Below are 115,343 nucleotides of genomic sequence, written 5' to 3' on the forward strand. Positions count from 1 at the left end.
TCGCCACAACAAAAAATCCCTGATATGAGGGAATAAAATACCGCTCATATCAGGGAGATCTTTTATTTTATTTTATTTTGCTAGCTGCATTGCTGGACCAAAGAATTCATAGTGAATTTTTTCGTCTGCTACGCCAATTTCATGTAAGTTTTTAATAACCGCTTCCATAAAACCAGTTGGGCCGCATACATATACATCTGTATTATTCGCTATACTTTCAGCCAGTAACTCTTTAGTGATGAGCTTGTCTTCATCAGAGTATAATGCTGTGTATGTTGCATTTGGAAGAGTATTTACTTTTTCTTGAATATCATCACTAAATGCGATGACATTCTCATTGCGCGCGCATTGAATGAAGTTCACTTCATTTGTCGCATCGTCTTTTAGAGATTGAAGCATACTATTTAAAGGTGTTACGCCAATGCCACCACTTACAAATGTGATGGGTGCAGCTGTTTCTTCTAAAACAAACAGACCTGCCGGAACACTTACGTCTACTAAATCACCAACTTGTAAAACGTCGTGAATAAAGTTAGATACTTTACCGTTTGGTGTATGATCGCTTTCACGTTTTACTGAAATACGGTAACCTTGCTCCGCTGTCGCTTGAGAAAGTGTATATTGACGGTTCATTAAGTATTCTTCACCAGGTACTTTCACTCGAAGGCTAATGTATTGGCCTGGCTCATAAGCTGGTAATGGCGTGCCATCTTCATTCACAAAGTAAATAGAAGTTACTAGGTCACTTTCAACTTCTTTTTTCGCTACTTTTAGTGGTTTGAATAAACGCCATCCACCATTAACCTCTGATTTTTGATATAACTCTTCTTCTACTTGAATGAAGACATCTGCAATCATACCGTACGCTTCAGCCCATGCGTTAATAATGTCGTCTGTTGCTGCATCTCCCAGAACTTCTTTAATCGCTTTTAATAAGTGTTCTCCTACAATTGGGTAATGCTCAGGTAAAATACCTAAACTACGGTGTTTATGAGCAATTAACATAACTGCTGGTAAAATCGCCCCTAAATTTTCTATATGAACAGCTGCGGCATAAACAGTGTTTGCTAACGCTGTTTGTTGACGCCCTTGTTCTTGATTCGTGTGATTAAAAATATTTAATAATTCCGGATGAGCCTGAAACATATTTTTGTAAAACGTCTTTGTAATTGCTACACCATGAACTTCTAATACTGGAACTGTCGCTTTAATAATTTGTACTGTTTCTTGTTTTAACATATCGCATACCATCCTTTCATGATTACAATATAACGTTTTGATTCTCTTAAAGCAATATATAAAATACATCTTTAACAAAATAGACATAATTCATGTATTTTAAATACATCTTTTTAAAAAGCATTCATATTACTATGAAATAGAGGATAATGCTATAATTATTTATGAACTTTAGAAAGTAGGGTGTTCTAATGCGATTAACTTTATACACGGATTACTCCCTCCGGACACTCATTTATTTAGGAGCGAAGGAAAACGACCAACTATCCACTATTCAAGAAATTTCAGACGCCTATAATATATCAAAAAACCATTTAATGAAGGTGACACACCAGCTTGGACAGCTTGGTTACATCGAGACAATCCGCGGACGTGGTGGTGGTATTCGTCTGGCGATCGATCCAAAGACGATTACGATCGGTGAAATAGTACGTCATACAGAAGAAGATTTCCACTTGGTGGAGTGCTTTGATAAAGAAAATAACCTATGTAAAATTGCCCCTGAATGTCAGTTAAAAGGCGTACTTTATGAAGCACTCCAAGCTTATTTAACTGTTTTAGATCGCTATTCACTCGATGATTTTTTACATTCCAAGGAAAAATTAATGGCTTTACTGCTTGGCAAATAGCAATACCCGCTCAACCAGAAGTTGGACGGGTATTTTTTTAATTAGCTGACATTTATCCATTTGTAGTAACGCACCCTCCAAGGATAGGACACCGCCTCGTTAAACTAGCTTTTTCCACAGTTTTAAATAGGTTTCACGACAAAAAAAAAATCGAGGAATTTTCGCCTCGATTTATAATGCCTTTGAAAACATAATCATATCTAAGGCACGTATACCATTTTCATAGATAGGTTCTGGATAACTACTAAAAAAATCTTTTTCAATCGCTTCCATACGAAAACCAGACTTTTGATAAAAAGCAATATTATCAATACTAGAATTTGCCGTGCCCACAATGACATTTTTATAACCTTGTGATGCGCTAATCGTAGTAATTTTTTGCACGGCTTCCTTCCCAATACCTTTACCTTGAAACGCCGATAAAATGGCAATATTCTTAAGTTCAATGGATGTTGCTGAGTGCGCAATAAGCAACGCAATACCCACTAATTTTTCACCGCACTTAATCTCGTATAAGTCACCGTCATTCATATACTGACGAACGGCTACCTCACTTTCATCCGCAATCAATAACTGTGGCAAATAGCTTTCACGTGGGCCCTCCACCTGTTCTAGAGAGATACAGTGACGCACAAAATCATTGCGTTCAAAGACATTTAAAACACATGGTTGTTTTTCCTTCACCTCTAACCATGTATGCTCTTGCGGATAATCCTGCTCTACACCTAAACGAATAAAAGGCAACTTCTCTTGCGCCTTTTGTGAGCGAACATTAACCTTTCTTGCCCCTGCAAAAACGCGCTTTAGCCCTAACTCAAAAAACGCAATATCAAGTATCGCCGTTTTTGCCTCTAGATTATAGCCCTTTCCCCAGAACTCATAACCAAGCCATGAACCAATATGACAGCTCTTTTTCGTATGATCTATAAACATCAGTGCTGTCACACCGATGACTTGTCCTTCCTCGTTCAAGACAACACGTGGAACGGTCTTACCCTCTTCTTCATCTATACATTCTCGTTTAATAAAATTGATCGTATCTTCTACTTTACCGGCAGGTAACCCAAGTGTATCTCGCACCTGTGGCATAGAAGATAACGCATGTATCGCTTCTGCATATTTAATGTCGTGTTTCACTAAAGTTACTGCCATACCTTATTCCCCTTTAATCGTTATTACATTTTTTATACCAGACATGCAGCGGATTTTTTTCTTCATCCTCTACTGGTAATTGTATCATTTGAAATGTTCGTTCGGCATCAGCCTTCTGTAGATCAGCGTATACCTCACTTGAGCGACCTAACCCTACCGCTATGGCATCTGCTAGTGAATTAGCAAAATAAGCCTTATCCACACCAGCCATTGCCATCGCGCCAAAGCACATTGGGCAGGGGGCACCGCTTGCATACATCACTGTACCACGTAAATCTATAGAAGCTAGATTTTCTTGAGCACGTCGTAAGGCTAGTAGCTCAGCGTGACCTGTGCTATCTGGACGTAGATGCAGTTCATTGACGCCCTCGCCAATAATTTCGCCATCTTTTACTAATATAGCTCCAAATGGCTGCCCGCCTTGTGCTACGTTTTCAAGCGCTAGCGCCACAGCTCGTTCCATCCACTTATTCATATATACTCCTCCATATATTTAATTATACGTAATTTGCCAGGATACACCGAAACGATCCGCAATCCAGGCAAATTGCTTAGAGAAGCCATAATTGTCCAGTGGCATTAAAGCTTGTCCACCTTCTAATATTTGCGCTGCAAGACTTCCGACTTCTTCGAGTGTCTCACATTCTACAAAAATAGATGTAGCAGGTGTAAAAGTAAAATCATGCTTAATGACACTATCATTCACCATAATTTTCAAACCTTTTAAATCGAGAACAGCCATTGCCACTTGTTGAGTATTTTCCATATAAGTCAAACTTTCTACTGTTAAATCCGTAAACCATTGTTTATATTGCTCGATTGCATCATGTGCTTGTCCTTGAAACATTAAAAATGTTGTAGCGCTTTTCATCTGTTCAGCTCTCCTTCATATTTTAGAATCCATTCGGCTGGTGTCATTTTTGAAACAAGCTCGCCAATCAAATCATAAGGGATATTTTTCGTACTCGTAAAACGAATGCAGCTTTTCCCCATATTCAGTTTTGTGGGTACACACTTGGCATACTCGTCTTGAAACCAAGAGAGCAATGCCTTATCCGTATAGATACCCATATGATATAAAGCTATATGCCGCTTTTGAGCAGCAAGACTAATAAACGGGAGCGGAGTATTTGGCGTTACGTGATAACCTTTTGGATATGTCGATAACGGCACAACATAGCTTATCATGTCATAGTACATTGTTCGTTCAAAGCCTTCGGGTAAATTAACTTCCACTACTTCCACTAGCTTAGCCAAACTTTCGCGCCATTTTTCATCTACTTGTTCGATATAAGTACTCATACTGTAACCCTCACTTTTAAAATCGTATCTTTTGCCCCGAATTATATATCTCACTTTTCAGATAACTTTAAAGCAATTTTTAATTCCACACTACATAATAAAGTAAAACTTCAATCCAAAGGGGGTTTCTTCCTCCTCTACGGATTGGTAGTTGAACCAATGTGGCATTTAAGGTCAGCTGTTCGACAACCTCGTGTAAAATTATAAGCCTGTAATCGCTATTGTCCCATATATGCTTTCTCGGTGCTTTTTTCGTGAAAGTTTTCTTTTTTCATCATGCAATGCTTTCAAGAAACTTACTCACGAATATATTATGCTTTCCTTCACTTTTTGCTTTACGATATAACTCCTTCGTCTTAAAGCCTTGTCTTGTTATGTCCCGCATTTCCTCTAAACGAGCTGCCTGCCGTTTCTTCCTTTTTCGCGCTATATATATAACGAGCCCAGTCCTTTTGATACCCTGGTGTTAGGCCATCATAAAAGACTACATCCTGAGCATTATCTACAAGCTTTTCTCGCAATTGAGGAACCATTCTTTCATAGTCGCTAACACATTGACTATTTGCCGTCTTTTTCTTACCACGGGCCATACTATCTCTTAATGCTCAAAATTGAAAACGTCTCATCGTGAGACATCAGACTTGCAAATTTATAATCACTACTGACAATGTATTTCTCTTCATCTACTTGAATCGCAGGGAAAATTTCATCACGATGTATAAACTGTTCATATTTTTTATTACCCTTTTTCGGATAAACAAAAAATAAATAGCCCTGCTCCACTAACACATTAGCCTTGAGCGCACTGTTTAAATAAGTTACCATGTCCTCAACAGAAAACACAAAGGAAATGATACGATCATACGGGGCATCCCCTGAGTGCGAAATCCCCTCCAATATCACATCTTGTGGCTGGTTTAGAATAGTAATTGAGCGTCCACCCTGTAATTTAAACTTCTTTTGCATGTCTTTCTTTCGCACCTCTTTCAATTTCCTATATCCTAAATTTACCACAAAAAAAAGAGAGGTGTCTCAAAAGTTAGAGACACCTCCATTTCTGTGCTAAAGTATTGCATTGGACACAAAATTATTAATTCATAATGGAAACATAGCTATTTAATTTTTGAAGATGCAACCAAACCTTTTATAATGGGAATTGCTGTTCCAATCAGTACGAATGGTAGGAACCACCAGCCTAATGTTTCTACTTTCTCTAAAGCAATACGAACCATCTGGAATGAGATGAATGCAAACAAAATTAAGCAAAAATTTTTCACTTCATTCAATATTTTTCGGCTATTTAAATAAAATTGTTCAACGTTACTTTCGTTTAAACGTGCAGGATAGTTATGCATATGTGGTGCTTTTTCAAGTAGCCCCATTAACACCCACAAAAATATCCCTACAAACGGAAGGATAAATAATTCAATTTTGGAGCCCCATCGATTTACCTCTCCTCCACCGTTAAAATGCGCTGGAATTTCATCGGGTATTTTTCCCCACATCACAATAATATATAAGATAGACACAACAAATACCCCACCACCAATATAGTCCCACATCTTTTCATATGTCGTCTTCGGTAATTTTAGAACTGGTCTATACATTTTTCCACATCCTTGTTTAATCTTAATTAATTTTACGTATCACATCCTCTTAAGTTTCAAGTTCACTTAATGCCATTGCCCAAAATTCTATTATTCTACGACTTATTTCTCTAATTTGTATAATAATCACTACAAAAATACTCATAATACTTTGTAAATTCCATATAATCTGATATAAATGATATATATACATATTTCACTTTTTTGTAACATTTCTACTAATCTACTAAGAAAGGATTTTTCAAACATGCGATTTACTATCTATAAGAAATTATTACTCGGCTTCCTAATTGTCATTTTTGTATTAGTTGGGACAATAGGTTTAAACTTCAAACAGTTAAATTCAGTAAATAGTACGTACCGTGATTTACTCGAAGAACAAACGACAAAATCTATTAGTATTCAAGAGCTCAAAGCTATCGCAAAGCAAGAGATTGTTAGTATGCGAGGCTATCTACTACTAGGCGATAAACAAAATCTCCAAAATAATAAAGATTCCCGCGATGAATTCAAACAAAAATCTGACGACTTAATGGCATCACTCGAGTCCCAGAAATCTATTGAATTATTAGAGGCTATTATTAAAAGCGAGGAAAATGTTCAACAGTTCGCAGATCGTATGTTTACTTTAAAAAATGATGGGCAAACCGAACAATACGAAAAATTGGATAGCACTCAAGGTCGCCTCATTATCAAACAATTTGATGAGCGAGTTGAAAACCTAGCCAATTATCAAAAGGAATTTGTAGATTCAAAAATTACTGCTACATCAAAAGAAATTCAATCTATTAAGTTTCAGATGATTTTACTTGGAGGATTTGCCGTTGTCATTAGTCTGATAATTGCCATGGTAATGGGAAGCATTATTTCCCGACCTATCAATGGTATGGCCAAAGCAGCAAAAAAAATAGCTGAGGGCGATTTAACAGCTGAACAAATTCGCATCAAGAACCGCGATGAGGTTGGCGATTTAGCCCTTGCTTTTAATCAAATGGCTCAAAATTTAAAAGACGTAATTACAAATGTACGTCAAAACACAGTACAAGTTAGTGCTTCTGCTGCGGAATTAACTGCGAGCGCTGACCAAACGATTCAAGCAACGGAGCAGATTACATCTTCCATTCAAGAAGTAGCTAGTGGCTCTGAAGCCCAGGGAAAAAATGCTACCGACAGCTCTGCTGCAATGAAAACTATGACAAAGGGTATCCAGCAATTAGCAGCCACAACCGCTGCTGTTTCTGAACTCACAATAGAGACAAATACAGAGGCAAACAAAGGAAATGACTCACTACAACGCGTCATTACACAAATGGATACCATTAATACTGCCGTATTAGAATCTGCTGCAGTTGTTAAAAATTTAGGAAACCATTCGTTGGAGATTGGGAATATTATTAACATTATCACTGATATCGCAGAACAGACCAACTTATTAGCACTGAACGCTGCAATCGAGGCAGCACGAGCAGGTGATCATGGTCGTGGGTTTGCAGTCGTTGCAGATGAAGTTAAAAAATTGGCAGAACAATCTAAAAAATCAGCTGAGCAGATTGCTGGTTTAATCTCAGAAATCCAACAAGATACAAAACGGGCAGTAACGGTGATGGATACCGGTACTGAAGAGGTTCAGATTGGTATACAGGTTGTAAAGGTCGCGGAGGAAGGCTTTTCAAAAATCGTCGAACTCATTGCCCAAGTATCTATGCAAATTCAAGAGGCGACAACCGTTTCCGAAGAAATGTCATCGAGTGCTGAACAAATTTACGCATCCTTCGATGAAATTGCCACAATCGCACAAATGTCATCCGCTAACCTGCAAAATGTGGCTTCTGCCTCTGAAGAACAATTAGCGACAATTGAAGAAGTGGCCGCTTCTGCAGCTACACTCTCTACAATGGCTGAAGAATTACAAACACAAGTTTCACGCTTCAAGGTACAAAATGAAGAGGCTATATCATAAGCCCCTCTAAATAAATAGCAAGAATCTGCTGACTTCCATGAAAAAACAGCAAGCCTCTGTAGGTGCATAGGTGTCTATCGAGGCTTGTCTAGTTTTCTAGCAGATTATTTTCTTCAGTGAGACACAGATGAATATTATGCATAGTAAGGTCAAATTTTTCTGTCAGTATGCATTCCACATTAGCATTTATATTTATCGCTTAATCCTTGTAGCGTAGCTATAACTGCTACTTCTTCACCAGAAACCTGTAAAGTAGCATATTTTCGTACTTCATGCATGCCCACACAGACACTTTCCTTTGCCTTCACAAACATTGCTTTATCGTTAGCATCATTACCAAAAGCGATAAAATCCCCTTCCAGAACACCTAATTTTTTTAAGCCATTCCATTTATCAATACCACTAGGACTCATATCGACAATATTTTCTGACGTATGCTCATATAACGAAATCGGTAGTTTTACTAGCTCTGCCATTATTTCTTTATGTTGTTCACCGGGAAATAATACAATTTTCACAATGTCCTTCAGTTCATCAAGTACTACTTTTTTTGCAAGCTTCAGTGGGTCTAAATTTCGGTAAATCGGATGGTCTTCACTACCTGTGTACGCGTAGTCCCAATCACCATCGATTAAATACGGTAGTTCAAATGTATAAATAATTCTTGAAATTGCTTCCACTATTTCTTGTGGAAAGGTGCTTACTTCAATCGTAACCGCATTCTTCGCGACGAATGCGCCGTTGCCACCGACCATCGGAAGTTTTCGCAGTGACTCAGGTAATACGGGCAATAAATCACGGATTGGACGTGCTGACGCAAAGATTACTTCATGGCCATTTTCCATACAACTTTCCAGCGCAGTAGTTATACCTTGGCTCAATGGCTGTCCTTTAAAACAAATCGTACCATCTAAATCAAATACAAATTTCATTGTCACGCCTACTTTCTATGTATAGAATCTCCACATATTATCTCATAGAAAATGGGTGTTCTTACAGCAATTTATCAATTTCAATGGATGCTAAACACAATATTCCATGCTAACAAATTTGCTACCCCACATTAAGACAGAAAACAAAAAATTTTTAGAATATTGTTGACAGAATAACGATATCCAAGTATTATTGCTTTCAACAACACATTGTAGGCCTAGATTGGAAATAGTAGAGATGTCTGTGTACTTGTAGAGAACCGGTGGGTGGTGCAAACCGGGAGACACACATTTTGAACTCGTCCATGAGCTACTCCCTGAACTATAACTTCGCCAAAGCGTAGTGAATAAAGTAAGGGATGTCGGATTCCCCCGTTATAAGGATAGACAGTAATAGCTGTTGATAAGGGGACTTTTTCTGTAAAGAAAAAGTCAATTAGAGTGGTACCGCGAGCAAAAACTCGTCTCTATATTTTTATATAGAGACGGGTTTTTTTATTTTTAAAGCCGATTGTGCGCGTTAATATCCGACTACCACTGCTTGGATGCGGCATGCTCAGCTTGCAATATTTTAATTAAACAAAAGGAGTGTTTGAAAATGGGAAGAAAAATTTGGGTGTTTGATACAACTTTACGTGATGGCGAGCAAGTACCGGGAGCAAAGCTGAACTTATACGAGAAAGTAGAGATTGCACAGCAACTCAAAAAATTAGGCGTCGATATTATCGAAGCTGGATTCCCTGCTTCATCACAAGGTGACTTTGATGCTGTGAAAGCTGTCGCACAAAAAGTCGGTAACACGAATGATATTATGATTACTGCTTTAGCGCGTGCAGTACAGGCAGATATCGATGCTGTTTACAATGCTGTAAAATACGCCGAGAATCCAATGATTCATATGGTGCTTGGCACTTCTGACATTCATGTTGAAAAGAAATTTAGTAAATCCAAAGACCAAATTCTTCAAATTGGGGTGGACGCTGTAAAATATGCAAAAACACTGCTACCGCAAGTCCAATATTCTACAGAGGATGCATCTCGCTCTGATTTTGAATACCTATGGAAAACAATAGAAGCTGTCATGAAAGCTGGCGCCACGATGATTAATGTGCCTGACACAGTTGGTTTTGCAGAGCCAGAGGAATTTGGCGCGATGATCTATAAACTAAACGACCGCATGAAAAATCTTAACAACCGTGTTCTGCTAAGTGTTCACTGTCACAATGACCTTGGTATGGCAACAGCTAACACACTTGCAGCTATTAAAAATGGGGCTGACAAAGTTGAATGTACCATTAACGGTATTGGTGAACGCGCCGGTAACGCTGCACTAGAGGAAGTAGTGATGGCATTAAAAACGCGCAGTGCTGTCTACAATGCTGAAACACACATCAATACAAAAGAAATCATGAATACTTCACGTCTTGTATCTAGCTTTATGGGCTTAGATGTACAAGTGAACAAAGCGATTACTGGAGACAATGCCTTCGCCCATTCATCAGGTATTCACCAAGATGGCCTATTAAAATCACGTGATGCCTACGAAATTGTACATCCTGAAGACGTAGGACTAGACGACATGGAGCTAGTTTTAACTGCACGTTCAGGTCGACATGCCGTGAAAAACGCCTTAGAAAAACTTGGATTTTCAAATCTTTCTACTGAAGAGTTCGAAGGTATCTTTGACGGCTTCTTAAAGCTAGCCGATGCCAAGAAAGAAGTATACGACCATGATTTATATGTAATTGTAGAAAGCTATTATGAAAAGCACGATGCAAATCACGCCAATGCTACTCATTATAGCGATCAATTCTTTGATTTCGCTGACCTACAAGTCGTCAGCAATGCAAGCTTCCCATCTGCAAGTGTGAAGATTCGTAAGGGCGACGAAGTATTTAAAGCTAGTGCAGTTGGGTCTGGCCCAATTGATGCGTTGTATTCGGCAATCGCAGAAACTACAAAAATTGATGTGAAGCTAGTGGAGTACAATATAAATAGTGTCTCTCGTGGAAAAGAAGCGCTTGGTAAAGTAAAAATTACAATCGAACATGAAGGTGAGAAATATATCGCAAAAGCAGCGGATACAGATATTTTAAAAGCAAGTGCCCTTGCCTATGTTAATGCTATTAATAGCATCGTTGTAGCGAAATTAACCCCTGTTATGAACTAGGTAATTTTTGAGCAATTTAAGCGAACTGGCTCAACAACATTATTGATATTCATGGAAAAGCAGTATGACGAGGAAAAAAGTCATACTGCTTTTCTTATTTATTGACTGTCATTTACTAATTTTTGATATTCTTCTTCAATCAAGTCAACATCAAGACGCTCAAACAGCGGCGTCACCTCTCCAATGACTGATGGCAGTGCCACTTGCTCATGCCACATCATTTCCTTTACACCTAACATATCTCGAATTTGTCCAGCTGAAAACGGTAGAAAAGGCTGCAGTAGCTGACTAAGATTGGCGATAATATAGACGCACGTTACAAGTGTTTGATTTCCTGCCTCAACGTCATTCTTCACTTGCAACCATGGCTGTCGTTCATCAAAATAGCGATTTGCTGCACGAACGTATTCAAAAATAGCTTCTAAAGCCTGCTTAAAATGCCCCGCTTCAATACTAATACCGGCTTCACTAAACAAGCGAATCGTCTGCTTCCTTACATCTCCATCCACCTCAGCCTGTGGGACTTGGCTGGCAAATGACTTTTCTAAAAATTTCAATGTACGATTGACAAAATTACCGTAAGCGCCAAGTAGTTCACTGTTATGACTATAGATAAATTCGCGCCAAGAAAAATCAGTATCGCGATTCTCTGGGGCATTCATCGTTAGAAAATAGCGAATGGAGTCCGCATTATAGCGACTTAATATATAAGGAACCCATACAGCCCAATTTTGGCTGGTCGATAGTTTTCGCTTCTCTAATGTCAAATATTCGTTCGAAACAATATGTGTTGGTAATGCCTTCGCTCCAATGCCCATTAAAATGGCGGGCCAAATAACTGTATGGAAAGGGATATTATCCTTGCCATGTATATAGTACGAGATTGTGTCTTCATTCCATAGTTCCTCGATGGCCACATCGTGCTGTTTAGCCCATTCGATACTTGCGGTTAAATAGCCAGCCACAGCTTCAATCCACACGTAAATCTTTTTGCCCTCAAAGCCTGGCACTGGTACATTTACACCATTCGGTAAATCCCTTGTTACTGCACGATCAGGCACACCTTCGCCCAAATAACGCTCTGTTAAACCTAACGCATTATCGCGCCAACGTTTCTCTGCCTTTGCATCAGCTAAATAAGTCTCAAGCCTTCCCTGAAATTGACTGAATGTAAAATAAAAATGTTCTGTCTCTCGAATCACTGGCTCATTCCCACATATTTTACAGCGCTTATCAATTAAATCAAGCGGATCTAAAATTTCCGAACAATTATCGCACTGGTCTCCACGCGCCTTCGCACCACAGTTCGGACAAATCCCTTCCACAAAACGATCAGGTAAAAACTGCTTATCCGTTTCACAATACGCCTGTTCAATCTTCTTTTTATATAAATAATTATTTGCTAAAAGCTGTAGAAAAATGGTCTGCACTGATTCGTGGTGGTGCTGAGCATCTGTTCTTGTATACATATCATACGTAAATCCTAACTCCTGAAAACATTGTGTAAATTCATCATGATATCTATTGGCAATGGCCTCTGTTGTGGTATTTTCCTGTGTAGCTCGAATTGAAATCGGTGTACCATTACAGTCACTACCTGAAACATATAAAACTTTCTCACCTTTTTGTCGGTAATATCTAGCCAAAATATCACCTGGTAATAATGCGGCGATATGACCTAAATGCAACGAACCATTCGCATATGGCCAAGCGCCTCCAATAATAATCGTCATCCTAAGTTGCTCCCCTCGAAAATGTCTATCAAATTCACCTTGGCGTATCTGGTGTATTGCTCTGGCGCAAATAACATCTGAAACGGCCGCAAAATAAAGATAAAAAAAACGCCCTAATCATTACTGATTAGGACGAGTATACCCGTGTTACCACCTATATTTACAAATAGCTCAAACTATTTGCCTCAATCAGTACGTCCACATATGAGAGATACTGCTGCTGTTGTAACGAGTGCCATCTCGTCGTAGCCTACTCGCCAAAGCTTTCGGTACGAAGCTCAAAGGTCATTTTCAAAAGGGTTCATTTACCTCATTTCCACCAGCAGAGGCTCTCTATTAAATGCTTGTCCAATTTACTTTTCCTTCTCAACGCTTTTCTTAGATTGGCACCATTTTACTCTTTTCCCTCAAAATTTGCAATGCAAACATTTGGAGTTGAAAACGCTAAATGTCGATAAATGAGTAAAAGTTGTGGATAAACCGACGAAATTACTCGATAAAGTGAAACTTCAATCAGTGCCCACTGATTGTTAGTTGAACCAATCGGGCTTTTACATTCCGTTGATCGACCGCCTCGTTACTTTGCATTTGAGGTGGGCGGCTTACTGACCGTTAATGCGGGATAAATATAAAAAGTTGGGCGATAAATTTTAAAATGTTAGAGATAAATGCTAAAGGTTTTTAAAATTAGTTTAGTACGGTTAGCAGTTCCTTTAGATCATCAATGACAACATCCGCTTCTTGTAATTCACTTTCCTGTGCAAAATCAAAGCGTACACCAATTGAAAGAAGGTGATTATCTTGAGCCGCTTGAATATCAGAGACACGATCACCGACAACTGCTCCATGTTGAATGTTATTTTCTTCAATTACTGTACGAACCAAATCTGATTTGTGACCACTTGAGATGGACTGAATACTATAGATATTTTTGAAAAAGCGTGTTAACTGATAAGTTTCAACAATGGCTTGCAAATACTCGATTTGACCATTACTTGCTATGTATAAATTATAGGTTTCTGCTAGAGTCGTTAGGGTTTGCTCTGTATTCGGATACAATGCGCCTCTACCCTGCTGTATCTGTTCGATAAGTTTTGCATGGAATATAGTATTACTGTCTTCACGAACTTCCAAGGAGTGCTCTGGACATAATGTTTCCCATACGATAGGTAAAGGAACACCCATAATTTCACGATACTTTTCAATTGGTGTATCCTCTTGCCATAAGCCCTTTGCACGCAGTACATCAAAAGTCGATGTAAGGGCTGGCTCCAAAATAAGATTGGTTTGAAATAAAGTGCCATCCATATCAAAAATAATTGCATTTTTCATAAAGTTGCTCCTTCCTATGAACCTTAAATCTAAGAATATAACGTTGCTACTTTCGTTAAGGTTCATTTCATGTTTTTCCACAGTTTCAAACAGTTGTCACCAATCCTTCTTTGAATATGTTGCAAAAAATAAGCGTCTCAAAAGTTAGAGACACTTACTTGTTACTATTAATCAAAAAACTCCATATGCACTTTTTCTTTTTTATAGTATTGTAATCTATCCTGTAAAGTACCTGTATGAAATTCAAACTTATGACCATCTGGATCCGTAAAGTAAATGGATTTTTCATCCCTCACATCTCGCTGTCTACCTTCTAAAATATTGACATTATAATGCATTAGTTTCTCATACATTTTATCGAAATCTTCTTCAAGAATTGAAAATGCAATATGTGTATAGGATTGATGAATCTCATTGCGCGGGATATCCTTCTCTACATTTAAAGCAAGCCACAGTCCATTCAGATCGAAATAAGCTGTGTTGCTACCTTTCACTAATAATTTTGCATCGAAGACGTTTTTATAGAATGCTATGGAATTACCTAAATTAGAAACTGAAAATAAAAAATGATTGATGTTTTGTATCGTCACGCACGGTCACTCCTTACCTATTCCTCTATAACTATGAACATACGCATCCTTTGTTCATGCAACATTCCTTATTAAAAAGTAGAACACAAATATCTTTGTTCCGTCATGCTTATTTCTTTTTTCCTTTCTTCAATCCTTTGGAAATTTTCTTCCATTTCCGCTGTTCGTTTAATCTTGCCTGTGTATTGGTTTTACGTTCCATAAATGCGAGTTCCCTCTGTAACTTGAAGTAGCTTTGTAAACGTGAGCTTTCAAGTGCCCCATCTATGATCGCTTGCTGAACTGCACAACCTGGCTCCTCTTGATGCATGCAATCTCGATAGTGACAAGCAGCAGATAGTTCTTCAATATCTTTAAAACTGGCAGAAAGACTATCTCCCTGATCCCATAATTGCAGCTCACGCATTCCTGGCGTATCAATTAAACAACCTCCATTTGGGAGTACAATTAACTCACGATGTGTCGTCGTATGGCGGCCTTTAGCATCGTCCTCGCGAATATCCGAAACTTTCATGAGTGTTTCGCCACTGAGTGCATTTGTCAATGTAGACTTCCCGGCCCCTGAAGAACCAAGTAATGCACCCGTTATCCCCTCAGTAAAAAGAGCACGAATATCTGATAAGCCTTCCCCAGATAAAGCACTTGTCACAAAAATATCTACACCAAATGCGATAGCTTCGACCTCACGTAACATAATCTCGACGTCTTCACATAAGTCTGCCTTTGTCAGTACAATAATTGGCTTGGCGCCTGAGTCCCAGGCTGCTACTAAATAACGTTCTAAACGACGTAGATTAAAATCAGCATTTAAGCTCATTACAAGGAGTACAACATCGACATTTGAAGCTACAATTTGCTCCGTTATTTCTCGACCTGCAACCTTACGTGAAAAAACTGATTTTCGTTCAAATAGTTTATGAATAATTGCCTTTTCTTCGCCAGCCATTTTCTCGACCAACACCCAATCTCCAACAGCTGGGAAGTCTTCTCGTGCTAGAGAAGTATATGCGAAATGCCCAGCAATCGTTGCTAGCCACTCTCCTTCTTCTGTCAATACACGATATGAGTGTTTATGCTCTAAAGTCACTCGCGCCGGGATACAGTTGGCTAATTTCGACTCCTCTTTAAACGTCGTCATTTGCTCTTCAAAATATGTTGAAAATCCTAAAGTTGTTAAATTCAATTCGTTTTCCTCCTGATATATGCATGTTATTTACGCTTCAGCATATTTGTGCACAAAACATCTATGCACTCACCGAAACTTTATCTTTATGCAGCATTTGATTTGCTGAAAAAATAAAAAACCTTGTAACTGCAATTCGGCAGTTACAAGGTTTCACAGCACGTTCAAGAGAATGTACAAGTAGCCTTATTTATGTAGAAGTTTAACTAGCTACTGAACAAGGTCTAACATGTATATTTTAGGCGTGTGAAATTGAACAACCCGAATTGCAATTCGCTAAAAACAGATCTATTCATCATGTCACATCACCTACTTCCATTTATTTGTTTCCAATATATCTAAATTTTGCGAAATTGTCAATTCCAAATTATCAAGCATGTAACCACTCCCCCCATGCATACAATGACTAAGACCACTTTTGCAAAGGAGATGTTGAATTGTCGAAAATCGTTTCTATCAGTACATATCAACCACCTTACACATTACATCAAGCAAATGCTGAGGAGCTAACGAAAGAGCTTTTTCATAAAAAAGTCGCACGTTTAGAACGCTACTTAAAAGTCTTTGAAAGCGGTGGTATTGAGACACGCCATTTCTGTGTACCTGCCGAATGGCATCGTACCGAGCATACTTTTGAAGAACGTAACAACTTATATATTGAGTTGGCAACAGCATACAGCGTTGACGTCATACAAGCCTGTTTACAAAACGAAGCGTTCTTAGCAACACCGATTTGTCCTGAGGAAATCGATGCCATTATTTTTGTTAGTAGTACGGGCATTTCAACACCAAGTATTGATGCTCGAGTTATGAACCAACTTGCCTTTTCAGACAGACTAAAACGCATGCCACTTTGGGGACTTGGTTGTGCTGGTGGAGCAGCTGGTGTCAGTCGTGCCTATGATTTCTGTAAAGCACACCCTCAAGCAAAGGTACTTGTTGTTTGTGTCGAACTTTGCAGCTTAACCTTTCAACCAAACGACTTTTCAAAGAGTAATTTAATAGGTGCCTCTCTCTTTGCCGATGGTGCAGCATGTATTCTCGTTTGTGGAGATGACGTCACAATACCTACAAGAAAGCCGTCACCTTCCATACTCACAACTGGCTCTAAATGGATGCCAGATTCTGAAGATGTAATGGGCTGGAATATTAAAAACAATGGACTTCATGTCATTTTCCAGAAAAGTATCCCTGCTATTATTACGAACTGGCTTGGTCCATTTATTGAGCAATTCTTAGTAGAACAAGAGCTATACAGTGAACAGCTTGATCATTTCATTGCTCATCCTGGAGGTAAAAAAGTGCTGAAGGCCTATGAGGATGCATTGTATCTTGCGGAACAAAAAACCGACATTTCTCGGGAAATATTAAGACGTCATGGAAATATGTCATCCCCTACAGTGTTATATGTATTAGAGCAGTTTATGTTAAAAGAAGGTCAAGTAGATGATGTTGGTTTGCTCGTCGCTCTCGGTCCCGGCTTCTGTGCGGAAGCTGTATTACTTAAATGGAGGGAGTAGCATGTTTTTTTATATTATCTTGATTCTTGTCATTCTACAAAGATTGACAGAAGTCTCTATAGCGAAACGTAATGAAAAGTGGATGCTTTCGCAAGGGGCGTATGAAGTAGGAATAACGCATTATCCCTACATGGTAGCCATGCATTTCAGCTTTTTTCTATTTTTAATAACCGAAGGGAGCACCAATAACAATGGTCTTTCGCCCTTATTCCCTTTATTCTTTTTACTATTTATTGCGGTGCAAGCACTACGTATCTGGTGTATCCATTCACTAGGACCTTTTTGGAATACAAAAATTATCATATTGCCTGGTGCGGAAGTAGTGCGAAAAGGACCATATACATTTATGCGTCACCCTAATTATGCAGTTGTTTGCTTGGAAATTCTTTTACTACCTTTAATGTTTCAAGCTTACTTCACAGCATTTTGCTTTACACTTTTAAATATTACAATGCTTTCTGTACGCATTCCCATTGAGGAAAAGGCATTGCGTGAAGCAACAAACTATAACAAAATATTTAAAAAGGAACTACCTCAAAAGTAATTTGAGGTAGTTCCTTTTTAAAATAGAAATATCTATATGAAACCGTTGATTTCCTCTACGACGGACGCTTTTTCGAGGGCATGGCTTCAGTCTCCTCGTCGCTACGCTTCTGCGGGGACTTTTCGCTCATGCTATTCCCGCAGAAGTCGCCGCCTGCGCTCCAATCAACGAGTGTAAGTCTATAAATGATTGAGATGATGGATAGGAGGACGAACAACTGCTTTTTTTTTAACTTTATCTATTCATTAGTAGCATCTCATGCCCCGTTGATTTCCGCTACGGCGTACGTTTTTCGCGGGCGTGGCTTCAATCTTCTCGTCGCTACGCTCCTGCGGGGCCTTTAGCTCATGTATGCCCGCAGAAGTCGCCGCCTGCGCTCCAATCAACTCATATTCAACGACATCGAAGAAGGCAGAAGACCGTATAAATCCAATCCACTACAATGCGCAAATTGTCCGTTATTAGCTCCATGTACGACGAGTAAGCATCATCGGAGGAATGGTACAACCTGTTTGTTTCTGTTAACTCCAGTCCCAATTAAATGGATCTACTAAGTTCTCCCACGGTTCATTAAATTCTTCATCAGATAATAAACACGCATCCAGCTCTTTTACAATGGCTTTTTTATCTAATTCAATGCCAATAATGACGAGTTGTGTCAACCGATCACCAAATTCTTCATCCCAATCTTCCAGTACTTCAGGACTTTGTAAAAAAACATCCTGCTGCTGTGCCTTAGGTAAAGCCGCTACCCAGTATGAAACGGGTTCAATTTTTGCGGATGAACCTGCTTGTGACAGTAATAGTGCCACTTCCTGATGTTTTGCACTCCAAATAATCCCTTTGGCACGAACGATGGACTCTGGCATATTGTCACACCACTCTACAAATCGCAATGGATGAAATGGCATTCTGCGCTGATAGGTGAACGACGTGATGCCGTACTCTTCCGTTTCCGGTATATGATTTTCATGGCCAATCTCTAACTCCTTTAACCAACCAGCAGATTGTGAAACGCGTTCGAAGTTAAAACGTCCCGTATTTAATATTTCTGCCGGCTCTATAATACCATTAGTTGTCCGAATTAATGTTGCCTCAGGCTGTAATACTCGTAAAATTCTATCTAATATTTCCAGTTCCTCTTGTGACACTAAATCACATTTGTTCAGTACAAGAACGTCACAAAACTCAATTTGGTCAATCAGTAGGTCCGCTACATCCCTCTCATCTAATTCCCCTACCGCTTCCTTACGCTCTAGCAGACTCTCTCCAGATTGAAAATCATGCCAAAAACGATTTGCATCCACTACTGTCACCATTGTATCGAGCTGACAAAACTTTGTAAGATCAATATCAAGTTCCTCGTCCATATAGCTAAATGTTTGTGCAACTGGTATCGGCTCACTAATGCCTGTGGATTCTATCAAGATATAGTCAATATTCCCGAGCCCTGCAAGACGCTCTACCTCCTGTAGTAAATCCTCACGTAACGTACAGCAAATGCAACCGTTTGATAGCTCTACAAATTTTTCTTCAGTGCGTGAAATACCGCTACCCTTCGCAATCAATTCAGCGTCAATATTGATTTCACTCATATCATTGACAATAACTGCCACACGCATATTTTGCTTATTTTGTAGCACATGATTCATAATTGTCGTCTTACCTGAACCTAAATAACCACTTAAAACTGTAACCGGTATTTTCTTTGTCATCTCTCTAATCTCCTTCAAATCGTAATCATTACTATTTATATTTTGTAATTAAAACACAAAGAATATTAAAGTGCAATATTTATTATTTTAAGTAAACCAGTATTTGACAAATGAAAGTAAACATAATATCTTATGAAGCGTAATTACTACGATTTAAAAGGAGGTGTTTTTATGCGTGTACAAATCACATTAGCCTGTACAGAAACAGGGGATAAAAACTATATCACGACAAAAAACAAGCGCAATAACCCCGAACGGCTAGAACTAAAAAGTATTCACCCCGCGTGAAAAGAGTAATCTTACACAGAAAAACAAAATAAAGTGAAATAAGTACGCCAATCTGTTGAACAAAACTTACGTGTGCTTAATTTGCCACTCAACCAGCTTTTAAACTTATAAAAATTGGCTGATTCAAAAGTATAATAAACTTTTGAATCAGCCTAGTCTTTGTGCAAACCTTATCGTAATAGAAGTTCCTCCTTAACATAATCCTTAACAGTTACTAGCTTCTCTTAACTTCTATTTCAATAGCAAGCTGATTCAACTTCTGTTCTAAGTCATCCAGGATACGTAATTTAGCATCCAACTGGTCCTCGAAGCCCATCGATTGGTCCAATATTTTTTTTACTTGGGTATCTAAATCTGATAAAGTTTGAGAATTTAGAATGGTTTTTCCACTTGAAAGTATAGAATCATTCTTTAAAAGAAGTTCTCTCTGTTCTTTTAAATCAGCTATTTCATTTAAGAGTTTTTCATTCTCACTTCTTTTTTGTTCTATCTCTGTTACTAAACACTGATTGTTGTTATCGGAACCACTCCTTTCACTACGAATCATTCCTAATTCCCCAACAATACTTTCCATTTGTTTGCTTGTTTCTTTTGTAAAATCAATTAGCTTATTTTCGAGATTTTCGATGGCAGACTTATAATCTGCCCCCAGTAGTTCCTGCCGCTCTCCTTTCATTGAAATCAATTCACCTTTAGTGGCTTTTAGTGTTTCTACTAATAGTTCATTTTCCGTACGCAAATCATTTTTATCTTTCAATAAAGCCTCGATTGAAGAAATATGTTTATTTCTTTGATTTTCCCTCACCTGAATATCATCTTGATAGCCCTTCGATGCCTTTTCTAATTCTCGCCTTAGCTTACTAAGCTCTAGCGAAAGCTCTTTTTCTCGATTGATTAATTGTACATTTTCCCGTTCTAGTCTGAGTACGAGTGAATAATAATCGCTAGCTCTAAGTCTTTCCACTTCCTTTTTATATTTGGCTAATTCTGCTCTTAAAAAAATAATCATTTGTTGTAGCTGAATAGGATCGTTATTTTTAACGCTGTCATTATTCACATTGGTACCCCCTATCACGGAATTTTTTTAAGAAAATCAATTATTTCTTCAAATTGCTTTTTGTTAACGTCCAGGATTTCGTCAAGCTGCTTTAAGACCCATAATTCAAATTCTTCATCTACTATTTCACTCTTTCCACGGTTTTCTCCCGATAACAGATAGGCTATCAGTAAATTCAGTGTACTTTTTTCTAAAAATGCAAAACTATTATCTTTCTCCTTACTATTCTCTGGTAATTTATTCAGCTGAGCTATCATAAATTGGCGGATGTGCTCCATCCCAACATTTTGCTCATCTAACTCACTCATTTTCATCCTCCTGTATACGAGTTATTCCATTTAGGTTGATAGGGTTTATAACAGCAACCCCCTCTTTGAGTTGATCACAATATGTAAAGCCCATGATTGTTCCTGAATAAGATAAATTATGTGACCACTTAATCTGAAAGTTCGAAAAGGAAATGGTTTCATTAGGCTCAATCGCTGTTTTTTCTAAAGGTTTAAGCCAAAATTCCTCATTGCTCGATTTATCATTTATTCGTTCCCAACTAGTCGGTCCCTTTAAATTCTGTTTGAAATGCTCATACACATAGCGCCCAGAGAAGGAAAAAGGAGAATCTTCAGGTAGCTTTATACACAAATATGGATTTGTCAGTGGCTGATTGCCCATGTTTCGAATATGGAAGGAACCTAAACACAAACTCTCCTGTTCAGGGTCATAGGAAATATTGAACGAAGAAGTGAAATAACTGATGATGTTTACACTGTCAGGAATAATAAGGTCCTCAACCATCTTTTTAATTTCAATAACATACGATTCCGTTTGTCCTTTAAGTTCATTTATTTTTTGTTCTACATCATTTCTGCCAGTCCTCATTTAACTGCCCCCTATCTAGAGTTTGAAACCACATGATTGAACAAATGCACTAAAACATTCAGTTATAGTGGTGACCCAGATGTAGACATCTTGCTTTTTGCGCTAGGGCTCCACCATCATATTTTAGAACAATAAAAAAAGAGAGGATTACCCTCTCTTCAAGATATGACTTTTAGTTATGTGTTAGCACTATTAACCGCCAGTTGGGAAAATAATTGAGCATTGCTTTGGACGAACTGCAGTTGGACATGAGAACGGTAAATCTGCTCTTGGTTCGCAGAAAGTTGCTAAGAATTCAACAGTAACAGGGAATGTAGACTGGATACTTTGACAAACAGCTACAGTAATTGTTAACGCAGAAAACGTAATTGTACCTGCTCCAGCTGTAAGTGTTCCAGTTGTACATACGAAGCAATCTAAATCTGTATATAATATTTCTACATCTGTCCCTTTAGGTGCACATAATGTAACTTGCTCACAGCGTGAAACCGGAATATCAGTACTTGTGAAAACCGCGCCAGTTGGTAAAGTAACTACAATCGTTAGAATGAAGTTCTTTTGAATATTTAGATGTTGAAGACATACAGTTGATCCATCAATGGAGAATTGACGATTCTCACGGTTTAGGATCACAATTGGATTTGTAGCTGCTGGGATTACTCTACATGAAACAATTGCACCTGTTAAGTCTGTCGTCGCTGTTACGCCTGGGAAAGTAATTGGTCCAGTTGGTGAAATATCAAACGACATCTCCTTTACAATCCAGTCATATACCTTATCGACATTTATACAAATTAATTCTCGATCCTGGGATGGCATATTTTCTTGCATCCTTTTGACACCTCCATAAGTTTTTTATCTTTCGTTTGTAGCATATGTATTCTGGCTATAAGTGTATGGGCTAATAAATAGTTCTACATGATATTTATTAAAAGTCATGAATATCGGCATGTATCATTTTTACTTACAAAAACCTCCTCTTAAAGAGGAACAAGAATGTTAAAAAGAACCGGTATATCTGTAACAGAATTACAATATTTTTAATAAAATATTAAAGGACTGAAAGGGGTGAAATGCAATGGAAGATTCTAAATTGTACTCCACTCAAGAAATCGAAAGATTAAAACAAAAAATTGAGACCTATAGGGAAACGTTAACTTCATTAAAAATGGGGACATCAATTGAAGAATTCCTATTTATGAAAAACGAGTTTGATGGGCTAAAAACGCAAATCGCACATTTGGAAGGGCTAACAGAAACATTAGATGATAAGCAAAATTCACACATCAAAGGATATGAGGACCAAATAAAACTACTTTCGACACAAATTGAGTCTTTAAATCAAACCATTGAAGAAATGAATCAAGAAATTTTCATGGTTTTAAACAGATTAATAACAATTGAAGTTAATGAAGCTTCAACCACTTTACCTGCCATTGAAAAAAATGCTAATTCTACGGCTAACGATTCACAAAGGCATCCTAGAATCACACAGACAGCAGATCAATCCACTATTACATCAAAGCAACCATCTTATAAACTGCTGCAGAGTTTGGCAGGAAAAGCAACAAATATGCAAGTAAATTTAAACAATGGAATACCTTCTGCTCAAAATGACATACAGGGAAACAAACCCGAAGAACGCCATTTTAATCAACAATACTTTCAATCGATAAATACTCAACCAAGCCAAATATATAATGGCCTATACAGAAATACCACCGTAGAATCCACCTTCCATTTTAAAAAAGCTACTGACGCACAGGAGATCCCAGTTAGTGTTTATAATCCTAATACCGTTTCATCTGCTATAAACAATGAATCCTTCGATAATAATGCCTTAAATTCTTCTATCGTTAATGAATCCGTCAATGATGTAGAATCTGAAAAAATAAATGCCTCTGTCGATTACGGGAATTCAAAAAGAGTAGTTGAAACTGACAATCAGAGGATTTCTCCAAAAATTAATGATTCCATCGGCCATGTGAATTCTCAGAGAATTGTTGAATCAGTCAATGATGTAAATTCTGAAATAGTTAATGAACCCGGCAACCTTGTAGACGCTGGAACAGTTAATGAACCTGGCAACCTTGTAGACGCTGGAACAGTTAATGAACCTGGCAACCTTATAGACTCTGGAACAGTTAATGAACCTGGCAACCTTGTAGACGCTGGAACAGTTAATGAACCTGGCAACCTTGTAGACGCTGGAACAGTTAATGAACCTGGCAACCTTGTAGACGCTGGAACAGTTAATGAACCTGGCTATTCTAATAATTCTCCTACTATAACACCAGATGAAATTGTGGTTTTTGAAACTAAATCAGGGGAAAGCAATGAAATTCATATATCACTTGAAGAGGTAAACAAGCAACATGAACTTATAAAAGAGTCGACTGTAGAAGAAAATAAGAAAGTAAAGAACTCGTTTTTCAATTTCTTTAGAAAATGGAGTTAATTAAAACCATGAATTCGTGATTTCAACACTAATTTTTTAAAATCGTCCAATATGTACAAAAATACGTATTGGACTTTTTCGTGTTTTGTTTAAAGGTATATAACCAAGTGACTGAAAGCCCCTTATCAATATAGAAACCACTATGTAGATAATTGCCCGTAACTCCCAGTCTTAGATGAATAGAATAATGAGGAAAGGGGGTGTAAAAATGTGTACAAATAATTTTATGAACCATGGTGGATGTGGTTGCTCATCAGGTAATGGTAATGGTCAATGTACAGCGCTTGGACCTTTTGTAGCAATTGATGCTGCATGTATTATTCCACCTCAAGCAACTGGCTCCATCATTCCTTTCTCTTCCGGTATCACACCTGTTATATTAGCATCTTTAGTTACTGGTTTGATTGCCACACCTAGTTTAATCGGGTTCGGTACTGCTGTTCCTGGTGTAACAATTGTAGGTAATACTATTGATTTATCTGGTATTGTGACAGAGGCATTTTCAGTTCCACGACCTGGTAATATTACGGCTATTTCGGCTTCATTTACTGCAACAATTGCACTTGCAGTAATTGCCGGCACAACAACAGTCACTGCAACAGTTTACCGTGCTCCTGCTGGAAGTAGTCTTTTCACAGCTACAAGTGCAACTGTAAACTTAGCACCAGCCTTTACTGGTTTAGTATCTCTAGGTCAAACTGCATTCGCTTCCGCAAATGTAGCACCAGTGCCAGTAGTAACAGGTGACCGCTTATTAATGGTTTACTCCATTACTACTTCTGGGGTTACTGTTGTGCAAACATTAACAGGAACAGCAAGTGCAGGTATTACTATTGCATAATACCTATAAACTATGGTAGATATCGTAATTTAAAAAATTCAAATAGGCGACTTCTTCTCAAGAAATCGCCTATTTAGTATTCTATAAATTTTCTAGTTTGATAAAGCATTTTGAATATGTGCAAGATGGTGTTTTCCATGCCATGCATACAGAGCAAGAGCTTTTACTAGTGTCATCAATCCTGAATCTGGATGATTAAATGCTCGTTGTAATTGTTGTTCTGTTAAGCTTGTCAGCAAATAAACCCATCGTTCATGCAAGCTTTCAATCATTTTATAGGAAGTGGCTACCGGCACTTCACAATCTGGTAATCGTGCCCAATCTTCTTCATTGTAGGGCTTAATCGTTGGTGTATCCTCAGTTAAAGCTAGCTTAAAACGAATATAGCTATTCATATGGCTATCCGCAATATGATGGACAAGTTGCGATACAGTCCAACCATTTTCTCGGTAGGATTTTGCTAATGATTGTTCACTTGCACCCCCCAGTGTTTCAGCAAGTTGCCTCGGCAAAAGGCGGATGTCCTCCATCCATTCCCTTACTTGCTGTGCCGTAGTGACTTCTGGAAATCGAAATTGTCCAATTGGATATCGTATATCGTTCATTAGCTTTCCTCCGTTTCTATTTACTCAATACACTAACAATTTAAAAGTTTTCTTGCCAAGCACTTTTATTTAATTTAATGTTGTGGTCAATTTACTCATTAATTTCATAAACCAAAGTATCAATTTTGAGGTCTAAAAATCATTTATTACAAGTTTCACCTCAAGTCAATTTTATTGAGGTTTATGTTATTTTTAATTGTGTTAAAACCGCACGAACTAAAGCTTGTAAAGGATGTATAATTGCTGTTCCCATTTCCTTGTCAAATTGCTGTGCCGCCTCTACCATCGATAGTTGTGCTACAGATATTGACTGCTGCTCATTCACAATTTCATGGAGAAATTGCAAAAGCGCCTTATTATATGCTTCCTTTTTGCCCTGCATAATCAACTCAAATGTATCATCGATCACCTTTGCTTCAATTTCTATTGCCTTGTCATGGTGCTTGGCAAACTGCTGAAGCCGTTTCATTGTGCCCTCTACAGTCGCAGGATTTGTAAAGAGTATCGTTTGAGGATGCGCGTCCTCACAAATAGTCGCAAAATAAGGCTCATCGATCTTGATAATGGGAATAGAGAGTGCCAACTGTTCCTCCATCAATAGCGCAATGTAATTTGTACATGTTATTAAAATGGCATCAACATTACAGCTCGACATCCACTCCAATTGCTCTCTTACCTTTAGTGATAGCCCTTCAGCTCCCTCAGTCACGCGGTGCATAAGCCCTGGGTCAACAAAATGTACAAGTTCTATATCTTCATTACTTCTAAATGCCTGCTCTATGTAGTCAATATTCGAATGATGGGCATGCAAACAGCCTACTTTTTTCTTCAAGTTATCCCCCCTAATTGGAAAGCGCCTTTGCCATTGTCACGACTGGAATGGCAATGCTGTTACGATTTACAATGATTTCTTCTTTTGTAATAACATAGCCTAGTGCTTGATAAAACTCAATATTTTTTTGAACACGCATGCGCACTTTACATTCACTTATACTTTTTCTATGTGTACGTGCATATTTTTCAAGCTCAACAATTAAAGTCTTGGCCAATCCTTGTCCCTGATTTTGTGAAATAACAGCAAGTCTAAAAAATAAATTCCTACATCATTCACCGTGAATTACATCTGCTAGTACTATCTCCACATCACTCGCATCCCCTTGTGTTTTATTATTCATTTCAATATTTTTTTAAACACAAATAAACCGCATTATCAAAAGATAATGCGGCTATCCAAATTTACTTCTTTTAGATTGTGTAAAGGCTTCTATGGCTTTCGGTAAATAAAAGCATCTTAAATTCCCTTACACTACTATATAAATAAAATTAATGGTTATTCACAAAACGTATCGCTTTACTCATAACAGTGGGGACGACTGATGCATGATTTTCATCCATCGCTTCATAAAAAGCGATTTCTATCATATTCCCTAAATCACTGACCATTTGTCGCGCATCATCTACCATGAAGGTTTCCAGCTCACCTACACCGATAAATAATTTTTCATTTACAACCGTTTGCTCTTTCATAAACGATGCTGCCTTAGGTAATAATTCATGGTTGTTCCACCAAATTGATGGGCTGATCGCTATATAGCTTTGGAAATTCGATGTCGCAGAAAATAATTGCCACAGTACAAAATAGCCCGCCAATGAATGGCCGAAAAGTGTTTGCTGTTCTACATTTACCTGGAATTGAGCCTGAATACTTGGCTTTAACTCCTCTTCTAAAAATCTGCTAAAGTCCGCGGCTCCACCATGCTTGTCATAGCCCTTTCCTTTAAACCTTGCTGGGTAGCTATATTCTTTTGCGGGTGCAGTAAAGTCATAAAAGCGTCGTTCTTGCATATCTTCTCCATGACCAATTCCGACAACAATCGCGGGTGTTACATGCGTCTTTGCTGCATTGCGACACTGTAGACGCACCGCTTCTTTCACTAAATGGAAATAAGATGAGCCATCTAACACATAATAGATAGGGAAGCCCTCTTCCGGTGCCTGTCCCTGTGGCACATGAATATAAACTGAATATTTATAGTCTGTGAACTTCGAGCTAATTTGATAGGTTGAATAATCAAGTGTTCCTTCTAATTTTTCAATGCTCATCTGTTTGCTCCTTCAAAATATCGTAACCATAGCACACAGGTGTTTTCGTTGCTGGATCTTCCATGATGCGTGCATTAATATGAAATACCTTACGCATTACATCAGCACATAAAATTTCTTTCGGAGTCCCCATCTCGATAACAGCACCTTGACGCATTGCTATTAAATGGTCTGAATATCGTGCGGCATGATTGATGTCATGCAAAACCATTACAATTGTACAACCATGTTTTTCGTTCAAGCTTTTGACAATGTCCAGCACTTCTAATTGATGGGCCATATCTAAGTATGTTGTCGGTTCATCTAATAACAAAATATTTGTTTCTTGGGCTAGTGCCATTGCCAACCACACTCGCTGACGTTGTCCACCTGAAAGTTGGGCAATTTCACGATTACGAAAATCAATTGTATTTGTAACAGATAAAGACCACTCAATCATCTCTTCATCTTTCTTGGTTAAGCGATTGACATTATTACGATGTGGATAACGGCCATAGGCAACCAGTTCCTCAACCTTTAACTGTCCAGGCGCGACTGGCGTTTGCGATAAAATAGCAAGCTTTTTGGCTATATCCTTTGATGATAAATTTTGCATATTTTGCTCCTGTAAATAGACAGTCCCTTGCTGTTTCTTTAAAATCCGTCCAATTGTTTTCAATAGCGTTGATTTACCGCAACCATTTGGCCCAATGATTGTTGTTACTTTTCCCTCTTCAATCGATAAATTTAAGCCTTCAAACACACGAACCTGCTCATAGCCAGACGATAAATTTTCCATACGAAATGCAGTTTGCATGCTATTTCCTCCTATGCCTTTGATTTCACTAATAAATATAAGAAATACGGAATGCCAATAATGGATACGACTATACCAACCGCTAATTCCGATGGTGCAAACACCGTTTTTCCGATAAAGTCTGCGATAACAAGCAAGCATGCGCCAATCAGTGCACTTGCTGGCATTACATAACGATGCTGAATACCGACCAGCTGTTTCGCTATATGAGGAGCCATTAAACCGATAAAGCCAATACTACCTGATACGGACACACACGCACTCACTAAGCCGACACTCGCTAATAACAGTTTGATTTTCTCTTTTTCTACCGCTATCCCTAAGCTAGTAATACTATCTTCTTCTAGCTGGAAATAATCGAGTAAATACGATTTCTGATAAACATAAAAGCTTAGTATTATCAGCCACGGTAGCATAGCGGCAACAAAAATCCAGTTAGCATTATAAATGGAGCCAGCCATCCAAACAGCGGCAGATTCATAATCCTGCGCATTCATTTTCAATGATAAAAACAACGTCAATGCCCCAAAGCCACTATTAATGGCAATACCTGTTAAGATTAGTCGTTGCATATCTAAGTGACCATTTTTAAGTGCAAAGGAAAAAATAAGTGCAGCTGCCATCGCACCTCCTACAAAACCGAACATAGGCATCATTAAAATCGATAACCAGCTATTCAAATCCGCAGTAACAATATTCAGTTGGAAGAAAAACATGAAAATGACAACGGCTGCACCAGCCCCAGCATTAATCCCTAAAATCCCTGGGTCTGCTAAACCATTCCGTGTAATGCCCTGTAGCACCACCCCTGCCATCCCTAGTCCAATACCAACTAGTGCTGCAATAACAATACGAGGTAAGCGGAATTCAAAAATAACTAAATCAAATTTAGGATTCGGTTCAATACGTAGCAATGTTTTCACTACATCGATGACAGACATATCAAAGACACCATTTGTAATATGTAGATAACTAGCACCTAATATAAATAAAATGAGTATAGAGATTGTTAATACAAATACACGTGAGGTATTTTTACGCACGTTTTTCACCTCCGTGCTTACGAATTAAATATAAGAAGAATGGGACACCAACTATTGCTGTTAATACCCCGATTGGCGTTTCCATTGGGTAATTAACATAACGACTGAGTACATCACAGAGCGCCAAGAAAAATGCACCTATTGCTGCTGCACAAGGAATGATAAAGCGGTAATCTACACCGACAAGGAAACGTGTAATATGGGGTATTACTAGCCCTACAAAGGCTATTTTTCCGACAAGCGCTACCGCCGTCCCTGTTAAGCACACAACAGCTAACATACTAATAATTTTTACTGCTTTCGTTTTTTGTCCAAGACCTAAGGCAATATCTTCACCTAATGAGGTTATGGTGATAGCTCTTGCTGATAATAAAGCAAGAACTAAACCGACTACTCCAAATGGAATGGCTAGAAGTAGCATATCAATATCTACGGTATGTACCTTTGTGTTATACCAAACACTTACTGTTTGCGACACTTGGAAATACATTGCAATTGCTGTAGCAATACTGCTCAAAAATGTACCAATTACCGTTCCTATAATGGCAAGCCTTACTGGTGATAGCCCATTTCGAATTAGGGAGCCAAAACCAAACACTATACCTGCACCTAATGCAGAACCAAGCATAGAAAGTAAAATCATTTGATAATTTGGGAGACCTGGAAAAAATACTATTGCTAACGTGATCACAAATGCAGAACCATCATTAACGCCCATCAGTGAGGGAGATGCCAGATAATTTCGTGTAATACCTTGCATAACTGCGCCAGCTACTGCCAAAAATGCGCCCACTAGTAATACCGCGGCAATTCGAGGAATACGTCCTGTACGAATAATCTGGTGATCAACATTCGAAGGGTCAAAAGCTATAATCGCCTGCCACACCGTTAATGCACTAATATCTTTTGTACCGTACATAACCGAAATTAATGCCACAACCGTTATCAGGAATGGGGTAGCTGCTAATATAGCAAATGACACAATATTTGTTTTTTTCAACTTCCACACCTTTTTCTATTTGAACTCTATCTTACAAAAGGCTGATAATAGCCCGGTGACACCACCAAATCTACTACCAGCCTGTTTAAACTATTTAAGTAATTTTTCCGCTGCAACATCTAAGAATTTAACGTTAGACCAGGTAGTACCACCTTGAGCTAATGGCTCAATTGCATTAACAAAAATCTCATTGTTTTGAGATGCCTTTAAGCTTGCAAAAATCGGGTTCTTTTGTAGTTCCTCTAACGCTTTTGGTGCATCTGTATTTTCAGATTGCTCAAATTGTAGGAAGATAGCATCTGGATTTACCTCCGCTAATGTTTCAAGTGAAAGTTCAGCCTGGGCTTTTACCGTGTTCACAATCTCTGGTACTGGCGCCCCTAAATCTTCATATAGTATTGGGTTTAAGTACACTCCTGCAGGGTAGATATACATCACACCGCCACGAACACGAATGATTAACACTGATTTATCTGCTAATTGCTCTTTTGATTTCACTTGTGAATCAGCCACTTTTGCCTCATAGTCTGCAATAATTTTTTCTGCCTCAGTCTCTTTACCAGCAAGCTGTGCAAGTACTTTTAAGTTTTCCTTCCAGTTTATTGAAATATGTGAATAAGGAATCATTGTTTGGATTTTTTTCAGCTTTTCAGCCGTTTCTTCAGGGAATTTTGATGTTCCAATAATCACGTCTGGATCAAGTGCTAAAATCGCCTCTGCATTCGGCTCCATTTTGGTACCTATAAGTTTAGCATCTGCAAAATCCGTAGCAAGGTATGAAGGGACTTTCCCAGCAATTTCAAGCACACCGACAGGTTTAATGCCAAGCATTGCTGCGTCCTCCATTGACTCTAAGCTCGCTGCTACAATGTTATTAACCTTAGCTGGTAATTCATATGTCTCACCGAGATATGTAATTTTCTGAGTTGTAGCCTGTTCCTGAGCTTCTGTAGTACTTGATTCTACCGCTGAGCTCGTTGCAGGTGTAGTCTCTTCTGCTTTTTCTGAACCACACGCTGCAAGTGATAAAGCTAAAAGTGCAGGTGCACACATTTTGAAATATTTATTCATGTTTATTCTCTCCTAATCATTCTCAGTATCTATATTGATAATGATAATCATTTTCAATTATAAGTCAATAGTATTCATAGATTTAATTGATATTCATTATCATTTATGGATGCTATTTTAACAAAGAGAAAAACAGCTGTGAATGGACATATTTAATTATCACATGGACTTTTGCCGACTTTTAATATAAAAAGGAGTTGTTTCTCTTATACAAGATACAACTCTTTTATACATATTTAGCTTCCTCATTCACCATCTTTCGATACATTGTCGGGGACATACCCGTACATTTTTTAAATACCCGACTAAAGTAAAAACAATCTACATAGCCTACACATTCTGCTATTTCCGCTACTGTACTATCGCATGATCGCAATAATTCCTTTGCTCTTCTTATACGATATTCCGTTAAATAGCTACTTGGATTCATACCTGTATGCTGTTCAAATAAATCAGCAAATCGACGACGCTCCACACCAAATTCCTCCGCTATCTTCGTTATCGAAAGTTGTTTAGCATGGTTTTTGTGTATGTATTGTAAAACCTGTTCCATCTTTTCACTGGCTGTATCTAAAACCTTCATTTTTGCCGAAACAAGAATAGCTTCCACTAGATTCATAAATAACGTCTTTGTTTTGAATGTTGCCATACTACCTAGCATTGAATAGCTTTCTATAAGTTGCTGTACGAAACTAATAATCTTTGTATTATCCCCAGTATTTATTAAGAAATGCTGTTGAGTAAGTGGAAAAAGTGCTCTTACCTCTGGTGTAACATGATAATGGATGACCGCATACTCCCATATTTTTTCACCAATCACGTTAATTTCTATTGGCATTTGAGGCCCAGCATGTACCACCATTCCAGGCTCCATCGTATAAGTTGTGCCATTGAAACTAAAATTAGCACATCCGGCGAGAGGGACGACTAATCCACACTTTCCAGGAGCTGTGGTTCGACCAACATCCTGTCTCCCAGGTTCCATTTTATTTGTAAAAACATCTAAAAAAGTTACAGATGCATGCGCATAGTAATCAATTATCTGGTTAACCGTAATTTCCATTCCATTTACTTTCACTTTAGCACCTTCTCAATTTGTAAAAAATGATGCAAATCATGTTCCACCAAGCCTAAAAAATAACGATAAAGTGTAAGTTCAGATTCACCAATATGAAAGCTTTGCTGCCATTGTTCATCTGTGAGATGATGCAGCGCGTTGACAAGTTGTCGTCTGCAATTTAAAAACTTCGCCATCGTTTCTTCCTTACTTTGTAAGCGACTACTATGGGCTGCGTTTGCGTTCATTTCCTTTACATTCGGTGCCTTTGGCAGACTGTCCTCCATAAATAGAAACGGAATACGTTTACTTACCACAAATTCATCCCATGGGATAAGATGTCCAATAACCTCGGCAATCGACCATTTTCCCACTGCTATTGGTGTTCGCCACTGTTCTTCTGTTACACTCGCCAAGCTCTCCACCCACATCCGAGAGCTTTCGTAGTGTGCCAATATTTGTTTTTTATCTTGGTTCAAGCTCTCCCGCTCCTCTACTTCAGTCAAAGATCTTTAACTTTGGCCAGGTTGATTTCCACTGTTTATTGTGTATTCTTTGTTTATAAATCTCATACATTCGCTCATCTTTTTGAAAGTATGGTGTAGGAGAGACAATGCCAGCGACTAAATGATTGATTCCGTAAGGCGCAGTCATTTCGAGTAAATCATTATTTAACCTAATCCCAATAGCTGTTGGCGTTTCTGGAAAATGCGCGATTCCATCTGTAGAACATTGATAAGGTTTACTATTATTTATCAAATGCATCCTTGCTTGATTTTTCACAGACCAAGGCTCATTTGGTAAATATTTTCGCAATTGTCGTTCATACTGCTTTTCAATGGTCTCTGAGGTCAGCCATGTATCGAAATAAATAACATCAATATTGGCGATTGGTGTTCTATCACTAAATTCATGAAGAGTATCCCACACCTTAGAGCGAATAAACCCTGCACATACCCAACAATCAGGCAACTGTAGCTGGTCCACAGTTTTTAAAATGTCCATCATCCAGGTATCTGCCTTAATTAATTTTTTTAAGTCATCTTCTGTTTCTAAGCGTTCCATACAATCAAACCTTTCAGCTAACAACGTACCGCTAAACTTTCTTTTATAAAATGTATCAAGCCATTCTCGGCTTAGGGCATCACCTGCTAACTGCTTAAATGTTCGTGAATTAACTTCCATTCATTATTCTCTTTAGTAAAGATATTCGTTGCTCTTCCGCTCCCAGATACAAATTCCCCATCATGATAGCCTTCGTAGTGGTAAGTATAAATACAGGTAGCGGCTGTTTCATCAACTGTAAGCCATTGAACATTCGTAGCACTATATACCTCTTCCTTTATAAGATCCCATGCTTTATCGAAATAATCGCCGATTTCTTCGATCGATGTGCATGTTTTATCAGAAAACCAATAAACGGCTTCCGGATGTAATATTTCTTTTACTTTATTGAAATCATGTGAGTTCGTTGCTTCTATATAACGTTCTAACGCTTTTTTAAATGACAAGATCATCTCTCCTTTATTTATTCTAATTTTAGCTGATTTTATATTTCATAGGAACACCTTATCTCCATAGCTGAACCGTGAACTATTTTAATTGGGGTACTTTGGGAGATACAATAGAGAAAAAGAAACTTACCCAATCAAATTATTTTAGATTAAAAACAGCGAAAGAAGAGATATTAAAGAAGGCGTGACAAATAAGTTATAATGATTATAAAAAAAGAGGTGGATACTAATGCTAGCTACTATTCAAAAACAACCAAACAATTATATCGCTCAATTCACACGTCCACTTTCCCATTCAGTTGATGCCGTTTGGGCAGTGTTGACGGAGAATGGCAAGTTGCAGAAGTGGATGGGCAATTTAGAAATGATTGATCTTCAGGAAAATGGCAAAATGCGTTTTAATATGAATGATGGCACAGATGCTTTTGAGGAAATCACAATTACAGATTATGCCAAACAACAAATACTCGAATTTGAGTGGGGAAAAGATTCCGTGCGATTTGAACTTTCCACGACTAGCGATGGCTCATTACTGGTGTTGCAGGAAACTATCAGTGAGCTAACAGATCATACCCCTAAAGATTTGGCAGGTTGGCATATCTGCTTAGAGCTTCTATGTGATTTACTAAATGGCATTATTCACGATGAATTTCCAATGGAGCAATGGAGAAAATGGTTTGCGGCGTATGAACAACTTGTCGCAGATGTGGAGAACAACTAAAACATCCCCGAGTAAGAAATATACTCGGGGATTTACTATTAACGGCTAAATGCTGTGGCAATGGCAAGTGCCGTCATTGGTTCTTTGATTGAATCAAGCGTATAAACAAGCTTGCCTTCCTGCCAGACAATTAAATTACCGGATTTATAAACATCTAAATGGGCAAAGCCATTTTGGCTTGGTATAGGTAGCGTATGCGTTTCTAAATATTTTACTGCCTGTTTAGCTAACTCCACACTTGCTTGTGGGTTATCCGTTCGTGTATGAGCTGCCAGTGCCCATCTTCCCTCATTCCAACCGGTCCATACCGAGCCAGCTCCAGCGTCCTGGTAACCTTTAATATTATATCCAAGATTCACTTGCTGCCCACCATTTTGACTGTAATCCTCAAAGGCAATTTGCTCACTTGCTTCGGCTACGCTGCCATATTGCGTTACAAGCAGTTTTGCAATAACAGTCGCATCGGTTGAATTTTTGAGTTTTATATCATTAATTGGCATATACTTTTCGCTTTCGAAAAATACAATTTCAACCTGTGTACCTTCAACCTTTGTAGTAGCCGTTAAAAATGTACCTTCTGTTATAGGAAGCTCTTTTGGTAAGACAACAGCTAAATCAGTCTCTAGCTGTTCCTTTACATTTTTAAGAGCCTCAGCCTGCGTAATAGCGGCTACCGTCTCTTCAGATTTTGTTTCAGATGTGTCGTCTGTCTTGTCATTTTGTTGATCTTCTTCTTGCTGGTTATTTTGTATTTTTGTGTTGTCATCATTGTCCGTAGTACATGCGCCTACTAAGCTTGCACTAATTAATAGTAGCGGTAACAATAATCCCTTCTTTGTCATGTTAGACACCCCTTCTAATAAGAGTTTAGCTATTTACTTTTTCCCTAAGTGATGATCTCTTAAACGTTAGTTTGACAGCTCATTTATGCGTTTTGTCAGCTCGTTAAACGTCTGATCCAGCATGGCATAGTCTTTATCCTTTGCTGTTAGGAAACTGAGTTTACCGAGTATTTCCTGCCTTTCATTTTCAAGCTTTAATCGCAGGCTAGCTAAATTATCAGCTGATGTTGGAGGGTTATCTTGCCACTTTTTATGAATGCGTTCATTTTCGAATGCCCACACACTATCCGTCGTTTTCTCAAGGAAATAACAGTCATGGGACACCACGAGTAATGTTCCTTTGTATTGTGCCAATGTATGCTCCAACTGCTGTCGAGAAGGTAAATCTAGATGATTCGTCGGTTCATCTAAAATAAGAACATTCTTTTCCTCTAAAATATAGGCCATTAGTTTACACTTCACCCGCTCCCCCATACTCATATTACCAATCGGGGCCATCCAGTGGGTTGGTGTAAACCCTAAATGCTTCATTAAATTTTGAACTTTGCCTCGCTCTTCAAAGGTCTCTTTATAAAAGAATTTTTCAGGCGTTAGATCGAGTGGTAAATCGAATACCTCTTGTGTTAAGTAGCCGATATTGGCGGCTGGCGACATCCAAATTTCTCCTTCAGCCTTTTCCTGCCCTAATAGCACCTTTAACAAGGTCGTTTTCCCACTACCATTTGGTCCAATAATCGCAATTTTTTCACCATATTGAAGGGTCAAGTTAGCGTCTTTAAACAACAGACGATTATCAACATACTTTGTTACATGTTTCAACTCTAAAAAACGCTTGCCAACACGTTGACTAGTCTCTAATGCAAATTGTATTTCGTCATCCGCTTCAACGCGTTCAACCTTTGCCTTGGCCAACTCCTTTTCTAGACGCTTCTTCTTGGATTTCACCTGAGCGTCCATGCGCTTTGCTTTGACACGGTAATGCTCCTTAAAGCCTTCTTGCTTTGTCGATTGTGCATGCGCCTTCTTTGACCAAGATGTTAGCTCCTTCATCTGCGCCTCGATACGGTCAATATTTTTTTGCTGTTTTTCATAGGCATGTTGTTGTGCTAATCGCCGCTGTTCTCGTGCAACCATGTAGCTCGAATAATGACCGTTGTGTTCAAGCAGTTTACCCTCTTCAAGTGACCAAATTTTTGTTGCAACCTCGTCTAAAAAATAGCGATCATGTGACACTACAATGATTGTGCCATTATAATTCTTCACTTTTTCGATAAGCAGAGTAGTGCTTTTTTCATCTAAATGATTAGTCGGTTCATCCAATAATAATAGCTGTGCATCCTGCGAAAAGCCTTTTGCTAGCCGCATTTTAAGCTTCTCGCCACCACTTAAATCTGAGTATTCTACGTCAGGTACATGCCATTTAGCCAGTAAATCTGCCTCGTTGGATACTACTTCTTGCATGTCAAAAATTGCTTGCTCCTGTTCCACATGAGCAATTTTCACAGATTGCAACCACTGTAACTGTCCTGCTGTTGGCAATAGCAAGCCTTGTATCAGTTGTAGTAATGTAGATTTCCCAGCACCATTTCTGCCAATAATGCCAATCACCTCACCTTGCTTCACAGAGGCTGTGACATTTTCGAAAATCTGTATATCCATCACTTCATAACGTACATCTTGTAATTTTAAAAGTTCGTTCAATCTATCCATCCCTCTCTATTTGGAGGCACAAAAAAATCCCTCCAATTTATTTTGGAAGGATTAGTCGCAAAAAACTGTACACAAATAAGCTATTTTTCATAGCTAGATGTGTTATCCTGTACTACAGTATGCTGAGACTCTCACTTCAAAACAGCGAATATGCACATTCTTAAAGTGAAAAATAAACATACTTAAGTACCTGACTAAAGTTTATGTTATGGAAAACGGGCAGACTAATCCTATTTTTTAATTCAATGAAATTCTAAATTTCATGCATAAAAATAAGATTAGTTAATCATCGGCCACCCATCATCCCTTCATTCGTAATTACAATAATTGTAACATCTATTCCTTAAAAACAAAACATTATTTAATCGGCAACCAAATTTCAGAATAATAGTGGTCACTAGATGCATCACCATTGCTATACACTTCTAGCTCAGAACCGCCTGTTAACTCAAAGGCATTCGAAGGTAGCCACTCTTGATAAATTTTCTCCCACATGGTTGTAATGGCTGTTGGCATAGCCCCCGTCACTTCAAAAACTACCCATTTCGCTGCTGGCACCATCAACGTTTCAAATCCGTGCGAATCATCACCTGCATGATTGGTCGCAATCCAATAGTTCATGATATCGTGCTCAATCATATCGCACACACCCATGACTCCATGAATCTCTCCTGTGTTTAATGGAAATAGCTGTGCATTTGTGCCGTCCACATACACATCCTGCCAAAATTTCGTGATTTCCTTTGTCTGTTCTCCATCCTTACAAGAGAATGTCCGTTTAACCCCTATCAATTGGAAACTTTCTTTTTCAATAATTTTATACTTCATTGGTTCTGCTCCCTTCAATTGCACATGAATGACTAGTTTATTGTAGGAGTGAATCATTCCCACTGCTTTACGCACATCAGACGGTTTCATGCCATGCTGCTTGCGAAAGGCTTTGGCAAATGCCTCAGGTGTTTCATAGCCATATTTGTAGGCAATATCAATGATTTTACAATCACTACTGGCAATTTCTTGCGCTGCTAATGTCAGCCGTCGCCCTCGCATATATTCGCCAACGGTCATACCTGTAAGAATCGCAAAACCCCGTTGAAAATGAAAAGAAGACGAATGTGCTACGTTTGCAATATCCTCGATCTGTATATCCTCCGTTAAATGATTTTCAATATACTCGATAGCCTGTTGAATTGACTGTAACCACACAAAACTTCACTCCTTATATGTATTGTATCCAACCCACACAAATAAACTGGTCATTTTCTGCTGAGATTGGACAGTTAAACATTTTGCATCTATTTTATTGGCAACACAGTATCATTTTACATATTTTGTGACTATTACTTGTATACTTTTTTCAATTTCTCCGTATTCTTTTATCCATATAAAAAGGCCGTGTACTTTTATCTATACACAGCTCTTGAAGATTTTTATTTTATCTAAAGCACTCAAATGATCGGATATTATTTCTTATAATCGTACGGAATTGCCACCCATATCTTCTGCTCCAGCGGAACCCTGCAACGAATTCTCTACCAACAGCAGTTGGGAAGAACCAAAAGCTTCTCCCATTATTCAACCATATATACGTAAATGTAAATAAACAAGAACGAATACCACTAGAGCCTACGCGCCAAGCAGGAATTGGTGGTGAAAATCCAGGTGGTGAGCCCATTGGCATTTGTCCAGCTGGTAGTGGCCCAAAATTTTGCGGTCCAAACTGTGATGATTCGAAATAATCAGGGTCATTCCAGCTCGGACGTCTGAAATTGTCTCCAAATTGATTATTTGGATAGTAATACAATACAAACTCCTCCTTTACCTTTACATAATTCAATATATGTAAAGGGCGAAAGTCCGTTTGAGCAATAGCCTACCCCTTCCTGTTGTCTAGAATTGCTGTATAATCAAAGTCAAATTTACTTACTAAAGGAGATCTAATGCGTAAAATATACATAATTATATTAACTTTCTTATTCTTAACTATCTGGTTACTGTTAAACAACAACGCCAAACAACTACCAAATGCATCTACAACTATCAAAGAAAAACTAGCAGCGGTTGAAGACTATAAATATTATTTGGACAAAGGAAATAATACGATTGGCGAAGCGATGAAAAACATGGATTTGGTTATTGTTGAACCGATTGAAATGCAACAGCAGTACATTGACGCTGCTCAAAAAAATGGAACTTTAATTTTTGGTTATATTAATGCAATGGAGGCAGACAAATGGAATGAGGCCTTCTATCAACAATTACAAGAAATCGATTTTTACAAAGATGTATATGGTGAGAAAAAGTATTTTGCAGAGTGGGATTCTTACTTAATGGATATGACTTCCTCACACTATCAACATCTTTTACTAGAAGAGATTCAAAAACACATTGTTGATAAAGGCTTAGATGGCGTATTTTTAGATACTGTCGGCAATATAGATTCCTTTTTGCCTCCCGAGGAACAGGTAAAACAAAATCAAGCGATGCTTACCTTCATCAAAAAAATTAAACATTGTTATGATGGCTTGTCCGTAGCCCAAAACTGGGGCTTTCAAACACTAGCAAATTACACAGCACCATATATCGACTTTATCATGTGGGAAAATTTTTCATACGATGTAGTTGGAGAGGATGACTGGTCGTTGGAAAAGATAGAACAACTGGTACATCTACGAGAAAAGTTCGGTACACAGGTGATGACTATCGGATTTAGCAATGAATCGCAGAGTCGTTCCTTAGCAGAAAAGCATCACTTTAAATTCTTTTACAACCCTGCAGGCTCTTATTACAATAGTTGGCACTAGCAATGGCCTCTGACAAACTACCTTTTGCATATCGTTTGCAGAGGTTACTTTTATGTATAGCAAAACGCAGTTTCCATCGCATATGGATTTAGTACAATATTGTTTCACTTACATTGTTTAATGAAAAACCGCATGGGTAAACTAATAACCTTAATGCGGGATAAAAATCTTTCTTATAATGAGGTGAATAACTTGATCGTGTTTCAAGAGAACACTGTTAAACATGAAAATCGTTATGACTATGGGCAACTTAATCTATGGACAGGCTTATTATTTGGTCTAGGCGTGGTGGCGTTTATAGACGAGGTAATCTTCCATCAATTATTACACTGGCACCATTTTTATGATAAGTCCACAGCTAATATTGGATTAGTGTCAGATGGTTTATTTCATGCCTTTAGTTTTTTTGCTACAATTGGTTCTGCTTTTTTACTAGCAGACCTCCATCGAAAACATGGGTTCTGGTTGAAGCGATGGTTAAGCGGAATATTCATAGGCGCAGGAGCATTTCAACTATATGATGGTATTATTCAACATAAACTGATGAATCTTCATCAAATTCGCTATCATGTCAACATAGTTCCTTATGATGTCGTTTGGAATGTACTAGCTGCTATTTTGATTTTAATTGGAATTTCCTTACTTTTACAAACAAAAAATTCACTAAAACAATAAGGAGGTTCTTTGTCCAATGCACATACATGATCATCACACACAAAGCATCTCTATCATTGTTCAGCTTATTTTAGCCGTGCCCTTTGTTATCTCACTATTTATATATATTTTTGCTGTATTTCTTTCAAATCGGCATAAGAAACAATGGCCTTTGTATCGCACATTTTTTTGGGTTATTGGACATGTATGCGCCATTATCACCTTAATCGGTCCATTTGCTGAGCGTACTCATACTAGTTTTTCAGCTCATATGATGGGGCATCTATTACTAGGTATGCTTGCGCCTCTTCTAATTGCTCTAGCAGCACCTATGACCCTGTTATTAAGATCCATACCTGTGAAAATGGCTCGTACCCTCTCACTTATATTGCGAAGACAACTCTTTACTGTTCTGCGCAACCCTATTTTCGCGTCTATTCTAAACGTAGGTGGTTTATGGTTGCTCTATACGACACCCCTCTTTAATATGATGCACGACAGCACACTATTATTTATTTTTATTCACATCCATATATTTTTAGCAGGTTATTTGTTTACAATTGCATTTATTTATATAGATCCAACTCCGCATCAAACATCCTATATTTATCGCTCTACTATTTTATTATTAGCGTTAGCAGCACATTCCATTTTATCTAAACGTATTTATGCTTATCCGCCTAGCAATGTTTCAATCGAGCAAGCACAACTAGGTGCAATGATTATGTATTACGGTGGAGATGCCATCGAGATTGGGTTTGTTTTTTCGCTTTTTTACCAATGGTTTAAAAGTAGTCGCAAACCTCTTCACTCGAAGGTTGTTGCACCTAGTTAAACAAATCCCTTCAGGTACCACATTCAGTTACGAAGACAAATAAGATTGCATCACACGCCAATCCGTTAACTTTTGCTCAAAAGATTTAATATTTTTGCCTGGTATAGGACTGGTAGATGGCATTTTCTGATAGTGACGATTGGTTAATAGTTCGAATCCAATATGTTTCCTAAAAACCTCGAACGCCTTGGAACCATTAAAAAGTACAAGTCGAATATCAGGGTAACGCTCAAAAAGTGTGTTAAAATCATTGGGTTTTTCATTTCGGATTGCAGCATCTAAGCTTCCTTCACGCTCACACGATTCTATGGTATCCCAAAGACCTATACGATTCTCCAATAGCAATTGAAGTCTCTCGGTGTAATTCTCTGGAATCTTTACACCTAAGATTTCCCCAATTATTGGCCAAAAATGATTGCGCGGGTTGCCATAGTATTGTTGTTTCTCTAATGATTGCTTTCCAGGCATTGAACCGACAATTAGCACCCTCGTTGATGAATCAATCACTGGTGGCAATACATTTTTAACTTCAGTCGTCATTAGAATCACTCCTTACTTCTATTGTAGCGGAAAATCAGAGCCCGCAACTAGTTCCTGTGCTGATTTCAAATCGAGCTTATCATTAGGGAAATTCTTTTTATAAGTACGTACAATTTCGTAGCCTATGCAATAACCAATCCATTTAGGTAGCTCGCCACCATATAAAAACTCAAAATGATTATGTACACCCAGTACATCTAATGCAGGTACAAAAATGCTCTTCCATATCTTCAAAATCTCATCCATTGAGTAATGCTTCAGCCAGGGCGCTAACCACTTATCACCATACAACTCTTCAACCGCGCATTCTGCCAGTCCCTCTAAAACAAGAGAATCTCTCAAGGTTATTTCATCTAATGACTTATTGACATACTGCAAGCGACAAACATGATTATATTCATGAGCGAATAATGCTTTCAGTTCCTCTCTTTCAAGTCCCGTGGCTATAAATAGAAACAGGGCATTTGGATAAGCAACACCATTTTTTCTTGTCAATGATTGTTCCATGTTTATAGGGAAAATATAAATAGGGACATCTGGTCCATTCCATCGTTTTTTTAACCGCTCAAATTCTTCCTGCACAATCTTCCATACATCCTGTTTTTCTAACGCTTCCATAGCGACTTCTTCATGTGCCTGAAATAGACCATTTTGCAATAAATTATATTGAATTTCCTCGGGTGAAAAACCTATAAATACATCTTCTAAGGGATTACAGAGTATGGAGCATTGTATCTCCTCCAAACTTTTATCATGATTTCTCTTTCGTACAATAATGAAGTTATTAAGCCACTCACCTGTCGGCTTTACTGACATCTTCCCATCCTTTTTTCATAGCTTATGCCTTGAATAGACAATCGGCTAATGCTGAATGTGTACAGTCGCATATATTAACTTGTAATGAAGATAGAAAGGAGGGAAATTTGTGAATCCAGCTGATGCTTATAGTCTTTGCTGTAAATATCATGGTAAACGCGTAAAAATCACTGATACATCTGGCAGAGTACACGTGGGGGAAATAACAAGGGTAGACAGAAAACAGGTATGGATTCTACCTGATAGACGATACAATGGCTACGGTCTAGGTTTTTGGGGCTTCAGAGGTTCAGGATTTGGTTTTGGTATAGCACTAGGTACAATTTTTGGCATAGCACTAGCACCGATTTTGTTTTTCTAAAAAGTGAAACTTGCAAATGGTTTTTATTGATCCCATCGTATTTAAAATGAACCATCTCAAACAATATTTTGAGATGGTTCATTTTTTCTTTATTTAACTGCCTCTTGTTGTTGTTTGCTTTCGATTAACTCCGATACGGTAACAAATGTATATCCTTGCTTCTTTAATGTTGGCAAAATTTCTTCAAGTGCTTTAAGCGTTTGTGTACGATTGCCGCCACCATCGTGAAAAAGAATAACATCTCCAGGCTTTGTGCCGTTCAGTACTTTTTTAACGATTTTACTCACTCCTGGTTGTTTCCAATCCTGTGTATCCTGATGCCAAGACCACATTACTACTTTGTATCCATCCTTCACCGCAGCATTAATCATTTTGTCATTGTAATTTCCACCTACGGGGCGAAACAGAACAGGATAGAAACCTGTAATGCTATAAATCATTTCATTCGTCTGGCGCAGTTCCTCCTGTAACTCAGTTACTGAAACCTTAAAAGGATGCGTATACGTATGATTGGCTAATTCATGCCCTTCCGTATAAGTGCGTAAAACAAGCTCAGGATATTTTTCTGCATTTCCTCCAACAACAAAAAAGGTAGCCTTCGCCTCATACTTGGCCAATAAATTTAAAACTTCTGCTGTATATTTTGGATGCGGGCCATCATCAAAAGTCAGAGCAACAATCTTATCTTTGGTGTTAATATCCCACACAACTTCCCCCGTCTCCTCATAATAGCTTCGTCCTTTATCAGCAAAGGTTTTCAATCCTGCATAAAATATCGAGATGATTAAAAAACTAGCCGTTAAAATCAATATGTGCTTACGCATCATAGCATCACCTCCCATGCACAATTTCACCTAACTTCGTTAACTTACTATTTGCGAAATGCAGTGAATTATACTTCAGAATGACTGGCTGTTTTCCCCTACATCTCCTAAATAACTACACCTATAAAATAGTTAGAAATGTTTTCACTTCAACACATTACTGCAGTTCATATACTGATCTTCATATAATATTCACAAACGGGCGCTTATTTTTGAACGATTTGTGAAAACAATCACATTGCACTTTCTTTTTTAAAAAATCGGTGTAAAATAGGAACTATAACTGATATATAACAATTTAAGAAAACCACCGTGAATTATCCGGTTGTTATAGAACAAAAAAATCAGATACAAAGGGGCCTTTACAATGTGGGTTATTACAGTTTTTGAAAAAGATACTTTCCGCATGTTCGAATACAGCACTAAAAATGAAGCAACAATTGCATTAGAAAAATTTAAGCAAACAGCAATGCTCTCTTATACAAAGTAATAAAATGAAAGGCTACTCTGAGGAGTAGCTTTTTTTATCCCTTTTCGTAAATTCCCCAAATCTTCTACATACTTTCATTCGTGAACTCTCACATAAAGTGAAGAAAGCTACTAACATAGCTACAGCTGTTTTGGACATTCACTATTGGATATTGAACTGTCATTACATGCTTTTTAAAATCGAAATATCTTGAACACCTTTTTGTCTATCGCCATATGTATATAGAGAAAAGGAGTGATTTAAATGGTGACAATTGAGCCTATCATGATTAAAGGTCATTTTTTCACAGCTGTCATTGTTCATTTACCAAAAACAACACTACTGACAATTTCAAATGATACAGGCTACATCATGTGTGGCGCATTAGATGTTGGTCTTTTAAATAGTCGTTTGGTGGATCGTAAAATTGTTGCTGGTCGAGCAGTTGGTGTTAAAACAATTGATGAGTTATTAACAGCTCCGCTTGAATCCGTTACCTATGAAGCGGAACAGCTTGGCATATTTGCAGGGATGACTGGGGTAGAGGCATTATTAAAAATGATTTAATGTAGCACAACTGCTATGACTCGAATCGTCAATGACGCTGAAATGGAACAATTGAATTTTATTCAGCTGGTGTTTTAACATCGGCTGAATAAGCTATTCACTCTTTCCTTATACTATAAGGCAAAGGGAGTGATTTAATGCATACAAATAAACATTTGAAGATACATTTAGCTTTATTATTCATTGTTATTGTAGTTTTTATATGGTCTATTATCAAACCTGTTTCCTATTTGGATTGGTTAGCAGAAGTCAGTCCTGGTGTCATTGCTATTATTACGGTTATTGCCATTTACAACAAGTTCCGCTTCACGACATTTTCGTATTTTATCATCGCTCTTTTATCTATTCTGACATTCGTTGGCGGACATTATACGTATTCAGAAGTCCCTCTTTTTAACTGGCTAAAAGAAGAATTTCATTTACAACGCAATCACTACGATCGCTTTGGACATTTCCTTAAGGGGTTAATGGCAATTGTGATAAGAGAGATATTATTACATAAAACGCAATTAACCAAAGGAGCTTGGTTGTCGGGCATTACCATTAGTATCATGCTAGCCATTGCCGCTTTATATGAAATTATAGAATGGCTTAGTACCAAAATTTCAAAGGGAGGACATGTTTCCAAGGATTTTTTAGGGATGCAAGGTGATAAATGGGATGCTCAATGGGACATGTTTTTAGCCCTTATTGGAACGATTCTAACGCTACTCCTTTTCACCAAATTACATGATAAGCTTTTAAAAAGGCAATCAAAGTGAACCTAGATTATTGTCTAAACATAATGCCATTCCTGTAACGAGCATAGCCTACTAGTATGAACCATACGGAAGGTGGTATTCTGGTGTATTATGCAAATGTCAATCAACACTCAATCCCTGCGTCTCGTATCATTACCGTGACAGGGAATGGAAAGGTACTAGCTAGAGCAAATTATGCCCAGCTTCAAATAGAAGTGAGCACACAAGGGCAAAGTGTGCAAGAAACGCAGCAAGAAAATGCTAGTATCATGAATCGTGTACTTCAATCCATCTTGGCCCTAAATATTCCAAGAGAAAATGTGCAAACTGCGGCCTATACTATTGCTCCTCTCTATGACTTTGTAGATGGTAAACAGGTGTTTAAAGGCTACGAGGTGACAAATGCCATTACGGTTAAAATACCGGACACGAATCAGGTTGGGTCGGTCATTGATACGGCCGTGCACAACGGAGCAAATCGTATTTCATCCATCCAATTTAAAATTGACAATGCAGATGTATATTATCAACAAGCACTCAGCTTAGCTCTTCATAATGCACAAATGAAAGCCAAAACGATTGCTGAAACCATGCAATTGTCTTTGCATCCTCAGCCAATCGAAATTGTCGAGGAACATGAAAATGGCCCTGTACTGTATAGATACATGGCAATGGCAGAATCGACGATTTCAACCCCAATCGAACAGGGTCAAATGACAATTAGTGCCACTGTACGAGTCAAATTTCAATATTAAATTTATTTCCATGGAAATTTGGAAGCTTAAAGAGAGCCTTACTACATTCATGCTGTAGTAAGGCTTTATAGAGGTCAATGTGATTCATCACCTCGTAGATTTTATTAAACGGAAAGTCTTTGGCGCTAATTCACATGGATTATACCCTCTCTGCTAATAAGCTCCAATTTATTGGATGCATCTCCTATTTTACCTTGTTGTAACTTCTCACTATCCGTTCCTTTCTGATACCCATCTAAATGAACTGTTATATCTGAAGATTCGCTAGTAGCTATAAACTTTAAAGATTTAGGTTTGTCTTTATAGGATATCGTAATATCTCCTGAACCAGTTTCTACAGATAGCGATGTCCCTTCCTTCATCTCTTTCATGAGGACCTCACCGCTTGTTGAAGTAACTTCCAGCTTAGGACTAATAACTCTTGTAACATAGCTATCACCATTGGTTGAAGCGATTGCTAAATCATTCAATGAACTGTCCATAATGCTCAGTTCTCCGTCCTTGGATGTAATTTTACCTTTATCTGCGGAAAGGCCTTTAATGATTTTAGAGCCAGAATCATTCGTAATAATAATATCTTTTGTTACTATATTATTGATTTTTATATCACCATTGCTATTATTTACTGTAATCATGTTCACGCCATTATTAGGTAAAGAAATGTGGAGTGTACCCTTTTTACCAAAGCTGACGTTTCCCAAAACTCCACCTGGTGAATCTTGCTGTTGTACTTTAATTTTATTCTCTACCTTGTTAATGGAGACTGGATTTTTCTCGCTATTTTGTTGTTTACCATCTACCATAACTGTTATTTTTTTAGATTTCGAACTTTTTAATTCTATATTCCAAGACTCACTATTTATTTCTACTTCTTCAATTTGATCACCATCGAAGGACTGTTCTTTTTTGTAGCTTTTTTCACCAACTGCTTTGAGGCTGAATACGACTCCCCCAATTACACCCACTAATAAAAAAGCAATTATAGCTTTTTTCAACTTTACTCCTCATTTCCATAGATATTTTAAATTACATCAATTTTGTCGACTTTATGATAAGAAAGGAAGCCTATTATAAGACCCAATAAGCAAAATACGATTGGCACAGCTATAAACTGAAATAAACTTGTAGGGCTTCCTCCATTAGAAACAGTTGCGTTAATCAAGAATCCAATGAATACAGCTGAAGTAATGGTCGTTGCCGTTGATTTTTTTCTCATGCCAAAATACAAGGGAATTAAACTCACTCCAGCAATCATAAATGCACTGATAAAAATGGATGGTACAGCGGCGACCATTTCGTGTATTTCAACTGGCGTTTCAAATAAGCCCATCATTGGATTTAACAAATAAATGAATAAATTAATTATCAAAGTAGCACTAATGATGCTCAAGAAACAAAATCCAAAAACAATGGATAATTTGGCTTGAATTATTTTTTTCCTTTTTACTGGATAAGTGAATAATGTTTGAATGGTATTCCCCTTATATTCATCAATAACTAAACGGGATAAAATCACACTTGAGAAGATGATAAATACGATTCGAATTAAAATATTCGTTAACGACATAAATTCTGCGTAATCCGGAAACATTTGCTCCGCTTCGCCTTTAGAACCTAATGCCATTAGTGCAACAGCAGCAAATATGCCTATAGTACACATGGCTAATCCTTTAAAATAACTAGATAAGCAATTCTTATTCCATTCCAGTCTCATCAGTTTAAGCATATCGGTTCCCCCCATTAATAAGGTTTAAAAAATACTCTTCTAAATTATGTTGTTGTTTCTCGATTCTGTTCACCACAATGCCATTTAGAACTAATTCTTTATTAATTTGAGATTGGGAAATTCCTGTAGCAAAAATTCGAATGCAATGCTGATCCACAACTTCATATTTATGGATTCCTAGTTTCTTCTCCAGTACTTGTGTCGTTTTTTCCAAATTGTCTACCTTAATCTCAAGGTACTCCATGTTTTCTGCTCTAACTTCCTCCATTCTTACTTCTTTCAACAATTTTCCATGATCGATAATGCCAATAGTGTCGGCTATCGATTCGATTTCTGAAACGATATGACTTGATATTAAAATGGTGATGCCATGCTGTTCTTTTAAAAGTAATAGGAGTTCGCGAATGTCTTTAATACCAATAGGATCAAGCCCATTAATTGGCTCATCCAAAATGAGAATTTCTGGTTTAGTGACAATCGCCCGCGCTATGCCTAATCTTTGCTTCATGCCCAAAGAAAACTCATGTATTTTTTTATTTCCTACATCTTTCAGGCCAACAATTTCCAATGCCTCTTTAACGGCCTCTTTCCCATAAACGCCAATATAGTCGCAGTGAAGTTGTAGATTTTCCTTTGCCGTTAGTCTTTCATAAAACTCTGGATACTCGATAATGCTCCCTATGTTCTTTAAATATTGATACGAAGTCGGCAGGACCGGTTGGTCAAATACTTTAATTTCACCCGATGAAGGTTTTACTAAGTTTAAAATCATCTTCATAATTGTTGTTTTCCCCGCTCCATTTGGGCCCAAAAATCCATAAATTTCTCCTCTGTTAATGTTCATATTGACACTTGAAACCGTTTCAACCCCTTTAAATGTCTTGCTTAATTGATGAATGTGGATAACTGATTCCATTCGACTTTACACCCCATCTTTATTTTTTGGTTACGATACACTAAGCTTAATGGACGAAAGTAAAATCAAAGTAAACACAATGGAAAATGACCGTAATATTTTCAATGGAATAAAGAAATACGGAAAAGAACTTGATATGATGAGGTTGAAATGAGGGAAAATCAAATGGAGTCTGCAAAAATTTTAGTAGTAGATGATGAAATCGGCATTTTAAAATTACTCGAAATTACACTTAGAAAAGAAAACTTTATAAATATTGAAACTGCTTCAACCGGCAAAGATGCGCTTCAACTTGTAAAAGACAATATTTACGATATTATTTTGCTCGATATTATGCTGCCAGATATCAGTGGCTTTGAACTTTGTACGGAAATACGAAAACATACGAATACGCCTATTATTTTTGTTAGTGCGCGCTCTACGGATTTCGATAAACTAACGGGATTAGGCATTGGTGGGGATGATTATATTACAAAGCCTTTTAATCCCTTAGAAGTTGTTGCTCGAATTAAAGTCATCCTTCGACGTCAAAAAATGGATGAGGACATAAAACTGAAAAGGGACACTAGATTCGATTATGGCTATTTCATTTTCAACCCTGAATCTGCTACGTTAACAGTTAAAAACCAACACATCGAATGTACTGCAAAGGAGCTTGAGTTACTGCATTTTTTTTGTAAAAATCCTAATCGTATTTTCACTACAACACAGCTCTATGAATTCGTATGGGGAAATGATGTATTCGGAGAAGAAAAAACTGTGACCATCCATATAGCAAAATTGAGGAAAAAACTCGGCGATGATACTCGTAAACCTAGAATCATTGTTAATTTACGAGGGATCGGCTATAAATTCATTCCACCAAAAGAGGCGTTTGCATGCGAATAAATACTCGATTTACATTGCATCTAGCACTGGGGATAATTTTGTGGATATTGGCGACCGGTGTAGGTATTCTGTTTATTCTTGAAGGTATCCTTCCACTAATTGAAATGAATGTTAATGAGGCTAAAGAAGGTTTACTTGTAGCATGGATTTTTGGCATTAGTACGATAATTTGTATCAGTTTATTTGGATGGTATTTTGGAGGACCCCTCGGTTTTATAATGACTTGGATTTATCAGCTCTCACAAGAGAACTTTAAACAGCCTGAAGGTTTACCTAAAATCTATACAAGAAAAGGAAAACTCCGTAAACGCTATCTTTTATATAAAGAGGTACTTCAGCACCTTCAATCCTTATCTGTGAAATTACAGGCTGCTGAAATAGAACGAGTACAAGTCGAACAAGCGAAACAAGAATGGATAGCTGGTATTTCGCATGATTTAAAAACACCCTTAACCTATATAACCGGCTACTCCACATTGTTATTGAATGAGCAGTATGAATGGTCAAAAGAGGAGAGTCATTCCTTTATTCAAGAGATAGCAGATAAGGGCCAGCATATGGAAGAACTTATTGAGGATTTAAGTCTCGTGATTCAGCTTAATAGTGCGGACGGTGCAATTCCCTTGCACAAGAACAGCCAGGATTTAGTTGAATTCACAAAAAGAATTGTTGCAAACATAAGCAATAATCCACAAGCACATGACTACATGCTGCACTTTAAAACGGATACGCCTGTGCTAAACGTTGAGTTTGATGCTAAATTTATGCAACGGATTTTACAAAACATACTGATGAACTCGATTATCCACAACCCTCAACACACAGCTATTTATACACAGCTTTATGATAACGATAAAAATATAGCCATCCACATTGTTGATAATGGTGTGGGTATGTCTACGCACATGGTAGAAAATATTTTTCAGCAGTATTATCGTGGAACAACAACAGACGCCTCTTCTGAAGGCACTGGATTGGGCATGGCTATAGTCCATAAGCTAGTTACAGCACATAATGGGACAATCTCCGTTCACAGTGAGCCCTCTAAAGGAACTTCTTTCAAACTTACATTACCGAAAAAATAGAATACTATACAACATGTCAGTGTTCTATCTAGCTGTCTGCGTAATCTCAAAAATTTCGCGTGACCACTAGATGCTTCATTCATCTAAGGGGTCACGCGAATCAACAGCACAATGGGCGTTAAATTTTTGCATTAGTTTTTTTAACAATGCGTTCATTCGAAAATAGCAGAGCAAAAAGAATTATACATATGCCCACCGAATGTCGCATCGATAACGTTTCATTTAATATAAAATATCCTAAGAGTACACCAACAACAGGAACGATATAATTACTAAAGGATGCAAATAGAGCACCTTCTACTTTAATTAAAAGATTATAGAGCAAGTAGACAATTCCTGAATGGAAAACGCCTAATATAGCAATCGATACTATTTGTGTTTTGTTTATATTCACTTGTAATGGTTGTTCAAAAATGAATGACAATGGAAGTAATAGTAGCGTCGCAATCCATAGAACGTTCCTCATATGGACCACAGGAGAGCCCCCCTGTAATTTTTCCATTAAAATCAATGACAACGCAAAGCTTATTGCGGCCAGTAGGAGTAGGACATTTCCAAGAATATTTCCCGAAATATTCAGTGCTGTTTGATCGGGCCATGATAACACAATGATGCCTAAAAAGCCTAAAAAAATACTGAGGACTTCTATCCTTCTTGCTTTCTTTTTAAAGAACAATGTAAATAAGGCGAGCGTAAAGATTGGTACCATCGCAATCAACATCGATGCAACACTGCTCGATACGTATTTTTGACCTTGTGCAATCAGGATGAATGGTAATACTACTTCAAAAAGGGCAAGACAAAAATATAATCTAATCGTCGTTTTATTGTTTTCTTTTATTAAAAATAGACTAATAATGCTTAAGCACATGGCTCCAATAAAAGCCTTTAACATCGATAAAGTAATGGCTCCTATATCATTCGTTACTAACGCTACAAAGAAAAATTGGGACCCCCAAATGCAACTTATCACGAGCAAAAAGCTATATTTTCTCATTGCATTTTCTCCCATTCCCCAAATAATTAGTTCCTACTACCCCAATAATAATGACAATAGCCCCCATTAAATGATAAAGATGAAATGCCTCTTGCAAAAAAATTACGCCTGCTACTATCGTAATGAGCGTGGCAAAATTACTAAAAACACTCATTTTAGATGCTTCCATTTTTGATAAAGCATAATTTGAAAGATACGATGTACCGAGTGACGATAAAATACCTAAGTATAAAATAGCTAGGATAAAGTTAATATGCATAAAAGGTCTGAAGAACTGATGGATAGTACCGTTTACTAAATGATTACCGACTGCTATTCCGTTAAACACTAGAAATCCACACAATGTCATGACATATGTTAATGTCACTAAGGTATATTGTTGTGTTAACTTCCTTGCAAAAACGTTGTATAACGATGTGGCTATCGCAGACAGTACTATGAAGCCGCTGCCGAGTAAATTCGCAGTATTAGCGCTCACTCCATTATTCATAAAGAGCATGTATATAACACCAAGTACCGATAGACTAATAAAGGCGAGCTGTCCACGCGTAGCTTTTTCCTTTAATAAAATACTGGCAAGGACTAACGTAAAAATAGGCACAGTTGCTTGAATAATTCCCGCTTCTGAAGAGCTAATACGAGCCAACCCAAACACTTGAAAAGTGAAAAAGGCAATCGGGTATAATAATGCTAAGGGTAAAATTCGCAATAAATCATATTTATTGATTTTCAATTTTTCTCGTTTAAGAAGTACTAAAACAGTGACACCAATCATTGCAATGGTAAATCGATGTGCAAGTGTATCCATCGGGCTTGCGACAGTTAATGTCACTTTAACGAACATAAACGATAGCCCAATAACGATGGAATAAATAATTGCTGCTATATATGCCATTCTTTTTTCTGCCATACGATTGACTCCTTCTATATTCTTTCCGGCCGGTAAAGCTATCGTATTAAAAAATATAGCATTGCACGATATCAAAAAAACACATCTGTACCGATACAGATGCGTAAGGAGATTGAACATGCTTAAATATGACTTTATATATAATCAACTACTGCAACAAATACAAACGGGTGTCTTACAAGCTGGTGCAAAGCTACCCTCTATAAGATCTTTATCGCTTCAATTTGCTTGTAGTAAAAGTACAGTCCTAACCGCTTTAAATAAACTCGAAAATCAACATTTGATCTATGCAATCTCTAAAAGTGGCTATTTTGTAGTGGATCATCAACTACCAAATTTGCCGTTGGAAAATGATTCTATAGATTTTGCGACTTCATCACCAACCTGGCATGCATTCCCTTACAAAGATTTTCAACACTGTATGAACAAAGCGATTAATACATATCAGATGGACTTATTTCGATATGGCACCCCCAAAGGCTTACCATCATTAATTGTCGAAGCTAAAAAGTTGTTAGAAACGTATCAAATATTCACACCTGAAGACAATATTTTCGTTACTTCAGGTGTCCAGCAATCACTATCTTTGCTCAGTATTATGCCATTTCCAAATCAGCGCACAACCATCCTAGTAGAACAGCCGAGTTATCATTTATACATGGATTACTTGAAAACCTATAAACTGCCAGTTGTAGGTATTAAAAGAACTGCTGAGGGCATTAGCTTAGATGAGTTAGAACATATCTTTAGTAGCAATACCATCAAATTTTTTTATACAATGCCACGCTTGCAAAATCCATTAGGTTGTTCTTTTAGCAAAAAGAAAAAAGATAGTATCCGTAAACTTGCTGATAAATACGATGTATATATCGTAGAAGATGATTATTTGGCGGACTTTGAGCAAAATTCGAAAATGGATCCGTTATTTACTGAGGATCTCGAGGACCGAGTGATTTATTTAAAAAGTTTTTCTAAAATTATGTTTCCTGGTCTACGCATTGGTCTAGCGGTGTTGCCTCATGCATTAATTAACACTTTTCAGCAATATAAAAATACCACCGATATCGATAGCTCTATGATTTCTCAGGCAGCCTTGGAGCTTTATTTGAAAAGCGGCATGTTCGATCGCTATCGATTAAAAGTATCTGAAGATTATACAAAGCGTGCCCATACTCTTCAACGCTCCCTAAAAATACATTTACCTATGTATTTAACAACAACTGATATTTGTATGCATAGCCATATCGTTCTACCAAGGCAAGTCAATATGAACTTACTTATTCAACAATTGAGCCAACAGCATATCTTTTTAGATAGCATTGATCGCAATTATTTAGAAGGATTTGACCGTGAACGAATTTTAAAACTAAATGTTTCGAATGTAGAAGAACAAAAAATTGACACAGGTATTAAAGAAATAGCTATCGCTCTTACTAACACTAAAAACTATTTTAGTTAATAACAATTCCCTCTCCATTTTTCTCTGTAAATAGTAAGCATTCGCGTAACATTATCCACTCATGAACTCCTATTATTAGGCATATGTTTAGACAGTATTAAGTGAAACTTCAATCAGTGTGAGTTTCATCCCACGCTGATTGTTAGTTCAACCAATCGGGCCTTTACGGTCAGTTGTTCGATCACCTAGTTAACTCGTTCTCATGAGGTGGGCATCTTACTGACTGTTAAGTCGGGATAAAATGGTGTACAAGGAGGATATTATGCGAAAAGAAAAAATGCGCCTTCGAAAAATTCAACATCTTGCTTATGAAATTATGGATGAGATGAATGCCGGGAAAGAATTGACACGATTTGATACGTTAATTCCTGTGATCGATAATTTATCCCGTGCAATTGGTGATTTAACAGATTCTGTTGGGCATTATTCGTTAGACTATGTAGAGGAAAAAGTCAAAAATGCTCATTACTTGTTATTCCACAAGGATAAAGTGGATTTACATCAATAAAGTGAAACTTCAATCCATGGGGTTTTCTTCATCCCCATGGATTGTTAGTTGAACCAATCGGGCTTTTACGGTCAGTTGTTCGAATACCTAGTGGACGTCTTACTGACCGTTCATGCGGGATAAAGTGAAACTTCAATCCGTGGGATTTTCTTCATCCCCATGGATTGTTAGTTGAACCAATCGGGCTTTTACGGTCAGTTGTTCGAATACCTAGTGGACGTCTTACTGACCGTTCATGCGGGATAAAGTGAAACTTCAATCCGTGGGGTTTTCTTCATCCCCATGGATTGAAAATGCCCTGCAGGAGCGTAGCGACGAGTTGACTGAAGCCACGCCCGCGAAAATCATCTGCCATAGCGGCAAACAATGGGTTCATATAGATACTTCTATTTAAAAGAAAAAAACTGTAAACAAACACAAATTTTTGAGTTTGTCCACAGTCCGAGGGTGATCATATTAATGATTACCCTCATTGATTTAATGCGTTTCAGGTGTAAATGTTTTACAATCCGTATCCTCACTATTGGAAGCCTGTTGACCTTTTTGACTAACAACGTAAATAGCTTCTGCAGTACATTTGTTTCCAGAGTCCCAATACGTGCAGTTATTGACTTCACATAAAATCTCTTGTGCCATCGTATCCCACCTCCTCTGTTGTTATCTTTCACAAATTAGAGGCAATCAATACTTCACCACAAGAGAAATTCCAAAGATAACCTTTATCCCACCTTATTCGCTAAAATCCAGATTAAAAGGCTGTTTTGGCAGTTGTTCTTGAGCGAGCATATTTGTTGTTGGCACTTGTTTATCTACTTCCTCGAAACGAAAGCCATCCGCCCATACTTTTCCCGCACCAATTAACAGTACGCCGAAATAAATGGATGCACTGTCTTCCGGTACATCTAACACGACTGAATAATGATTCCACTCCGTCGTGCCTTGAATGGACCGATTATCCATATTATCAAATTGAATGGTATCTCCTGTGCCGTTATCAATGCGAAGCCATGCGCCACATTTAGTTGCTTGTGCAGTTTTTAAATAACACGACATTTTTAGTCGCTTTCCTTTGTAGACGTGTGCTTGAAAGCCTTGCATCATCGTCGCAAATTGCTCTCCATTACTCGCAACTTCCTTAGCATACAATACACCGGATTTAGTTCCTGAATGAAATACCGCTTCATCCACTTGAAATTCATATAGCTCAGGATTCGCTCCGCTTAATAACCAACCTTTAATTGGTTGTTGTACGTTCATCGCTTGTTCCTCCTTTTTCATACTTAATGACTGCATTAATTTGCGATATTTCCCTGGTGGCAAAGCGTACACATCTTTGAAAGCTCTTGTGAATGCTTCTTGTGATTGAAACTGGAGTTCGAAAGCAATCATTAAAATGGATTCATCTGAGTACAACAAATAGGAAGCAGCCGTAGCTAATCGGCGTAATCGAATATATTCTCCAATTGTTAAGCCCGTTTCTAGCTTAAAAATACGGCTTAAATGAAACTTCGAATAACCGACAACTATTGGAAGGTTCACTAACTGAATTTCCTCAGATAAATGCTCCTCGATATAGGTAATGGCCCTTTGTGTTGCTTGACTATACTCCATATTGCTCACCTCACAAATTATCATAATAGATGATGTGAAAGAATTTTTGATTGTGCTTGCTAAATCGGTGCTTATTGTATGTTATTCCATAACTGATGTTGCTGTTGCTTCTTTGACAATAATAATGCCATCGTATGCATCTGCTGGTGTCATTTTAATTGTATAAAGCATCTTTGAAAACTTATACCAAGGGCGGAAATCATCACCTATATTGCCCATTTTTTGCTCTTTCGCCAAGATATCTGCTAACTCATCCAACTCACTTGCTTTTTCGAAGTCTACATAGAAAATATTGTCCGTTACCTCACTAAATGCATCCACTAATTCATTATGATGCTTTAGTGTATAGGTTTTACGCTCACCTGACCCAGCATTTTGTGCCTGAAACGTATTGTTCATAAAGTCCGTACCTATGGCAAAATACGCCTCTCCGTATACTTCGTTTAAATAATGTCCCATCGATTTATAACCTGCCAACGATGCGGATGTTTTTTCGATATGCCCATTATGTGCAGACATAAGTACCTTGTCATGCCCTCGACCTGCTTCATAATCAACAATCCACTGCAAATTGTTCGCTAAATATTCATCCCGTAGATTCATATAATCACTATCATGTAAAAACAATTGTGTACGCTGCTTCATGATTTGGGCGTATTGTAAGGCAAAGGTAAAGTCATCATTAGATGATTGTTTGATATAGGATGCCTTATTTGACTGTAAATCTGTAATAATAGAGTCAATGACGTCATTTAGTTCTTTCAGTTCATTGTTGGATAACTCTCGCATTGTCTCATTAGAAACGTCAGCCAACTGTGTGGCATATTTTTTTGCGCTATCTTTGTTAACCACTTCATAATAATGTAAAACGCCCTGCTTACTGTAGTCATAACGTTGCATATCATTACCGTAAAAATATACTTTATCTTTTTCATCCGCCGTCTTGTTATAGTCATGCATCCACTGAACAAATTCAATCATTTGTTCAGTTTGATATATGCCATAATCAAGAGCTCTCACAGCCTCTTCCGCTGTTCCAGCACCATTCAAAATAAACTGATTGATTTGCTGCGCACCACCAAAATCGCCTTCTAAAACAAAGACACGAACATTTTCATTATCAATTAATGCTTGAAATACATCTTTCTTTAATGCCTGAAATTCAATGTTTCCATGGGTCGCTTCACCAAATCCAATTACTTTTACACCATCCGGAATATCGATATCTTCAATTGCCATAGTATATTGTGAAGCATCCTTAAGTACTTCACCATTACCACATCCCGCTAAAAAAACTGATAGAAAAATAGCTGTAACTATAAAACTCTTTTTAGAAAATAGCATTTTAATCTCCTCTACAATATGAAAAAGTTATACTGCTTTTCGTTGGAAATACAAATAACCTCCAAGGAAAAATACAATGAACCCTCCCCCTACTACTGTTAATAATTGATCCCAAGGTACAAAGAATACATCCTCTGTATTTCCACCTATATACATCATTGAAAAGGGTTGCGCCCATGGATAGTAAGGTCCAAATTGTTCAGAATTTATCGCAAATATGGCAGGCAACGTAAAAATAACGTTTACAGCAAATGGTGCGGCAAAACTCTTAAACAGTATAGACATCCACAACTGCAATGCAACTAAAGGTAATGTAGCCACCCATCCGCCAAGGATACTCTTCCAAACGATTTCCATTGGAAAAGGATCTGTAAAGCCTTTCATCATGCCCACTGCATAGATAGAACATAAATAAAGCATTTGCATTGTCATGACCAGCATCATAATTAATAAATATTTTGCTACGAATACTTTCCCTCTTGTTACAGGCAATGCTAAAAGTTGTTTCCAACCGCCCGATTGATGTTCATATCTACATATAACACTAGCGAAAACACCTGTAATCAACGGTAAAAATAATAATGCGTACGTTAAATTCATTGAAAATAAAGTGAGATACCACTCATTTATATGACTATCAACTTCAAGGTTTGAAGTTAATCCTATAAAAAGACCTATTATCGGCCCCGCCAAAATAATTGGCACCATTTTTGATTTTCGTAATTTATACCATTCAGCTTGCAGTAAAGCGCGCATTATTTCACGTCCCTTCTTGCAAAATCAATCATCCCAATAATGTACAAAATAATTCCTACAGCAAGACCGAACAGTACATTGATGATGGGCTCATCCCATTCATTCATTAATGACGGCCACTTCCAAATCATCCAATCTGGCAAAACGTACGCAGAATATGCAAAAATCACGCCAAAAATTCCTACTGTTATGGGAATTCCCTGGTTATGACTAACACTCGCAATCCAGAGCTGTAATGCCAATATCGGTAATGCTGCAAAGTATGGATAATAACTAAACTTAGCTAGCTCCATATATGGTACACTTTCACCCAAATCTAAAAACATGCCATAAGCACAAGTAAATACCATTAATAGTGTGGAAGACAGCAGTAACAATGTTGCCAATACCGTAAATTTTGATAGATACACAGTTAATTTAGACACAGGTAAAGCTATTAATTGCTTCCAGGCATTTGTCTCATTTTCGATGCTTGCTATAAAAGATGTTAAAATTGCGATACCTAGTACAAGGGCAAGCGGTGTAAAAGAATGGACATTTAATAAATAATAGCCCCAATCATCCTCGCTTTGCTGTAACAAATAGTCTTTCCTGATCCCGTAATTGACCATCTGAAGTGCAACAACACCAGTAGGACCTAAAGCTGTTAAAAACCATAATCCTTTTCGTTTAATCTTCAAAAAATCAGCCGTCAACAGTTTTCCTATCATATCGCTTGTTCTCCTGTTGTCATTTGAAGGAAAATATCCTCTAAGGATCTTTTTTCCTCTTCAACTCGATAAATGGAAACTCCTTCTTGCACAAGGATTTGAACAATATGTGCTACTTTTTCATCCGAGCATTCACCCATTAAAATTTGCCCTTCTTTATATTCTGCCTTGATGCCATTCGCAACGAGGGTACGCCATGCTTGCTCGCTATTACTTACCTTGAAAGAAACCTTTGGCTGTGCATAGGTGCGCATGGCTTCAATCGAATCTTGGAAAATCATTTTTCCCTTCGTGACGATGCCCACTGTAGTAGCCATTTGATCGATTTCTGACAGCAAATGACTTGAAATAATAATTGTCATCCCGTATTCCGCAGGCAGTCGTTTAATTAAATTCCGCATTTCAATAATGCCAGATGGATCAAGTCCATTTGTTGGTTCATCTAAAATTAGTAAGTCTGGATTATGTAAAAGGGAAGCGGCAATACCTAAACGTTGTTTCATGCCAAGAGAGAAACCCTTTACTTTTTTGTTAGCGACATCCTTTAATCGAACAATTTCTAACACCTCATCGATACGCGCTTTTGGTACACCTAAAATTTTTCTTAATACTTCTAAATTTTCATAGGCCGTTAAATGTGGATAATAGGATGGATTCTCTACCAATGAACCGACTTTCGCTAAAATATTTATTCGTTCTTTCGTTATATCCTTTTGGAAGATTTTAATTGTCCCGGATGATGGCTTCATCAATCCTAGAAGCATACGAATCGTCGTTGTTTTCCCGGCGCCATTTGGCCCTAAAAATCCATATATTTCACCTTTGCGTATTTTTAAATCCATGCCTGCTACAGCTTGCTCTTTACCAAAACGTTTGGATAGATTTTCTGTTTGTACGATATATTCCATTTCCCTCACCTCTTTATTAAGCATAGAAAACGAAGTTTAAAAGCAGGTAAGGGCAAAGTTTAAATTTTGTTTAAAAAAGCTGACATTGCGGTTAGATAAAAAAATCTGCAGACTCTTTTCGCTGAAGTCTCGCAGATTTTCTTATCAGGTAACCTATTTAAAACGTTTAATTTTGATTTCTGTGCCGGATTCACTGGAAGTAATATCCCACTCTAGTTCCATACCCTTCACCATTATGTCAACAATGGATAAACCAATGCCGGCACCTTTTGCATTTGATTCATTTTTCATTCCTTTTCCGTAATCCTTCAAGATAAATGCATCATAGTATGCTGTAGATTCTGTTTTTACGCCAATATATTTCCCGCTATTCGCATGTCGTAGTACATTCTGGAAAATGTTATCAAATATGCGTCCTAACCAAAGCGGGTCAATCAGCCACTTATTATCATCAAATGCCTGTAGCTCGATATCAATGTCAAAGCCTTCCTTTTCGAAAACTGGATACCATGTCGTCATTTGCTCTCGTGCAAATCGAATCACATCAATTTCCTTTGGCTCAAAGATATATCTACTAGCCATGAGCAGTGTATATGACATTAAATTTTCGATTAATCCGTCAATATTCACAACGGAAGTTTCCATTGCCTTAATCGCTTGTTTGCCTTCTTCTGATAAATCCTCTTTACTGATGGAATAAGCTTGAGCACGTATTTTCGTTAAAGGGGTACGTAGATCATGTGACAAGTTAGCGATTAGTTCTCGCCGGAGTTGCTCTTCCTTCATCTCACGATGTTTACTTTCTCTAAGTTCAACAACCATATGATTAAATGTTTGTTCGAGCTGTCCAATTTCATCCTGCTTTTTCACATGAATCTCAATGGGAAGTCCATCTACATCTCGAATTTCCATCGCATCCTGCAGTTTTAATAAGCGTTTTCGAATCCCTCTAAAGAATAAAAAGGATACACTAATAAAAAATAGAACAATCACAATAACACCTAATAATACGAAGGCCCCATATTGTTCATAAACTTTCACGAGTGGTGGATTAAATACATCTCTAGGAATTTCTAAAACAATAAAACCATTTGTTTCATCCTCCCCTAAAAAGGCAATAACCGTAAAGGGATTTCCTCCATAACGCTCTTTGATAAATTTTGTTGTAAAGGAGGGGGTCCATTTTAACGGTAGCTGCTCCTGGACATTCACTTTTGAGCGTAATGTGCCATCCTCGCTTATCCAAAACATTGCTGCTTTCGGGTATCGCTGCTTCCAACTTTCGAAATGCTGTGTAATCGTTTCATCCGTAAAATTTTGTATACGCTTCGCTTCATCGTGCCATCTTTCCTCAACATTGCTCTCTTGGTTAACCTCATTCAAACTTCCATCTTGCCCGGTTTTAGTGATCTCTAACGCAAAAAAGGCAATAACAAAGTAAGCTATCTGAGTAATTGACATAGCTATCAGGATAATCAACATGTATTTAGCTAATAATGATCGCAGAAAAAAAAATGGGCGCAAAAATTTCATAATTTCACCCTATAGCCAATGCCACGTATCGTTTCAATAATCATTGGCTTAGCTGGATTTACTTCAATTTTTTCTCTTAAGTATCGAATATGGACCATTAATGTTTTATCACCTTCTATGTAACTTTCACCCCAAACTCCTTCATAGAGCTGTTCTTTTGTTAATATTTGATTTAAATGGCGAATGAAAAACTGTAATAAGTAAAACTGCTTACCTGTTAATTGAATCTCGTCATTAGTTTGTTTATTAATAATACGCATATCTTTCGTATGAATTTTTAGATGCTGCAGTTCTAGCACATCATCATTCTTTTGATATCTCCTTAGTAATACTTCAAGACGTGCGACAAGCTCATCTGGATGAAAGGGCTTTGTTAAATAATCATCAGCAAAATTCAGGCCCTCTATTTTATCCTCTACAGCAGTACGGGCTGATAGCATTAAAATTGGTAATTCTTTATTTTCCCTCTTGATTCTCTTGCCAATAGAAAATCCGTCTAATCCCGGTAGCATGACATCCAATACAACAATGTCTACGGATACTAAGTATTTCTCAACTTCTTCACCAGACTCAAGCCACGTTACCTCATATCCTCTTTCCGTTAAATCCTTTGCCACCCACTGTCCTATCTCTTTTTCATCTTCTATGTACAATATACGAAACAATTTTTATCCTCCCAAAATGGTGTTTTGCGTTTTCAGGAATAAATGTCCACACCAAAAATCCATATTTTGTATTATACATTTACAAAAACACTAACTCAAATCATAATCCTACATTTCTATATGATCTCAAATTTATCTTTGAAAAAATTGTCAGCCTTTCAATTTACCTGGAATTTAAAAAGGCATGTTTTGAAAAAAAATTTCAAAACACGCCAGAAACGTTTTAATTCTCTGTAATAATCAACATATCGTTGTCATCAAACTCCCAGCTATCGCCATATGCAACTTCCCAATAATAGCCGTTAGGGTCCTGGAAATAGCCACTATACCCACCCCAAAAAACTAATTCTGGCTTCTTGACGATTTTCGCCCCCGCTTTTTCAGCTAACAAAAATACTTCATCGACTTCTTCTTTTGATTTTCCGTTATAGGCAAGGGTAATTCCTGCAAAGCCCTTACCTAATTCTAGCGGGTTTTCTTCGTTAATATCTTTTACTAAGCGATCCATTTGAAACAGTGAAATTTTTGTGCCTGCATTATTAAAGAAAATTACATCTGGGCTTGACTCATCTCCATATACAAATACTTCAAATCCAAGTCCATCACGATAAAATGTTAATGATTCTACCATATCTTTAACACCCAAAGTTATTAAATTTAATCGGTTCATCTCGTAATCTCCTTTTCTACAGTCTCCTTACTTAATTCTATTTCTGCACGTAAATCCCCTTTATCTTTATCAACAGTCCCATCTTATTATTTATTTAATTGACATCTGTCCAAATACTTTTTGTATTAGCCATCTTCAATCCACAGCGCTCCATATTATTTTGACTAGTAGAAGCAAATTTTGCATGTCCTATCACGAAGTCAAAGTTCATGCTTTTAACACCACCCCATTTTCACTATGAAAACTGATTAAAATCACATTAATCGTCTATTAAAAACTTAAGGAAGGCACTTGTTTTTTTGTGTCGTCCTCCATATTTTATCTAGCATTATAAGGTTAAAAATATACAAGTTATAAATTTTTTTCATTGTGGATCATTGATATAACACAATAGGAACCTCCGCGTTTCTATGAAACCAAAAAGTGCGTACTTTTTTTTATTTCTAGACAAAAGCATAATAAAAAAGCAACAAAGAACAAACCACAATGGAGGACTGAAAATGATAAATAATTTACAAGATACAATCACATTACACAATGGCTTAAAAATGCCTGGTCTAGGACTAGGTGTATTCCAAGTTGAAAACGATGCTACCGCAGAAATGGTGAAAAAAGCGATTGAGGTTGGTTATCGCAGTATAGATACCGCAGCCATTTATGGCAATGAGGTAGGCGTTGGTGAGGGTATAAAACAAGCATTGGTATCTACTGGTTTAAAACGTGAGGATTTATTCATTACTTCAAAGGTATGGAATGATGGCCTTGGCTATGACGAGACAATCGCAGCATACGAAGAGAGCTTGCAAAAATTAGGATTAGATTATTTAGATCTCTATCTCATTCATTGGCCAGGTAAAAACAAATATATGGAATCTTGGAAAGCACTGGAGGACTTATACGAGGAAGGAAAAATCAAAGCAATCGGTGTATGTAACTTCAATGTCTCACACTTACAAGATCTATTAAAAATAGCCCGCATCACTCCAGTTATTAACCAAGTGGAATTCCATCCACGATTACAACAATTAGAGCTACGTTCATTTTGCCATGAGCACAAAATTCAACTAGAAGCTTGGGCTCCATTAATGCAAGGTGGACTTCTTGAAGATGAGACAATCTCAAAAATAGCAAAAAAATATGGTAAGTCTACTAGCCAAGTTATTTTACGCTGGGATATCCAAAGTGGCATCGTAACCATTCCCAAATCAGCACGTAAAGAACGCATGATTCAAAATGCCAACATCTTTGACTTCAGTTTAAATGATGAAGAAATAGCATGCATTCATGCCATGAATTTAGATAAACGCGTCGGACCAGACCCAGAAGAATTTGATTTTGTCATGTAATGAAAAGAACAATTACTATAACAGTAGAACGACCAAAATGACTGCTACCATAAGTTAAAAAGAATCTGCGAGGCTCCTGCAATTCACCCGCAGAAAGCTAGCAGATTCAATTATACTAGAAAGCTTCTTTTGCTATTTTTAAGAGGTTTGCTTAACTGCAATATCTTCATCTCGTTGCATTAAATGGACATCTTCACCGTTATCAATTAATAGCTCAATGTGTTTCTCACCCCAAGTGCACAGTAAGTTCAGCACCGGATCCATTTCTTGTCCATAGGGTGTTAATGAATATTCAACCTTTGGCGGTACTTGATTGAAGACCTTACGATTAATTAATCCCGACTGCTCTAATTCTCGTAATTGACTCGTCAACATTTTTTGGGATATTCCTGGAATTAACCGACGAAATTCATTTGTGCGAATCTTTCCATGGTGAATGAGATGACACAGAATGACCGGTTTCCATTTCCCACCTATTACTTCAAGAGTAGCTTCAACACCAATATTATAAACTTTTTTCATAGTAACCTCCTGTAATATCCAAAAGTAACTAAAAGTACTCTACACAACTTTTTGATACCTATGAATATTACTACACACTATAAAAAAAATCAAAGGAGTTAGCAATATTATGACAACAACAAAAGCACTGAATGCTAAACTAACGTTACTTGCATTAGCAATTAGTGCGTTTGGTATAGGTTCAACAGAGTTTATAAGTGTAGGGCTTCTTCCCCTCATTACAAATGACTTGGATATATCGTTAAGTACGGCAGGTTTGACGGTTTCAATATATGCATTAGGTGTAACCATTGGTGCACCTCTTCTAACTGCTTTAACTTCTCGAATCAGTCGAAAAAATGTTCTATTGCTCGTCATGGTACTTTTTATTGTAGGGAATTTACTGGCTGCTCTAGCCCCTACGTTTTCAATATTACTAATTGGGCGTATTATTTCAGCTCTGGCACATGGTGTATTTATGTCCATTGCCTCTGTCATAGCGGCTGAGGTTGTAGAGCCAAATAAACGGGCAAGTGCAATTGCGTTTATGTTTACAGGACTAACACTAGCAACTGTCACAGGTGTTCCATTAGGGACTTTCATCGGTCAAGTGACAGACTGGCGAATGTCTTTCATTTTCATTGTACTAATCGGTTTAATTGGTTTAATAAGCAATGCTTTACTTGTGCCAAGTAATTTGTCAAAAGGTGAGCCTGTTTCAATGCGTGATATCGGAAAAGTTTTGGGTAACTTACGTATGCTCTTAATTTTTTTCATTACAGCAATTGGTTACGGTGGTGTATTTGTAGTATACACGTATGTATCGCCTATTCTAGAACAACACTTGGACTACTCTTCTCACGCGATCGTAATAATTTTAGTCGTATATGGTATCTGTGTGGCCATTGGTAATACATTGGGTGGTCACTTTGCAAATAACAACCCGTTACGTGCTATTTTCATTATCTTTATTGGCCTTGCTTTATCCCTACTGGGTATTAATTTCTTCTTGCAATCACATATTTTCGGCTTAATCATGGTCCTTATAATGGGACTGTTTATGTTTATGAACGTACCTGGCTTACAACTATACGCCGTACAGCTAGCAGAAAAACATGTACCTTCAGCTACTACAATGGCTTCAGCGTTAAATATTTCTGCATTTAATATAGGCATTTTCCTAGGATCTTACCTAGGTGGGTTAATTATTGACCATCTTTCTTTATCGCAGACACCCATGTACGGGTTCTTAATGGTTCTGCTAGCTGCTTTCGTTACATTAATTTGGCTACTCTTAGACAAAAATAAAAAATAAGGTTTGTAGTTGCTGCTACCTCTTCACGATAATTCTCAAGTTTGTATAAGAAACATCTAGAGAATGTGTATTGTTTGTTTTAATAATGTGTCCTATAATTTATTTGAACCAAACGAGAATGATTATCATTCTAAATTACATTTTTTCACAGTGTATCTGTACTTAAACTATAGGAGTGAATAGCTATGCGTAGAGGTCAATATTTTTCGTTAGCACTTTTATTGGTGCTGACGTTCATTTTAGGAGCATGTAGTTCTAACGAACAAAAAGTTGAGTCGAAAGAAAATCCATCATCAGTAGAAACTAGAATCGTAGAGGATGCGTTTGGTAAAGTCGAAATACCTGCCCATCCACAGAGAGTCGCAGCCGTATACTTAGAAGATTATTTAAGCGCTCTTGATATAAAGCCAGTCATCCAATGGTATCATCCAACATGGGGTATACAAGAGTATTTAAATTTAGATGTACCTAAGTTCGATGTGACAGGCAGTATAGAGGCTCTATTGGAAGCAAAGCCAGATTTAATCATTGTAGACGGAGCAGTCGATTCAGCGAAATATGAAAAGTACTCAAAAATTGCACCAACTTATCGATTAAAAGAAGAAATTCTCCAAAATCCTCGAGATATTGTAAAAACAATTGCAGATGTTTTAAACGTATCAGAAAAAGCGGATGAGGTTGTTAAACAGTATGAAGAGCGAGTAACTTCGTTAAAAACTGAATTAGATGCCTCTTTAGGTGACGAGACAGTAGCCGTTTTACGTTTAAACGTTGGAGATAAAACTTTAGCTTTATTTGGCATCGAAAATCGATTCACAGGGAATGTTTACAAAGAAACCGGTTTAACACCACATCCTTTGGTGCGTGATATGAAGGAATTCCAAGAAGTTTTATCTGAAGAGGCTATTCCCAATTTGGATGCGGATCATATTATCATCTTCCCTTCTGAAGGAACATGGGAATCGAAGGAAAATCAAGAGGCAGTTCAATGGCTTGATAGCACGCTATGGAAATCGGTACCCGCAGTAAAAAATGGTCATGTGTATATCGCAAATCGAACATATTGGCAATCAGGAGCTATTACAGCAAACTTATTAAAATATGATGATCTTGAAAAATGGTTTGTTAAATAACTGAATCTTCTTGTAAAATAGAAAGCTCTCTAAGGGCTTTCTTTCTGTTGTTTTCATAAAAATATAGAAAGGATGAAGGATGCAATGGGGAACCAACCGTTTATGTACGTATTACAAGAAATATTGTATTTCGCTCAATTCTCAGAAAGGCGATGGCAGACAAATAATAACAATGATTATACATTATTCATCATTAATAATGGCCATGGAAAACTAGTAGTAGCTGGGGAAACTATTAAACTTGATGAAGGTAAATGCGTTATTATTTCTCCAGATAACATGACTGAAATTAACGTTGAAAGTGAGTATTTTAGTTTTTATCAATTGTCGTTTACAACTATGAGTTTGGGAAATTTAAGACAACCCAACGTCCATGAAATCTTTTCTATTATAGGTGAACTACGTTGCCTTCCCGTTTCACAATGTAATAATCAGCTAGAGATTATTTATCGCAACCGCTTAATGATTGATGAACTTTCAATATTTGAGCAGCATGTTCGATTTCAAGAATTTATGCTATTCATTCTTCAACAGAATCTACCTAAATTGCACCAAAAAGATGACCGCCAATCTGTTGAACATTCCATTGACTATATCCACGAACACTATGAAAAGGATTGGACTGTCGAACAATTATCACATATTGCAGATGTTCCTCGGTGGAATTATTCTCGTCTCTTTAAAGAAATCACTGGCCACATTCCACTTCACTATTTAAACAATATTCGCATTGACCGTGCAAAACAATTACTTAGCACAACTAATGATCGGATATTTGAGATCAGTCAAACTGTTGGATTTAATAATGAATATTATTTTAACCGTCGCTTTAAAGAACATGTCGGTGTCTCTCCAGGACAATATCGTAAAAGTCACAGCAACAGCATTCGCATTTTTGCTCCTTTTTTAGAAGATTTTTTAGTTGCATTAGGCATTACACCCATTGCCCAATTTAGCCATGCAAAATGGGGAAAACAAGAATACTTGGGCTTACAAGAAGTGCCGGATATTGATGTAGCCGACGGTCACATGGAGCAGATTTTACAATATAAACCAAATTTAATTATGTTAAATGCTGGTGTAGAGCGCTGGGACACTTGCCACCATTTAAATCAGTTAGCGCCCATTTGTCTTTTCTCGCACCCTGGTGAGGACTGGCGTTCAACACTCTATAAAATTGCAGACCTAACAGGCCGAACCGCCATCATGAAAGATGTCATTAGGCAATATGAGCACACTGTCCACGATGCCAGAACAATCTTAAGTAAATCTGTTTATGGACAAACCGTTGCCTTTCTTCGTATTTCAGCAAATGGTATTAGTCTTTATGCTGGCCCAGAATGCGGCTACACAGGGCCCATTCTATATCGAGATTTAGGTTTGATGCCCCATCCGCTTGTCTGGAATATGCCTCACCACACAAGAAGATGCGCATTGACGAACGATCAACTTAGTAAACTTGATGCCCATCATCTGTTCATAACATTCGATAAACAGCATTCTACTTTTGAAGGAGAGGAACGAAATATTTTAACCTCACCTACATGGCTTGCCCTTTCAGCGGTGAAAAATCATTGCGTTTATGAAGTGGATTTTTTAACGTGGATGAACTACGGCGTACTTTCCCACAGCAAAAAAATAGAAGATGTCTTACATGTTCTTGGGTAAGACATCTAAAAGGATGCTTTTAAAGTCCATTTAGGGACCTAACGTCATTATCTTTCATAAGATAGGGTATCAGCTATTGGATAGGAGGAATTCAGTTGTATTACAATCCTTATCCGTATTTTGTCTATTCCAATCATTATCCCTCATGGGTAATACCCAATAATCCTACGCCTAGTCCATTTCCTAGACATCTAGCAATGCCGACAAATCCGGCCAACAACAGCCCCTTTCCCCCTGTGGATACACATAAGTTGGTGGCATCTGCAAAACGGGTTCAGACTATTATACGGCAAGCCCAATTACTTACGGATAAAATTAATGAGTCACAGCAATTTGCCCATAATCTTATGAACGCCGCGCAACTTTCAAATAAAACAGAAGTCGATAAATTAATTGCATCAACAGGTATCACCATTAAATTCGACGCTAAATATACACCTGATAATCTTCGAGTACTTTTTACTGAAAGCGATTGTTGCGGACTAACGTTGAATTTACATTGGTGATTGGCAGGAGTGTAAAATCCTGCTTTATTACTCATGTATTTTTATCGAATTCGGAAACTCCCTATGTAGTCCCAGCAATCTGCCTTAGCATGGTGCTAAGTGCAAATGGCGAATATCGCCTTTAAGATGAGGAAATTGACTTCAGTTGGTTATGCATGAGAGCCCTCTTCTAAAGGGGGCTCTCTATAAGCTTGATGACTTAGATTAATTGCAGTTTACGGAGTGCATACTCAATGCCATCCTCAGTGGATTTCTTCGTTACAAAGTCAGCACTACTTTTTAATCTTTCACTACCATTTGCCATCGCAATACCATATCCAACTAGTTCTAACATATCCATATCATTGTCCCCATCACCAAAAGCAATGGCTTCGTGAGAGTTTAACTGGAAGTAATTTAACACAGCTTTAACAGCAATCGATTTTGAAACATCATCTTGCAAAACATTGACGATATTTGGATGCCATCTGTCAAATTTTAAATTAGGAAATTGTAGCTTGTACTGTTTCTCCATCAGTTCATTCACATATAAACACATTAAGTAGACCTCTTGATTCACAATATCTTCATTAATCATTGGATAATCAATTAAAGATAGTGTTTCTTTCATTGCATTTAAAGTTGTTGGATTATGTACACCGTTCATCGATAATTGTTCTGTAAAAAATGTAAGACTTTGCTTATTTTCATGTGCAAAATCTTTTACTGTTCGCACAATCTCTTTCGCAAGAGGTATTTTATGAATTACTTGATCTTGGTGCTTAACATACGCACCGTTAGCTGTAATAAACGTATCGATACCTAAGGCTACTAATTCCTGACACATGGATAGCGGTCTGCCCGTAGCAGCTACTAGCCGAACCCCTTTGTTTTTTAATAACTGTAGAGCTGTCTTAGTACTTTTCACGATACTTCCATCCTCATAATTAATGAGCGTTCCATCTACATCAAAAAACACAATTTTACAATCCATTATTAGTCTCCTTCCACAAAAACGAGTTGAATTTATTATAAAATCTACAAGTAGTTAAATTAACCTACATCTAGCAAGAGTTGAACTCAAAAATATTTAGCTCCAAAGCACAAAAATATGCTTTCCAAATAAATGATCACGTTCGGTTTCACAAACTATCATAAACAATTTAACTTTATGTCAAATACATCGATAAATGCTATTACAAGTACACTTCAGAAAAAACTTAACGTACATAAAAACAACATAAATATGAACGAATATTATTTTAATAATTCTAAAGGAGTATACCAATAAACATAGAATTGTTAAAATAAGAGTTAGTTAATTAAATATATTGAACGAGCATATACATTCTATAAATAGAACAAAAGAAATAATAATGAATTTGCTGCAAAGGAGTTGAATCATATGGCTTTTAACATTTACTACTATGAAAGTAATGTAGAGTGTAAATTTTGCAAAAAACATTTTACTACCTATAAGGTACGTCCAAATCGCTATAAAATAGTTGAGGAACAAACAGACTTCATGCCAATTTATGAAGGCTTGAATCCATTGTTTTATGAAGTAGCCGTTTGTCCACATTGTGGATATGCCTACCATAAGTCCATGACAAGAACTTATGGGCCTTTCATGCTGTTAATCGATGAATTGTACATTAAAGAGCTGCAAAAACCGATGAATATTTGTCAGGAACGATCTATAGATGACGCAATTGTAAGCTATAAATTAGCATACCTCGTATCGAGGGCATCGATGGAAGAGCCTCTTTTAATGGCAAATTTCGCGTTAAAAATAGCTTGGCTTTACCGATTAAAAAATGAACATGAATCTGAAATACACTATCTCTTTGCCGCTAGAGATTTTTACAGTAAATCTTTTGCTTCCAACCAAGAGGGTGAGGAACGTATTCAATTCTTACATGCAGAACTAAGCCTACGAATTGGTGATATGGCTGAAGCAAAAAAAGGATTCTCTCGCTTAATTTCAGACCGCAGTATATCCAACAAATATAGAAAATTTGCTCGTAATCGTTGGGAAAATTATAAATATGATGAACAAACAATCCACGTAAATGAAAATATAGGGGAAATCATCAATTGATGTAATCGAGGAGGGAACAGAATGCAGCTGTTTGGCAAAAAAATTGATGCGAGAGAAGAAGATATTTTTTCAGAATTACATCATTTTTTACTAAGAAAAAATCATCGCACTTTAACGAACGATGAAGTTGTTGAATTAACAGGCGTGTCATGCGACTTACTTTATAAATGGGTTAAAGCAGGAAAATTAAAAAAGACAATCTTCCCCAACCTCGGCGCACCTTGCGAACGTTGCGGGAAAATTACACAAGCAAAAATCTGTGTTAGCTGTTCATCATCCATCGTTAGTACGTTAAATCAAGAGAAAAAAGATCAAGCATGGTTTAATCAAATGCAGCGCAATACTCCGCGAGCAAGCGCATACCACTACAAATAAGACAACAGAACACACCTTCCGAAATGTGTATAGATTTTTCATGTACGCATCTCAAGGTGTTTTTTTGTCCGCTCCGTCATCTTACATATAAATCGACACTAAGAAGAATCCGGAATTTAAACTAAATTTAAACAAGTCAAACCAGAATTTTAAACTTTACTCATTATAATTGGATTCAACAAGAGAAAGGGGCCGATGAATTTTGATGAAGCCATATAAGCAAAAAAGAAATAAACAAATGGTGTTGCTTTCATTAAGTGTAGCCTTTACTAGTTTACTAAGCTTCGCCAATGTAACCAATGCCTCAGCGGCTGTCCCTGCTATTACAGAGCAAACGGCAGTGGAAAATAATCATTTAGATGTTAAACAAGCTCGCACATCAAATGAAACACTACAAGAATGGAAAAGTTGGGTGAACGACCATGCCTATAGTTTAACGTCCATTCAACCAGAAAAACTAGAAAAACAGCAGATTCCATCTAATCACTTTGATGATTTAGATATGTTAAAGCCATTATTACATGATAAACGCATTGTCTTTTTAGGTGAAAGCTCCCATGGAGTGGCTGAATTTAACCTTGCCAAAACGCGTATCATCCAATTTTTACATCAAGAAATGGGTTACAACGTTCTTGCATTTGAAAGTGGTATGGGCAATGTAATGAATGCCCAAGGACAAATTGACAAGCAAGCCGCACAACAAACGATGAAGGATGCTATTTTTGGCGTTTGGTGGACAAAGGAAACACTACCGTTGTTTGACTATGCTAAGAAAACTCAACAAACAGATAAGCCACTCGTTTTGGCAGGATTTGATATTCAGCAACAAGGTGCATTTACAAACGGTGACTGGTTAAAAAATAGTGAACTAGCTAAACAGTTCAGTGACGTAGAAGAGCAGTTAGCGGAATGGAGCGCTAGCAAGGATTTACAAGGTTATAAAAAAGCAAAGCCAAGTATCATCGATGTATATACGCAGGTAAAATCACAGGTGAAGCCCAAGGAAGCAGAATTAAAGTTAGCTTATCCGAATGAACCACATATTGTAAAACTTATGGAAAGAACTTTAACTGATCGTATTCGTTTAGCAAACGAATATGTGGAATTAACGATTCAATCAAATATTGAAATCGAGCAAAATAACCCTGAGTCATTTTTTAAAACGATGGAATGGCGAGATCAAGCCATGCTAGAAAACTTGCTTTGGTTATCAACAGAAATTTACCCGACAGAGAAATTTATTGTTTGGGCTCATAATGACCATATTCGTAAAGTCCAATCTGAAGTTATGGGTTCTCCTTATCCGGTAAAATTAATGGGGGAACTTCTACCAGATATCTATAAAAAATATAGCTATGTACTTGGTCTATATATGGCTGGAGGAGAAACGGCAAACAATATGCGTGAACCTATGAAAGTCTTGCCCCTAGCAAAAGGATCGGTCGAAGATATTCTTTCATCGACAAATAAACCTTACACCTTCATAGACTTACGCAATCGTCAAAATGAACGAGGAAATTCGTGGATGTTTGAACCACGTTTAGCATATAGTTGGGGAATTATGCAGGAAAGTCTTGTTCCACGCGATCAATATGATGGACTTCTTCTGATTGACAAGGTAAGTATGCCGAATTATATAAAGTAGAAGAATTTGAGCATTGTATCGGTTCGCTTTGCTATTTTATCCGTCACTTTGACCATCTTATCCGTCACTTTCACTTTTTTATCCGTCAGTTCGACCATTTTATCCGTCTCTCCATCTATCTATTGAAAAAAGCAGGCTAAGGAAAAGATCCTTGGCCTGCTTTTCGTTATCATCTTCTAGGTATCCATCGAAATATTATCCCAGCCTTCATTACGATGACCCACCATCCAGAATAATCCCCTGCGTCTTTCTGTGACAATGCTTTCGTTCATGCCGGCAGGACATTCTTGCCCTTTTATTCGACTATCTACGCATGCCCAGTGCAGTCTATAAATTTTATCGGCCTCATCCAGTATTTCTTCTGTGCTACGCATCGTAGTATTGAGGTAGAACTGTTCAAATGTTTCGTGGTTAGAAACAACTTTAATTGCATAAGCACAGTCGCATACATCATCAGGAAATTCCAGCGTATCTACAAGACCTAGGGCCCAAACAAGTACCCAGTATGCTTCATATTGCCAAGAAATATTGACCGCCTCTTGCCTACTTGGTTCTTCAGCCTGTAGAAAATTGCTTTCATTATCAGTTAAGAATTCTCTCACGTCATACCTTTGCAGCATATTAACGAAAAAATCTTTGGATTCTTGGATGTTGTCACCTTGCGCTACATCACAAGCGTATTGAATGACAATTAACAAAGCGACAGCTCTCCTGGCTATATCTTCATGCGTTTTAAACTGACATTGCTCTATAGGCGCGAGCTGAGGTAAGGAATGATTAAAGGATATCCCATTTTCATTTAAATAAGCCTCTGTCTTGTTCTTTCTTAGTTCCCCCTCATCAGATGGTACCTCATGCCCCATTACCTTTTTTGTACAACCATGTGGTCTGAAATTAGCAGACCCAGATTCCCCATTTGGATACACAATAACAATCCCTTCTTGATCTAATAAAGTACCATCTGGTAAAAAGCCAATTCCTCCCATTTTCGATAGCAGCCTCGTAAATCGCTGCATCTGTTCCTCATTCATATCTTTGTCCATTTCGATGGCAACCACCGTATTTAAAACGGATATTTGTGTTAATACCAATCCCTTGAGGTTCTCATCCTCAAAAGGAATGTCATTATAATATCCCATCATTCCAGGTATATTTTTATCGAAGTAACTTGGATCCGTATCTTCAGAAATGACCCTTATCGTAAATATAGTTTTTTTAAACAACGATTTAGTTTTGATAAAATATACATTGTCCTCTCTCTTCATTTCAAAACCTTTAGCAAAAACAGTTGAAATATTAAATTCAATATCATCAATGTCATTCTTGGACGCAAATATAGTGAAATGCCTCAATATCATCTCTCCTTAGCACACAAAAGATTTCATTACCCGAAATTTACCAACTATTCAATGCATTGAGAGCTTGGTCAAATAGTTGTTTATTTTTGCGTAATAGCTCATTTTCTTTCCACGCAGTAAGTAATTGTCGCCATTTTTCCTTATCCACTCGTGTTGTAGGAGAAATTTGCCGGTGCATCATTTGACAGACTGCGCGTATCGCTGTTTGTCGCTCTGCCTCACTTCCATTTAGCCATGCAAATAATGCCTCCGCGCTTGGCTGTGATTCAACTAGAAGTTCTTCCCAACCGTCAATAGGGAAAGTTACATACGGCCTCATCCAGGATATAATCTCGGGATTATGAAAATGGCATAGTCGACGTAAAGCTATGTATGAATTTACCGGATTTTCCTCTATATCCTGAATAACGAGCAGTAGCCCTTCATCTGCTGGCAGGCAATGAGCTGTTAAATAATCACGAATCGCACCAACTACAGCCGTCTGGCTATCCCATAGCGACCTTACCCAATCTGCCGCTTCTGCTGCACATACCTGTACCAACACTTCACTCCATGCTTGCATATGAATTGATTTCGATGAATCTACTATATTAGATTGAACCGCATGATACACCTTAGTTGAATCAAAATTTGCAAATACCTCCTGAACTTTTGAGTCCTCCGCTCCGTGCATCGATACATAAATAAGAAACGATTCCAAGTTAATCATTGCTTGCTCCAAAGTTAGCGTCAAATATTGTTCAAGCCAATCCGTCCATATTTGCGAGCTAGAACGACTCAAATCCAAACCGTCCTCTCCGCAAAACTGACGATGCTGACCGCAATCTGCACCTATGCACCCAAGAGCTGTAACTCTCTCTATATAGGCATTGAAGCTTGGTGCAAGTAAGTCGAACTCACCATCCTCATGCCCCCAATACAAAACAGACCCGTCTTCAATCCTAATAAGCAGCGCGTCCCCGTTGCCAGCAGTATAGAACTGTAAATAATGATGTTCATCTGAAAAATCATCATCGCTGCCGAAATAAGGAAAATCAAGTCCTTCCAAGCTCCATCCAAAATCACCAGAGGGCATATCTTCAAGATTACTAGGAACCAACGCCTCATTTGGCAGCGACCAATACACTCCCACCTGTCGAGCCCCCGTTAGTAGCAAGTTCCGGAACTCAGATGGAATTCGAACACCAATTCTTTCTTCGACCTTTATCAGCTCTTCCTCGTTAGCTGCTGGCTGTATCTCAAGCGGATGCACCACTGCACCCTGCTGTTCAAGCTGTTTTAGCAGCGTTTCCCATCGCTCTACCCAAGTTTGCAACACTTTCCCCTCCGTCCTCAAGAAAAATATTCCATCAAATAAACCGTCTGCTACGCAGTTTCAGTAGTGCAAATACCGTGCCACCCTCTTCTCTAATCAAAGACTGTTCCAACATGTTTATTAAATATACTTCGCTTTTTTATCGTCAGAAACACTTTGACTTATTAGGTGAAACTCCTTTTATTTTGCAATTCTAAAATTACACCTTTATATATGATTTACATTTTATTTGTATGACATTCAAAATTAAATAGTCAGACCACATGTCCGATGCATGCAATCGTCCCATTCATTACTTACATTAAACAAAAAAAGACAGTTGATGATGATTGGTTCAGAAAAGCACCAAATGTATCACTAGGAGGGCACCTTATGCTTGACCGTTGCAATCAATAAATAAAGGAGACGATAGTCAAATCGTCCCCCTCATTCCTATTTTATGCGCTATAAATGTGGCTCTTGTTTCGCAAGTTCTTCAAGCATCATTTTTAATTGCCCTACCATAGGAGCCGGTGCTTTCTTTGGCGAACCCACATCAAACGGAGGCATAGGATCGTATTCTAATAACAATTGGACTGATTTACTAATATCTTCTCCACATTCCCACGCTACTAGCTGAAGAGCCATGTCGATACCAGAAGAGACACCAGCTGCCGTAACGATTTTGCCTTGGCGAACTACCCTTTCTTCAGTTGGCATGGTACCAAGAGAGCTTAGAATGTCGAAGGAGCCCCAATGACTGGTTGCCTTCGCTCCTTTTAGCAAACCTGCGGCACTCAAAATTAGAGAACCATTACACACGGAAGTCGTCCACTTAGTCGTTTCATGAATTTGCTGAATCCACTGCAATGTTTCTTCGTCATTCATTGGCCCTTTAAAATTAGGTGGACGACAACCAGGAACGACCAGAATATCGGCTGATGGTACTTCAGAAAAACTTAAATCTGCATGTAAGTATCCCATTTTAGAATCTAATTTTATTAAACCTTTATTTTTAGCGACAAACTCTACTTGCATGCCCTCTACTGTTGCGAATACTTCATACGGACCAATTGCATCTAACGCTGTGATTCCATCGTAAAGCATAATTACGACCTTCATATTAACCTCTCCTTTTAACTTCATTATTTATAAAGAATGAAAGATTCACCTCTTATACAAATCGGACCGGACGGTTCGGTCCTTAAATAGCATTATATAGTATAACCCCACATATTTCTATACAAAAAAAGAACCATGAATATTAACTATGGTTCTTTTCTGTATAATGCTGTAATAGTATTTTTACTTGGTCCACACTATGGTGCATATGTTCATTATTTAAAGATAATCGGCTTGCCATCACTGCACCCTCTATAGTCGAAAACAAAAAGGATGCTAAAGAATACGAATCCATCTCTTGCCGAAATTCCTTAGTATGAATTCCCTCATCAATTATGCCTTGTATAAAAAACACAGTTCGATTGTAGGCTTCTGAGGCTTTCTCATGAAGCTCCGGAAATCCAAAATCTGATTCGATAGCCGTATTAAGTAGTGGGCAACCTCCTTCGATTGGTGGGTTATTAACAGCATCTTGGTAGATATGAAACATCGCTATTAATTTATCGGTCGCAGTAACTATAAATTTCGTGGCTTCAAAATAATACTGCCAAATAATACTGCCCGCATATTCAAATGAAGCAATTGCAATATCATTCTTGTTTTCAAACCTTCTATATATAGCACCTTTAGGAAGTCCAGTGGCAGTCATAATATCTTGTATAGAAGTTTGACTATAACCCTTTTTATTAAATAAAGCTAAGGAAGTTTGAATAATAAGATCGCGTGTTTCATCTACCTTATTCATTTATATTCTCCTCCCCATGTAATGTAACAACTATTATAGCTAATAATGCAAAAACTTTAAATTAGTAACGATCTTTTTCTAGCGCTTTTACCATATAGTCTCCTCCATGGTAAAGCGCAAAGAATTTGTAGTCAAATGAATCGTGAGTTGTTGGTACAGGCTTATTATCCTGCCGAAAAAGGGACCGGCCATCCATCTCCTTACTTTGAGAACATCGACGCGTTAACTGAACAATTATCTAGCACACAGGGTTTTCCTTATATTGCAACAGGCTTTTTTGATAAAAATTTGAAGGGCACAAATGAACATCTATTAGAAGAAATTCAGAAAAACTATCCTGAAATTAACTTAGCCAAACATTAAAAAAAGGTTGTTGATGAGCTTAAGCACTTGTCAACAATCTTGTTAGGGAGTCAAAAAAATGATTTATCTTTAACGATAGTTCCTACAGGCATCCCTTACTCCGCTTTTTGTCTTTTTACAAGTTCCATCATAATTTTTGTCACATACTCTTCCTCACGATTTTTAATTACTGCGTCGTAAATATATTCCTCATAAACGTACTGTCCTAGCTCGTAGTCCTTGTCATGCATGACGTTAAATAATCGTTGGTATGTTTCACCTAGTGTAGTAGATGGCCCTACATGGTAACCAATAATAAAATCTCCTTCAATCGCTTTAAAGTATGGATGACCCTCACGCGGATGGGGCTGTTCCATATATAGGTAACAATAATTATCATAGTTACCGGCTAATACTTGCTCTCTTTTTGTAATACCGCCGATTGGATAACCAGTATCCAATTGCGAACGGTCTAACTCATCTATAAAATCAGAAACTGCCTTAACAAACTGTTCTTCTGTGGAATCCTCAATATTTTTACTTAAATACAATGTATCCTCAGGGAAATGTTCGATTGTAATACTATTAAGATCAAGATGTAGTGCTTCCACTGTTGAATCAATTTTTACATCAATAATATTTTCAATCATTGCAAGCTCTTGGCGCTTTTTCGCAACAATCTCCTTTTGCTGATGCATTAATTCTAAGAAATTTTCGGGTGATTTATCTGCCATATATTCCTGAATTTCCTTTAGCGACATACCAACCGCCTTCAATAATTCGATCACACTAAAAAAATCATATTGTGCAATGGAATAAAAACGATAGTCCTTACTATCTTTCATGATTGGTGATAATAACCCTATTTGATCGTAGTAAATCAGTGTTTGCTTATTAACTTTACAAAGCTTAGCAAACTCCCCTGTTGTAAAAAACTTTACATTTTGATTAAGCATTTTAAGTTTCCTCCCTTGACTATATAGTTACTATATACCTTAAATTGTAGCTAACCACAATAAAAAAAGAAAGGTTTTGACATTATGTTCACGGAAATTCGTGACATCACTACTTTAAACAAAGAAGAAATTTTAGCATTGCGCATCGCTGATCATCAGCAAGACTTTATTGAAACGACAATGCAATGCTTAACGGAAGCTGAAAACGATCGACGTTTCATACCTGTTGGACTGTATAAGGACGACATTGCGGTTGGATTTGCTATGTATGGGATTTTCCCACACGAGGATAAAGCGCAACGTGTATGGCTGGATCGATATTTTATCGATGAACGCTTTCAACATAAAGGTTTGGGGAAGTATTTTTTACAGCAGCTTATTCATTTTTTGGTAGGGAATTATCAATGCCAGGAATTATTTTTAAGTGTCTATGACAATAATAAAGTAGCCATTCAGCTATATAAAAAATTTGGGTTCATTTTCAATGGTGAACTCGATGAGCATGGAGAAAAGGTGATGGTAAAGGAGGTACACAATCTTGACAGCAATTAATTCTATTGAAACTAGACCACTGAAGCCATTGTTTTTATCGTATTTATTTCCAGCAATGGTTGGCATGTTGCTGATGTCAATCAATATTTTAGTTGATGGTATTTTTGTCAGTCATGGTGTTGGACCTACAGCACTGGCAGGCGTAAATATAGCCGTACCCATTTTCTCCATTCTTCTATCGATTTCGCTGTGGATTGGTATGGGTGGTGCCACAATGTACTCCATATCAATGGGTGAAGGCAACAAAAAGCGTGCACATCAGCTTTTTACATTATCTTTAATAGCGATGTTGGCTGTAGTTGTCACATTAATTACCTTACTTTTATTAAACTTAAAGGATATTGCCTATATATTTGGCGCAAGCGATGTTACCTATCCTTATGTACAAGAGTACTTGCATGTTATTTTGTTATTTGGCGTCTTTTATACGATTGAAAATTTATTAAGTATTTTTATTCGAAATGATGGCAATCCAAAGCTTGCCATGATGGGTTTAATTACGACATCAATTTTGAATATACTTTTAAACTATGTTTTTATTTTCGTATTAAATTACGGTGTAACCGGCTGTGCATTAGCGACTGCGATTTCCACAATTTTAGGGATGTCTGTACTATGCCTACATTTCTTCCGGAATGAATCTGAGCTAAAATTCGTATCAAAGTTTTTTAATTGGTCAGATTTAAAGAAAATATTTGCCATTGGCCTACCGAGCTTTATAGTGGAAGCTTCAATGGCTGTCATGATTATTTTGTACAATGTAACATTTCTACACTATTTAGGAGCAAATGGCGTTACTGCCTATGCAATGGTCAACTATATTCATACGGTACTTTTAACCGTATTCCTCGGCATCGGAATGGCGCTACAGCCTCTAGTCAGCTATCATCATGGTGCTAGATTAATAAAGAGATTAACCGTACTTTTGAAAATAGGGATTGGGACCGCTCTTATTTTCGGTTTAAGCACGACAATCATTGCCACGTTGTTCCCTTCACAGCTAATGGCTTTATTCGGTGACAGTACGATGGACATTCGCAGTATGGCTGCACAAGGCTTTGCTCATTTTGCGATTGGGTATGTATTTCTTGGCATAAATATGGTGTTTGCAGAATTCTTCCAATCCATTGAAAAAATTCGTCTCGCAACAACTATTATGTTACTTCGCAGTATTATATTATTTATACCTGCCCTCATATTATTGCCAAAATACCTTGGTGCACAGGCAATTTGGTGGACTTTCCCTGTCGCTGAAGGTATTACCGCCATACTTATTTTCTTGTATATGAAGAAAAAACCAAAAGTAATTACTTCTATTTTTAATTCATAAGAAAGAAACGATTACACGTTATCCCCCTTTCATTGATTTCTTTGAAAGAGGGATAACTTTATTTCAGCAGATATTGCCTGATAGATGAGCTTGCTGAAACTCACAAAATAGCACAAACGTTCTCATTTGTGCTATAATGAAAATTCAAAATATTTAAAAGGCGGGATGTCAATGAATACTAGTAGTTCGGTTAAATTAGAACACTTTGATGCAAAATTTCTACATGATTTAGAGAACTTTGCTCTACCACAAGAACAAATTCAATTTTCTGCACTCCCAAAAGAAATTATAAAAAAAACAGATCGGCAATATCGTATCGTCATCGCTCATGATGAACTAGCAGTGGGATTCTTTCTTTTGCATACTTCAGATAGAGTGAAAGACTACTCAGGCAATCCAAACGCGCTACTTTTAACAGCATTAACTGTAGATCACAAACATCAAGGTAGGGGATTTGCTAAGAAAGGCATGCTTGCTTTACCACATTTTATTAAAGATTCTTTCCCTAATTATAATGAGGTCGTTCTAGTTGTAAATAAGAAGAATATTCCTGCTCAACATTTATATAAGAAAGTTGGGTTTATTGATACCGGAATACGAAAAACAGGACCTATTGGTGAGCAAATTCTAATGAGCCTGCTCATTAAATAAACCGAATTCTCATAGAAAAGAATCTGCGAGACGCCTGCAACTTACTTGTAGAAATCGAGCAGATTCCTGTTATTTACTTTAGCAATGCAAGCATTACTTCCACAGAATTATCAACAAATGATCGCTCAGGACGAGATTTCATTATTACCGTTAGACCAATCAATGATACGAGTAATGCCTGAGATAATGCCTTCGCATTAATGTCTTTGTCAAATTCCCCCGATTGTATACCTCGTTCGATGGTCTCTTGAAATATGACTGATAAGTACATTTGATGTTCTCTTGTAAGAATTTCGAACTTCTCATCATGAGGCGCAAGTTCGACCATTGTATTGATGGAAAAACATCCTCGGCTGAAACCCTCTGTGTATTCCTCGGCAACCAAATCTTCAAAAAAAGTACGGAATGCTTGTTTGGCAGATGGATTGTTTTGGAGTTTCATTCGAATTTCAGATGCACGAGCCATCGTGTATTTACGTAACGCTGCTTCAAACAATTCTTTTTTGCCTCCAAAGGCTGAGTATACACTAGGGCGTTGAATGCCCATTCTGGAGGTTAAATCACTTAATGAAGTTGCCTCATATCCCTTCTCCCAAAATAGTTGCATAGCTGCATCTAATGCCTTTTCTTCGTCAAATTCGCGGTTTCGTCCCATCATCAGTACCTCGCATTACTTTTTATTATCTCTCATTCAATCGCTTTAAGTACATATAGCCAAATACATTTACGTACCAAACAGTATAATATAATTTTATATTTAATTATTGGTGTTGTCAATTATGCATTTCTTCAAACCAACAGAGTATTACTGTTATAGAGGCATTGAATACTTTCCCTAAAATTCAATTGACAGAAATAATATCTATACGTTATATTTACTTGGCACAATATCATACCAATCAGTACGATATTTCGCTTTGTTTTTAAATTTAGAGAGAGGTGTTTACAAAATGAAGGAGGTTAAAGAACAAGTAACAGGCAATACCGAGATAAAAACACATTCGCCAACAGGGACATTTTTCACAACTAATTCAGATCATGGTTCTGCTATGTCTCGCTATGAGACAATATTGTTTGCTGTTGCATGTGGTATGTCAGTCGCGAATATCTACTTCGCACAGCCGCTACTCGATCAGCTTTCAAGTGAGTTTGGTATTGACCATTCCATCATTGGTATTGTTATAACCATTACGCAGATTTTTTATGGTCTTGGATTACTGCTACTGGTACCACTTGGTGATTTACTGAATCAGCGCCGTTTGATCATCAGTCAGATGTTATTATCCATTATTGTTTTGGTCATAGTTGGAACTTCATCTACCGCTTCTATACTTTTCGCAGGTATGGCTTCGGTGGGACTCCTTGCGGTTGTTACTCAGACTCTTGTGGCATTCGCAGCAACTATGGCTGCCCCTGCAGAAAGAGGACGTGTCGTGGGCACTGTAACTAGCGGAATAGTAATCGGCATACTGCTTGCACGATCTATTGCGGGGATATTAACAGATCTTGCGGGTTGGCGTTCCGTATATCTAGTTTCTGCTGTGCTGCTGCTTTTTATAGTATGTATGTTTTTTAGGGTGTTACCTAATGTTGAACGCGAGGTAAAATCACTTTCGTATTCTCAATTACTTAAATCTGTCTTTACGTTGTTTATCCAAGAACGTGTGTTACGCATCCGCTCTGTTTTGGCCCTGCTGATATTTGCTGATTTCAACATATTGTGGACTTCACTTGTACTGCCCCTTAGCACGCCTCCAATATCTCTTTCGCACAGTGCAATTGGAGCGTTTGGTCTTGCAGGAGTAGCGGGAGCTTTAGCTGCTGCACGTGCAGGAAGGCTAGCCGATCGAGGTTACGGGCAGAGAACGACAGGCATTGCTTTGTTGCTATTGTTGATTTCATGGTTGTTCATTAGCTTTACAGAGCATTCGCTATTGGCATTAGTTATAGGTATTGTTCTGCTTGACTTGGCAGTGCAAGCGGTACATGTCACTAATCAAACGATGATCCTTCCATTGCGTACGGAAGCGCGTAGTCGTCTTACCGCTGGGTACATGGTGTTCTATTCTATCGGTAGTGCCAGCGGTTCAATTACTTCGACCCAAATGTATGCACACTTTGGCTGGCAAGGCGTATGCTTACTCGGTGCCTTTGTTAGTGCTTTAGCTCTTCTATTTTGGGCAATGACACGTCGTGCTACTGCTCTCGCAATAAAATAAGCCTGTGTCCTATCATTATCAGGTTCTACAAAATGAATCCGCACGACACAAGCACTTGTTATAGAAGGAATAAAAATAATGTGAAATAAAAATATATGCTATTCAAACCTTTGCTTTCAAACCTTACAGAGAAAGTTAATGGGAAAAAGGAGAGATAATTCGTGGAGATAGGTATTACTTCGTTTGTAGAAACAAAGCCGGATGTTAAGACTGGTGAAGTGATTAGTCACGCACAACGATTGCGTGAAGTTGTGGAAGAAATTGTTCTTGCTGATCAGGTGGGACTTGATGTGTTTGGCGTAGGTGAGCATCACAGGGAAGATTATGCAGCATCTTCTCCAGCAATTGTGCTGGCTGCTGCTGCACCCATGACAAAACATATTCGGCTGACTAGTGCCGTGACAGTGCTTTCTTCAGCAGATCCAGTACGAGTTTTCCAGGATTTCGCTATGCTCGATGGCATTTCAAATGGACGTGCGGAAATTATGGCTGGCCGGGGTTCATTTATCGAATCATTTCCATTATTTGGTTACAACTTGAATGACTATGATGAGTTGTTTGAGGAACATTTGGAATTACTGCTTAAGATTCGTGAATCCGAAAAAGTAACCTGGGATGGCCGACATCGACCTGCGATTAATAATTTAGGCATATACCCACGGCCCGTTCAAAGTCCTTTACCGATATGGGTTGGTAGTGGAGGCAATCAGCAATCTGCTATTCGTGCTGGTTTGCTAGGATTACCACTGATGTTGGCAATTATTGGTGGAAACCCTATGCAGTTTGAACCGCTAGTGCAACTTTATAAGAAAGCGGCAGCGCACGCTGGTCATGATGTATCAAAACTAAAAGTCGGATCGCATTCAATAGGATTTATCGCAGAGAATACCGAACTAGCAGCAGAGACATTTTTCCCTTCTACTCAAGCAGGCATGAATAAACTTGGCAAGGAGCGAGGCTGGAGGCACTATGACCGCTCTAGTTTTGATGACGCTCGCAGCTTCGACGGTGCTCTATATGTTGGTGATCCGGAGACTGTTGCCCAGAAGATTATTCACCTGCGTAAAAATGTTGGTATTACACGCTTTATGATGTATGTACCGTTAAGCTCTATGCCACATGCAGAAGTAATGAGAGCCATTGAGTTGTTAGGAACTGAGGTAGCACCCCGAGTAAGGAAGGAAATAGCCAAATGGGAAGCTGAAACAGGGGGCAATCAATAGAATAAATTCCTCCAGGACTAATAATCATTTAATGAAAATTATAAAATAAGAACATAGTTTACACTTCAGTAGACGTAAAAGGGCTGTCCAAAAGTAAAACAATACACTTAGAGGTATCCTATTAAGCTATTTTTCTGATACAAAGGGTCAACTTTGCGTGAAGAGCAAGCGTATGAGAACCAGCAAGGTGCTTAGCGAGCGATGCGCTCATACCTTGCCCGCGGAAAAGCGAAGCGACTTTTACCAAATAGGAGCACAGGCGGTATTGTTTAGGACTTTTTAGACAGCCCTTTCGTTGATAGACAAGTGAGTAAAACTTTACGCAAAATAAATAGCTTATTTTACTTTTAAGCCCAACATTCTAGCAAAACCAATTGCTTGTTCAGAAGAAACCTCGCATCCATCTAAATCCTCCAAAGTTACACTTAGCCTTTCAAATGTTGAACTACTAATATCTATCCCTTTAAGAGATGTTCCAGAAAAATTCACTTCATTTATATCACATTGTTGGAATCCAACTTTCTTAAAATTGCATTCATAGTAATCAGCATTTTGTAATGAACAATTAGCAAACTGTACTTGTTTTAAACTACTATAACCGTACGAACTTAGATTCATAATACAGTTTTCAAAAAGTACATTGCCTAAAGTAGCATCTGACAGATTAATCCCTAACATTTTTGATTTTTTAAATTCGACTCTATGTATAATCCCTCCCATAAAATCGGCATTGGATAAATCACAATTTTCAAAAGTAACATCTGTTAACTCAATATTTCTAAATGTCACATCATTAAATAACACATTTTTAAAAGTAACTTGCGAAAATTCTATCTTATCTACATTTTCTCTTTCAATTGTGCAATTAGTAATTGTGCAATTAGTCAGATATGACTCGTCCATATCATGTATTTCTTGAAAGTTCGCAGCAGGTAAATGAAGAGAAAGTTTTGGTTTTTCAACTTTTATTTTTGACATATTATCACCTTACCTAACATTTTAAGGAACACTAGTTCTTATACAATGATAGCATATTAGATATTCCACTGCTATGCATTTCAATGATCACTATCTTTCCAAACTAGAAAAAGGACCTAAAACAGGCCCCTTCCCCTCACTATTTCTTGAAATACTTTTTTACTTATTTATATATTTGATGACTGCCATTTCTTTACCGAATTTATCCCCATTATCAATAAACCCTAAACTAGAATATAAACGATGGGCACCCTTATTTTCTGGGTGATAACCAACTACAATTTTCTTCGCATTCGGTAATTTAGCTACCTCCGAAATCATTAATTCAGTAGCTTTTTTACCAATTCCCTTCCCTTGGAAATGCTTATCAACCATAATTCTATAGACCCAATAGCCACCAAGTTCCTCTGTTACAGAATTAAACATTAAAAACCCTACAATTTTTTCTTCAAAATAAATGGCATACGGTTTTAATGTCGGTTCAAACTTTGACTGCGCTATTGAGATAGCATTTGGTTCTATAAAAGCTGTTTGTTCTTTTGATAATTCTAGTACACAACATTCATACCAATTTTCTGCATTTACTTCTACAATTTTTACATTATTGTTATTCACAAATTTTCCCCTTTCGAATGTGAGGAAACGCTAATACTTTTGTTAATTAAACGTTATCCCCCAGTATTTAAAATGGATAAAAATGGTATTGTTTGTCATAATGACCTCCTCCTTTCAAAGTTCGCCTACATTGTAAATCGAATTTTCAGTCTTTATACATATTTCATATTTCTATAAAGTAATTTTCTACGTGTTAAACCTGCATCTTTTTGTTAAAGCTTCGCTTCCCTACATAGAAGAAGTAAATCCCTAATAAAGATATGAAAGCCATAAATAAAAACATGGTTGTCCCGCCATACGTAGATAACAAGATACCTCCGAACCAGGGACCCAAGAAATTGCCAAACTCCCCTAAACTTTGAGCTCCATAATAAGTACCTCTTAAATGCTGTGGTGTAATCTCATCTACTTGAGCATATTCAGCAGGAATGACCAGTATTTCACCTAAAGTAAATACAAACATCGAAATAATAAAGGCAATCCAAATAGTAGAAAAGGCAAATCCGATTTCTCCAACTGCAAATAGCATGCAGCCATAAGCAATTCTTTGAATTAAAGTAAAACGCTCTGACCATCTGGTTAACGGAATTTGCACTATAAGTACGGTAAATCCGTTGACACTCATTAATATCGCAAATAACTTTACTCCATCAATAATATTTGCCTGTAGGTATTGAGAGAGTGTTACTGACATTTGACCATGTACAGTCGTTAATAAGATGCCACCTATAATAAATAACATTAAGGGTACATCACTACGTAAGGTATGCCATAAGAGAGCCACATTCATGTTATCTTTCGATACAGCTCCATTGTTATGCTTAGAGTCCTTGATAGCTCTAAGCATAAAGTATATAACAACTGCATAGATGACATAAATTGAGGATGTTAAGATAAATGCTATCGTACTGCCCCCAATTCCTAAAAAGGCACCTAGCATAGGCCCTATCGCGTAACCAAGATTAGAAGCTAAATATCGATTAGCGAACATTTTATATCTTTTATTATCTGGTGTTAAATCGGCCATTAATGCCTTTGATACCGTTCCAAAGAAAGCTTGCGCAATTCCCCTGATTATACTAAAAATCAATAAAAAAATAATATTCGTGGTAGAAATAAAACCAATAAAAGCAATACTTAACCCTATCAAAGAGAGGATCATCAATTTCTTTCTTCCAATAAAATCTGACAGGACACCTCCAATCAATCCACAGAAAGTACCTGCTAAAGGACCTACACCTATGATAAACCCGATAGTAGCAAAATCTAAATTTGCAGACTGACTTAGAAAAATTGCTAAAAAAGGCATACTCATTGAGCTTGTTAAAGTAATTAAAACAGTTCCAAATACTAATATATGAACAATTGGATGAAATTCTTTTAAGTAACTCTTAATTTTGTCCATTAAATAATTTTGCTCTCTTTCTACAAAATTTCCATTTCTATGGCCCAAATAAACTATGATTATTGATTGAAAGCTTTTGTGAACTTATCTATCTTCTTTATCTTGTATTAAAATATATGCTGTTCAATTCTAGAAAAACTTTGTCTCCAATTCTTTTCTATTTCATCAAGAACTAAAGGTAAGTTTCTTTGTTTTAGTGCAGTTATAATCAGATTATGTTCCTCGTAAGAAAAATGAACATCCTCTACCTCATCAAAATAATATAATTCTACTCGTTTGAGCTTTTGCTTAATACCTTCCAGTATTCGTTTCAATTCCTCATTTGTAGAAACTTCTATATAAGTGGAGTGGAATTCATTATCACACTCTACCGCTACTAATTGATTTCTCTCTTCTATTGCTTTTTTAAGTTCAAGATTGATTTTCTCCATCCTTTGCAGATGCTCATCCCCAATTTTCTCAAAGGACTGTTCCATAGCCAATCGATCTAGCGTCCAACCAATCGAATAGAGGTGTAATACTTCATGAGCATAAATAGGCGAAACAGTAGTTGAACGATTAGGCTTGGTCTGTACAAATCCTTCATCCTCCAACCGTAATAATGCTTCTCTAATAGGCGTACGACTCACACCTAATAATTCTGCTAATTCCTTGTCGCGCAATTGTTGCGCTGGTTTTAGGGTTCCATCTACGATCCAATCTCTTAAAACCGTGTAGGCTTCCTCACGCACAAAAGTACGCTTAAGTGTTTTCTTTACCTGCAATTGATCCAACATTTCCGACCCCCATAAACATTTTATACACATTTTAGTAATATGTAATATATCACACACTAAAGATATTTTCCTTATTTTTCATAAGAAAACAATGTTCTTCCATTAAAATATTTCTTTAGAGCATTTAAACGTTTGGTAAATCTCCGATAACTACAACAATCCATGGAAACAATACGTTCCCATGGATTGGATGAGGTGTGTTACTATGCTTTTGCTGCCCAAATCTCTATTTCTATTTGAATTTCTGGTAAACCTAACTCCGAAATATAGCCAATCGTCATTGCTGGATAGTCATTGCCGAATAGTTTTTCCCATTCAGCATACAAGTAGTCCCAATCAATTTTTTCTATTGCCCATATGTTCACTTTAATAATGCCTTCAGCTGTTAAACCTTCCGAGTCCAATACTACCTTAATATTATGAAAAGTATTTGTGATTTGATCATTCATACTATGTGGCATTCGACCATTTTGATCTAATCCAATTTGACCCGATGTCACATATAACTCTGAATTTCTAGGGATTTTCGTAATATGCGTGTAATTCCCTACTGGATTAGGCATTCCCTGTGGATTTTTTCTAATGATTTTAGTGTTTTTCATATTATTTACCTCGCCTTTTAATAGTTTCTACTGTACTTCCTTTTTATCATTTTTTGGGCACACTTCTCCCTTGAAAAATGATTCTAGAAAAAAACAGCAGTAGAGTATCCATATCCAGACGATAAAAGCTTCAGTAATCTTTTTTTCATGAATTGAATACCCCTTTCTGTTAATAGGACAAGATAGTAATTTCTATATTTATTATACACAAAAACGCTCAATGTTTACATTATATTCTATTATTTACGTCAATTCATACAAACCAATATAGGCAAATTTAAAATACACAATACCAATAAATAAAATGAAAGCATGCGCATAAGAGCGATGCTTCCATTTTTAGAATGAGGCAATGTTAGTCAATTTGATTGCCGTTATTATCCTGAACTGCAACTTTTTTCTGCAAATCTACCTCTGGAGCAGACGTCACACCCAGAATATCGAGAAGGAACATGAACAGTGGAATCCCGATGATTAGTCCCCAGACACCTAGGAAATGTTCCGAGAAGAGGATCACGATAAATGTATAGAAAATTGGAAGATTCGTCTTTGCCGACATCAACTTCGGGTTTAAGAAATACGCCTCAAGTGCATGTAGCACTACAACGATGATTAGAATATAGACTATGTGCATTAATCCACCGATACTATAGGCAATAATACTGAGCGGAATCAATGAAATGATAACGCCTGCGACAGGAATCAATCCAAGTATGAAGAGCATGATTCCTAATGCAATCAAATGTGGGAATCCCATGAAGTACAACGCAATAACAGATACAACACAGTTCACAGCTGCAATAACAAATTGTGCTTCGATGACCTTACCGAACGACCGAACGAATATTTTGCAGAAATACGTTAGTTCATCGTAAAGTGGACCAATCTTGCTATCCTTGAATTTCGCTGTAAACTCCGTAATGCGTTTTTTCTCGAGAAGAATAAACAAGCTTAAAATCAGTGCGATGAACACATGCATGATAACTTTACCAATATTCGTGAGATTTGTAAGTGTGAGGTCCACACCTTGCTCCAAATATTTACCTAGCTCAATCTTCTCGAAAGTTGGAGCCAAATACCTCGCAATCTCATTATCATTCGGATTGAGGTTAAATGCTGCAATAAGATTAAACAATTGTGTAATTTGCTGACTTACGACTGGTAAATACTTATAGATAACAGCAACAATACCCGCTACAAGTAGAAGGTAAAGAGTAACAATCACAGCTTTCTCATTTATCGGTGCGATTCGTCTGAGCCTTTTAGTCACACCAGTAGAGAGTTCATTCATCAGATAGGTGATAATGAATGTAAGCAGAATAAGATTGATCATACTCCACATCAGATATAGTGCAACTGCGACCCCTATTAGAATAATAAAACGTTTAAATCCATTACTTCGAAAAAAATCAACCATGCATTCACACCCTTCAAAAAAACGGCTTCTCTGCCTTTACGGTTTGATTTGTTCATTTATCGTGAGATACATTAACATATATAATAGGAAAGTAGAAAATATATTTTGATATCTAAACAAATATTTTTTATGCTATATACTTTCAAAAAATGATAAACCATTGAGCTTAACAGCTAAAAAATCCATAATTAGAAGAATATTCACATAATCCAAAAGAATAAGTAAAAACAGACCTATTTTAACTATATAGCTAAAAACGCTGTTTGACAAAGGATTAATCGAAATGGCGTTATTCTTCTTCGAATGTGAATGTTTTTTTATAAAAAAGTTTAATCAGCAAAGGATGATTCTATGAAAACCTCAAGAAATCCAAAGGACATTCACCCTCCAGTGGCTCCTTATGTCCACCAAATTGAAGTAACTGGGCCAACTAGATGGCTAACATTATCTGGACAATTAGGGATGAGCGTAGATGGAACAGTACCTGAAGATTCTTTAGAACAGATGCAGATAGCATTAGACAATATCCTAAAAAATCTTACATCGGCTAACATGGGGGTTCAAGATTTGACCAAACTAGTTTTTTATTTTGTCGGAGAAAATGACGCCAATCAGAGACGTCAGATTATAAAAGATTTTCTCGGAGATCACCTACCGTGTACAACAATGATTTATGTAGTCGCATTAGCTGCACCAACCTTTAAAGTTGAAATCGATGCTTGGGCATGTAAGGAAATTGAATAACGGTATAGGTAATATATGCTTGCTTGAAGATTAATTCCCCTTATCTTATTGATAATTTGTAACAACAGGATAAGGGGGGATGCACATTAATAGCTGTCGAATTTCATATTAAACCACTCTTCTCTTAAAATGCCCATTCGGATAGAATCGTAATAATGACCGTTATAATAACGAACCTTACGAATTCGTGCTTCCATTTGCATTCCAAGTTTTTGACCCACACGAATCATTCGTTCATTACCAGACCAAGTAGTAAACCCTACTCGTACAATAGGGAGTGTAGAAAACAAATGATTTATCCAGAGCTTCAACGCCTTTGTTCCAAAACCTTTTCCCCACGTATTAGCTTCGTGAAATACAATACCCATTTCAAGCCATTTAGAAGGCTCGTGCTCCCAATAGTATGAAATAACCCCTCTTACAATACCATTTACTTCTATCACCCAGAAATCCTCACGGTTTATCCATTTTTCACTCATTGGTATAAAATCCTCATAAGTCATAGGTACATGAGGAAAATAGGGTGCATCCCACAGTTTCCACTCTGGTTGCTCGTCTTTATAAATTAATTGCCATAAGCGAGGTAAATCTTCTTGTTTAATTGGTCTAATGGTTAATCCATCTTCAGCGTACATAAAATCCCTCTTTTCAATTAATATTCTGCAATAGTTGATTGAAAAGAGAATTTGATACTCTACTTTTCAATCACTTTTTGTTTCTGTCTCATTTTCATCATTCCTTTCAACTTTTACGTTTCCATTATAAGGTAATTCCGTTTTTTTGCACTACTAATCAGTAGATATTTTTTAGATGTGCCGCTTCATGTTCAGCATGTTAATGGAAGGTCGAACAAAATTGATTTAAATAGCAGCCTATGTTGAAAGCGAAAGACGAAGTTTCAGAGATTAAAGCCACTTTTCTATTCTTGTAATATATTAGAAGAAAGAATACGATGAGTTTTAAACTTGTTACGATTAACTAAGCTAATTCAAAAGTAAGGAGAGACATAATGGAGTCTTATGAAGTATCAACATTAAAAAAGGGCCTTTTAATTTTGGATTTACTACGTGAAAAACATGCGCTTACCTTAACTGAAATTATGGAAGAACTATCAATGAATAAGACTTCTGTTTTTCGAATGCTTTATACACTAGAAAAAATGAATTATGTTACAAAATATAATAAATATTACCAATTAAATTCTCATATTTTTAGAAATGAGCATTTATATTGGCATAATGATATCCAATGGGCTTCTCTTGTAGCCCCCTATCATCTAGCAAGGCAAGAACAAATAACCACTTATATTGGTATTTTAGAAGATTGTGAGATGGTCATAAAAAATGTAATTAAGGAGCCTTTTGAGCAACCTGCTTTTCATGCCATCGATTCTCGAACACCTATGCATTCGAGTGCCCTTGGCAAAGTAGTATTAGCTCATCTCTCACCTGAAAGACAACAAGCAATGTTAAATACTATGGAGCTACATACCTATACACCAGAAACTTTTTATGATTACGGACTATTGGTTCCTCATTTACAGGTCATTAAAGCACAAGGATATGCGGTTGATAATGAGGAAACAAATCTAGGTAAATGCTGCATTGCAGTTCCAATTTATCGTAATAAAGAAGTAATCGGAGCAATTGCTTTCCATGGTTCGACCGAACAAATTAAAAAAAACGCCATTCGTTCGTATGTAAAAAAATTAGTGAAGGCAAGTCAACAAGTGACAGTAGAAATTAATTATCTGATAACTTAAGATGTTCATTTACAATTTCTCCTTTTTTTACAATGAAAATGCTTTTGTTTCTATATTCGAAACAACATGTAGCTGTGTTGGTAAAAATTTTTTTTTTGCTCTATGCTGATTATAGAAAACACGAGGAGGTAGGATGATGAAATTTCATACGTTAAAGAAAACAACGATCAATATTTCAGAAATTGGTCTTGGTACAAATGCTGTAGGTGGACATAACTTATTTGAAAACTTAAATGAACAGGATGGTAAGGAACTAGTCTCCGCTGCACTTGATTTAGGGATAACTTTTATTGATACAGCAGACATTTATGGTAAAGGACGTTCCGAGGAAATTGTCGGGGAGGTACTGAAAAATTATCGCAGAGAGGATTTCGTGTTAGCGACAAAGGGAGCTAAGCATTGGTTTGAAGATGGATCAGTCACAGTAGATAATGATCCACAATATTTACGCCAAGCACTCGAGAATAGCTTGCAACGTCTTCAAATGGATTATGTAGATCTTTATTACTTACACTTTCCAGATAACGATACTCCGCTAGCTGAGTCGATTGGTGAATTATCACGTCTAAAAGAAGAAGGGAAAATTCGAGCAATAGGAATTTCAAATGTAACAGTAGATCAACTAAAAGAAGCCAATGTGCATAATGATATTTCAGTTTTACAATCTCCTTACAATATGTTAAACCGTTCAGCAGAGCAAGATCTATTGCCTTACTGTATTCAACATGATATTTCATTTATTCCATACGGTCCGCTTGCTTATGGGCTACTTGGTGGTAACTATACAAAAGATTTCAGATTAGATGCAGGAGACTGGCGAATATCAAATCCTTTATTCCACGGTGAGCTATTTGAACAAACGTTAGCAAAAGTAGAGGCATTAAAGGAAATCGCTCAGAAGCATCAAACAACATTACCCAATTTAGCGCTTGCTTGGTTATTAGCACAAGAGGGTATTGATGCCGTTATTCCAGGAGGAAAGCATAAAAACCAAGTGGCTGCCAATGTAATAGCGACTGATGTCCTTTTAACAAATGAAGACTTAGTGAATATAGCAAGAATTTTATAATAATAGAACATGCGGAAATGCTGTTAAATCAACATTTCCGCAAATCACTTAATCAAGCGAACGCACTTTGATGGGGATTAATGTTCTTTCTAACTGTTCACGTTGCTGTTCATACTGAGAGGGTAACATTAATTGGCTACCCATTGTTTCAGGTGTCTCATCATGTGAGAATCCTGGAGGATCTGTCGCAATTTCAAATAGAATTTCACCGGGTTCGCGGAAATAAATGGCGTTAAAGTAATTACGGTCTTTTACTTCCGTTACATGTTGTCCATAATTCATTACATGCTCTTGCCATTCTAAGTGATCCGCATTATCTTTAGCTCTCCATGCAATATGATGTACTGTCCCTACACCCATTTGACCCCGTAAGCCTGATACTATTTTTAAATCTACAGTATTTCCAATATCTGCACTTGATTTATAGCGTGTATATTCGCCTTCTGTTGCTACTTTTTCCAGCCCCATTACACCCGTTAATACCTTGGCTGTTTCTTCAGGATGACTTGAATAAAGCGTTGCACCACCAAATCCCTTAATCGCGACCTCTGATGTAACTTCACCAAATGACCATTCGTTTATATCGCCTTCTGCACGTGCAACGATTTCTAATTGAAGTCCATGTGGGTCATCCAATTGAATAATTTGTTCACCAAAGCGCTCCGCTTTTTTGAATGGGATGGCAAATTTCGCAAGACGATTTATCCAAAAAGGTAGTGCCCCTTCAGGTACAACATAAGTTGTTACGCCGACTTGACCATCGCCAATTTGTCCTTTATAAGCATTTGCCCATGGAAAGAACGTAATAATCGTACCGGGTTTACCACCTTTGTTACCAAAATAAAGATGATATGTGCCCGGGTCATCAAAATTTACCGTTTGTTTAACTAAACGTAAGCCTAAAATACCTGCATAAAAATCAATATTCTCCTGTGGATGCCCCACAATGGCTGTGATATGGTGAATACCTGCTGTATGTTTGTTCATATTGACAACGCCTTTCATGACTAACTAATTTTTTCTCTCGTATATTTTTTCCAATTGACCACAATACCAAACTTCCAATGACTAGTTACTTGAAGCTCTTAACCTGCTTTAAATATTATCTCAAATTAATTTATCTTGAATTCGAGATAATAATAACACGTTATTTTGAAATCCGTCAACATATCTGTAAGAAAAACATCTTATCTTCCCAAGTAAATAACTAGACATGCTAAACATCACCGTCCCTACCTATCAATTAGTTATGGAAATGGTGCAAATTTTTTATATCCATTTATATGCTTTAAGATCAAGTTCAGTGATTATGGCATTAAAACTTAAATTGAAACTAGCATTGTGCATAGCATCCCACCCAGCAATCAATTATTTTTTGCTATATAGCCCCCTCCTTGGCTAGAAAATTATTAAAGGTATGTTATTATATTGTTAGTTTTTGTATTATTTTATTAAAACTTCTAGTATCTAATGCTTATATCATGGATTCATTTAGTTAAAACTAACAACATACTTACTCACACTTGTTGATTTATCACAAATGAACATTCCAACAGTATATAAAATGAATAGAACTTGATATAGTATGTACTTAAGAAAAAATCAATTATGTTATGGTGGTGTCATGTAGTGAAGAAATACATTTTGGATATTTTAATGATTATGGTCGGGTCGCTGCTTTTTGCGCTGGCAGTTAACTTATTTGTTATTCCAAATGATTTAGGTGAAGGCGGCGTAACTGGTATAACAATTATCGCCTATTATCTATTTGGATGGTCGCCAAGTATTGTAAGTTTTGTGTTAAACGCAGCTTTATTAGTGGTTGGATATAAATTTTTAAATAGGCAAACGACCATTTATACGATTATTGCCGTAACGTTCCATTCACTTTTTTTACATTTGACAGAAACGTGGTCCATTTCTTCAAATGAAATTATTGTGAATGCCATTTTCGGCGGGGTATTTGCTGGTGTAGGCATTGGCTTAATAATAAGGGTTGGTGGAACAACAGCGGGTTCTACCATCTTAGCTAGAATCACGAACAAATATCTTGGCTGGAGTATTAGTTATGGTTTATTATTTTTTGATTTAATTGTTGCTTTCTCATCTTATTTTATTATCGGGACAGAGGCATTGTTGCTAACTATTATTATGCTATATGTCGGTACAAAGGTGATGGAGTTTGTTATTGAAGGTGTGAATCCTAAAAAGGCAGTTACGATTATTTCAAAAAAACCGGAGGCCATTGCCGGCCAAGTAAGTGCGTTTATGAATCGAGGCGTGACGGTCCTATCAGGCCATGGCTATTATACGAAGGAGCAAAAAGAAATTCTTTATATTGTCATTAGTAAACAGGAAGTTGTAAAGCTAAAGAAGATTGTCAAGGAAATAGATAAGGATGCCTTCATTGCCATTCACGATGTACGAGATGTGTTTGGAGAAGGATTTATTGAATTATCTAAGGCATAACACCAAAATGTTTGGAAATCTGATTAAAGACAACGTATCGGTTTAAACATCGGATATAGATGGCAAGCACTTTGCTTTTTCACTTCTGACACATATAAGATTACTAATTCTCTCGAACAAATATTTTACGGGAAATAAAAAACGTCATTTTGAAAAATTTAATCAAAATGGCGTTTTCTTAATAGTCCTCTTTCCTAAAACCCTGGATAGTGGAAGAAAAAATATCTCTATATCTTTAAATCCGATTCTTACCTTTTGCCATTCTTTATTAAATATTTAGACCGAAAAGGTTATTTAGCTACCTTTAACGATTACAAAGTCTAAGCTATTATTCTATAAAATAGTATAATCTTCGCTTCTCCTAACCTGTAAGGAACTTTCAATAATTTTATCTAACAGCTTGGTATAGGTGATTCCTGCTGCATGAGCGCTTTTTGGCAGTAGGCTATTTTTCGTCATTCCCGGCAATGTATTGACCTCCATGACATATGGAATTCCATCCTTTATGAGCATATCAATTCGGGCATAAATAGTGCATTTTAAGGCGCTATAGCAGACCATTGCAGCCCTAGCGACCCGTTCATGTATTGCTGCTGGAAGTTCTACAATCTCTTCAATCGTTGTGGCATTTTCATATTTTGCATGATAGTCAAAAAACGCCGCTGTATGTCGAATTGAAAGTATCGGTAACAGCTTTCCATCAACAATAGAACATGTAATTTCTTCGCCTGTTATATACTTTTCTATAATGATTTCACTATCCCATTTGAATACGTCTGCCACTGAAGATAGTAATGAATCTTTATCGTATACTATTTTTACCCCTACACTGGAACCGCCTGAATTCGGTTTTACCACCAACGGATAGCCCATATTATCTAATTCATCCATCTGAAGCTCTTTCATATCCGAAATATGAAGCCAATCTGGTGTTTGAATGCCCTCATAGCGAATAATTTTTTTTGACATATTTTTATCCATACAAATACCGCTTGATAGCATGCCACTTCCGGTATATGGTACATCTAAGGTTTCAAGTACACCTTGAATTGAGCCATCTTCACCAAACTTGCCGTGAAGCGCTATCAAAGCAATATCAATATCTCTCACCTTGTCAATCAGCTCTATTTTGTCATTTAGTTTAATAGCTACAACTTCGTATTTATCCTTATCTAAATGGGTAATCATTTCTTCACCTGTCATGAGAGACACTTGTCTTTCTGAAGAAACACCGCCCATAATAACGCCAACTTTCATTTTTTCAACTCCTCTAATTCATTTTTTAAGGTCGTACCGATTATCTTAATTCCACGGACAATATCCTCTTCATTTAACCGGGAAAATCCCAATCGAAATGTGTTGCTTCCTCCTCTATCGGTGAAAAAAACATCTCCAGGATAAAAAACAACACCTTGTTGATAGCACTTTTTTAAAAGCGTACGTGCATTTATTTCGTCTGCAAGTTCTATAAAGAGATGTAAACCGCCATCTCCTGTCATTCTTTTAAAGGGAATGTATTGAATGCATGCTTGTCGGGCTAGTTCATATTTTTTTTTATATACTGCTTTAGCTTTTTTCAAGTATCTTTCGAAATAGCCATCATGCAAATATTGATAAAGCACAGCCTGATCCAGTGTAGATGTATGAATAGTACGTGCCCTTTTTACACTTTCTAAACAGTGGATTAGTTCTTTATCTGCTAAAATCCAACCAACACGTAAGCCTGGAAAAAGAATTTTGGAAAAGCTGCTAATATAAATAACCTGGTTACCTGGGCCGACCAAAGTCATTAACGGCGCTAAATGTGCGCCTGAATAAAGTAATTCTTCATTAAAACCATCCTCCACAATAGGGATTTGATATGTCGAAAATAGTTTAATGATTTCAGCCCTCTTTTCAGATGAGGTCACAATTCCAGTTGGATTATGATAAGACGGGATGAGATAGGCAAAATCAAAAGCCGCTTCAGATAAACTTTTTTCAACTTTACTGATGTCAATGCCATCATCCTTCATGTCAATTCCGTGAATGTCGAACCCATGTAAGCGGAAAAGCTTTAATGCGGCATAATGCGTTGGATTCTCACATAGAACACGTCCGGATTTTTTAGCTAAGGAAGATAATAAAATATCCAAACCTTCTGTGAAGCCGTTCGTGATAAGAATATCCTTATTGGAAATATCTACACCCTTCAATTGCATATAGTGAAGAAGGTAATCGATGAGCGGTTTATAACCTTTTGCATAGCCGTAATTCAACACAATATCCCCTTCAATGGACATTCGAGTCAGAAAAGCCCTTTTAAAATTTTCGACATCAAAAAGCTTTTCTTCTGGGGCAATACTACTGAATGAAATTATGCCTTTTTCCCATAAAACATCTTGCTTCATTAAGTCTAGTTCGTCAGCTAATAATGTCACTTCATTGAGCCTCTCTTTCCAATGAAGTTCTATAGATGGCGGTTTGAACTTTTCGACTTTCCCTATAAAATTTCCTTTTCCTTTAATTGCGTAAATTAGACCTTCTTGTTCTAAATCTGCGTAAGCCGTGAGAACAGTATTTCTACTAATCGTTAATAATTTACTAAGTTCACGGGTTGACGGAAGCTTCTGATGTTCCAACAGGTGTCCTTTCCTAATCATCTCTTTCAAATAATCCCTTACTTGCATATAAACTGGACGATCATCCACAAGCTTAAAATCATTAAACACGCCCTGACCTCCTTGCTATCATTTTTACATAACTATATCTATCTCAAAAGGTCCACGCCATATGTATTTTCCTTTAGCGGCGGTTGCCCAAAAGAAACAACACAGTACAGTTTATTCCAAATGTATACTTAAAGCCAAAGCGTGCTGCAAAATTTCTTACTTTCTTCTTACACGTAATTATATTATCATTTCTACATATGGTTAATTTAACCAAAACTATTGTCTATCTGTATAGAAGTCAGACAGAAAAACGAAAAAGGAGCGCTAAAATGAATCAGCAAGAAATTTTGACGATTACGAATTTAACGAAGAGCTATGGTAGCAAGGAAATATTAAAAGGCATCGATTTGCACGTTTCAAGAGGAGAAATTATAGGCTATATCGGTCCAAACGGCGCTGGTAAAAGTACAACTGTTAAAATTATTTTAGGAATTGAAGGCGACTACGGTGGAGAAATTAAGCTTTTCGGAGAGGCTATTCAACAAGATCATATGGCGTACAAACGAAGAATCGGCTATGTACCGGAAATAGCTGATGTATATGACAACCTAACTGGTTATGAATATTTAACTTTCATCGGCCAGCTTTATGGCCAAGAGTTAGAGGTTGCCGCTGAAAAATCAAAATCCTTAATGGAATTGTTTGGAGTTGGAGAAGCCTATCATGCTAGAATATCCTCCTATTCAAAGGGAATGAGACAAAAGCTGTTAATTATCGCTAGCCTTATACATAATCCAGATTTACTATTCTTAGATGAACCAATTAATGGGTTAGACGCAAATAGTGTGATGATATTTAAAGAGATTTTAACGCAATTGGCTGCTCAAGGAAAAACAATATTTTATTCCTCTCATATTATGGATGTCGTCGAAAAAATAAGTAGTCGCATCATCCTGCTGAATGATGGGAAAATTGCAGCTGACGGAACATTTGCCCAGCTACAAGCAGGCAATACTATGGGAACTTTGGAAGGAATCTTCAATCAATTGACAGGTTTCCATAATCATCAAGAAATTGGTGAACAGTTCGTTGCTGTTGTACAAGGGAGAATGCAATGAACGATTTTAAAACCCTACAACTGCTTGATAAATTCCGACTTGTATTTGTGAAAATGGGCATCGATTATGACATCATGAGAATAATCCTCCATATTAAACTAACGATGGATGAACGCAAAGTACCTACATTATTTAACCAAGCTAAAAAAAAGGAAGATCAAAAATATGGCTATATCAAGTCTTTATGGATTTATACTTTATTCGGACTTGTGCTCATTCCGTTTATAGGCTTTGGCCATAATTATCTTTTTCAGATGAGTATTGCTTATGCAATGATTATTTTTTTGATTATGACATCGATGATTTCTGATTTTTCTTCTGTACTTTTGGATGTACGTGATAAAAGCATTCTCTCAACCAAGCCCATTACTGAAAAAACGGTAAATGCGGCTAAGTTTATGCATATATTTATCTACTTGGCGTATTTAACCATTGCCTTAACAACCATTCCACTTTTAGTCGGCTTGTTTAATCAAGGAATTGTATTCTTTATGTTAACTGTGCTCGAACTAGTTTTAATTAATATTTTTATTGTCGTTCTTACTGCCATTTTATATATTGTTATTTTGCGATTCTTTGATGGGGAAAAGCTGAAGGATATCATCAATTATGTACAAATCGGTTTGTCGTTAGTACTGATGATTGGCTATCAAGTCCTCATTAGATTCTTTGAATTTGTCAATTTTGATGTTGTCGTCGCGTTTCATTGGTGGAGTATTTTTCTAATTCCAATGTGGTTTGCCGCTCCCTATGAATTGCTGTTCAATGGTGACACATCTTTATTCACAGTGATATGCAGCGTTTTCTCTGTCGTCATACCTATTGTGTCGATATGGCTTTATGTAAAACTAATTCCAACCTTTGAGCGCAGCCTGCAAAAGCTATTAAGCACAAGCAAATCAAAAAAGAAAAGCAACAATCGCCTAAAGGAGTATTTATTATCGTTCATTTGCCAAACAAATGAGGAAAGAGCATTTTATCGTTTTGCCTCTCTCATGATGAAACAAGAGCGCGAATTTAAACTAAAAGTATATCCATCTTTAGGTTTTGCTTTTGTCATTCCATTTATATTTATATTTAGTGTGCTCAGGACAGAAACTGATGATTATGCCGTTAGTATGAGCTATTTTACTATTTATTTTAGCATGCTACTTATCCCATCAGCTGTGCTCATGCTTGGACATTCAGGAAAGTATAAAGCCGCTTGGATCTACAAAATCTTTCCAATCAAGGACTATACAGACTTAAAAAAAGGTAGCTTAAAAGCATTTTTGATTAAGCTATATATACCTTTGTATCTTGTCCTAAGCATGGTGTTGTGCTTTATTTATGGCACAAGAATTATCCCGGATTTATTGACTGTTTTTGCAGCAAGTTGCTTTTACACTGTGATTTGTTACATCGGCTTTGGAAGCCATATCCCTTTTACAAAGCCTTATGATGAAATCGGCAACGCACAGGGTTGGAAATCTTTTCTATTATTTATTCCGTTAGCTATACTGGCGGGACTACATTATTTCATGGCAACACGTATCTCCTATGGCACAATCATTTATTTGATTGTGCTAGTAATCATTAATTTTGTACTATGGAAAATCGTCTTCAAACGTGTAAAATAACAAGTTATACCCCTACTTATAAATTAGATAAGACGGCTCAAGCCCTTTATTTCAATGGGCTTAAGCCGTTTTTTCATGCGTCATCATATTCATTGGTTTAACATTTATAATAATTTTTAATTATTTTGCAACCTTTTTTGGCCCTTAAACGAGGATAGGATGAAAGGTGGGAAGAGATGGAACTTGAAACAATATATATCACCTATATGAATGATATATATCGCTATTTATATTCACTTACCAAAAATCATACTTTAGCTGAGGATTTGCTTCAGGACACATTTACAAAAGCGCATATTACCCTTCTTGGTCAAGAGATTCAAGATATCAAACCTTGGCTTTTTAAAGTCGCTTACTATACATATATCGACAGTACACGGAAAGAGCTGCGGTATATTACTTCCGACAACGTTGACCAAATTCATTCAACAACACCGGAACAAATCATTGTTGAACAAGATGCTTATCTAAAATTATTAAACCTACTAGAACAAATTAAACCGATAGAAAAACAAATCATCTTGTTATGTGATGTGCATGACTGTACAAATGAACAGGCTGCGAACATTTTACATTTAAATTTGAATACAGTGAAAAGTCATTTAGCGCGAGGACGCAAGAAAATGCGCGCACTAATTACGAAGGAGGAATAGCATTGGATTCTTATAAACAATTATTACAACAGGCAAAGGATAGTGAAAAAAGAGATGCACCTTCTACAAATGTTATAAAAAAAGCCATTGCATCATCTAAGTGGAAACTTATTTTAACTACGTTGACCATTGCCCTTTTAATTGTACCTACTTGTTATATGCTGACATTTTTGTACTATGCTTTTGGTACAAAATCTACCACATTAATGGATGTTACGAGCCAGACTCTTTACGTAACAGAACCAAATACGACGTTAGAAGAACTTGAATTTGATATGGATTTTTCACTCTTTTCGATGGGACTATCATTTGAGCAATTTAAGCAGATAGGTGATGAGGTCTATCCCATTAAACATTATAATACACGCTTTATGTTAAATGATTTAGTTGAAAAAAAGATTACTTCTAAACTGGAAAAAACGTATCCGAAATACCCAACTGAAACAAATCAGTGGCTAGTGCATCCAAAAAATCGAGCAGAATTTAATTCAACTGAGGAGCGACAAGTGCTAAAAGGATTACCAAATGAAACAGTTGTAGAAGCATATATTTCTTTAAACGATTTATATACAGTTGATGAAGTAATCCAGCAAATGCCGAAAGTAGATGTCACATGGGCAGCTATTTATACCGGTGTAGAAGACACCATGCTAAGTGCTAACGGTAATGTTGTATCGCCAATTGGCTATCCTGTACAACCAGATAATACAAATTGGTCACCATTTAAAAATTCTACTTCTCATGAACAAACTTTTTTATCCATCCTAAACTTTTTAGCTGATTATGAGGATACCGCTACTGCTGTTTCCTCACATAAAAATCTGGAACTAACAGAAAGAATAAATTATTTAGAGCAACAAGACATGAAAACTTATGCTGTTGTCATTACAGGCCCTAAAGCTGAAATCGAGCAGTTACAAAATCATACAATGATTAAACATATAAAACTTGGGGAGGTTAAATTATGGAATTGGGTGCATTAAAACAGTCCATTTTTAATGTGTTTGGCTGGGCTAGTGTTGGCTTAGGCTTATGGACACTGATTATGATTAATAGTTGGATTATTATTGGTTATGATGCTCCATTTACTAGTAACTCTTCGACAATCATTATCTTAACATTCATTTTTGGCATCCTTGCTGCCATTCCAAAATCTAGCCGTTCTCTTGGGAAGTGGGGCATCTTTCTTGGCTGCTACCTTGTGTTATTTATGATTGTCATATTTTTGGTTGGCTGGTCTATTACTCCGTTTCCTTAAGAAAGATTCGTAAAAGAGTCCCAGGCCCCCTTTTTCTAGATGAAAAGCCAGTCGATGCAGACTAACTTTTCATCTAGTTTTATTAATCAGCGCTATATATTGCGAATTTCCATATCCTACTGTTGGGAAAAGATCAAATAATCTTTTAAGTAATTCTGATGTTGGCAAATCTTTATTTTTGGAAATATACTTTACTACTGCATTATTTTCGATGAGCATATTTAAATAGATGTCTATTGCTTGATACATTACTGGCAGTAGTTGATTTGATGGTTTTTTATGATTCACCAATACTTCCTTGTAGACAGAAATATAGTGCCCTAATTTAAGTTCCATTTGACTTACTTTAAATTCATCCTCTCGGAAGCTATTTAACACCACCTTGCCTTTATACCCACACTGCTCCAGGTAGCAAAGTATAGTCAGTAAGTTCATTTGACAAAACATGTCTTCACCAAACCATAAAACGATACATTTATACTCTTTATTAAAAAGATTGTCTAATGGATCAATAACTTTTTTGATATAATCTTCTACCGACGCATGATGTCCCAATGCCCGTGTTTTTATAAACTCTTTATCAAAAACTTGTTTAGTAGTGGCGTTTACACACATCGCTTCATTAAATGGCGCGTAATCACAATCCCCCATTAGTTTGTTATCTTTAAATTCTTCGTACATAACTTGTCCATTCAATATGTTCAGTACATACTTGTCAAACAGCTCACTGTGCTCATTTTGTAACTGTTCAACCTCAATTTTTCTAGAAATATTCATTCTACACCATCCCTCTTCTTTATGGAGTGTGAGTTTAACAAATGATTGAACAGGCATTTTGTTCAGTTGAAACTCTCTTGGATTTATACCAAAAATAGTTTTAAAAGCTCTACTATATGCTTGTTGGGAAGAATAATCGTAATCAAAGGCAATGTCCATTATCTTGCAATCATTCGCCAAATCCTCCGTAGACAAATACAACTTTCTAAGCAGAATATAGCGCCGAATACTTATACCTGTTACTTGATGAAATTTAAAAGAACAATAATAAGAGGAATATCCCATATAATTAGATAGTTCATCTAATGAAAATTTATTTTTTAAATTGTCTTCAATCCAATCAATCATCAGCTGTATATGTTCATTCATTTATCTCACTCCTCAAGAAAATTATATGAGGTATTCATTTCTTTGTTTTGATATTTCTTGTGATTGTTAAAACTAGTCCTTCACAAAATTTCTGAAATAATATCTATAACCTCTCATTTCATATTTTATCTTATACTTTTTCCTTGTGATGTAATTTAACTTTGTGATATGAACACAAAAATGTTATGCAACTTAGAGGAACGTGCACTTCAAATCTCCTACTCTCTAGCCACTTCTTAAATTGTATTTCCTCAACAAATGCACTACTTCTTTCTTCATTGCCTTTTGACAAAAGTAACAACCTTTTGATAACATTAAGTTGTTACTTACTAATTTTTAGGTATATTTGGCTCGTTTTATAAAATAGAGAAAGCAATAAGGAGGGAGATTTTATGAGATTCAATAGATTATCAAAGCTAGGTTTAGCATTTGCATTAATGTTACTATTAGCTGCCTGTGGTTCAGATGATACAAGCACAAAAAATAAAAAAGTCAATTTAGCGTATGTAGAATGGGATACAGAAATTGCATCCACTAATGTAGTTGGGCAAGTTCTAGAGGATTTAGGATATGATGTAACACTAACACCACTTGATAATGGCATTATGTGGGAGGCTCTTGCTAATGGTGAGGTTGATGGCATGGTGTCAGCTTGGCTACCACAAACGCATGCTCCACAAGTTGAGAAATACAAAGATAGAATAGTAGACTTAGGTGAAAATCTAACAGGTGCCAAAATCGGCTTAGTCGTACCTAGTTATATGGATGTAGACTCTATCGAAGATTTAACAAATGAAGCGGGTAAAACAATAACAGGCATTGAACCAGGTGCCAATATGACAGCAGCTACGGAGAATGCTTATAAGGACTACCCAAACCTCGAAAGCTGGAATGTTGCTACCTCCTCTGCAGGTGCAATGACAGCCGCTCTTAGTCAAGCGATTGCCAAAAAAGAAGAAATCATCGTTACAGGTTGGTCCCCTCACTGGAAATTCAATGCTTATGATTTAAAATATTTAGATGATCCTAAAGGTATATACGGAGCTGAAGAATATATTGGCACATTTGCACGTAAAGGATTTAAAGAAGAGAATCCGGGAGCATACAGTGTTCTCAATAACTTCCACTGGGCTGCAGAAGATATAGAAAGTGTTATGCATGATATTATGGAAGGCACTGCGCCTAAAGATGCAGCAAAAAAATGGATCAAAAAAAATGAAGATAAAGTCGCAGATTGGACAAAAGATGTAAAATAATAAGTTGTTATACTGTGTATGAACTTCTTCCATGGACATAGCTCAAAATGATAAAAAAAACTCGATACAACCATCCAACTTTGATGTGGGCCATGCAAGAGCATGAGACCCAGCAGAGAGCGTTAAGTAGAACGAAGACTAAAAGTCGTCACGTCCTGTGACAACGCCTTCGTGACCAACATTCTGTTGCTGTCGCACATAAAACATTTGTTGCTGTCGCTCCGCTTTCGCACATAAAACATTTGTTGCTGTCGCTTCGCTTTCGCACATAAAACATTTGTTGCCCTGATGCGGCTCATGCCTTGCCCGCAAAAAGCGAAGCGGATTTTTACCATATCCGAAGGCGGACGCTATTGTTTAAAGGATTTTTAAACAGCCTCTTTATCGCTCCCAATAGTTTAAGTGGAAAGCTGTACAAGCAATCACTAAATCATGTTTGCTCCCCATTAATACTATTTGTAGCTTCCTTGCCATACAATACTTTCTTTGGATTTATAACGATGATTAAGACTGCTACTACTAAATAAAAAATTGCGTTATACAGCATTAAATCGATTAAGTTTCCATTGATGATGCCAGTAAGAAAATTAAAGAATTGATGGATGATGATCGGGATGATTAAATTCCGATTTAAGTTATAAAATGTGGTCATGATGATTGTAGTGGATAGAATTGCAATCATAAAGAATAGCATATATTTGATTAAATCAATGCCCACGTACCCTGTAGTAAACCATATGGGTAGATGCCACATCCCCCACCAAAATCCGATGATGATTGAAGCTTTTAATGGCGAATGTTTCTTTTGGAGCTCCATTAGAGCAAAACCTCTCCATCCTATTTCTTCTCCCATTGGCCCGGACAGAAGATTTTTCAAAAAGAAATAGATCAGCATTCCCCATGAAGATATCTTAAAAATTGAGTCTGCTTCACTGTTATTAGATACGAAAAACGTTACCATCAAAAATATGAAGACTTGAATCATAATTACAGTAAGAATTACAGAAAATTTAAGTTTATTCTTGAATTTATCTTTTACAAATTGTATAAAACTCTGCCCAGGATAGATTTTTTTAAATAACGCTGCAAAAGCAAAGGTTGAGGACCAAGCTGATATACAGCGCATTACATTAAAGACCCATTCAGGAAACCCTAACACCTTTATTGCTCCTACAAGACAAAAAAGTGGCAAAAAAATGATATTGGTTAGCAGAATAAAACTTGCTACTGGTTTTTTTAGTTTCTTTTCACTATTCATGTATAATCCCCTCTTCAAACTAAGTATTTCGTAAATACAATATGCTCATAATTACGAATACATTCAGCTTAAACCTAGGGGTTACTCACAGGTCAATACATGTTTGCATTATTTTATAGGTACATACATTTCTAAAAATACACGTTCAAGTCCATCTTCATAAGTGGTGAGTAATAGATTTATATAAGCTAGCCCTAACAGTTCATACCCATTTTCTATTGCTGCTTTTCTTAAACTAGCTTCCACGTTATGGTCAGTATTTTTTCCACCAGTTGACCATCTTCCATCTTCAATAACGGTATACATACATTTTGGATGAGATAAAATTTCACCTTCAATTTCTTGATGAAAGTCTGCTACTTTTCTAACAATGATAAACTTGTCTTCTAGAATACCTTCGTCATTGAATCTTATGACTCTTCTTAAAGAAGTTAGAGTAACTGCTTTTTTCAAGCTGTCCGTGTTCTCTTTAAGAGTTTCATATTCATCATACGCAGTGAAATGCTCTATTTCTCCTTTTATTTCTAAAGGCTTCATTTCTTTTACTGTGTATTCTCCTAAGAATTGTTTAATTTTTTCGCAATCTTCTTTTACGATCTGAAGCTTTTTTAAAAGAAGCTTTTTATATTCTATTTCTTCTAAAACCTCTTGTTCTTTCTCTTCTAATATTGATTTAATTCCCTCTATACTCTTGCTTTTTCTTAATTCCTGGATTTTTTTTATTTCAATATCCATTTCTCTATAGAAATTTACTGTGGTTATATCATATATATCAAAACGATTATATTTTCTATACCCATTCTCAATGTTTTGCTTTGGTTTTACTAATTCTTTTTCTTCATAAAATTTTAAAGTATCTCTAGATACACCTAAAAATTTAGCTACTTGTCCAATTGTGTACATACTATTCTCCTTTATCATTACTGCATAAATGTTCATGATTTAGTACGTCGAAAAATAATCCCCGAAATCTTTTGCGTTCTTAGATAAATTTTATGCCCTTGATTCCCTAAAATCAGTAAAAAACTATTTTAAAAAGAAACCACATTCATTACTACACTACTCCTATCTATATATTCTATCTTTTAAATTTAAAACCTATGAAAATAATTGTCATAAAAATAAATTTTTTTGTTGTTATTGTACAACATATATAATACAATCCTAATTGAAAATGAAAATCATTATTAATTAAAAGGAGTAGAAAAAATGAATAAAAAATATTTACTTTTATTCTTCACAATATTTGCATCGCTATTTGTATTAGCAGCATGTGGAGATAAAGCATCAGATAACACAGAAAAAAAGGTAGCTGAGAAAGAAACCGAAGAACAGTCGACAAAACGTGAAATTACACATGCTCTTGGTACTACAACAATTGAAGGAACACCACAGCGCGTTGTGACACTTTATCAAGGTGCAACAGATACAATTTTAGAATTCGATGTTACACCTGTTGGAGTAGTAGAATCTTGGGCTCAAGCACCCATGTATGATTATATAAAAGAAGATTTAAAGGATGTTAAGTTTGTTGGTCAAGAAACTCAGCCAAATTTAGAGGAAATTGCCGCGTTAAAGCCAGATCTAATTATTGCAACGCAAGTCCGTCATGAAGAAATTTATGAGCAATTATCACAAATTGCACCAACTATTGTAAATACTACTCTTTATGATTTCAAAGAGACAGCTACAATAATTGGTCAAGCTTTGGATAAAGAAGAACAAGCAAAAACATTGATTGGAGATTGGGAGGCACGCGTAGCAGACTTTAAAAATAAAGTAGCTTCTACTGACAACTGGCCACTTAGTGCAGCAGTATTAAACTATCGTGAAGACCATGCTCGTATTTATGTGAAAGGCTTTGCTGGTTCTATTTTAACGGAATTAGGCTTTGAAGGACCGAAGGATTTACAAGGTAAGGATTTAGAAATTGTAAAATTAACAGATAAAGAAGGTATTCCACAAATGAACGCTGATATTACCTTCCAATTCATGGAAGATAATGCAGCTGTGAAAAAGACATATGAAGATTGGACTGCGCATCCTTTATACAAAAACTTAGATGCAGCTAAAAATAACCAAGTATATACAGTAGATGAAATAATTTGGAATTTAGCTGGCGGATTACAAGCAGCTCACCTAATGTTAGATGAAATTTACGATCATTTTGAACTTGAAAAATAGTACGAAACAAAGGGAACGCAATTAGCTTCCCTTTTTTCTGTGAAAGAAGAGGATTCATCATGTTACAGGCAACTCTCTCAAGAACACTAGGTTTAATAGTACTTTTAGGGATAGTAATAGCTTTATTTTTCTCTAGTTTAGCATTTGGACAAACGACTATCCCATTCTCTACAACATGGGAAGCAATTACAAATTATAACCCTGCCGATACAAATCACATCATTATTGGCACATCGCGATTAACAAGGGCTATTATTGCTTTAGTAATTGGTATGAATCTAGCAATTGCAGGTATATTTGTTCAAACGTTAACACGTAATCCATTAGCAGCTCCGGACTTAATTGGAATCAATTCAGGGGCTATTTTTTTCATCGTGCTTGGTATTACTTGGCTTAATGTCCAGTCGTTAACGCATTATATGTGGTTTGCATTTTTAGGGGCTACCATTGCCGGTGTAACCGTATTTTTTTTAAGCAGTATAGGCCGAGACGGTATGACACCTATAAAAGTAATCTTAGCAGGTACTGCTTTATCTGCCTTATTTATATCTTTAACACAAGGTTTACTTGTGATAAATGAGCAATCCATTCAAACAGTTCTATTTTGGATTGCAGGCTCCGTTGCTGGAAGAGATTTAGATATGTTATTACCAGTATTACCTTATATTCTTATAGCTTTAGTTATTAGTTTATTTATTGGAAAAGCAATGAACATTTTTAGTACTGGTGATGATGTTGCGAAAAGTCTTGGGCAAAATGTAGGTGTACTTAAAGTGGTGATGGGCATCCTTATTATTATTCTAGCAGGTGGCTCTGTTGCAATTGTTGGGTCTGTAGGATTTATCGGACTCATTGTACCTCATATGGCAAAAGGCCTTGTTGGTTTGGATTATCGTTGGATGATACCCTATGGAGCACTTTTAGGAGCAGCTCTACTTTTAGCAGCAGATATAGTGGCACGATTTATCATTGCTCCCCAAGAAGTACCAATCGGTGTAATGACAGCATTAATTGGTGGTCCATTCTTCATTTCTCTGGCTAGAAAAGGGGTGTCTAAACAATGAAACATTGGACGTTTCGGCTATCTAATGAAAAAGTATCTTTTGAATTGTCACTAAGATGGTTGCTCATTTTCATAGTCGGCTTATTGGTTGTCGGAACCCTATTTATTTTAAGCCTTTCAATAGGAAGTAACTGGATTCCCATTGTGGAAGTATTTTTAGAATTGACAGGATACGTTGACCAACATAGCTATGTCGTAGAGACGCTGCGATTACCGCGAGTATTATTAGCGATGTTAGTAGGTGCTTCATTAGGTATAGCGGGTCTTATTTTGCAAAGTCTAGTACGTAACCCATTAGCCTCACCTGATATTATTGGAATCACTAGTGGTGCTTCATTAGGTGCTGTATTATTTATAATTTTTGGTTCCGGTATAATCAGTATGACGCTCTTACCGTTCGCTGCGATTATCGGAGGTCTTTGTGCAGCCATACTCATTTACATCATTGCTTGGAATAATGGCGTTACACCTGTTCGACTTGTATTAATTGGTATTGGTATATCTGCTATTTTAAAAGCAAGTGTTACCTTCTTTCTTGTCTTAAGTGAAACAGCTACTACAACAAAGGCATACATATGGCTAACTGGTAGTTTATATGGGGCAAATATGAGTGATGTATTGGCGATGAGTCTATGGCTTCTAATACCTCTACCCATCCTATTAATCTGGGGAAGAAGTTTAAATGTAACAGAGTTAGGCGATGATACCTCTATTAGTATGGGGATCAATATTCAAAGGCAACGCTTTTTATTTTTAATGTGTAGTGTCGTTTTTGCAGGGACAGCAGCAGCATTTGCAGGTGGTATTGAATTTGTTGGACTCATGGCACCTCATATTGCAAGGAGATTAGTTGGCAAATCCTTTATAGGACTCGTTCCTATCACAGCTCTCATTGGGGCATTTATTGTTATGTTAGCAGATTTGGTGGCACGATCTTTGTTCTTACCACTTGATATTCCAGCAGGTGTATTTACAGCCGCAATAGGAGCTCCTTTCTTTATATATTTATTATTTCAAAATCGGCATCGATAGGAGGATGAAACATGCTCGGATTACAAACGAAAAATTTATCAATACAGTACGGTGACTATCAAGTGATTCAAGATTTAAGCTTTCAGATTCCGGCAGGTAAAATTACTGTTCTTGTCGGTGCAAATGGCAGTGGAAAATCAACACTTTTACGTTCACTTGCACGTTTATTGAAACCACAAACAGGTGATATATTAATAGATGAACAAGAGTTACAGACTTTATCTTCCAAAGAAATAGCAAAACAATTAGCGATATTACCTCAAGGCCCATTAACACCTGAAGGTATTACAGTACATCAATTAGTTAAACAAGGGCGTTATCCTCATCAACGTTGGTTTCAACAGTGGTCAGAAAAGGATGAAGATATTGTAGAAAAAGCAATAGTCGCTACACAACTCCATCTTCACAAGGACCGCGCAGTAGATTCATTATCAGGGGGACAACGCCAGCGTGCATGGATTGCCATGACATTAGCACAAGAAACACCCATTATGTTATTAGATGAACCAACTACTTATTTGGACATGACTCACCAAATTGAAGTATTAGATTTTTTATTTGAATTAAATCGCTCTGACCAACGAACAATCGTTATGGTTCTACATGATTTAAATCTCGCTTGTCGCTATGCAGACCATTTAGTTGCAATTCATGACCAAACAGTGGCTGTACAAGGTCCTCCAGAGGATATTGTAACCGTAGAAATGGTTCAAGAAGTATTTGGTATGGAAGTAGCTGTATCGGAGGATCCTTTTTTTGGAACCCCATTATGTATCCCTAAAGGTAAAGGGAGGTATGTAAAGTGAATTTAGAGCCTTATGGCGTTGAAAAGCAACCCTCACCTCAAGGTATTCCTTTACATGACTTATTGAATAAAGATACTTTATTACCAATCATTAAACAGTATGCAAATCATTTAGATACTTCTTCCTTAGCTATAGCTGGTTCTTTATTTATTAAACGTTATGCAGTTTTAGTAGCAGCTTCGAATCTGTATTATTATGGACTGCAAAAGGAGAGAGTTGATTGGTGGTCCACAGCTCGATTGGATGTAATGTCATTTACATTGCAAATTGAAGAAAATCCCACAAGCCTTTTTGAAGACTGTTGGAAAACACGCATTTTTGCCGGCCATTTAACGCCAATGATTAATTTAATCAAGAAAGAATGTAAAATTTCCTCAAAGATCTTATGGGAAAACATCGCTGTAAGGTTGCATGCAACTCTTCGCAAAAATGAAAAATCATTTGCTTTAAATGAATTAAATGAAAATTTTAATGGACTTACTTGTAGTGAAACGAATTGGTTAGGTATTGAACAAAATCCTTTTCAAACTTTTCTTCAGCGCAAAGAGAAATGGAGTGAAGTACCCGTTCGAAAAACATGCTGCCGATACTATCAAGTAAATAAAAAAGAAGAAATTCCATATTGCGGGAATTGTCCATTAAGGTAATAGTATAAAGATTAACATTAAACACTTATTGATAAAAGAAGGGCTTAGGGATCACTCCTAAGCTCTTCTTTTAACATAGTTATATTTATATGAATCCGTTGATTTTCGCTACGGCGGACTGGGCCTGGCTTCAGTCTCCTCGTCGCTACGCTCCTGCGGGACCCTTTCGCTCATGCATTCTTTGCAGAAGTCGCCGCCTGCGCTCCAATCAACTAGTGTACGTCTATAAATGATTGGGGTGATGGATAGGATGACGAACAATGGTAATAATGAACGACATTCATTAGACATGCTGACAATTGATCAAATATTGCTTGAAGACCATAAGCCTTTACCTGTAATCCGTTTTCAAATTTAGCTGCCTATATGAAAAGTTTAGACCTTTAGCGAGCCACGGAAGCCCCTTGCAGCATAGTAGGATTCTGCTCCATTGTGGTACATAAAGACATTGTCGTAGCGGCAATCACAAAAGATGGCCCCGCCGAGTTTTCTAATATTTGGAGGTGTTTGCACCCAGCTCGACGTTTTCATATCGAAATTTTCAAAGTTCTGCAGCTCCCGGTATTGTTCTTCCGTTAAAAGTTCAATGCCCATGGCAGTTGCCATATCAATAGCGTTATTTTCTGGTTTGTGTTTTTTCCTTGACTCCAGTGCTTCACGGTCGTAACAAACACTTCTGCGACCTTTAGGACTTTCTGCTGAACAATCATAAAAAATATATTCGCCCGTCTTTTTATCATGGCCAACAACATCTGGTTCACCTCCAGTTTCTTCCATTTTATTGAGCGACCACAGTTTTTCAGTATTAGCTTC

Annotated in this window: 122 protein-coding genes, 3 pseudogenes and 2 other annotated features (1 of these 127 running past the window's edge); of the genes and pseudogenes, 50 read left to right on the forward strand and 75 right to left on the reverse strand. The window is 37.0% G+C overall.

Annotated features, from left to right (window positions below):
• Positions 1-72: 72 nt before the first annotated feature.
• Positions 73-1,239, reverse strand: a complete 1,167-nt coding sequence (hmpA, locus tag ACOMCU_RS13810; protein ID WP_010860422.1) for an NO-inducible flavohemoprotein — start codon at positions 1,237-1,239, stop codon at positions 73-75.
• Positions 1,240-1,430: 191 nt separating this feature from the next.
• Here hmpA and ACOMCU_RS13815 point away from each other — a divergent pair, with 191 nt between their 5' ends.
• Positions 1,431-1,868 carry an Rrf2 family transcriptional regulator gene (locus ACOMCU_RS13815; RefSeq protein WP_010860423.1) on the forward strand — a complete coding sequence of 146 codons (438 nt, stop codon included), beginning with the start codon at positions 1,431-1,433 and terminating at the stop codon, positions 1,866-1,868.
• Positions 1,869-2,039: 171 nt separating this feature from the next.
• On the opposite strand, the gene ACOMCU_RS13820 is transcribed toward ACOMCU_RS13815, so the two are convergent.
• From ACOMCU_RS13820 to ACOMCU_RS13850, 7 genes are all read right to left on the reverse strand, one after another.
• Entirely contained in the window at positions 2,040-3,020 is a 981-nt protein-coding gene (locus ACOMCU_RS13820) for a GNAT family N-acetyltransferase (protein ID WP_010860424.1), read from the reverse strand.
• A gap of 13 nt (positions 3,021-3,033) precedes the next feature.
• Entirely contained in the window at positions 3,034-3,495 is a 462-nt protein-coding gene (locus ACOMCU_RS13825; protein ID WP_421050521.1) for a nucleoside deaminase, read from the reverse strand.
• 18 nt (positions 3,496-3,513) lie between these two features.
• Positions 3,514-3,891 carry a VOC family protein gene (locus ACOMCU_RS13830; protein ID WP_010860427.1) on the reverse strand — a complete coding sequence of 126 codons (378 nt, stop codon included), beginning with the start codon at positions 3,889-3,891 and terminating at the stop codon, positions 3,514-3,516.
• The gene (locus ACOMCU_RS13835) at positions 3,888-4,322 is read right to left on the reverse strand and encodes a DUF1801 domain-containing protein (protein ID WP_010860428.1); all 435 of its coding nucleotides are present in this window, start codon (positions 4,320-4,322) and stop codon (positions 3,888-3,890) included. Before ACOMCU_RS13835 ends, ACOMCU_RS13830 begins: the two co-directional genes overlap by 4 nt.
• A gap of 356 nt (positions 4,323-4,678) precedes the next feature.
• Positions 4,679-4,912 carry a YdeI/OmpD-associated family protein gene (locus tag ACOMCU_RS13840; RefSeq protein WP_051112159.1) on the reverse strand — a complete coding sequence of 78 codons (234 nt, stop codon included), beginning with the start codon at positions 4,910-4,912 and terminating at the stop codon, positions 4,679-4,681.
• A gap of 1 nt (position 4,913) precedes the next feature.
• On the reverse strand, positions 4,914-5,312 hold the full coding sequence (locus ACOMCU_RS13845; protein WP_051112160.1) for a hypothetical protein: 399 nt from the start codon (positions 5,310-5,312) through the stop codon (positions 4,914-4,916).
• Positions 5,313-5,434: 122 nt separating this feature from the next.
• Positions 5,435-5,929: a DUF1648 domain-containing protein gene (locus tag ACOMCU_RS13850; RefSeq protein ID WP_010860429.1), complete on the reverse strand. Its 495-nt coding sequence runs from the start codon at positions 5,927-5,929 to the stop codon at positions 5,435-5,437.
• A gap of 247 nt (positions 5,930-6,176) precedes the next feature.
• Here ACOMCU_RS13850 and ACOMCU_RS13855 point away from each other — a divergent pair, with 247 nt between their 5' ends.
• The gene (locus ACOMCU_RS13855) at positions 6,177-7,889 is read left to right on the forward strand and encodes a methyl-accepting chemotaxis protein (protein ID WP_010860430.1); all 1,713 of its coding nucleotides are present in this window, start codon (positions 6,177-6,179) and stop codon (positions 7,887-7,889) included.
• Positions 7,890-8,068: 179 nt separating this feature from the next.
• Here the strand turns inward: ACOMCU_RS13855 and ACOMCU_RS13860 are convergent, their stop codons facing one another.
• Positions 8,069-8,821, reverse strand: a complete 753-nt coding sequence (locus tag ACOMCU_RS13860) for an HAD-IIB family hydrolase (RefSeq protein WP_421050522.1) — start codon at positions 8,819-8,821, stop codon at positions 8,069-8,071.
• Between the two features lie 210 nt (positions 8,822-9,031).
• Positions 9,032-9,293: a binding site (T-box leader), on the forward strand.
• Between the two features lie 126 nt (positions 9,294-9,419).
• On the opposite strand from ACOMCU_RS13860, the gene ACOMCU_RS13865 reads away from it, so the two are divergent.
• Positions 9,420-10,991, forward strand: a complete 1,572-nt coding sequence (locus ACOMCU_RS13865) for a 2-isopropylmalate synthase (RefSeq protein ID WP_421050523.1) — start codon at positions 9,420-9,422, stop codon at positions 10,989-10,991.
• Positions 10,992-11,089: 98 nt separating this feature from the next.
• On the opposite strand, the gene metG is transcribed toward ACOMCU_RS13865, so the two are convergent.
• The 4 genes from metG to rsgA all read right to left on the reverse strand — a co-directional run bounded on the left by metG (position 11,090) and on the right by rsgA (position 15,829).
• Positions 11,090-12,724 (reverse strand): methionine--tRNA ligase, encoded by a 1,635-nt coding sequence (metG, locus tag ACOMCU_RS13870; RefSeq protein WP_010860433.1) that lies wholly within the window; start codon positions 12,722-12,724, stop codon positions 11,090-11,092.
• Between the two features lie 125 nt (positions 12,725-12,849).
• Positions 12,850-13,103 (reverse strand) — a binding site (T-box leader).
• Between the two features lie 308 nt (positions 13,104-13,411).
• Complete coding sequence (locus ACOMCU_RS13875) at positions 13,412-14,056, reverse strand: HAD hydrolase-like protein (RefSeq protein WP_421050524.1); 645 nt, start codon at positions 14,054-14,056, stop codon at positions 13,412-13,414.
• A 167-nt stretch (positions 14,057-14,223) separates the two neighbouring features.
• Positions 14,224-14,646, reverse strand: coding sequence for a FosM family fosfomycin resistance protein (gene fosM / locus ACOMCU_RS13880; RefSeq protein ID WP_010860435.1), 423 nt, complete (start codon positions 14,644-14,646; stop codon positions 14,224-14,226).
• A gap of 109 nt (positions 14,647-14,755) precedes the next feature.
• Positions 14,756-15,829, reverse strand: a complete 1,074-nt coding sequence (rsgA, locus tag ACOMCU_RS13885; RefSeq protein WP_010860436.1) for a ribosome small subunit-dependent GTPase A — start codon at positions 15,827-15,829, stop codon at positions 14,756-14,758.
• Between the two features lie 437 nt (positions 15,830-16,266).
• Between rsgA and ACOMCU_RS13890 the strand changes: the two genes are divergently transcribed.
• Positions 16,267-17,349, forward strand: coding sequence for a type III polyketide synthase (locus ACOMCU_RS13890; RefSeq protein ID WP_010860437.1), 1,083 nt, complete (start codon positions 16,267-16,269; stop codon positions 17,347-17,349).
• 1 nt (position 17,350) lies between these two features.
• The gene (locus ACOMCU_RS13895) at positions 17,351-17,893 is read left to right on the forward strand and encodes an isoprenylcysteine carboxyl methyltransferase family protein (protein ID WP_010860438.1); all 543 of its coding nucleotides are present in this window, start codon (positions 17,351-17,353) and stop codon (positions 17,891-17,893) included.
• Positions 17,894-18,414: 521 nt separating this feature from the next.
• On the opposite strand, the gene ACOMCU_RS13900 is transcribed toward ACOMCU_RS13895, so the two are convergent.
• Positions 18,415-19,608 carry a GTP-binding protein gene (locus ACOMCU_RS13900; RefSeq protein ID WP_010860439.1) on the reverse strand — a complete coding sequence of 398 codons (1,194 nt, stop codon included), beginning with the start codon at positions 19,606-19,608 and terminating at the stop codon, positions 18,415-18,417.
• 171 nt (positions 19,609-19,779) lie between these two features.
• On the opposite strand from ACOMCU_RS13900, the pseudogene rpmG reads away from it, so the two are divergent.
• Positions 19,780-19,928, forward strand: a pseudogene (rpmG, locus tag ACOMCU_RS13905) (50S ribosomal protein L33).
• 182 nt (positions 19,929-20,110) lie between these two features.
• Here rpmG and ACOMCU_RS13910 read toward each other — a convergent pair.
• The 4 genes from ACOMCU_RS13910 to ACOMCU_RS13925 form a co-directional block, all read right to left on the reverse strand.
• On the reverse strand, positions 20,111-20,953 hold the full coding sequence (locus tag ACOMCU_RS13910; RefSeq protein ID WP_010860441.1) for a hypothetical protein: 843 nt from the start codon (positions 20,951-20,953) through the stop codon (positions 20,111-20,113).
• 14 nt (positions 20,954-20,967) lie between these two features.
• On the reverse strand, positions 20,968-21,261 hold the full coding sequence (locus ACOMCU_RS13915; RefSeq protein ID WP_010860442.1) for a hypothetical protein: 294 nt from the start codon (positions 21,259-21,261) through the stop codon (positions 20,968-20,970).
• A complete protein-coding gene (locus tag ACOMCU_RS13920) occupies positions 21,254-21,829 on the reverse strand; it encodes a hypothetical protein (protein ID WP_421050525.1) in 576 nt (191 codons plus the stop codon). Before ACOMCU_RS13920 ends, ACOMCU_RS13915 begins: the two co-directional genes overlap by 8 nt.
• Positions 21,830-22,021: 192 nt before the next feature.
• Positions 22,022-22,660, reverse strand: a complete 639-nt coding sequence (locus ACOMCU_RS13925; protein ID WP_010860444.1) for a hypothetical protein — start codon at positions 22,658-22,660, stop codon at positions 22,022-22,024.
• Between the two features lie 247 nt (positions 22,661-22,907).
• On the opposite strand from ACOMCU_RS13925, the gene ACOMCU_RS13930 reads away from it, so the two are divergent.
• Positions 22,908-24,287, forward strand: a complete 1,380-nt coding sequence (locus ACOMCU_RS13930) for a hypothetical protein (protein ID WP_421050526.1) — start codon at positions 22,908-22,910, stop codon at positions 24,285-24,287.
• A 208-nt stretch (positions 24,288-24,495) separates the two neighbouring features.
• Complete coding sequence (locus ACOMCU_RS13935) at positions 24,496-25,128, forward strand: exosporium glycoprotein BclB-related protein (RefSeq protein ID WP_010860446.1); 633 nt, start codon at positions 24,496-24,498, stop codon at positions 25,126-25,128.
• Between the two features lie 92 nt (positions 25,129-25,220).
• Here the strand turns inward: ACOMCU_RS13935 and ACOMCU_RS13940 are convergent, their stop codons facing one another.
• The 12 genes and pseudogenes from ACOMCU_RS13940 to ACOMCU_RS13995 form a co-directional block, all read right to left on the reverse strand.
• The gene (locus ACOMCU_RS13940) at positions 25,221-25,733 is read right to left on the reverse strand and encodes a YfiT family bacillithiol transferase (RefSeq protein WP_010860447.1); all 513 of its coding nucleotides are present in this window, start codon (positions 25,731-25,733) and stop codon (positions 25,221-25,223) included.
• 181 nt (positions 25,734-25,914) lie between these two features.
• On the reverse strand, positions 25,915-26,565 hold the full coding sequence (locus tag ACOMCU_RS13945) for an aspartate/glutamate racemase family protein (RefSeq protein WP_010860448.1): 651 nt from the start codon (positions 26,563-26,565) through the stop codon (positions 25,915-25,917).
• A gap of 10 nt (positions 26,566-26,575) precedes the next feature.
• A pseudogene (locus ACOMCU_RS13950) lies at positions 26,576-26,812 on the reverse strand (GNAT family N-acetyltransferase); the annotation flags it as partial.
• Positions 26,813-27,056: 244 nt separating this feature from the next.
• Positions 27,057-27,836, reverse strand: coding sequence for an alpha/beta hydrolase (locus ACOMCU_RS13955; protein WP_010860450.1), 780 nt, complete (start codon positions 27,834-27,836; stop codon positions 27,057-27,059).
• Positions 27,826-28,632, reverse strand: coding sequence for an ABC transporter ATP-binding protein (locus tag ACOMCU_RS13960; RefSeq protein ID WP_010860451.1), 807 nt, complete (start codon positions 28,630-28,632; stop codon positions 27,826-27,828). Before ACOMCU_RS13960 ends, ACOMCU_RS13955 begins: the two co-directional genes overlap by 11 nt.
• Positions 28,633-28,643: 11 nt before the next feature.
• Positions 28,644-29,675 (reverse strand): FecCD family ABC transporter permease, encoded by a 1,032-nt coding sequence (locus tag ACOMCU_RS13965; protein ID WP_421050527.1) that lies wholly within the window; start codon positions 29,673-29,675, stop codon positions 28,644-28,646.
• Complete coding sequence (locus ACOMCU_RS13970) at positions 29,668-30,675, reverse strand: FecCD family ABC transporter permease (protein ID WP_010860453.1); 1,008 nt, start codon at positions 30,673-30,675, stop codon at positions 29,668-29,670. The genes ACOMCU_RS13965 and ACOMCU_RS13970 overlap by 8 nt, the downstream gene beginning before the upstream one ends.
• Positions 30,676-30,765: 90 nt before the next feature.
• Entirely contained in the window at positions 30,766-31,746 is a 981-nt protein-coding gene (locus ACOMCU_RS13975) for an ABC transporter substrate-binding protein (RefSeq protein WP_010860454.1), read from the reverse strand.
• Positions 31,747-31,972: 226 nt separating this feature from the next.
• On the reverse strand, positions 31,973-32,824 hold the full coding sequence (locus tag ACOMCU_RS13980; protein ID WP_010860455.1) for a helix-turn-helix domain-containing protein: 852 nt from the start codon (positions 32,822-32,824) through the stop codon (positions 31,973-31,975).
• Positions 32,821-33,282: a DinB family protein gene (locus ACOMCU_RS13985; protein ID WP_421050528.1), complete on the reverse strand. Its 462-nt coding sequence runs from the start codon at positions 33,280-33,282 to the stop codon at positions 32,821-32,823. The genes ACOMCU_RS13980 and ACOMCU_RS13985 overlap by 4 nt, the downstream gene beginning before the upstream one ends.
• A gap of 19 nt (positions 33,283-33,301) precedes the next feature.
• Entirely contained in the window at positions 33,302-33,988 is a 687-nt protein-coding gene (locus tag ACOMCU_RS13990) for a nucleotidyltransferase family protein (RefSeq protein WP_010860457.1), read from the reverse strand.
• Positions 33,955-34,320: a YybH family protein gene (locus ACOMCU_RS13995; protein ID WP_419185152.1), complete on the reverse strand. Its 366-nt coding sequence runs from the start codon at positions 34,318-34,320 to the stop codon at positions 33,955-33,957. Before ACOMCU_RS13995 ends, ACOMCU_RS13990 begins: the two co-directional genes overlap by 34 nt.
• Positions 34,321-34,546: 226 nt before the next feature.
• Between ACOMCU_RS13995 and ACOMCU_RS14000 the strand changes: the two genes are divergently transcribed.
• Positions 34,547-35,038 (forward strand): SRPBCC family protein, encoded by a 492-nt coding sequence (locus ACOMCU_RS14000; RefSeq protein WP_010860459.1) that lies wholly within the window; start codon positions 34,547-34,549, stop codon positions 35,036-35,038.
• A gap of 38 nt (positions 35,039-35,076) precedes the next feature.
• On the opposite strand, the gene ACOMCU_RS14005 is transcribed toward ACOMCU_RS14000, so the two are convergent.
• The 4 genes from ACOMCU_RS14005 to ACOMCU_RS14020 form a co-directional block, all read right to left on the reverse strand.
• Positions 35,077-35,880 carry a hypothetical protein gene (locus ACOMCU_RS14005; RefSeq protein WP_010860460.1) on the reverse strand — a complete coding sequence of 268 codons (804 nt, stop codon included), beginning with the start codon at positions 35,878-35,880 and terminating at the stop codon, positions 35,077-35,079.
• A gap of 66 nt (positions 35,881-35,946) precedes the next feature.
• A complete protein-coding gene (gene abc-f, locus ACOMCU_RS14010; protein WP_010860461.1) occupies positions 35,947-37,581 on the reverse strand; it encodes a ribosomal protection-like ABC-F family protein in 1,635 nt (544 codons plus the stop codon).
• Positions 37,582-37,947: 366 nt separating this feature from the next.
• On the reverse strand, positions 37,948-38,796 hold the full coding sequence (locus ACOMCU_RS14015; protein ID WP_421050529.1) for an AraC family transcriptional regulator: 849 nt from the start codon (positions 38,794-38,796) through the stop codon (positions 37,948-37,950).
• A 229-nt stretch (positions 38,797-39,025) separates the two neighbouring features.
• Entirely contained in the window at positions 39,026-39,394 is a 369-nt protein-coding gene (locus tag ACOMCU_RS14020) for a hypothetical protein (RefSeq protein ID WP_010860463.1), read from the reverse strand.
• A gap of 136 nt (positions 39,395-39,530) precedes the next feature.
• On the opposite strand from ACOMCU_RS14020, the gene ACOMCU_RS14025 reads away from it, so the two are divergent.
• The 3 genes from ACOMCU_RS14025 to ACOMCU_RS14035 all read left to right on the forward strand — a co-directional run bounded on the left by ACOMCU_RS14025 (position 39,531) and on the right by ACOMCU_RS14035 (position 41,883).
• A complete protein-coding gene (locus ACOMCU_RS14025) occupies positions 39,531-40,394 on the forward strand; it encodes an endo alpha-1,4 polygalactosaminidase (protein WP_421050530.1) in 864 nt (287 codons plus the stop codon).
• A gap of 153 nt (positions 40,395-40,547) precedes the next feature.
• Entirely contained in the window at positions 40,548-41,069 is a 522-nt protein-coding gene (locus ACOMCU_RS14030; RefSeq protein WP_421050547.1) for a DUF2243 domain-containing protein, read from the forward strand.
• A gap of 16 nt (positions 41,070-41,085) precedes the next feature.
• Complete coding sequence (locus ACOMCU_RS14035) at positions 41,086-41,883, forward strand: cytochrome c oxidase assembly protein (protein ID WP_421050531.1); 798 nt, start codon at positions 41,086-41,088, stop codon at positions 41,881-41,883.
• A 27-nt stretch (positions 41,884-41,910) separates the two neighbouring features.
• Here ACOMCU_RS14035 and ACOMCU_RS14040 read toward each other — a convergent pair whose 3' ends face one another.
• Positions 41,911-42,423, reverse strand: a complete 513-nt coding sequence (locus ACOMCU_RS14040) for a DNA-deoxyinosine glycosylase (protein WP_010860467.1) — start codon at positions 42,421-42,423, stop codon at positions 41,911-41,913.
• A gap of 18 nt (positions 42,424-42,441) precedes the next feature.
• A complete protein-coding gene (locus ACOMCU_RS14045; protein ID WP_010860468.1) occupies positions 42,442-43,239 on the reverse strand; it encodes a DUF2268 domain-containing protein in 798 nt (265 codons plus the stop codon).
• 109 nt (positions 43,240-43,348) lie between these two features.
• Here ACOMCU_RS14045 and ACOMCU_RS14050 point away from each other — a divergent pair, with 109 nt between their 5' ends.
• Positions 43,349-43,600, forward strand: coding sequence for a hypothetical protein (locus ACOMCU_RS14050; RefSeq protein ID WP_010860469.1), 252 nt, complete (start codon positions 43,349-43,351; stop codon positions 43,598-43,600).
• A gap of 89 nt (positions 43,601-43,689) precedes the next feature.
• Here the strand turns inward: ACOMCU_RS14050 and ACOMCU_RS14055 are convergent, their stop codons facing one another.
• Positions 43,690-44,427, reverse strand: coding sequence for a polysaccharide deacetylase family protein (locus tag ACOMCU_RS14055; RefSeq protein WP_051112216.1), 738 nt, complete (start codon positions 44,425-44,427; stop codon positions 43,690-43,692).
• 364 nt (positions 44,428-44,791) lie between these two features.
• On the opposite strand from ACOMCU_RS14055, the gene ACOMCU_RS14060 reads away from it, so the two are divergent.
• The 4 genes from ACOMCU_RS14060 (at position 44,792) to ACOMCU_RS14075 (ending at position 46,955) form a co-directional block, all read left to right on the forward strand.
• Positions 44,792-44,914: a hypothetical protein gene (locus tag ACOMCU_RS14060; protein WP_010860471.1), complete on the forward strand. Its 123-nt coding sequence runs from the start codon at positions 44,792-44,794 to the stop codon at positions 44,912-44,914.
• A 243-nt stretch (positions 44,915-45,157) separates the two neighbouring features.
• Complete coding sequence (locus ACOMCU_RS14065) at positions 45,158-45,460, forward strand: YunC family protein (protein ID WP_010860472.1); 303 nt, start codon at positions 45,158-45,160, stop codon at positions 45,458-45,460.
• A 137-nt stretch (positions 45,461-45,597) separates the two neighbouring features.
• Positions 45,598-46,221, forward strand: a complete 624-nt coding sequence (locus tag ACOMCU_RS14070) for a DUF2238 domain-containing protein (RefSeq protein WP_010860473.1) — start codon at positions 45,598-45,600, stop codon at positions 46,219-46,221.
• A gap of 83 nt (positions 46,222-46,304) precedes the next feature.
• Entirely contained in the window at positions 46,305-46,955 is a 651-nt protein-coding gene (locus tag ACOMCU_RS14075; RefSeq protein ID WP_421050532.1) for an SIMPL domain-containing protein, read from the forward strand.
• 125 nt (positions 46,956-47,080) lie between these two features.
• Here ACOMCU_RS14075 and ACOMCU_RS14080 read toward each other — a convergent pair whose 3' ends face one another.
• The 3 genes from ACOMCU_RS14080 to ACOMCU_RS14090 are packed head-to-tail and all read right to left on the reverse strand — an operon-like array spanning position 47,081 to position 49,597.
• Positions 47,081-47,950, reverse strand: a complete 870-nt coding sequence (locus ACOMCU_RS14080) for a DUF4097 family beta strand repeat-containing protein (protein ID WP_010860475.1) — start codon at positions 47,948-47,950, stop codon at positions 47,081-47,083.
• Between the two features lie 26 nt (positions 47,951-47,976).
• Positions 47,977-48,681: an ABC transporter permease gene (locus tag ACOMCU_RS14085; protein ID WP_010860476.1), complete on the reverse strand. Its 705-nt coding sequence runs from the start codon at positions 48,679-48,681 to the stop codon at positions 47,977-47,979.
• The gene (locus ACOMCU_RS14090) at positions 48,674-49,597 is read right to left on the reverse strand and encodes an ABC transporter ATP-binding protein (protein ID WP_010860477.1); all 924 of its coding nucleotides are present in this window, start codon (positions 49,595-49,597) and stop codon (positions 48,674-48,676) included. Before ACOMCU_RS14090 ends, ACOMCU_RS14085 begins: the two co-directional genes overlap by 8 nt.
• Positions 49,598-49,762: 165 nt before the next feature.
• Here ACOMCU_RS14090 and ACOMCU_RS14095 point away from each other — a divergent pair, with 165 nt between their 5' ends.
• Positions 49,763-50,485, forward strand: coding sequence for a response regulator transcription factor (locus ACOMCU_RS14095; RefSeq protein WP_010860478.1), 723 nt, complete (start codon positions 49,763-49,765; stop codon positions 50,483-50,485).
• A complete protein-coding gene (locus ACOMCU_RS14100) occupies positions 50,476-51,570 on the forward strand; it encodes a sensor histidine kinase (protein WP_010860479.1) in 1,095 nt (364 codons plus the stop codon). Before ACOMCU_RS14095 ends, ACOMCU_RS14100 begins: the two co-directional genes overlap by 10 nt.
• 118 nt (positions 51,571-51,688) lie before the next feature.
• Here the strand turns inward: ACOMCU_RS14100 and ACOMCU_RS14105 are convergent, their stop codons facing one another.
• Together ACOMCU_RS14105 and ACOMCU_RS14110 are read right to left on the reverse strand one after the other, a co-directional pair.
• Complete coding sequence (locus tag ACOMCU_RS14105; RefSeq protein WP_010860480.1) at positions 51,689-52,567, reverse strand: DMT family transporter; 879 nt, start codon at positions 52,565-52,567, stop codon at positions 51,689-51,691.
• Positions 52,554-53,477: a DMT family transporter gene (locus tag ACOMCU_RS14110; RefSeq protein ID WP_010860481.1), complete on the reverse strand. Its 924-nt coding sequence runs from the start codon at positions 53,475-53,477 to the stop codon at positions 52,554-52,556. Before ACOMCU_RS14110 ends, ACOMCU_RS14105 begins: the two co-directional genes overlap by 14 nt.
• 118 nt (positions 53,478-53,595) lie before the next feature.
• Here ACOMCU_RS14110 and ACOMCU_RS14115 point away from each other — a divergent pair, with 118 nt between their 5' ends.
• Both ACOMCU_RS14115 and ACOMCU_RS14120 read left to right on the forward strand, forming a co-directional pair.
• A complete protein-coding gene (locus ACOMCU_RS14115; RefSeq protein ID WP_010860482.1) occupies positions 53,596-54,936 on the forward strand; it encodes a PLP-dependent aminotransferase family protein in 1,341 nt (446 codons plus the stop codon).
• 262 nt (positions 54,937-55,198) lie between these two features.
• Positions 55,199-55,444: a hypothetical protein gene (locus ACOMCU_RS14120; protein ID WP_010860483.1), complete on the forward strand. Its 246-nt coding sequence runs from the start codon at positions 55,199-55,201 to the stop codon at positions 55,442-55,444.
• 477 nt (positions 55,445-55,921) lie between these two features.
• Here ACOMCU_RS14120 and ACOMCU_RS14125 read toward each other — a convergent pair whose 3' ends face one another.
• The 10 genes and pseudogenes from ACOMCU_RS14125 to ACOMCU_RS14170 form a co-directional block, all read right to left on the reverse strand.
• Positions 55,922-56,080, reverse strand: coding sequence for a DUF1540 domain-containing protein (locus tag ACOMCU_RS14125; RefSeq protein ID WP_010860484.1), 159 nt, complete (start codon positions 56,078-56,080; stop codon positions 55,922-55,924).
• A 93-nt stretch (positions 56,081-56,173) separates the two neighbouring features.
• Positions 56,174-57,055, reverse strand: coding sequence for a helix-turn-helix domain-containing protein (locus ACOMCU_RS14130; protein WP_010860485.1), 882 nt, complete (start codon positions 57,053-57,055; stop codon positions 56,174-56,176).
• 81 nt (positions 57,056-57,136) lie between these two features.
• Positions 57,137-58,399: an erythromycin esterase family protein gene (locus ACOMCU_RS14135; RefSeq protein ID WP_421050533.1), complete on the reverse strand. Its 1,263-nt coding sequence runs from the start codon at positions 58,397-58,399 to the stop codon at positions 57,137-57,139.
• 27 nt (positions 58,400-58,426) lie between these two features.
• Complete coding sequence (locus tag ACOMCU_RS14140; protein ID WP_010860487.1) at positions 58,427-59,155, reverse strand: ABC transporter permease; 729 nt, start codon at positions 59,153-59,155, stop codon at positions 58,427-58,429.
• Entirely contained in the window at positions 59,155-59,865 is a 711-nt protein-coding gene (locus ACOMCU_RS14145) for an ABC transporter permease (RefSeq protein WP_010860488.1), read from the reverse strand. The genes ACOMCU_RS14140 and ACOMCU_RS14145 overlap by 1 nt, the downstream gene beginning before the upstream one ends.
• Entirely contained in the window at positions 59,862-60,773 is a 912-nt protein-coding gene (locus ACOMCU_RS14150) for an ABC transporter ATP-binding protein (protein ID WP_010860489.1), read from the reverse strand. The genes ACOMCU_RS14145 and ACOMCU_RS14150 overlap by 4 nt, the downstream gene beginning before the upstream one ends.
• A gap of 153 nt (positions 60,774-60,926) precedes the next feature.
• Positions 60,927-62,306 (reverse strand): HAMP domain-containing sensor histidine kinase, encoded by a 1,380-nt coding sequence (locus ACOMCU_RS14155; RefSeq protein WP_010860490.1) that lies wholly within the window; start codon positions 62,304-62,306, stop codon positions 60,927-60,929.
• On the reverse strand, positions 62,303-62,971 hold the full coding sequence (locus tag ACOMCU_RS14160) for a response regulator transcription factor (RefSeq protein ID WP_010860491.1): 669 nt from the start codon (positions 62,969-62,971) through the stop codon (positions 62,303-62,305). Before ACOMCU_RS14160 ends, ACOMCU_RS14155 begins: the two co-directional genes overlap by 4 nt.
• 223 nt (positions 62,972-63,194) lie before the next feature.
• Complete coding sequence (locus tag ACOMCU_RS14165; RefSeq protein ID WP_010860492.1) at positions 63,195-63,641, reverse strand: VOC family protein; 447 nt, start codon at positions 63,639-63,641, stop codon at positions 63,195-63,197.
• Between the two features lie 94 nt (positions 63,642-63,735).
• Positions 63,736-63,831, reverse strand: a pseudogene (locus ACOMCU_RS14170) (GNAT family N-acetyltransferase); the annotation flags it as partial.
• A 310-nt stretch (positions 63,832-64,141) separates the two neighbouring features.
• Here ACOMCU_RS14170 and ACOMCU_RS14175 point away from each other — a divergent pair.
• Complete coding sequence (locus tag ACOMCU_RS14175; RefSeq protein ID WP_010860494.1) at positions 64,142-64,987, forward strand: aldo/keto reductase; 846 nt, start codon at positions 64,142-64,144, stop codon at positions 64,985-64,987.
• Positions 64,988-65,125: 138 nt separating this feature from the next.
• Here the strand turns inward: ACOMCU_RS14175 and ACOMCU_RS14180 are convergent, their stop codons facing one another.
• Positions 65,126-65,509 carry a winged helix-turn-helix transcriptional regulator gene (locus ACOMCU_RS14180; RefSeq protein WP_010860495.1) on the reverse strand — a complete coding sequence of 128 codons (384 nt, stop codon included), beginning with the start codon at positions 65,507-65,509 and terminating at the stop codon, positions 65,126-65,128.
• Positions 65,510-65,618: 109 nt separating this feature from the next.
• Here ACOMCU_RS14180 and ACOMCU_RS14185 point away from each other — a divergent pair, with 109 nt between their 5' ends.
• The 4 genes from ACOMCU_RS14185 (at position 65,619) to ACOMCU_RS14200 (ending at position 70,110) form a co-directional block, all read left to right on the forward strand.
• Entirely contained in the window at positions 65,619-66,803 is a 1,185-nt protein-coding gene (locus ACOMCU_RS14185) for an MFS transporter (protein WP_010860496.1), read from the forward strand.
• Between the two features lie 185 nt (positions 66,804-66,988).
• On the forward strand, positions 66,989-67,936 hold the full coding sequence (locus tag ACOMCU_RS14190; protein ID WP_010860497.1) for an ABC transporter substrate-binding protein: 948 nt from the start codon (positions 66,989-66,991) through the stop codon (positions 67,934-67,936).
• An 84-nt stretch (positions 67,937-68,020) separates the two neighbouring features.
• Complete coding sequence (locus ACOMCU_RS14195; protein WP_010860498.1) at positions 68,021-69,604, forward strand: AraC family transcriptional regulator; 1,584 nt, start codon at positions 68,021-68,023, stop codon at positions 69,602-69,604.
• Positions 69,605-69,699: 95 nt separating this feature from the next.
• On the forward strand, positions 69,700-70,110 hold the full coding sequence (locus ACOMCU_RS14200; protein ID WP_010860499.1) for a hypothetical protein: 411 nt from the start codon (positions 69,700-69,702) through the stop codon (positions 70,108-70,110).
• A 199-nt stretch (positions 70,111-70,309) separates the two neighbouring features.
• Here the strand turns inward: ACOMCU_RS14200 and ACOMCU_RS14205 are convergent, their stop codons facing one another.
• Positions 70,310-71,083 (reverse strand): Cof-type HAD-IIB family hydrolase, encoded by a 774-nt coding sequence (locus tag ACOMCU_RS14205; protein WP_010860500.1) that lies wholly within the window; start codon positions 71,081-71,083, stop codon positions 70,310-70,312.
• 411 nt (positions 71,084-71,494) lie between these two features.
• On the opposite strand from ACOMCU_RS14205, the gene ACOMCU_RS14210 reads away from it, so the two are divergent.
• From ACOMCU_RS14210 to ACOMCU_RS14220, 3 genes are all read left to right on the forward strand, one after another.
• Positions 71,495-72,190 carry a DUF2225 domain-containing protein gene (locus tag ACOMCU_RS14210; protein WP_010860501.1) on the forward strand — a complete coding sequence of 232 codons (696 nt, stop codon included), beginning with the start codon at positions 71,495-71,497 and terminating at the stop codon, positions 72,188-72,190.
• Between the two features lie 21 nt (positions 72,191-72,211).
• Positions 72,212-72,565: a hypothetical protein gene (locus tag ACOMCU_RS14215; RefSeq protein WP_010860502.1), complete on the forward strand. Its 354-nt coding sequence runs from the start codon at positions 72,212-72,214 to the stop codon at positions 72,563-72,565.
• A gap of 205 nt (positions 72,566-72,770) precedes the next feature.
• Entirely contained in the window at positions 72,771-74,210 is a 1,440-nt protein-coding gene (locus tag ACOMCU_RS14220; RefSeq protein ID WP_036131653.1) for an erythromycin esterase family protein, read from the forward strand.
• Between the two features lie 176 nt (positions 74,211-74,386).
• Here ACOMCU_RS14220 and ACOMCU_RS14225 read toward each other — a convergent pair whose 3' ends face one another.
• The 4 genes from ACOMCU_RS14225 to ACOMCU_RS14240 all read right to left on the reverse strand — a co-directional run bounded on the left by ACOMCU_RS14225 (position 74,387) and on the right by ACOMCU_RS14240 (position 78,729).
• Positions 74,387-75,562, reverse strand: coding sequence for a DUF4272 domain-containing protein (locus ACOMCU_RS14225; protein WP_010860504.1), 1,176 nt, complete (start codon positions 75,560-75,562; stop codon positions 74,387-74,389).
• 43 nt (positions 75,563-75,605) lie between these two features.
• Positions 75,606-76,886: an SMI1/KNR4 family protein gene (locus ACOMCU_RS14230; RefSeq protein WP_230491868.1), complete on the reverse strand. Its 1,281-nt coding sequence runs from the start codon at positions 76,884-76,886 to the stop codon at positions 75,606-75,608.
• Positions 76,887-77,327: 441 nt separating this feature from the next.
• Complete coding sequence (locus ACOMCU_RS14235) at positions 77,328-77,984, reverse strand: DJ-1/PfpI family protein (RefSeq protein ID WP_010860506.1); 657 nt, start codon at positions 77,982-77,984, stop codon at positions 77,328-77,330.
• A gap of 142 nt (positions 77,985-78,126) precedes the next feature.
• Positions 78,127-78,729 (reverse strand): TetR/AcrR family transcriptional regulator, encoded by a 603-nt coding sequence (locus tag ACOMCU_RS14240; RefSeq protein ID WP_010860507.1) that lies wholly within the window; start codon positions 78,727-78,729, stop codon positions 78,127-78,129.
• Between the two features lie 135 nt (positions 78,730-78,864).
• Here ACOMCU_RS14240 and ACOMCU_RS14245 point away from each other — a divergent pair, with 135 nt between their 5' ends.
• A complete protein-coding gene (locus ACOMCU_RS14245; protein WP_010860508.1) occupies positions 78,865-79,092 on the forward strand; it encodes a hypothetical protein in 228 nt (75 codons plus the stop codon).
• 95 nt (positions 79,093-79,187) lie between these two features.
• On the opposite strand, the gene ACOMCU_RS14250 is transcribed toward ACOMCU_RS14245, so the two are convergent.
• A complete protein-coding gene (locus ACOMCU_RS14250; RefSeq protein ID WP_010860509.1) occupies positions 79,188-80,027 on the reverse strand; it encodes a MerR family transcriptional regulator in 840 nt (279 codons plus the stop codon).
• A gap of 84 nt (positions 80,028-80,111) precedes the next feature.
• On the opposite strand from ACOMCU_RS14250, the gene ACOMCU_RS14255 reads away from it, so the two are divergent.
• The 3 genes from ACOMCU_RS14255 (at position 80,112) to ACOMCU_RS14265 (ending at position 82,560) form a co-directional block, all read left to right on the forward strand.
• The gene (locus ACOMCU_RS14255; protein ID WP_421050534.1) at positions 80,112-80,579 is read left to right on the forward strand and encodes a GNAT family N-acetyltransferase; all 468 of its coding nucleotides are present in this window, start codon (positions 80,112-80,114) and stop codon (positions 80,577-80,579) included.
• On the forward strand, positions 80,566-81,909 hold the full coding sequence (locus ACOMCU_RS14260; RefSeq protein WP_010860511.1) for an MATE family efflux transporter: 1,344 nt from the start codon (positions 80,566-80,568) through the stop codon (positions 81,907-81,909). The genes ACOMCU_RS14255 and ACOMCU_RS14260 overlap by 14 nt, the downstream gene beginning before the upstream one ends.
• 171 nt (positions 81,910-82,080) lie before the next feature.
• The gene (locus ACOMCU_RS14265) at positions 82,081-82,560 is read left to right on the forward strand and encodes a GNAT family N-acetyltransferase (RefSeq protein ID WP_010860512.1); all 480 of its coding nucleotides are present in this window, start codon (positions 82,081-82,083) and stop codon (positions 82,558-82,560) included.
• Positions 82,561-82,633: 73 nt separating this feature from the next.
• Here the strand turns inward: ACOMCU_RS14265 and ACOMCU_RS14270 are convergent, their stop codons facing one another.
• Complete coding sequence (locus ACOMCU_RS14270; RefSeq protein ID WP_010860513.1) at positions 82,634-83,215, reverse strand: TetR/AcrR family transcriptional regulator; 582 nt, start codon at positions 83,213-83,215, stop codon at positions 82,634-82,636.
• A gap of 295 nt (positions 83,216-83,510) precedes the next feature.
• On the opposite strand from ACOMCU_RS14270, the gene ACOMCU_RS14275 reads away from it, so the two are divergent.
• On the forward strand, positions 83,511-84,779 hold the full coding sequence (locus ACOMCU_RS14275; RefSeq protein WP_010860514.1) for an MFS transporter: 1,269 nt from the start codon (positions 83,511-83,513) through the stop codon (positions 84,777-84,779).
• Positions 84,780-84,940: 161 nt separating this feature from the next.
• Positions 84,941-86,002, forward strand: a complete 1,062-nt coding sequence (locus tag ACOMCU_RS14280) for an LLM class flavin-dependent oxidoreductase (protein WP_010860515.1) — start codon at positions 84,941-84,943, stop codon at positions 86,000-86,002.
• Positions 86,003-86,338: 336 nt separating this feature from the next.
• Here ACOMCU_RS14280 and ACOMCU_RS14285 read toward each other — a convergent pair whose 3' ends face one another.
• The 6 genes from ACOMCU_RS14285 to ACOMCU_RS14310 form a co-directional block, all read right to left on the reverse strand.
• Positions 86,339-86,980, reverse strand: a complete 642-nt coding sequence (locus ACOMCU_RS14285; protein WP_421050535.1) for a pentapeptide repeat-containing protein — start codon at positions 86,978-86,980, stop codon at positions 86,339-86,341.
• Positions 86,981-87,139: 159 nt separating this feature from the next.
• Positions 87,140-87,595 carry a GNAT family N-acetyltransferase gene (locus ACOMCU_RS14290; RefSeq protein WP_010860517.1) on the reverse strand — a complete coding sequence of 152 codons (456 nt, stop codon included), beginning with the start codon at positions 87,593-87,595 and terminating at the stop codon, positions 87,140-87,142.
• A 193-nt stretch (positions 87,596-87,788) separates the two neighbouring features.
• Positions 87,789-89,000, reverse strand: a complete 1,212-nt coding sequence (locus ACOMCU_RS14295; protein ID WP_010860518.1) for an MDR family MFS transporter — start codon at positions 88,998-89,000, stop codon at positions 87,789-87,791.
• Between the two features lie 107 nt (positions 89,001-89,107).
• Complete coding sequence (locus tag ACOMCU_RS14300; protein ID WP_010860519.1) at positions 89,108-89,776, reverse strand: GntR family transcriptional regulator; 669 nt, start codon at positions 89,774-89,776, stop codon at positions 89,108-89,110.
• Positions 89,777-89,979: 203 nt separating this feature from the next.
• A complete protein-coding gene (locus ACOMCU_RS14305) occupies positions 89,980-90,378 on the reverse strand; it encodes a RidA family protein (RefSeq protein WP_010860520.1) in 399 nt (132 codons plus the stop codon).
• 355 nt (positions 90,379-90,733) lie between these two features.
• The gene (locus ACOMCU_RS14310) at positions 90,734-91,795 is read right to left on the reverse strand and encodes an AI-2E family transporter (RefSeq protein WP_010860521.1); all 1,062 of its coding nucleotides are present in this window, start codon (positions 91,793-91,795) and stop codon (positions 90,734-90,736) included.
• Between the two features lie 351 nt (positions 91,796-92,146).
• Between ACOMCU_RS14310 and ACOMCU_RS14315 the strand changes: the two genes are divergently transcribed.
• Positions 92,147-92,539 carry a RidA family protein gene (locus ACOMCU_RS14315; protein WP_010860522.1) on the forward strand — a complete coding sequence of 131 codons (393 nt, stop codon included), beginning with the start codon at positions 92,147-92,149 and terminating at the stop codon, positions 92,537-92,539.
• 86 nt (positions 92,540-92,625) lie between these two features.
• On the opposite strand, the gene ACOMCU_RS14320 is transcribed toward ACOMCU_RS14315, so the two are convergent.
• Positions 92,626-93,174: a GNAT family N-acetyltransferase gene (locus ACOMCU_RS14320; protein ID WP_010860523.1), complete on the reverse strand. Its 549-nt coding sequence runs from the start codon at positions 93,172-93,174 to the stop codon at positions 92,626-92,628.
• Positions 93,175-93,548: 374 nt separating this feature from the next.
• Here ACOMCU_RS14320 and ACOMCU_RS14325 point away from each other — a divergent pair, with 374 nt between their 5' ends.
• On the forward strand, positions 93,549-94,301 hold the full coding sequence (locus tag ACOMCU_RS14325; protein WP_010860524.1) for an IclR family transcriptional regulator: 753 nt from the start codon (positions 93,549-93,551) through the stop codon (positions 94,299-94,301).
• Between the two features lie 136 nt (positions 94,302-94,437).
• Positions 94,438-95,370 carry an aldo/keto reductase gene (locus ACOMCU_RS14330; protein ID WP_010860525.1) on the forward strand — a complete coding sequence of 311 codons (933 nt, stop codon included), beginning with the start codon at positions 94,438-94,440 and terminating at the stop codon, positions 95,368-95,370.
• A gap of 48 nt (positions 95,371-95,418) precedes the next feature.
• Here ACOMCU_RS14330 and ACOMCU_RS14335 read toward each other — a convergent pair whose 3' ends face one another.
• Entirely contained in the window at positions 95,419-96,357 is a 939-nt protein-coding gene (locus ACOMCU_RS14335) for a ring-cleaving dioxygenase (protein ID WP_010860526.1), read from the reverse strand.
• Positions 96,358-96,999: 642 nt separating this feature from the next.
• Here ACOMCU_RS14335 and ACOMCU_RS14340 point away from each other — a divergent pair.
• Positions 97,000-97,839: a YitT family protein gene (locus tag ACOMCU_RS14340; protein WP_010860527.1), complete on the forward strand. Its 840-nt coding sequence runs from the start codon at positions 97,000-97,002 to the stop codon at positions 97,837-97,839.
• 333 nt (positions 97,840-98,172) lie between these two features.
• Here ACOMCU_RS14340 and ACOMCU_RS14345 read toward each other — a convergent pair whose 3' ends face one another.
• Both ACOMCU_RS14345 and ACOMCU_RS14350 read right to left on the reverse strand, forming a co-directional pair.
• On the reverse strand, positions 98,173-99,096 hold the full coding sequence (locus ACOMCU_RS14345) for a D-alanine--D-alanine ligase (protein WP_010860528.1): 924 nt from the start codon (positions 99,094-99,096) through the stop codon (positions 98,173-98,175).
• Complete coding sequence (locus ACOMCU_RS14350; RefSeq protein ID WP_421050536.1) at positions 99,093-100,550, reverse strand: PLP-dependent aminotransferase family protein; 1,458 nt, start codon at positions 100,548-100,550, stop codon at positions 99,093-99,095. Before ACOMCU_RS14350 ends, ACOMCU_RS14345 begins: the two co-directional genes overlap by 4 nt.
• Before the next feature lie 269 nt (positions 100,551-100,819).
• Between ACOMCU_RS14350 and ACOMCU_RS14355 the strand changes: the two genes are divergently transcribed.
• From ACOMCU_RS14355 to ACOMCU_RS14375, 5 genes are all read left to right on the forward strand, one after another.
• Complete coding sequence (locus ACOMCU_RS14355; protein ID WP_010860530.1) at positions 100,820-101,608, forward strand: ABC transporter ATP-binding protein; 789 nt, start codon at positions 100,820-100,822, stop codon at positions 101,606-101,608.
• Positions 101,605-103,227 (forward strand): hypothetical protein, encoded by a 1,623-nt coding sequence (locus tag ACOMCU_RS14360; RefSeq protein ID WP_421050537.1) that lies wholly within the window; start codon positions 101,605-101,607, stop codon positions 103,225-103,227. Before ACOMCU_RS14355 ends, ACOMCU_RS14360 begins: the two co-directional genes overlap by 4 nt.
• Positions 103,228-103,403: 176 nt before the next feature.
• On the forward strand, positions 103,404-103,880 hold the full coding sequence (locus tag ACOMCU_RS14365) for a sigma-70 family RNA polymerase sigma factor (RefSeq protein ID WP_010860532.1): 477 nt from the start codon (positions 103,404-103,406) through the stop codon (positions 103,878-103,880).
• A gap of 2 nt (positions 103,881-103,882) precedes the next feature.
• On the forward strand, positions 103,883-104,863 hold the full coding sequence (locus ACOMCU_RS14370; protein WP_010860533.1) for an anti-sigma factor: 981 nt from the start codon (positions 103,883-103,885) through the stop codon (positions 104,861-104,863).
• Positions 104,845-105,138: a hypothetical protein gene (locus tag ACOMCU_RS14375; RefSeq protein WP_010860534.1), complete on the forward strand. Its 294-nt coding sequence runs from the start codon at positions 104,845-104,847 to the stop codon at positions 105,136-105,138. Before ACOMCU_RS14370 ends, ACOMCU_RS14375 begins: the two co-directional genes overlap by 19 nt.
• Positions 105,139-105,207: 69 nt before the next feature.
• On the opposite strand, the gene ACOMCU_RS14380 is transcribed toward ACOMCU_RS14375, so the two are convergent.
• A complete protein-coding gene (locus tag ACOMCU_RS14380) occupies positions 105,208-106,284 on the reverse strand; it encodes a helix-turn-helix domain-containing protein (protein WP_010860535.1) in 1,077 nt (358 codons plus the stop codon).
• Positions 106,285-106,676: 392 nt separating this feature from the next.
• On the opposite strand from ACOMCU_RS14380, the gene ACOMCU_RS14385 reads away from it, so the two are divergent.
• The gene (locus tag ACOMCU_RS14385; protein ID WP_010860536.1) at positions 106,677-107,540 is read left to right on the forward strand and encodes a glycine betaine ABC transporter substrate-binding protein; all 864 of its coding nucleotides are present in this window, start codon (positions 106,677-106,679) and stop codon (positions 107,538-107,540) included.
• A gap of 138 nt (positions 107,541-107,678) precedes the next feature.
• Here the strand turns inward: ACOMCU_RS14385 and ACOMCU_RS14390 are convergent, their stop codons facing one another.
• The 3 genes from ACOMCU_RS14390 to ACOMCU_RS14400 form a co-directional block, all read right to left on the reverse strand.
• A complete protein-coding gene (locus ACOMCU_RS14390) occupies positions 107,679-107,810 on the reverse strand; it encodes a hypothetical protein (protein WP_421050538.1) in 132 nt (43 codons plus the stop codon).
• Between the two features lie 160 nt (positions 107,811-107,970).
• Complete coding sequence (locus ACOMCU_RS14395; RefSeq protein ID WP_421050539.1) at positions 107,971-108,798, reverse strand: CPBP family intramembrane glutamic endopeptidase; 828 nt, start codon at positions 108,796-108,798, stop codon at positions 107,971-107,973.
• 108 nt (positions 108,799-108,906) lie between these two features.
• Positions 108,907-109,701 carry a MerR family transcriptional regulator gene (locus tag ACOMCU_RS14400; RefSeq protein WP_010860538.1) on the reverse strand — a complete coding sequence of 265 codons (795 nt, stop codon included), beginning with the start codon at positions 109,699-109,701 and terminating at the stop codon, positions 108,907-108,909.
• 306 nt (positions 109,702-110,007) lie between these two features.
• On the opposite strand from ACOMCU_RS14400, the gene ACOMCU_RS14405 reads away from it, so the two are divergent.
• The 5 genes from ACOMCU_RS14405 to ACOMCU_RS14425 are packed head-to-tail and all read left to right on the forward strand — an operon-like array spanning position 110,008 to position 114,530.
• Positions 110,008-110,982, forward strand: a complete 975-nt coding sequence (locus ACOMCU_RS14405; RefSeq protein ID WP_010860539.1) for an ABC transporter substrate-binding protein — start codon at positions 110,008-110,010, stop codon at positions 110,980-110,982.
• A gap of 59 nt (positions 110,983-111,041) precedes the next feature.
• Positions 111,042-112,046, forward strand: a complete 1,005-nt coding sequence (locus ACOMCU_RS14410) for a FecCD family ABC transporter permease (RefSeq protein WP_421050540.1) — start codon at positions 111,042-111,044, stop codon at positions 112,044-112,046.
• Positions 112,043-113,077, forward strand: coding sequence for a FecCD family ABC transporter permease (locus tag ACOMCU_RS14415; protein WP_010860541.1), 1,035 nt, complete (start codon positions 112,043-112,045; stop codon positions 113,075-113,077). The genes ACOMCU_RS14410 and ACOMCU_RS14415 overlap by 4 nt, the downstream gene beginning before the upstream one ends.
• An 11-nt stretch (positions 113,078-113,088) precedes the next feature.
• Positions 113,089-113,883 (forward strand): ABC transporter ATP-binding protein, encoded by a 795-nt coding sequence (locus tag ACOMCU_RS14420; protein WP_010860542.1) that lies wholly within the window; start codon positions 113,089-113,091, stop codon positions 113,881-113,883.
• The gene (locus ACOMCU_RS14425) at positions 113,880-114,530 is read left to right on the forward strand and encodes an IucA/IucC family C-terminal-domain containing protein (protein WP_421050541.1); all 651 of its coding nucleotides are present in this window, start codon (positions 113,880-113,882) and stop codon (positions 114,528-114,530) included. The genes ACOMCU_RS14420 and ACOMCU_RS14425 overlap by 4 nt, the downstream gene beginning before the upstream one ends.
• A gap of 375 nt (positions 114,531-114,905) precedes the next feature.
• Here the strand turns inward: ACOMCU_RS14425 and ACOMCU_RS14430 are convergent, their stop codons facing one another.
• Positions 114,906-115,343, reverse strand: partial view of a DUF4256 domain-containing protein gene (locus ACOMCU_RS14430; protein ID WP_421050542.1) — the 3' portion only. 129 nt of this gene lie beyond the right edge of the window; the window shows 438 of its 567 coding nt (coding positions 130-567); its start codon lies beyond the right edge, outside the window — the gene reads right to left on this strand; the stop codon is at positions 114,906-114,908.

It is taken from the genome of Lysinibacillus sp. UGB7 (assembly GCF_049058285.1).
In the GTDB taxonomy this organism is placed as follows: Bacteria; Bacillota; Bacilli; order Bacillales_A; family Planococcaceae; genus Lysinibacillus; species Lysinibacillus sphaericus_B.

Excerpts from the sequence above, each read along its gene's own strand:
- hmpA (WP_010860422.1), bottom strand. The coding sequence starts at position 1,239 with ATGTTAAAACAAGAAACAGTACAAATTATTAAAGCGACAGTTCCAGTA.
- ACOMCU_RS13815 (WP_010860423.1), top strand. The coding sequence starts at position 1,431 with ATGCGATTAACTTTATACACGGATTACTCCCTCCGGACACTCATTTAT.
- ACOMCU_RS13820 (WP_010860424.1), bottom strand. The coding sequence starts at position 3,020 with ATGGCAGTAACTTTAGTGAAACACGACATTAAATATGCAGAAGCGATA.
- ACOMCU_RS13825 (WP_421050521.1), bottom strand. The coding sequence starts at position 3,495 with ATGAATAAGTGGATGGAACGAGCTGTGGCGCTAGCGCTTGAAAACGTA.
- ACOMCU_RS13830 (WP_010860427.1), bottom strand. The coding sequence starts at position 3,891 with ATGAAAAGCGCTACAACATTTTTAATGTTTCAAGGACAAGCACATGAT.
- ACOMCU_RS13835 (WP_010860428.1), bottom strand. The coding sequence starts at position 4,322 with ATGAGTACTTATATCGAACAAGTAGATGAAAAATGGCGCGAAAGTTTG.
- ACOMCU_RS13840 (WP_051112159.1), bottom strand. The coding sequence starts at position 4,912 with ATGGCCCGTGGTAAGAAAAAGACGGCAAATAGTCAATGTGTTAGCGAC.
- ACOMCU_RS13850 (WP_010860429.1), bottom strand. The coding sequence starts at position 5,929 with ATGTATAGACCAGTTCTAAAATTACCGAAGACGACATATGAAAAGATG.
- ACOMCU_RS13855 (WP_010860430.1), top strand. The coding sequence starts at position 6,177 with ATGCGATTTACTATCTATAAGAAATTATTACTCGGCTTCCTAATTGTC.
- ACOMCU_RS13860 (WP_421050522.1), bottom strand. The coding sequence starts at position 8,821 with ATGAAATTTGTATTTGATTTAGATGGTACGATTTGTTTTAAAGGACAG.
- ACOMCU_RS13865 (WP_421050523.1), top strand. The coding sequence starts at position 9,420 with ATGGGAAGAAAAATTTGGGTGTTTGATACAACTTTACGTGATGGCGAG.
- metG (WP_010860433.1), bottom strand. The coding sequence starts at position 12,724 with ATGACGATTATTATTGGAGGCGCTTGGCCATATGCGAATGGTTCGTTG.
- ACOMCU_RS13875 (WP_421050524.1), bottom strand. The coding sequence starts at position 14,056 with ATGAAAAATGCAATTATTTTTGATATGGATGGCACTTTATTTCAAACC.
- ACOMCU_RS13895 (WP_010860438.1), top strand. The coding sequence starts at position 17,351 with ATGTTTTTTTATATTATCTTGATTCTTGTCATTCTACAAAGATTGACA.
- ACOMCU_RS13900 (WP_010860439.1), bottom strand. The coding sequence starts at position 19,608 with ATGACAAAGAAAATACCGGTTACAGTTTTAAGTGGTTATTTAGGTTCA.
- ACOMCU_RS13915 (WP_010860442.1), bottom strand. The coding sequence starts at position 21,261 with ATGAGTGAGTTAGATGAGCAAAATGTTGGGATGGAGCACATCCGCCAA.
- ACOMCU_RS13920 (WP_421050525.1), bottom strand. The coding sequence starts at position 21,829 with ATGAGGACTGGCAGAAATGATGTAGAACAAAAAATAAATGAACTTAAA.
- ACOMCU_RS13925 (WP_010860444.1), bottom strand. The coding sequence starts at position 22,660 with ATGCAAGAAAATATGCCATCCCAGGATCGAGAATTAATTTGTATAAAT.
- ACOMCU_RS13930 (WP_421050526.1), top strand. The coding sequence starts at position 22,908 with ATGGAAGATTCTAAATTGTACTCCACTCAAGAAATCGAAAGATTAAAA.
- ACOMCU_RS13935 (WP_010860446.1), top strand. The coding sequence starts at position 24,496 with ATGTGTACAAATAATTTTATGAACCATGGTGGATGTGGTTGCTCATCA.
- ACOMCU_RS13940 (WP_010860447.1), bottom strand. The coding sequence starts at position 25,733 with ATGAACGATATACGATATCCAATTGGACAATTTCGATTTCCAGAAGTC.
- ACOMCU_RS13955 (WP_010860450.1), bottom strand. The coding sequence starts at position 27,836 with ATGAGCATTGAAAAATTAGAAGGAACACTTGATTATTCAACCTATCAA.
- ACOMCU_RS13960 (WP_010860451.1), bottom strand. The coding sequence starts at position 28,632 with ATGCAAACTGCATTTCGTATGGAAAATTTATCGTCTGGCTATGAGCAG.
- ACOMCU_RS13975 (WP_010860454.1), bottom strand. The coding sequence starts at position 31,746 with ATGAATAAATATTTCAAAATGTGTGCACCTGCACTTTTAGCTTTATCA.
- ACOMCU_RS13990 (WP_010860457.1), bottom strand. The coding sequence starts at position 33,988 with ATGGAAGTTAATTCACGAACATTTAAGCAGTTAGCAGGTGATGCCCTA.
- ACOMCU_RS13995 (WP_419185152.1), bottom strand. The coding sequence starts at position 34,320 with ATGATCTTGTCATTTAAAAAAGCGTTAGAACGTTATATAGAAGCAACG.
- ACOMCU_RS14000 (WP_010860459.1), top strand. The coding sequence starts at position 34,547 with ATGCTAGCTACTATTCAAAAACAACCAAACAATTATATCGCTCAATTC.
- ACOMCU_RS14005 (WP_010860460.1), bottom strand. The coding sequence starts at position 35,880 with ATGACAAAGAAGGGATTATTGTTACCGCTACTATTAATTAGTGCAAGC.
- ACOMCU_RS14025 (WP_421050530.1), top strand. The coding sequence starts at position 39,531 with ATGCGTAAAATATACATAATTATATTAACTTTCTTATTCTTAACTATC.
- ACOMCU_RS14030 (WP_421050547.1), top strand. The coding sequence starts at position 40,548 with ATGCGGGATAAAAATCTTTCTTATAATGAGGTGAATAACTTGATCGTG.
- ACOMCU_RS14035 (WP_421050531.1), top strand. The coding sequence starts at position 41,086 with ATGCACATACATGATCATCACACACAAAGCATCTCTATCATTGTTCAG.
- ACOMCU_RS14040 (WP_010860467.1), bottom strand. The coding sequence starts at position 42,423 with ATGACGACTGAAGTTAAAAATGTATTGCCACCAGTGATTGATTCATCA.
- ACOMCU_RS14045 (WP_010860468.1), bottom strand. The coding sequence starts at position 43,239 with ATGTCAGTAAAGCCGACAGGTGAGTGGCTTAATAACTTCATTATTGTA.
- ACOMCU_RS14055 (WP_051112216.1), bottom strand. The coding sequence starts at position 44,427 with ATGATGCGTAAGCACATATTGATTTTAACGGCTAGTTTTTTAATCATC.
- ACOMCU_RS14060 (WP_010860471.1), top strand. The coding sequence starts at position 44,792 with ATGTGGGTTATTACAGTTTTTGAAAAAGATACTTTCCGCATGTTCGAA.
- ACOMCU_RS14065 (WP_010860472.1), top strand. The coding sequence starts at position 45,158 with ATGGTGACAATTGAGCCTATCATGATTAAAGGTCATTTTTTCACAGCT.
- ACOMCU_RS14070 (WP_010860473.1), top strand. The coding sequence starts at position 45,598 with ATGCATACAAATAAACATTTGAAGATACATTTAGCTTTATTATTCATT.
- ACOMCU_RS14085 (WP_010860476.1), bottom strand. The coding sequence starts at position 48,681 with ATGCTTAAACTGATGAGACTGGAATGGAATAAGAATTGCTTATCTAGT.
- ACOMCU_RS14090 (WP_010860477.1), bottom strand. The coding sequence starts at position 49,597 with ATGGAATCAGTTATCCACATTCATCAATTAAGCAAGACATTTAAAGGG.
- ACOMCU_RS14095 (WP_010860478.1), top strand. The coding sequence starts at position 49,763 with ATGGAGTCTGCAAAAATTTTAGTAGTAGATGATGAAATCGGCATTTTA.
- ACOMCU_RS14100 (WP_010860479.1), top strand. The coding sequence starts at position 50,476 with ATGCGAATAAATACTCGATTTACATTGCATCTAGCACTGGGGATAATT.
- ACOMCU_RS14105 (WP_010860480.1), bottom strand. The coding sequence starts at position 52,567 with ATGAGAAAATATAGCTTTTTGCTCGTGATAAGTTGCATTTGGGGGTCC.
- ACOMCU_RS14110 (WP_010860481.1), bottom strand. The coding sequence starts at position 53,477 with ATGGCAGAAAAAAGAATGGCATATATAGCAGCAATTATTTATTCCATC.
- ACOMCU_RS14115 (WP_010860482.1), top strand. The coding sequence starts at position 53,596 with ATGCTTAAATATGACTTTATATATAATCAACTACTGCAACAAATACAA.
- ACOMCU_RS14120 (WP_010860483.1), top strand. The coding sequence starts at position 55,199 with ATGCGAAAAGAAAAAATGCGCCTTCGAAAAATTCAACATCTTGCTTAT.
- ACOMCU_RS14125 (WP_010860484.1), bottom strand. The coding sequence starts at position 56,080 with ATGGCACAAGAGATTTTATGTGAAGTCAATAACTGCACGTATTGGGAC.
- ACOMCU_RS14130 (WP_010860485.1), bottom strand. The coding sequence starts at position 57,055 with ATGGAGTATAGTCAAGCAACACAAAGGGCCATTACCTATATCGAGGAG.
- ACOMCU_RS14135 (WP_421050533.1), bottom strand. The coding sequence starts at position 58,399 with ATGCTATTTTCTAAAAAGAGTTTTATAGTTACAGCTATTTTTCTATCA.
- ACOMCU_RS14140 (WP_010860487.1), bottom strand. The coding sequence starts at position 59,155 with ATGCGCGCTTTACTGCAAGCTGAATGGTATAAATTACGAAAATCAAAA.
- ACOMCU_RS14145 (WP_010860488.1), bottom strand. The coding sequence starts at position 59,865 with ATGATAGGAAAACTGTTGACGGCTGATTTTTTGAAGATTAAACGAAAA.
- ACOMCU_RS14150 (WP_010860489.1), bottom strand. The coding sequence starts at position 60,773 with ATGGAATATATCGTACAAACAGAAAATCTATCCAAACGTTTTGGTAAA.
- ACOMCU_RS14155 (WP_010860490.1), bottom strand. The coding sequence starts at position 62,306 with ATGAAATTTTTGCGCCCATTTTTTTTTCTGCGATCATTATTAGCTAAA.
- ACOMCU_RS14165 (WP_010860492.1), bottom strand. The coding sequence starts at position 63,641 with ATGAACCGATTAAATTTAATAACTTTGGGTGTTAAAGATATGGTAGAA.
- ACOMCU_RS14175 (WP_010860494.1), top strand. The coding sequence starts at position 64,142 with ATGATAAATAATTTACAAGATACAATCACATTACACAATGGCTTAAAA.
- ACOMCU_RS14180 (WP_010860495.1), bottom strand. The coding sequence starts at position 65,509 with ATGAAAAAAGTTTATAATATTGGTGTTGAAGCTACTCTTGAAGTAATA.
- ACOMCU_RS14185 (WP_010860496.1), top strand. The coding sequence starts at position 65,619 with ATGACAACAACAAAAGCACTGAATGCTAAACTAACGTTACTTGCATTA.
- ACOMCU_RS14190 (WP_010860497.1), top strand. The coding sequence starts at position 66,989 with ATGCGTAGAGGTCAATATTTTTCGTTAGCACTTTTATTGGTGCTGACG.
- ACOMCU_RS14195 (WP_010860498.1), top strand. The coding sequence starts at position 68,021 with ATGGGGAACCAACCGTTTATGTACGTATTACAAGAAATATTGTATTTC.
- ACOMCU_RS14205 (WP_010860500.1), bottom strand. The coding sequence starts at position 71,083 with ATGGATTGTAAAATTGTGTTTTTTGATGTAGATGGAACGCTCATTAAT.
- ACOMCU_RS14210 (WP_010860501.1), top strand. The coding sequence starts at position 71,495 with ATGGCTTTTAACATTTACTACTATGAAAGTAATGTAGAGTGTAAATTT.
- ACOMCU_RS14215 (WP_010860502.1), top strand. The coding sequence starts at position 72,212 with ATGCAGCTGTTTGGCAAAAAAATTGATGCGAGAGAAGAAGATATTTTT.
- ACOMCU_RS14220 (WP_036131653.1), top strand. The coding sequence starts at position 72,771 with ATGAAGCCATATAAGCAAAAAAGAAATAAACAAATGGTGTTGCTTTCA.
- ACOMCU_RS14235 (WP_010860506.1), bottom strand. The coding sequence starts at position 77,984 with ATGAAGGTCGTAATTATGCTTTACGATGGAATCACAGCGTTAGATGCA.
- ACOMCU_RS14240 (WP_010860507.1), bottom strand. The coding sequence starts at position 78,729 with ATGAATAAGGTAGATGAAACACGCGATCTTATTATTCAAACTTCCTTA.
- ACOMCU_RS14245 (WP_010860508.1), top strand. The coding sequence starts at position 78,865 with ATGAATCGTGAGTTGTTGGTACAGGCTTATTATCCTGCCGAAAAAGGG.
- ACOMCU_RS14250 (WP_010860509.1), bottom strand. The coding sequence starts at position 80,027 with ATGCTTAATCAAAATGTAAAGTTTTTTACAACAGGGGAGTTTGCTAAG.
- ACOMCU_RS14255 (WP_421050534.1), top strand. The coding sequence starts at position 80,112 with ATGTTCACGGAAATTCGTGACATCACTACTTTAAACAAAGAAGAAATT.
- ACOMCU_RS14265 (WP_010860512.1), top strand. The coding sequence starts at position 82,081 with ATGAATACTAGTAGTTCGGTTAAATTAGAACACTTTGATGCAAAATTT.
- ACOMCU_RS14270 (WP_010860513.1), bottom strand. The coding sequence starts at position 83,215 with ATGGGACGAAACCGCGAATTTGACGAAGAAAAGGCATTAGATGCAGCT.
- ACOMCU_RS14275 (WP_010860514.1), top strand. The coding sequence starts at position 83,511 with ATGAAGGAGGTTAAAGAACAAGTAACAGGCAATACCGAGATAAAAACA.
- ACOMCU_RS14285 (WP_421050535.1), bottom strand. The coding sequence starts at position 86,980 with ATGTCAAAAATAAAAGTTGAAAAACCAAAACTTTCTCTTCATTTACCT.
- ACOMCU_RS14295 (WP_010860518.1), bottom strand. The coding sequence starts at position 89,000 with ATGGACAAAATTAAGAGTTACTTAAAAGAATTTCATCCAATTGTTCAT.
- ACOMCU_RS14300 (WP_010860519.1), bottom strand. The coding sequence starts at position 89,776 with ATGTTGGATCAATTGCAGGTAAAGAAAACACTTAAGCGTACTTTTGTG.
- ACOMCU_RS14305 (WP_010860520.1), bottom strand. The coding sequence starts at position 90,378 with ATGAAAAACACTAAAATCATTAGAAAAAATCCACAGGGAATGCCTAAT.
- ACOMCU_RS14310 (WP_010860521.1), bottom strand. The coding sequence starts at position 91,795 with ATGGTTGATTTTTTTCGAAGTAATGGATTTAAACGTTTTATTATTCTA.
- ACOMCU_RS14315 (WP_010860522.1), top strand. The coding sequence starts at position 92,147 with ATGAAAACCTCAAGAAATCCAAAGGACATTCACCCTCCAGTGGCTCCT.
- ACOMCU_RS14320 (WP_010860523.1), bottom strand. The coding sequence starts at position 93,174 with ATGTACGCTGAAGATGGATTAACCATTAGACCAATTAAACAAGAAGAT.
- ACOMCU_RS14325 (WP_010860524.1), top strand. The coding sequence starts at position 93,549 with ATGGAGTCTTATGAAGTATCAACATTAAAAAAGGGCCTTTTAATTTTG.
- ACOMCU_RS14330 (WP_010860525.1), top strand. The coding sequence starts at position 94,438 with ATGAAATTTCATACGTTAAAGAAAACAACGATCAATATTTCAGAAATT.
- ACOMCU_RS14335 (WP_010860526.1), bottom strand. The coding sequence starts at position 96,357 with ATGAACAAACATACAGCAGGTATTCACCATATCACAGCCATTGTGGGG.
- ACOMCU_RS14345 (WP_010860528.1), bottom strand. The coding sequence starts at position 99,096 with ATGAAAGTTGGCGTTATTATGGGCGGTGTTTCTTCAGAAAGACAAGTG.
- ACOMCU_RS14355 (WP_010860530.1), top strand. The coding sequence starts at position 100,820 with ATGAATCAGCAAGAAATTTTGACGATTACGAATTTAACGAAGAGCTAT.
- ACOMCU_RS14360 (WP_421050537.1), top strand. The coding sequence starts at position 101,605 with ATGAACGATTTTAAAACCCTACAACTGCTTGATAAATTCCGACTTGTA.
- ACOMCU_RS14365 (WP_010860532.1), top strand. The coding sequence starts at position 103,404 with ATGGAACTTGAAACAATATATATCACCTATATGAATGATATATATCGC.
- ACOMCU_RS14375 (WP_010860534.1), top strand. The coding sequence starts at position 104,845 with ATGGAATTGGGTGCATTAAAACAGTCCATTTTTAATGTGTTTGGCTGG.
- ACOMCU_RS14380 (WP_010860535.1), bottom strand. The coding sequence starts at position 106,284 with ATGAATGAACATATACAGCTGATGATTGATTGGATTGAAGACAATTTA.
- ACOMCU_RS14385 (WP_010860536.1), top strand. The coding sequence starts at position 106,677 with ATGAGATTCAATAGATTATCAAAGCTAGGTTTAGCATTTGCATTAATG.
- ACOMCU_RS14390 (WP_421050538.1), bottom strand. The coding sequence starts at position 107,810 with ATGTGCGAAAGCGAAGCGACAGCAACAAATGTTTTATGTGCGAAAGCG.
- ACOMCU_RS14395 (WP_421050539.1), bottom strand. The coding sequence starts at position 108,798 with ATGAATAGTGAAAAGAAACTAAAAAAACCAGTAGCAAGTTTTATTCTG.
- ACOMCU_RS14400 (WP_010860538.1), bottom strand. The coding sequence starts at position 109,701 with ATGTACACAATTGGACAAGTAGCTAAATTTTTAGGTGTATCTAGAGAT.
- ACOMCU_RS14405 (WP_010860539.1), top strand. The coding sequence starts at position 110,008 with ATGAATAAAAAATATTTACTTTTATTCTTCACAATATTTGCATCGCTA.
- ACOMCU_RS14410 (WP_421050540.1), top strand. The coding sequence starts at position 111,042 with ATGTTACAGGCAACTCTCTCAAGAACACTAGGTTTAATAGTACTTTTA.
- ACOMCU_RS14415 (WP_010860541.1), top strand. The coding sequence starts at position 112,043 with ATGAAACATTGGACGTTTCGGCTATCTAATGAAAAAGTATCTTTTGAA.
- ACOMCU_RS14420 (WP_010860542.1), top strand. The coding sequence starts at position 113,089 with ATGCTCGGATTACAAACGAAAAATTTATCAATACAGTACGGTGACTAT.